The sequence below is a fragment of the Streptosporangium becharense genome (assembly GCF_014204985.1).
GTDB classification, from domain to species: Bacteria; Actinomycetota; Actinomycetes; order Streptosporangiales; family Streptosporangiaceae; genus Streptosporangium; species Streptosporangium becharense.
Genome location: NZ_JACHMP010000001.1, coordinates 6,595,801 through 6,711,143, shown reverse-complemented (window position 1 = coordinate 6,711,143; position 115,343 = coordinate 6,595,801). Strand labels below are relative to the sequence as shown.

General features: G+C 72.3%; 93 protein-coding genes and 2 tRNA genes (2 of these 95 only partly in view). 41 read left to right on the top strand and 54 right to left on the bottom strand.

The window, feature by feature from the left end; all coding sequences use genetic code 11:
- On the bottom strand, nt 1-603 hold the 5' portion of the coding sequence (locus tag F4562_RS29210) for a TIGR03619 family F420-dependent LLM class oxidoreductase (protein WP_184547995.1). The gene continues 297 nt to the left of window position 1, outside the view; the window shows 603 of its 900 coding nt (coding positions 1-603); it begins with the start codon at nt 601-603; its stop codon lies beyond the left edge, outside the window.
- Between the two features lie 55 nt (nt 604-658).
- Here F4562_RS29210 and F4562_RS29205 point away from each other — a divergent pair, with 55 nt between their 5' ends.
- Both F4562_RS29205 and F4562_RS29200 read left to right on the top strand, forming a co-directional pair.
- Nucleotides 659-1,564, top strand: coding sequence for a phosphotransferase family protein (locus F4562_RS29205; protein WP_184548098.1), 906 nt, complete (start codon nt 659-661; stop codon nt 1,562-1,564).
- A 43-nt stretch (nt 1,565-1,607) separates the two neighbouring features.
- Complete coding sequence (locus F4562_RS29200) at nt 1,608-1,880, top strand: TFIIB-type zinc ribbon-containing protein (protein ID WP_184547997.1); 273 nt, start codon at nt 1,608-1,610, stop codon at nt 1,878-1,880.
- A 93-nt stretch (nt 1,881-1,973) separates the two neighbouring features.
- On the opposite strand, the gene F4562_RS29195 is transcribed toward F4562_RS29200, so the two are convergent.
- From F4562_RS29195 to F4562_RS29110, 18 genes are all read right to left on the bottom strand, one after another.
- Complete coding sequence (locus tag F4562_RS29195; protein ID WP_184547999.1) at nt 1,974-2,933, bottom strand: hypothetical protein; 960 nt, start codon at nt 2,931-2,933, stop codon at nt 1,974-1,976.
- A 23-nt stretch (nt 2,934-2,956) separates the two neighbouring features.
- Complete coding sequence (locus F4562_RS29190; protein ID WP_184548001.1) at nt 2,957-4,603, bottom strand: ABC-F family ATP-binding cassette domain-containing protein; 1,647 nt, start codon at nt 4,601-4,603, stop codon at nt 2,957-2,959.
- A 359-nt stretch (nt 4,604-4,962) separates the two neighbouring features.
- Nucleotides 4,963-5,535, bottom strand: a complete 573-nt coding sequence (locus F4562_RS29185; RefSeq protein WP_184548002.1) for a TetR/AcrR family transcriptional regulator — start codon at nt 5,533-5,535, stop codon at nt 4,963-4,965.
- 4 nt (nt 5,536-5,539) lie between these two features.
- Nucleotides 5,540-6,991: a bifunctional phosphatase PAP2/diacylglycerol kinase family protein gene (locus F4562_RS29180; RefSeq protein WP_184548004.1), complete on the bottom strand. Its 1,452-nt coding sequence runs from the start codon at nt 6,989-6,991 to the stop codon at nt 5,540-5,542.
- Between the two features lie 173 nt (nt 6,992-7,164).
- Entirely contained in the window at nt 7,165-7,941 is a 777-nt protein-coding gene (locus F4562_RS29175; protein WP_184548005.1) for a polyphosphate kinase 2 family protein, read from the bottom strand.
- 105 nt (nt 7,942-8,046) lie between these two features.
- The gene (locus tag F4562_RS29170) at nt 8,047-8,694 is read right to left on the bottom strand and encodes a GTP-binding protein (protein ID WP_184548007.1); all 648 of its coding nucleotides are present in this window, start codon (nt 8,692-8,694) and stop codon (nt 8,047-8,049) included.
- Nucleotides 8,675-9,061 carry a DUF742 domain-containing protein gene (locus tag F4562_RS29165; RefSeq protein WP_184548009.1) on the bottom strand — a complete coding sequence of 129 codons (387 nt, stop codon included), beginning with the start codon at nt 9,059-9,061 and terminating at the stop codon, nt 8,675-8,677. Before F4562_RS29165 ends, F4562_RS29170 begins: the two co-directional genes overlap by 20 nt.
- Nucleotides 9,058-9,489 carry a roadblock/LC7 domain-containing protein gene (locus F4562_RS29160; protein ID WP_375782501.1) on the bottom strand — a complete coding sequence of 144 codons (432 nt, stop codon included), beginning with the start codon at nt 9,487-9,489 and terminating at the stop codon, nt 9,058-9,060. The genes F4562_RS29165 and F4562_RS29160 overlap by 4 nt, the downstream gene beginning before the upstream one ends.
- A 96-nt stretch (nt 9,490-9,585) precedes the next feature.
- On the bottom strand, nt 9,586-12,030 hold the full coding sequence (locus F4562_RS29155) for a sensor histidine kinase (protein ID WP_246473592.1): 2,445 nt from the start codon (nt 12,028-12,030) through the stop codon (nt 9,586-9,588).
- A gap of 205 nt (nt 12,031-12,235) precedes the next feature.
- Nucleotides 12,236-13,954, bottom strand: a complete 1,719-nt coding sequence (locus F4562_RS29150) for a prenyltransferase/squalene oxidase repeat-containing protein (protein ID WP_184548010.1) — start codon at nt 13,952-13,954, stop codon at nt 12,236-12,238.
- Complete coding sequence (locus F4562_RS29145; protein ID WP_184548104.1) at nt 13,951-14,832, bottom strand: terpene synthase family protein; 882 nt, start codon at nt 14,830-14,832, stop codon at nt 13,951-13,953. Before F4562_RS29145 ends, F4562_RS29150 begins: the two co-directional genes overlap by 4 nt.
- Nucleotides 14,829-16,214, bottom strand: a complete 1,386-nt coding sequence (locus F4562_RS29140) for a cytochrome P450 (protein ID WP_184548012.1) — start codon at nt 16,212-16,214, stop codon at nt 14,829-14,831. The genes F4562_RS29145 and F4562_RS29140 overlap by 4 nt, the downstream gene beginning before the upstream one ends.
- Nucleotides 16,215-16,633: 419 nt before the next feature.
- Nucleotides 16,634-17,371 (bottom strand): UMP kinase, encoded by a 738-nt coding sequence (gene pyrH, locus F4562_RS29135; RefSeq protein WP_184548014.1) that lies wholly within the window; start codon nt 17,369-17,371, stop codon nt 16,634-16,636.
- 235 nt (nt 17,372-17,606) lie between these two features.
- Nucleotides 17,607-18,587 (bottom strand): methylmalonyl Co-A mutase-associated GTPase MeaB, encoded by a 981-nt coding sequence (gene meaB / locus F4562_RS29130; protein WP_184548016.1) that lies wholly within the window; start codon nt 18,585-18,587, stop codon nt 17,607-17,609.
- Nucleotides 18,571-20,763, bottom strand: a complete 2,193-nt coding sequence (gene scpA / locus F4562_RS29125) for a methylmalonyl-CoA mutase (protein WP_184548018.1) — start codon at nt 20,761-20,763, stop codon at nt 18,571-18,573. Before scpA ends, meaB begins: the two co-directional genes overlap by 17 nt.
- On the bottom strand, nt 20,760-22,610 hold the full coding sequence (locus F4562_RS29120; RefSeq protein WP_184548020.1) for a methylmalonyl-CoA mutase family protein: 1,851 nt from the start codon (nt 22,608-22,610) through the stop codon (nt 20,760-20,762). The genes scpA and F4562_RS29120 overlap by 4 nt, the downstream gene beginning before the upstream one ends.
- Before the next feature lie 220 nt (nt 22,611-22,830).
- On the bottom strand, nt 22,831-23,598 hold the full coding sequence (locus F4562_RS36500; protein ID WP_184548022.1) for a peptidoglycan recognition protein family protein: 768 nt from the start codon (nt 23,596-23,598) through the stop codon (nt 22,831-22,833).
- A gap of 308 nt (nt 23,599-23,906) precedes the next feature.
- Entirely contained in the window at nt 23,907-24,335 is a 429-nt protein-coding gene (locus F4562_RS29110) for a nuclear transport factor 2 family protein (protein WP_184548024.1), read from the bottom strand.
- A gap of 165 nt (nt 24,336-24,500) precedes the next feature.
- Here F4562_RS29110 and F4562_RS29105 point away from each other — a divergent pair, with 165 nt between their 5' ends.
- Nucleotides 24,501-25,601 (top strand): DUF5925 domain-containing protein, encoded by a 1,101-nt coding sequence (locus F4562_RS29105; protein ID WP_221207866.1) that lies wholly within the window; start codon nt 24,501-24,503, stop codon nt 25,599-25,601.
- Between the two features lie 80 nt (nt 25,602-25,681).
- Here F4562_RS29105 and F4562_RS29100 read toward each other — a convergent pair whose 3' ends face one another.
- Entirely contained in the window at nt 25,682-28,447 is a 2,766-nt protein-coding gene (locus F4562_RS29100; RefSeq protein WP_184548026.1) for a DUF7824 domain-containing protein, read from the bottom strand.
- Nucleotides 28,444-29,769 carry an SWIM zinc finger family protein gene (locus F4562_RS29095; RefSeq protein WP_184548028.1) on the bottom strand — a complete coding sequence of 442 codons (1,326 nt, stop codon included), beginning with the start codon at nt 29,767-29,769 and terminating at the stop codon, nt 28,444-28,446. Before F4562_RS29095 ends, F4562_RS29100 begins: the two co-directional genes overlap by 4 nt.
- A 1,081-nt stretch (nt 29,770-30,850) precedes the next feature.
- Here F4562_RS29095 and F4562_RS29090 point away from each other — a divergent pair.
- Nucleotides 30,851-31,213, top strand: a complete 363-nt coding sequence (locus F4562_RS29090) for a histone-like nucleoid-structuring protein Lsr2 (protein ID WP_184548030.1) — start codon at nt 30,851-30,853, stop codon at nt 31,211-31,213.
- A gap of 166 nt (nt 31,214-31,379) precedes the next feature.
- Here F4562_RS29090 and F4562_RS29085 read toward each other — a convergent pair whose 3' ends face one another.
- On the bottom strand, nt 31,380-31,712 hold the full coding sequence (locus F4562_RS29085; RefSeq protein ID WP_184548032.1) for a hypothetical protein: 333 nt from the start codon (nt 31,710-31,712) through the stop codon (nt 31,380-31,382).
- Between the two features lie 566 nt (nt 31,713-32,278).
- On the opposite strand from F4562_RS29085, the gene F4562_RS29080 reads away from it, so the two are divergent.
- Nucleotides 32,279-33,619: a lipopolysaccharide biosynthesis protein gene (locus tag F4562_RS29080; protein ID WP_184548033.1), complete on the top strand. Its 1,341-nt coding sequence runs from the start codon at nt 32,279-32,281 to the stop codon at nt 33,617-33,619.
- 258 nt (nt 33,620-33,877) lie between these two features.
- Nucleotides 33,878-35,059, top strand: coding sequence for a DegT/DnrJ/EryC1/StrS family aminotransferase (locus F4562_RS29075; RefSeq protein WP_221207867.1), 1,182 nt, complete (start codon nt 33,878-33,880; stop codon nt 35,057-35,059).
- A 44-nt stretch (nt 35,060-35,103) separates the two neighbouring features.
- Here F4562_RS29075 and F4562_RS29070 read toward each other — a convergent pair whose 3' ends face one another.
- From F4562_RS29070 to F4562_RS29055, 4 genes are all read right to left on the bottom strand, one after another.
- Nucleotides 35,104-36,066 carry a sugar kinase gene (locus F4562_RS29070; RefSeq protein WP_184548036.1) on the bottom strand — a complete coding sequence of 321 codons (963 nt, stop codon included), beginning with the start codon at nt 36,064-36,066 and terminating at the stop codon, nt 35,104-35,106.
- Nucleotides 36,066-36,824, bottom strand: coding sequence for an SDR family NAD(P)-dependent oxidoreductase (locus tag F4562_RS29065; protein WP_221207868.1), 759 nt, complete (start codon nt 36,822-36,824; stop codon nt 36,066-36,068). The genes F4562_RS29070 and F4562_RS29065 overlap by 1 nt, the downstream gene beginning before the upstream one ends.
- Nucleotides 36,821-37,705: a dihydrodipicolinate synthase family protein gene (locus F4562_RS29060; RefSeq protein ID WP_184548040.1), complete on the bottom strand. Its 885-nt coding sequence runs from the start codon at nt 37,703-37,705 to the stop codon at nt 36,821-36,823. The genes F4562_RS29065 and F4562_RS29060 overlap by 4 nt, the downstream gene beginning before the upstream one ends.
- A gap of 136 nt (nt 37,706-37,841) precedes the next feature.
- Complete coding sequence (locus F4562_RS29055) at nt 37,842-39,098, bottom strand: mandelate racemase/muconate lactonizing enzyme family protein (RefSeq protein WP_184548042.1); 1,257 nt, start codon at nt 39,096-39,098, stop codon at nt 37,842-37,844.
- A gap of 71 nt (nt 39,099-39,169) precedes the next feature.
- On the opposite strand from F4562_RS29055, the gene F4562_RS29050 reads away from it, so the two are divergent.
- The 7 genes from F4562_RS29050 to F4562_RS29020 all read left to right on the top strand — a co-directional run bounded on the left by F4562_RS29050 (nt 39,170) and on the right by F4562_RS29020 (nt 48,561).
- Nucleotides 39,170-39,973 (top strand): IclR family transcriptional regulator, encoded by an 804-nt coding sequence (locus F4562_RS29050; protein WP_184548044.1) that lies wholly within the window; start codon nt 39,170-39,172, stop codon nt 39,971-39,973.
- The gene (locus tag F4562_RS29045) at nt 39,970-40,896 is read left to right on the top strand and encodes a carbohydrate ABC transporter permease (protein WP_221207869.1); all 927 of its coding nucleotides are present in this window, start codon (nt 39,970-39,972) and stop codon (nt 40,894-40,896) included. Before F4562_RS29050 ends, F4562_RS29045 begins: the two co-directional genes overlap by 4 nt.
- Entirely contained in the window at nt 40,893-41,786 is an 894-nt protein-coding gene (locus tag F4562_RS29040) for a carbohydrate ABC transporter permease (protein ID WP_184548046.1), read from the top strand. Before F4562_RS29045 ends, F4562_RS29040 begins: the two co-directional genes overlap by 4 nt.
- A 37-nt stretch (nt 41,787-41,823) precedes the next feature.
- Nucleotides 41,824-43,116: an ABC transporter substrate-binding protein gene (locus F4562_RS29035; protein WP_184548048.1), complete on the top strand. Its 1,293-nt coding sequence runs from the start codon at nt 41,824-41,826 to the stop codon at nt 43,114-43,116.
- A 118-nt stretch (nt 43,117-43,234) separates the two neighbouring features.
- Nucleotides 43,235-45,637, top strand: a complete 2,403-nt coding sequence (locus F4562_RS29030) for a golvesin C-terminal-like domain-containing protein (protein WP_184548050.1) — start codon at nt 43,235-43,237, stop codon at nt 45,635-45,637.
- A gap of 199 nt (nt 45,638-45,836) precedes the next feature.
- Entirely contained in the window at nt 45,837-46,457 is a 621-nt protein-coding gene (locus tag F4562_RS29025) for a bifunctional 4-hydroxy-2-oxoglutarate aldolase/2-dehydro-3-deoxy-phosphogluconate aldolase (RefSeq protein ID WP_184548052.1), read from the top strand.
- A gap of 220 nt (nt 46,458-46,677) precedes the next feature.
- Nucleotides 46,678-48,561: a BNR-4 repeat-containing protein gene (locus tag F4562_RS29020; protein WP_184548053.1), complete on the top strand. Its 1,884-nt coding sequence runs from the start codon at nt 46,678-46,680 to the stop codon at nt 48,559-48,561.
- Here F4562_RS29020 and F4562_RS29015 read toward each other — a convergent pair.
- A complete protein-coding gene (locus F4562_RS29015) occupies nt 48,551-49,798 on the bottom strand; it encodes an MFS transporter (RefSeq protein WP_184548055.1) in 1,248 nt (415 codons plus the stop codon). The genes F4562_RS29020 and F4562_RS29015 overlap by 11 nt on opposite strands.
- 83 nt (nt 49,799-49,881) lie before the next feature.
- Between F4562_RS29015 and F4562_RS29010 the strand changes: the two genes are divergently transcribed.
- Nucleotides 49,882-50,472, top strand: a complete 591-nt coding sequence (locus F4562_RS29010; RefSeq protein WP_184548057.1) for a TetR/AcrR family transcriptional regulator — start codon at nt 49,882-49,884, stop codon at nt 50,470-50,472.
- Nucleotides 50,473-50,613: 141 nt separating this feature from the next.
- Here F4562_RS29010 and F4562_RS29005 read toward each other — a convergent pair whose 3' ends face one another.
- The 4 genes from F4562_RS29005 to F4562_RS36015 form a co-directional block, all read right to left on the bottom strand.
- The gene (locus tag F4562_RS29005) at nt 50,614-51,054 is read right to left on the bottom strand and encodes an ATP-binding protein (protein ID WP_184548059.1); all 441 of its coding nucleotides are present in this window, start codon (nt 51,052-51,054) and stop codon (nt 50,614-50,616) included.
- Between the two features lie 167 nt (nt 51,055-51,221).
- Nucleotides 51,222-52,034 carry a DUF1206 domain-containing protein gene (locus F4562_RS29000; protein WP_184548061.1) on the bottom strand — a complete coding sequence of 271 codons (813 nt, stop codon included), beginning with the start codon at nt 52,032-52,034 and terminating at the stop codon, nt 51,222-51,224.
- Nucleotides 52,035-52,071: 37 nt separating this feature from the next.
- Nucleotides 52,072-53,004, bottom strand: a complete 933-nt coding sequence (locus F4562_RS28995) for a Ppx/GppA family phosphatase (RefSeq protein WP_184548064.1) — start codon at nt 53,002-53,004, stop codon at nt 52,072-52,074.
- Between the two features lie 12 nt (nt 53,005-53,016).
- Nucleotides 53,017-53,868 (bottom strand): methyltransferase domain-containing protein, encoded by an 852-nt coding sequence (locus F4562_RS36015; protein WP_184548066.1) that lies wholly within the window; start codon nt 53,866-53,868, stop codon nt 53,017-53,019.
- Between the two features lie 388 nt (nt 53,869-54,256).
- Here F4562_RS36015 and F4562_RS28985 point away from each other — a divergent pair, with 388 nt between their 5' ends.
- Nucleotides 54,257-55,210, top strand: coding sequence for an NADP-dependent oxidoreductase (locus tag F4562_RS28985; protein ID WP_184548112.1), 954 nt, complete (start codon nt 54,257-54,259; stop codon nt 55,208-55,210).
- Between the two features lie 53 nt (nt 55,211-55,263).
- Here F4562_RS28985 and F4562_RS28980 read toward each other — a convergent pair whose 3' ends face one another.
- Complete coding sequence (locus F4562_RS28980) at nt 55,264-55,926, bottom strand: response regulator (protein WP_184548068.1); 663 nt, start codon at nt 55,924-55,926, stop codon at nt 55,264-55,266.
- Nucleotides 55,923-57,266: a sensor histidine kinase gene (locus tag F4562_RS36495; RefSeq protein WP_221207870.1), complete on the bottom strand. Its 1,344-nt coding sequence runs from the start codon at nt 57,264-57,266 to the stop codon at nt 55,923-55,925. The genes F4562_RS28980 and F4562_RS36495 overlap by 4 nt, the downstream gene beginning before the upstream one ends.
- Nucleotides 57,267-57,437: 171 nt before the next feature.
- Between F4562_RS36495 and F4562_RS28970 the strand changes: the two genes are divergently transcribed.
- Entirely contained in the window at nt 57,438-60,521 is a 3,084-nt protein-coding gene (locus F4562_RS28970) for an efflux RND transporter permease subunit (protein WP_184548070.1), read from the top strand.
- 316 nt (nt 60,522-60,837) lie between these two features.
- Here the strand turns inward: F4562_RS28970 and F4562_RS28965 are convergent, their stop codons facing one another.
- Nucleotides 60,838-61,431, bottom strand: a complete 594-nt coding sequence (locus tag F4562_RS28965; RefSeq protein ID WP_184548071.1) for a TetR/AcrR family transcriptional regulator — start codon at nt 61,429-61,431, stop codon at nt 60,838-60,840.
- A 71-nt stretch (nt 61,432-61,502) separates the two neighbouring features.
- Here F4562_RS28965 and ureA point away from each other — a divergent pair, with 71 nt between their 5' ends.
- From ureA to F4562_RS28945, 4 genes are all read left to right on the top strand, one after another.
- Nucleotides 61,503-62,228 (top strand): urease subunit gamma, encoded by a 726-nt coding sequence (ureA, locus tag F4562_RS28960; RefSeq protein WP_184548073.1) that lies wholly within the window; start codon nt 61,503-61,505, stop codon nt 62,226-62,228.
- Nucleotides 62,225-63,874 (top strand): urease subunit alpha, encoded by a 1,650-nt coding sequence (locus tag F4562_RS28955; protein WP_184548075.1) that lies wholly within the window; start codon nt 62,225-62,227, stop codon nt 63,872-63,874. Before ureA ends, F4562_RS28955 begins: the two co-directional genes overlap by 4 nt.
- Nucleotides 63,875-63,930: 56 nt before the next feature.
- Complete coding sequence (locus tag F4562_RS28950; protein WP_184548116.1) at nt 63,931-64,917, top strand: agmatine deiminase family protein; 987 nt, start codon at nt 63,931-63,933, stop codon at nt 64,915-64,917.
- Nucleotides 64,918-65,421: 504 nt separating this feature from the next.
- Nucleotides 65,422-67,215 carry a tetratricopeptide repeat protein gene (locus tag F4562_RS28945; RefSeq protein ID WP_311734277.1) on the top strand — a complete coding sequence of 598 codons (1,794 nt, stop codon included), beginning with the start codon at nt 65,422-65,424 and terminating at the stop codon, nt 67,213-67,215.
- Nucleotides 67,216-67,797: 582 nt separating this feature from the next.
- Here F4562_RS28945 and F4562_RS28940 read toward each other — a convergent pair.
- Together F4562_RS28940 and F4562_RS28935 are read right to left on the bottom strand one after the other, a co-directional pair.
- Complete coding sequence (locus F4562_RS28940) at nt 67,798-68,937, bottom strand: phosphotransferase enzyme family protein (protein ID WP_221207871.1); 1,140 nt, start codon at nt 68,935-68,937, stop codon at nt 67,798-67,800.
- A 93-nt stretch (nt 68,938-69,030) separates the two neighbouring features.
- Complete coding sequence (locus tag F4562_RS28935; protein WP_184548079.1) at nt 69,031-69,927, bottom strand: class I SAM-dependent DNA methyltransferase; 897 nt, start codon at nt 69,925-69,927, stop codon at nt 69,031-69,033.
- A gap of 265 nt (nt 69,928-70,192) precedes the next feature.
- Here F4562_RS28935 and F4562_RS28930 point away from each other — a divergent pair, with 265 nt between their 5' ends.
- On the top strand, nt 70,193-70,597 hold the full coding sequence (locus F4562_RS28930; RefSeq protein ID WP_184548081.1) for a GlcG/HbpS family heme-binding protein: 405 nt from the start codon (nt 70,193-70,195) through the stop codon (nt 70,595-70,597).
- 89 nt (nt 70,598-70,686) lie between these two features.
- Here F4562_RS28930 and rbsK read toward each other — a convergent pair whose 3' ends face one another.
- A complete protein-coding gene (gene rbsK / locus F4562_RS28925) occupies nt 70,687-71,583 on the bottom strand; it encodes a ribokinase (RefSeq protein WP_184548083.1) in 897 nt (298 codons plus the stop codon).
- Nucleotides 71,584-72,310: 727 nt separating this feature from the next.
- Between rbsK and F4562_RS28920 the strand changes: the two genes are divergently transcribed.
- Nucleotides 72,311-73,255, top strand: a complete 945-nt coding sequence (locus F4562_RS28920) for an FG-GAP repeat domain-containing protein (protein ID WP_184854799.1) — start codon at nt 72,311-72,313, stop codon at nt 73,253-73,255.
- A 6-nt stretch (nt 73,256-73,261) separates the two neighbouring features.
- On the opposite strand, the gene F4562_RS28915 is transcribed toward F4562_RS28920, so the two are convergent.
- Nucleotides 73,262-73,909: a response regulator gene (locus tag F4562_RS28915; protein ID WP_184548088.1), complete on the bottom strand. Its 648-nt coding sequence runs from the start codon at nt 73,907-73,909 to the stop codon at nt 73,262-73,264.
- On the bottom strand, nt 73,900-75,147 hold the full coding sequence (locus tag F4562_RS28910; RefSeq protein ID WP_184854798.1) for a sensor histidine kinase: 1,248 nt from the start codon (nt 75,145-75,147) through the stop codon (nt 73,900-73,902). Before F4562_RS28910 ends, F4562_RS28915 begins: the two co-directional genes overlap by 10 nt.
- A 192-nt stretch (nt 75,148-75,339) precedes the next feature.
- Between F4562_RS28910 and F4562_RS28905 the strand changes: the two genes are divergently transcribed.
- Nucleotides 75,340-76,719: an acyltransferase family protein gene (locus F4562_RS28905; protein ID WP_184541306.1), complete on the top strand. Its 1,380-nt coding sequence runs from the start codon at nt 75,340-75,342 to the stop codon at nt 76,717-76,719.
- On the opposite strand, the gene F4562_RS28900 is transcribed toward F4562_RS28905, so the two are convergent.
- Entirely contained in the window at nt 76,675-77,190 is a 516-nt protein-coding gene (locus F4562_RS28900; protein WP_184541307.1) for a hypothetical protein, read from the bottom strand. The two genes, F4562_RS28905 and F4562_RS28900, sit on opposite strands and share 45 nt — an antisense overlap.
- Before the next feature lie 152 nt (nt 77,191-77,342).
- Here F4562_RS28900 and F4562_RS28895 point away from each other — a divergent pair, with 152 nt between their 5' ends.
- Nucleotides 77,343-79,835 (top strand): DEAD/DEAH box helicase, encoded by a 2,493-nt coding sequence (locus tag F4562_RS28895; RefSeq protein ID WP_184541308.1) that lies wholly within the window; start codon nt 77,343-77,345, stop codon nt 79,833-79,835.
- Between the two features lie 41 nt (nt 79,836-79,876).
- Nucleotides 79,877-80,392 (top strand): DUF2087 domain-containing protein, encoded by a 516-nt coding sequence (locus F4562_RS28890; RefSeq protein ID WP_184541309.1) that lies wholly within the window; start codon nt 79,877-79,879, stop codon nt 80,390-80,392.
- Here F4562_RS28890 and F4562_RS28885 read toward each other — a convergent pair.
- The gene (locus F4562_RS28885) at nt 80,359-81,321 is read right to left on the bottom strand and encodes a helix-turn-helix transcriptional regulator (protein WP_184541310.1); all 963 of its coding nucleotides are present in this window, start codon (nt 81,319-81,321) and stop codon (nt 80,359-80,361) included. The two genes, F4562_RS28890 and F4562_RS28885, sit on opposite strands and share 34 nt — an antisense overlap.
- Before the next feature lie 63 nt (nt 81,322-81,384).
- On the opposite strand from F4562_RS28885, the gene F4562_RS28880 reads away from it, so the two are divergent.
- Nucleotides 81,385-83,637, top strand: coding sequence for an excinuclease ABC subunit UvrA (locus tag F4562_RS28880; RefSeq protein ID WP_184541311.1), 2,253 nt, complete (start codon nt 81,385-81,387; stop codon nt 83,635-83,637).
- Nucleotides 83,638-83,802: 165 nt separating this feature from the next.
- Complete coding sequence (locus F4562_RS28875) at nt 83,803-86,406, top strand: ATP-binding protein (RefSeq protein WP_184541312.1); 2,604 nt, start codon at nt 83,803-83,805, stop codon at nt 86,404-86,406.
- A gap of 127 nt (nt 86,407-86,533) precedes the next feature.
- On the opposite strand, the gene F4562_RS28870 is transcribed toward F4562_RS28875, so the two are convergent.
- From F4562_RS28870 to dusB, 6 genes are all read right to left on the bottom strand, one after another.
- Nucleotides 86,534-87,814: an MFS transporter gene (locus F4562_RS28870; RefSeq protein WP_184541313.1), complete on the bottom strand. Its 1,281-nt coding sequence runs from the start codon at nt 87,812-87,814 to the stop codon at nt 86,534-86,536.
- On the bottom strand, nt 87,811-88,872 hold the full coding sequence (locus F4562_RS28865) for a tetratricopeptide repeat protein (protein WP_184541314.1): 1,062 nt from the start codon (nt 88,870-88,872) through the stop codon (nt 87,811-87,813). Before F4562_RS28865 ends, F4562_RS28870 begins: the two co-directional genes overlap by 4 nt.
- Nucleotides 88,873-88,897: 25 nt before the next feature.
- The gene (locus tag F4562_RS28860; protein ID WP_184541315.1) at nt 88,898-89,083 is read right to left on the bottom strand and encodes a hypothetical protein; all 186 of its coding nucleotides are present in this window, start codon (nt 89,081-89,083) and stop codon (nt 88,898-88,900) included.
- Between the two features lie 321 nt (nt 89,084-89,404).
- The gene (locus tag F4562_RS28855; RefSeq protein WP_184541316.1) at nt 89,405-90,376 is read right to left on the bottom strand and encodes a TAXI family TRAP transporter solute-binding subunit; all 972 of its coding nucleotides are present in this window, start codon (nt 90,374-90,376) and stop codon (nt 89,405-89,407) included.
- Complete coding sequence (locus F4562_RS28850; protein ID WP_221206902.1) at nt 90,373-92,295, bottom strand: TRAP transporter permease; 1,923 nt, start codon at nt 92,293-92,295, stop codon at nt 90,373-90,375. Before F4562_RS28850 ends, F4562_RS28855 begins: the two co-directional genes overlap by 4 nt.
- A 168-nt stretch (nt 92,296-92,463) precedes the next feature.
- Nucleotides 92,464-93,585 (bottom strand): tRNA dihydrouridine synthase DusB, encoded by a 1,122-nt coding sequence (gene dusB, locus F4562_RS28845; protein WP_184541317.1) that lies wholly within the window; start codon nt 93,583-93,585, stop codon nt 92,464-92,466.
- A 93-nt stretch (nt 93,586-93,678) separates the two neighbouring features.
- On the opposite strand from dusB, the gene F4562_RS28840 reads away from it, so the two are divergent.
- The 9 genes from F4562_RS28840 (at nt 93,679) to F4562_RS28800 (ending at nt 103,260) form a co-directional block, all read left to right on the top strand.
- The gene (locus tag F4562_RS28840) at nt 93,679-94,344 is read left to right on the top strand and encodes an ACT domain-containing protein (RefSeq protein ID WP_184541318.1); all 666 of its coding nucleotides are present in this window, start codon (nt 93,679-93,681) and stop codon (nt 94,342-94,344) included.
- Nucleotides 94,345-94,423: 79 nt separating this feature from the next.
- Nucleotides 94,424-94,495, top strand: a tRNA-Gly gene (locus F4562_RS28835).
- 70 nt (nt 94,496-94,565) lie between these two features.
- Nucleotides 94,566-94,640 (top strand) — tRNA-Val (locus F4562_RS28830).
- A 372-nt stretch (nt 94,641-95,012) separates the two neighbouring features.
- Nucleotides 95,013-95,921 (top strand): pentapeptide repeat-containing protein, encoded by a 909-nt coding sequence (locus F4562_RS28825; protein ID WP_184541319.1) that lies wholly within the window; start codon nt 95,013-95,015, stop codon nt 95,919-95,921.
- A 301-nt stretch (nt 95,922-96,222) separates the two neighbouring features.
- Complete coding sequence (locus tag F4562_RS28820; RefSeq protein WP_184541320.1) at nt 96,223-100,101, top strand: Pls/PosA family non-ribosomal peptide synthetase; 3,879 nt, start codon at nt 96,223-96,225, stop codon at nt 100,099-100,101.
- Nucleotides 100,102-100,258: 157 nt separating this feature from the next.
- The gene (locus F4562_RS28815; RefSeq protein ID WP_311733976.1) at nt 100,259-101,551 is read left to right on the top strand and encodes a M1 family metallopeptidase; all 1,293 of its coding nucleotides are present in this window, start codon (nt 100,259-100,261) and stop codon (nt 101,549-101,551) included.
- Nucleotides 101,552-101,614: 63 nt separating this feature from the next.
- A complete protein-coding gene (locus F4562_RS28810; protein ID WP_184541322.1) occupies nt 101,615-101,932 on the top strand; it encodes an L-rhamnose mutarotase in 318 nt (105 codons plus the stop codon).
- Between the two features lie 34 nt (nt 101,933-101,966).
- On the top strand, nt 101,967-102,395 hold the full coding sequence (locus tag F4562_RS28805; RefSeq protein ID WP_184541323.1) for a ribosomal maturation YjgA family protein: 429 nt from the start codon (nt 101,967-101,969) through the stop codon (nt 102,393-102,395).
- Between the two features lie 10 nt (nt 102,396-102,405).
- Entirely contained in the window at nt 102,406-103,260 is an 855-nt protein-coding gene (locus F4562_RS28800) for an Fpg/Nei family DNA glycosylase (RefSeq protein ID WP_184541324.1), read from the top strand.
- A 93-nt stretch (nt 103,261-103,353) separates the two neighbouring features.
- On the opposite strand, the gene F4562_RS28795 is transcribed toward F4562_RS28800, so the two are convergent.
- The gene (locus F4562_RS28795; RefSeq protein WP_184541325.1) at nt 103,354-104,208 is read right to left on the bottom strand and encodes a tryptophan 2,3-dioxygenase; all 855 of its coding nucleotides are present in this window, start codon (nt 104,206-104,208) and stop codon (nt 103,354-103,356) included.
- A gap of 142 nt (nt 104,209-104,350) precedes the next feature.
- Between F4562_RS28795 and F4562_RS28790 the strand changes: the two genes are divergently transcribed.
- On the top strand, nt 104,351-104,785 hold the full coding sequence (locus F4562_RS28790) for an Lrp/AsnC family transcriptional regulator (RefSeq protein WP_184541326.1): 435 nt from the start codon (nt 104,351-104,353) through the stop codon (nt 104,783-104,785).
- Between the two features lie 24 nt (nt 104,786-104,809).
- Here F4562_RS28790 and F4562_RS28785 read toward each other — a convergent pair whose 3' ends face one another.
- Nucleotides 104,810-105,892 (bottom strand): alpha/beta hydrolase, encoded by a 1,083-nt coding sequence (locus tag F4562_RS28785; RefSeq protein WP_184541327.1) that lies wholly within the window; start codon nt 105,890-105,892, stop codon nt 104,810-104,812.
- A gap of 190 nt (nt 105,893-106,082) precedes the next feature.
- Between F4562_RS28785 and F4562_RS28780 the strand changes: the two genes are divergently transcribed.
- Both F4562_RS28780 and F4562_RS28775 read left to right on the top strand, forming a co-directional pair.
- Complete coding sequence (locus F4562_RS28780; protein WP_184541328.1) at nt 106,083-106,640, top strand: GNAT family N-acetyltransferase; 558 nt, start codon at nt 106,083-106,085, stop codon at nt 106,638-106,640.
- Between the two features lie 333 nt (nt 106,641-106,973).
- Entirely contained in the window at nt 106,974-107,789 is an 816-nt protein-coding gene (locus F4562_RS28775) for a sirohydrochlorin chelatase (RefSeq protein WP_311733977.1), read from the top strand.
- A gap of 88 nt (nt 107,790-107,877) precedes the next feature.
- Here the strand turns inward: F4562_RS28775 and pgeF are convergent, their stop codons facing one another.
- Entirely contained in the window at nt 107,878-108,564 is a 687-nt protein-coding gene (pgeF, locus tag F4562_RS28770; RefSeq protein WP_184541770.1) for a peptidoglycan editing factor PgeF, read from the bottom strand.
- A gap of 54 nt (nt 108,565-108,618) precedes the next feature.
- A complete protein-coding gene (gene glgA / locus F4562_RS28765; RefSeq protein ID WP_184541330.1) occupies nt 108,619-109,812 on the bottom strand; it encodes a glycogen synthase in 1,194 nt (397 codons plus the stop codon).
- Nucleotides 109,813-109,860: 48 nt separating this feature from the next.
- Here glgA and glgC point away from each other — a divergent pair, with 48 nt between their 5' ends.
- Together glgC and F4562_RS28755 are read left to right on the top strand one after the other, a co-directional pair.
- Complete coding sequence (gene glgC, locus F4562_RS28760; protein ID WP_184541331.1) at nt 109,861-111,087, top strand: glucose-1-phosphate adenylyltransferase; 1,227 nt, start codon at nt 109,861-109,863, stop codon at nt 111,085-111,087.
- Between the two features lie 334 nt (nt 111,088-111,421).
- Nucleotides 111,422-112,438 carry a DUF5685 family protein gene (locus tag F4562_RS28755; protein WP_184541332.1) on the top strand — a complete coding sequence of 339 codons (1,017 nt, stop codon included), beginning with the start codon at nt 111,422-111,424 and terminating at the stop codon, nt 112,436-112,438.
- Nucleotides 112,439-112,461: 23 nt separating this feature from the next.
- Here F4562_RS28755 and F4562_RS28750 read toward each other — a convergent pair whose 3' ends face one another.
- From F4562_RS28750 to F4562_RS28740, 3 genes are all read right to left on the bottom strand, one after another.
- Nucleotides 112,462-113,538 (bottom strand): mechanosensitive ion channel family protein, encoded by a 1,077-nt coding sequence (locus tag F4562_RS28750; RefSeq protein WP_311733978.1) that lies wholly within the window; start codon nt 113,536-113,538, stop codon nt 112,462-112,464.
- A gap of 106 nt (nt 113,539-113,644) precedes the next feature.
- The gene (locus F4562_RS28745) at nt 113,645-114,640 is read right to left on the bottom strand and encodes a ribonucleotide-diphosphate reductase subunit beta (protein WP_184541334.1); all 996 of its coding nucleotides are present in this window, start codon (nt 114,638-114,640) and stop codon (nt 113,645-113,647) included.
- Nucleotides 114,641-114,674: 34 nt separating this feature from the next.
- Nucleotides 114,675-115,343, bottom strand: the 3' portion of a protein-coding gene (locus F4562_RS28740; protein ID WP_184541335.1) for a ribonucleoside-diphosphate reductase subunit alpha. Its footprint extends 1,650 nt past the window's final position; the window shows 669 of its 2,319 coding nt (coding positions 1,651-2,319); its start codon lies beyond the right edge, outside the window; it ends in the stop codon at nt 114,675-114,677.

Below are 115,343 nucleotides of genomic sequence, written 5' to 3'. Positions count from 1 at the left end.
GCGGTCGAGGTCCTCACGACTGGAGCTGATCCAGCCGTCCGCGAGCCGGCCCGCCCGCCGCAACGCGACCGCCGCCGACCCGCCCAGCAGGACCGGCGGCGGGGAGGCCGGTTTGGGATCCTGGTGCACCGGCGGCAACTGGTAGAACTCGCCCCGGTGCTCCACGGTCTCCTCCGACCACAGGCGCCGCAGCAGGTGGATGAACTCCTCCGCCCGCCGCCCGCGCCGTTCCTGCGACACCCCCGAGGCGGCGAACTCCTCCGGCAGCCAGCCGAGCCCGAGGCCGGCGTCCAACCGCCCGCCGGAGACCGCCTGCAGGCTCGCCAGCTGCTTGGCCAGCAGCGCCGGCGAGACGAACGGCATGTTGAGCACCGCCACCCCCAGCCGGATCCGGCCGGTCACCCCCGCCAGGTAGGACAGCGTGACCACCGGATCGTGCACGCTGCGGTAGACCGGGCCCATCTCGTGCCCGCGGGGATAGAGCAGGCGCTGGAAGGTCCACAGCTCGTGGTACCCGAGCTCCTCGGCCCGGCGGGCGACCCGCACCATGTTGGCCGGCGTCGCCCACGACCCCGACACCGGAACCGCGAATCCGATCCTCATGCCCGCACCCTACGCGGCCCGCCGGCGCGCCGTGGATCAGTGGTTCACTTACCCGGTGGACAGCGACGACCTGATCGACGAGCTGCACCGGATCGGACTCCGGTACGGCGGCGCCCCCGGCACCGTACTGCCGACCAGACCAGACGTGATCATCCTGCGGGCCGGCCCTGTGGTGGTCAAGGCGCACAACCCCGGAGCCGAGCCGGAGGCACTGGCCGAGCGGATGCGGGCCGCCGCCCACCCGGCGCTGCGCGGGATCCTGCTGCGTCCGGTGACCGAGGAGGTCTTCCCTGTCGGAGACCGGCTGGTCACCGTCTGGCCGGCCGGGACCCCGGTCGACCACGGCGACCCGGACGCGGCCCCCTGGGAGGACGCCGCCCGGCTGCTGGCCCGGTTGCACGCCGTACCGGCCGGCGACCTCCCCCCGCTGCGGGCGGCGGGCGGCCCGGCGCGGGTGGCCTCGACCGTCGCCCGGCTGGACGGCGGCTCCGCCGCCGAGCTGGTCGTGCGCAGGGCCTTCACCACCCTGCCCGAACCGGGAACCGTTGCCGGCGACGGGCCCGGCACCCTCACCCACGGCGACTGGCACATGGGCCAGCTGGTCCGCGCACCCGGGGAGTGGATCCTCATCGACATCGACGACCTGGGTCTCGGCGATCCGGCGTGGGACCTGGCCAGGCCGGCGGCCTGGTTCGCGGCCGGCCTGCTCGACCCGGCGGTCTGGCACCGTTTCCTGGACGCCTACCGCTCCGCCGGCGGGACCGCCGTCCCGCCGGCCGGCGACCCGTGGGAGCGGCTCGAGATCCCGGCGCAGGCGATGACCGTGCAGCTCACCGCGGCGGCGGTCGCCACGGCGGAGCGGGAGGGACGCCCGCTGGACGAGGTCGAGCAGATCCTGGTGGACGCCTGCCTGAGGATTGTTCAGTTCCGGGACGCCCGTCATAGGGTGCCCACGCAGTAAGTTGTGGTTACGTCGGTAACCACCGAGCAAGGAGACCAACCAGATGCAGTGCCCGAAGTGCCGGGGCCCGATGCGCACGTACGAGCGCAACGGCGTCCACATCGACCAGTGCGAGAGCTGTCGCGGAATCTTCCTCGACTACGGCGAGCTTGAGACGCTGACCCGCATCGAGAGCCAGTGGTCTCAGCAGCACGCCGCTCCCCCGCCCCCGCCTCCGCCGCCGGTGCACGGCGCTCCCGCCTGGGGTGCTCCGCATCACGGCCACTACGGCCACCACCGCCAGCGCAGCTGGGTGGGAATGCTCTTCTCGACCTGATCCGGGTCAGGGACGACGCCGAGACCGCGATCCCCCGAGGGGGTCGCGGCCTTCACGTTCCCGGCGGGCGTGTGCCCGCCGGGGCGGACACGGTCAGGCGGGGAAGTCTCCGGGCTTGACCTTCTTGGGCGGCACGTTGCCGCCTCTGCCGGCGTTCATGGTGATCGTCCAGTTGTTCCAGCGGATCTGCCCGCCGGAGGTCGTGGTCTTGAAGCGGATGGGCTCGCCGAACTGCTCGAAGGTGCACGACCGGGTGAACACGCGGTTCCTTGCGTCCCAGTCCTCGCCGAGGGAGTAGTAGATCTTGTAGTTCCCGTCGCGGACCCCCTGGATCCGGTACTTCGACTTGCCGCGGACGTACAGGCTCATGGCCTTCTTGCCGCCGCGGACCAGAACGACCACGGAGTCCAGCCCGTAGCCGTTCTTCACCTCCAGGTACGCGTCCGCGGGCAGGCTCTCGGAGACGATGAACCTGCCGTTGGGCAGGCGGCGCTTGCGCTCCTCGGCCACCTTGACCGGGATGACGTCCGCCGGATAACCGGTCAGCGCCTCGGCCGCCTTCGCCACGTCGGCCAGCTCGCCCGCCTTGCCCATCCGGCTCAGCGCGGCCGGGCCGGTGCACACCTTCTGGGCGTCGGCGTCCTGACGGGCGTGGCCGAAGGCCACCGAAAGGTCGCGCAGGGCCTGCACGTAGGCGTCGTGCCCCGCCTTGGCCTCGGGCGGCGGGGCCAGAGCGGCCAGCCGGGTGACGGCGCCGTCGATCGCGGCGGCGGTCTCGTCCAGCCGCTTGCCGAGATTCGTCAGCTTGGTGGTGGCGGCCACCTTCTTCACCGCGCTCCGCACCGGCCCGCGCGCCTCCTCCAGCTCGGCCCGGTACTGCTCGGCGGTGAGCGCCACGGCGCTGGGGGGTGCCGAGTTCTGCCCGCCGGAGGAGCCGCCCAACCCGGCTACGCCTCCCGCGGTGGACGGCCCCTCCACGGGATCCGTGGCGGTGCAGGCGGTGAGGGTCAACAGGGTGACCACGGCACAGGTGAGGATACGGGGTGTAGTCACTTGCCCAACTATTTCGCTATCGATCATTGTCCGTCAAACAAAGGCGGGGAATCCAAGCCATCGACCAGCATGCCCTGATTGTCGATGAAGAGCCACCTGGTTATCCCGATCGACCGCAGGAACGGCAGATCGTGACCTGCCACGATCAGCGCGCCCCGGTAGGCCGCCAGCGCCTGCGCGAGCTGCCGGACGCTGGCCATGTCCAGGTTGTTGGTCGGTTCGTCCAGCAGCAGCAGTTGGGGCGGCGGCTCGGCGGACAGCAGTGCCGCGAGCACCGCGCGGAACCGCTCACCGCCCGACAGGGTGCCCGCCGGCCGCTCGGCGCGGTCCCCCCGGAACAGGAACCTGGCCAGGCGGGCCCTGACGGCGTTGACCGAGGCGGAGGGGGCGAAACGGCGGACGTTGTCGACCACGCTGAGCGCGTCGTCCAGCAGGTCCAGCCGCTGCGGCAGATACCGCACGCCGGGCACGGTCACCGCGACCGAGCCCCCGGCCGGCTCCAGTTCCCCCGCGACGGTGCGCAAAAACGTGGTCTTGCCCGCCCCGTTGGGCCCGAGCAGCGCGATCCGCTCGGGCCCGCGGACCACCAGGTCCCCGGGCGCCTTTCCGCCCGCCGTCCGCAGCCCGGTCGCGGTCAGCACGACCCGCCCGGCGGGAACCTCGGTCTCCGGCAGCTCGATCCGGATCCCGGACTCGTCGCGGACGGCCCGCTCCGCCTCGGTGAGCCGCTCGCGTGCCTCCGCGAGCTTGCCGGCGTGCAGGTTGCGGTGCTTGCCCGCCGACTCCTGGGCCTCCCGCTTGCGCGTCTGCATGACGATCTTCGGCCGGCTCTTCCGCTCGTACATCGTGTCGGCGTAACGGGCCCGCCGCGCGAGCTTGACCTGGGCCTCCTCCCACTCGCGTTTCTGGCGCCGTACGTCCGACTCCGCGACCCGGACCATCCGCTCGGCGGCCTCCTGCTCGGCGGCGAGCATCTCCTCGTAGGCGGAGAGGTTGCCGCCGTACATGCGTACGACGCCGTCGTTCAGGTCGGCGATGCCGTCCATCAGCTCCAGCAGGGCCCGGTCGTGGCTGACCACCACCAGCACCCCGGGCCACGACTCCACCGCGGCGTAGAGCCTGCGTCGCGCGTCGAGGTCGAGGTTGTTGGTCGGCTCGTCCAGCAGCAGGACCTCGGGGGCGTCCAGGAACAGCGCGGCCAGCCCGACCATGACGGTCTCCCCTCCGGAGAGGGTGGCCACCGTGCGGTCGAGGCCCACGTGGTCCAGGCCGAGCCGGTCGAGCTGGGCACGGGCGCGTTCCTCGATGTCCCAGTCGTCGCCGAGGACGGCGAAGTTCTCCTCGGCGACCTCCCCGCGCTCGATGGCGAGCAGGGCGGCCCGGCGCCCGGCGATGCCCAGCAGCTCCGCGACGGTGCGGCCGGTGTCGAGCGGCAGGTCCTGGGGGAGGTAGCCCACCCGGCCCGCGACGCTGACCGTGCCGGACAGGGGGGTGAGCTCACCGGCGATCAGCTTGATCAGGGTGGACTTGCCCGAGCCGTTGACCCCGATCAGGCCGATGCGTCCGGCGGGGAAGGCGGCGTCGACGTCGTCGAGGACGGGGGTCCCGTCCGGCCAGGCGAACGACAGCCCGTCGACGACGACGGAGAAGGGTGCGGCGGTAGAAGGCATGAAGCGGCTCCCGTGAGTGTCGTGGTGATCGGACACGAGAGACACCGCGGGCGCGCACGCGTGCACTGGGGATTCCACCGGGAACCGTCGCCGGTATGAGAGCGGAGTCAGCCGAGGTCGGATGCGCGCCTGGCCGCGAGGGCGGCTCGTGTGGCGCGGTGTCGGGACCTCAGAACTCCAACACGCTCTCCTGTGGGACGGCGATGTGACGGGAAGATCCTACGTCGGACGCCCGCGGCGATGTCAAGTTCGCACCGCGCCGGGCCGGAGCCGACCAGGGCGGTCCGCACCCGGCGCGGACGGTCCGGGGGACCGCACCGGGCCACGGCGGTCCGGGGCGGTCCGGGGCGGGTGAACGGTCAGCCGGGCCGAACGATGGCCCAGACCGCGCGGGTCACCTCGGGCCCGGCGAGATCGAGGTCGAAGGAGCCGGGCGCGGCGAGATAGCGGCGGGCGCACTCGTGGGCCGGACCCATGACGACCGCGTCGAGCGCCCAGGCCGGGAGGGCCCGGACCTCTCCCGAGGCGGCGCGGGCGGCGAACCAGGCCGCCAGCGGCGCCATGATCCCGGCCTTGAACCCTGCCACCTCCTCGCTCCAGGCCACCCCTCCGGCCGAGGCCAGGTAGACGAACCCTCCCCTGGCCGGGTTGTCGCGGATCCAGTCGAGGAACCGTGCGGCGATCTCGGGCACGACGACCTCGGCCGGGCGTCCGTCGAGGGCGGGTGTCATGGCGTCGACGAGATCGGCGAAGCTCTCCCGGTAGAGCGCCGCGACGACCCCGCCCCGGCTGCCGAAATGGTGGTAGATGCTCCCGTTGGAGGCACCCGAGACCTCCGCGAGACGGCTGACCGTCATCGCCTCCAGCCCGGACTCGGTCACGATCGCCAGGGCCGCCGTCAGGATCGCGCGCCGGGTGTCACCTCTGGCCACGGTCTCAGCCGCCCGGCCGGATCACGAGCAGCGAACGGGGACGCTTGGTGAACTCGGCCTCGCCGCTCACCTCGAACGTCTCACCGTCGCGGGCCAGGGCCAGCCGGCCCGACGGGGACGACACCCGCAGCGTGTCGGCCTGCCACTGCTGGTAGTGGCGCGACAGCTTCACCCGGCCGGCGAGCAGGCTGAGGAAGACGCGCAGCCGGGGCAGCCGGTCGGCCGCGGCGAGCACGCGGATGTCCAGCAGCCCGTCCTCCAGCCGCTGGCGCCGGGTCGGCGCGGCACCCCGCGCCTCGTAGCGGCAGTTGCCGACGACGATCATCCAGACCCGCCGGGGTACGCCGTCCACGACGAGGGCGACCGGCTGCGCGCCACCCGGGCCGAGCACCTCCGCCATGGCCCAGAACAGCGCGGGCCACTTGCCGATGCGTCCCTGCCTGCGCTCCCGGCGCTTGACCACTTCCGGGTAGACGCCCAGACTCGCAGTGTTGACGAAGGTCCGGCCGGCGACCTCGGCGACGTCGACGGCCACGACGTCCCCGCCCCGGTAGGCGGCCACGGCCTCCTCCGCGCTCTCCACGCCGAGCGTGCGGGCGAAATGGCCGGTGGTGCCCGCCGGGACGACCAGCAGCGGGGTGACCCCGCCCGCCGTCTCCTGGGCGGCGAAGTTCACCATGTCGTCCCCGCCGGCGACGGCGAGCACCTTGGCGCGTGAGGCGGCCCGGCGCACCGCGTCCGCCAGGTCGGCGCCCGGCTCCACCTCGACGATCTCGGCGTCCGGCAGCGCGGCCCCGAGCGTCCCGGCGACCGACGCGGCGTCACCCGCCGAGCTGTCGACCACGGCGACCGTCCCCTCGCCCTCCGGGTCGAGCCGCGCGGACGGCGCCGTGACGGCCGCCCGGGCGTGACCGGCCTCGGAGGCGTCGGGCCAGATGCGCCGGGTGAGCAACCCGGCGGCCAGGCCGATCCCGGCGCCGGCGAGCACGTCGCCCGGGTAGTGCACCCCGGTGTAGACCCGGGAGAAGCAGACCGCCGCGGCGAGGACCGCCACCGGGGTCGCGACGGCGCGCGGCGCCTCCAGGGCCACGGCGGTGGCGAAGGCCGCGGCCGACGCCGAGTGGCCCGAGGGGAACGACGCCGAGGTGGGCATCCTGACCAGCCGGGGCAGTGGCAGACCGTCCACCGACGGCCGGTTCCGGCCGAACGCCTGCTTGCCCACCAGGTTGACCAGCGGGCTGGCCAGGCTGACCGCGAGCAGGCTCCGGGTCGCCGCGCGGCGCAGCGGCCGGCGTCCGCTGACCGCCAGCGCACCGGCCAGCCCCGCCCACAGGAGCGAGTTGTCGGCCGCACGCGAGAGCGCGGGCACGACCCGTTCGAGACCGCGCAGCCTCGCGCCCGCCACCATGGCGAACAGCCGCCGGTCCAGCCTGCCCAGCCGCGAGCTCAAGCGCATGCGCGCACCCTCCTGAAAAGACGAGCGAACGGACAACCCCTCATTCTGTCGCCTGCCCGGCCCTGCGGCGCGCCTCCCCGCCGGTCCCCGGCCCGCGCCGCCGCCTCCCAGTGGCTCCCCGGCCCGCGTGCCGCCGCCTCCCCGCCGGGTCGGCGAGCGCGCCGGCGCCGGGTTCAGTCGTCCAGCTGCGGGGACGGGACGTCCAGCGTGTGGCCGCGGGCGGTGAGCTCGGCCTCGACGGCGGCGCAGACCGTCTCCACCACCATGACCCGGGCCAGGCGCTTGTCATCGCCGGGGACCACGTGCCACGGGGCCTTCGGATGGTCGGTGCGGGCGAGCATGTCCTCCACCGCGGCCTCGTACTCCGGACGCTTGGCCCTGTTGCGCCAGTCCTCGTCGGTGAGTTTCCAGGTCCGCAGCGGGTCGGTGGCCCGGTCCTGGAAACGGCGCAGCTGCTCGGCGTCGGACACGTGCAGCCAGAACTTGACCATGATCATGCCCTCGGCGACGAGGGTCCGCTCGAACTCCACGATCTCCTCGTACGCGCGGGACCACTGTTCCGGGGTGGCGAAACCCTCGACCCGCTCCACCAGCACCCGCCCGTACCAGGACCGGTCGAACACGGCCATGCCGCCCCAGCCGGGCAGCGCCGGCCAGAACCGCCACAGGAAGTGGTGGCGTTTCTCGTCGTACGTCGGCGCGGAGAACTGGGCGACGCGCACGTGGCGTGGGTCGAGCGGACGCACCAGGCGCTTGATGGCCCCTCCCTTGCCGGAGGCGTCCCATCCCTCGAAGACCACGCACAGCGGCGGGCCGATGCGCTTGTCACCGATCTGGCCGCCCAGGATGAGCCGCAGGCGGAGCAGGCGTTCGAGCGCGGCGTCGAGGCGTTCGGCGGCCTCCTTCTTGGGGAGCTTCCCGGACAGGTCGACTTCGGAGAGGCGTTTCATGCCGACCAGCCTCGCATGTTCCGCTTCTCGGCCGTCGGCCCCATCCCGCCGGCGGGCCGCAGAGGCGCGGCCCCGGCCCGCTGGCCCGGCGCCCCGGCCACCGGGTCAGCGGGCCGGGGCCGGCTCCCGTGGCGGTTCCGCACCCAGGCGCATCCGCATCGCGTGCTCCACGAGGGTGATCAGCACCTCCTTGCCCGACTCCCGTTTCCGGGCGTCGCACAGGATGATCGGGACGTCCGGGTGGAGGGTCAGGCCGAGCCTGACCTCGTCGAGGTCGTAGCGGCGGGCCCCCTCGAAGCAGTTGACGGCGACGACGAACGGCGTCTCACGCCGCTCGAAGTAGTCGAGGGAGGGGAAGCAGTCGGCCAGCCTGCGGGTGTCGGCCAGGACCACCGCCCCCAGCGCACCCAGGGCCAGCTCGTCCCAGAGGAACCAGAAGCGCTCCTGCCCCGGGGTGCCGAACAGGTAGAGCCGGTAGGCGTCACCGATGGTGATGCGGCCGAAGTCCATGGCGACCGTGGTGGTCTGCTTGGTCTCCACCCCGGACAGGTCGTCGACCCCGATGCCGCGGTCGCTCAGGGTCTCCTCGGTGCGCAGCGGCTCGATCTCGGAGACCGCGCCGACCAGTGTGGTCTTCCCCGCCCCGAACCCGCCGGCGACCAGGATCTTGACCGCCGTGGGGAGTTTCACCCGCCCGGCGTCGCGGCCGGAGCGCACCGGGTCCGGGTCACGGTCAGAGCGCACGGAGTCCATCCAGCACCGCCCTGTACAGCCTCTCATCATGCATGTCCGTCTCCGAGTGAGGTTCTTGCAGTGCGATGTACCCCTGGTCGAGCAGGTCGCCGAGCAGGACACGGACGGTGCCCGCGGGAAGGTTGAGGTGGGCGGCGATCTCCGCGACGGACTGGGCCTGGCGGCAGAACCGGACGATGGCGAGACACTCCGGGTCCATGCCGGGTTCACGGGGCGAGACGGGACGGATGGCGACCGCGAGGGTGATGAGGTCGAACCTGCCGAGGCTCGGTTCGGTCCTGCCCCGCGTGAGGATGTACGGCCGGACGATCGGTCCCGCCTCGTCCCCGACCCACTGCGCCTCTGGCTGCTCCTCGGACCGGCTCATCGCGTGGCGTCGTCCCCGAGGGAGGACTCGGCCGTCCGGGTCGGCGCGGTGAGGTACTGGCCGACGCGGGTGACGAGCATGGCCATCTCGTAGGCCACCAGGCCCACGTCGGCCTCGGTGCCGCAGAGCACCGCCAGGCAGGCGTTCTGCCCGGCGGCGGTGACGATCAGGTAGGCCGCCCGCATCTCGATGATGGTCTGGCGCACGGGACCGCCGCCGACACGCTCGCTGACCCCGCGTCCCAGGCTCTGGACCGCCGATCCCACGGCGGCCAGGTGCTCGGCGTCGGCCGGGGAGAAGTCCGCCGACGCGGCCAGCAACAGGCCGTCGGTGGAGAAGACGACCCCGTGATGAGCGTCGTCCACGCGCTTGACCAGGTCGTCCAGCAACCAGGCCAGGTCGGTGAAAGATCCTGTTCCCTGCACCACTCGTTGTCCTCCTTTACCCGCAGACGTCCGGCGGCGGAGTCTGGCGGATCGTCGGCGCCGGCGGTCGGCACGCGCGAATCGCGATCGTCACTGTGGTCACACGGCGGGTCCGTCCTCGTCCGCGGTGGCGCCTCCGGTCAGCAACCGCGCCGCGTCGTCGCGGCCTCGGCGCGTGCCGCTCTGGAAGGACGCCATGGCGGCGCGGACCTGCTCCGGCGAGCGCTCGTCGTCGTCGGCCGGCGGGGGCGGCACGGGGGCGGGGTCGGCCTCCTGCAGGGGGGCGGCCAGGTGGGTCTGCGGGACCCGCCGCGGCAGGCCGCCGGGGGTGTGCGTGCTGTCGGGGGGAGGCAGCACGGGGGGAATCGTCGTCCCGTTCACCGCTCGCGCCGGTTTCTTCGAGGGGCCGCCGGTCCGGCCGGGGGACGCGGCGCGGCCCGGACCTCCGGAGTACCCGGCGCCGTCGGAGTACCCGGTGTCCGGCTCCTCCACGCCGTTCTCCTCGGCCGGGGCGATCGTGTCGGTGAACGCCGACGGCTCACCGACCCGGTTGCGCACGGCGGCGACCGCGGCCGTGGTGCCGTTCATCTCTCCGGCGCCCGCCGTGCGGGCCTGCGGCACGCCGACCCCGGCGTGGTGGCCGCCCTCCTCCTCTTCGGTGACCAGTTCCTTCGGGATGAGGACGACGACGGTCGTGCCGCCGTACGGGGACGCCTTGAAGGTCACCCGGATGTCGTGCCGCTCGGCCAGGCGGCTGACGACGTACAGGCCGAGGCGGGCGTTGCCGGACAGTTTCAGCTCGGGCGGGTCGGCGATCCGCTCGTTGGTCGCGGCGATGTCCGCCGCGCTCATGCCCAGGCCCCGGTCCTCGATCTCCAGTGCGTAGCCGTGGGCCACCGTGCGACCGCTGACCTGCACCGTGGTGTAGGGGGGTGAGAAGGACGCGGCGTTCTCGACCAGCTCGGCGATCAGGTGGATGACGTCGCTGACCGCCCGGCCGTCCAGCGAGACGTCTCCCAGCGGCATCACGTCGATGCGGGTGTAGTCCTCGATCTCGGCGAGGGAGCCGCGGACCACGTCGATCATCGGGACGGCCTCGCGCCAGGTGCGGCCCGGTGACGCGCCGGACAGCACGAGCAGGTTCTCCGCGTAGCGGCGCATGCGGGTGGCCAGGTGGTCGAGCCGGAACAGGTCGCGCAGCTCCTGCGGATCGTTCTCGCGCCGCTCCATGACGTCGAGCACGCTCAGCTGGCGGTGCACGAGCGACTGGGTGCGACGGGCCAGGTTGCGCAGGATGTCGGCGATGTCGCGCCGCAGCTGGGCCTGCTCCGCCGCGACCTTGACGGCGGTCCGCTGCACGGCGTTGAACGCCTGGCCGACCTGGCCGATCTGGTCGTCGCCGAACTTGAGCGGCGGCGCCTCCGCGGCGACGTCGACCGTCTCCCCGTGACCGATCCGCTCGACCACCGAGGGCAGCCGTTCGTTGGCCAGCTCCCAGGCCGCCACGCGGAGCTTCTCCAGCTGCCGGACCAGTGCTCGGGCCGTGGTGATGGACAGGACGACGGAGGCGATGACGGCCAGCAGGCCCAGGCCACCGGCGAGGGCGAGCCGCACGATGACGCCGGTGGCCACCGGGCCGGACCGCTCGACCACGCCGCTGCCGGCGGTGAGCACGACCTTCGCCAGCTCGGCATGCGCCGGTTGCGCGGCGGCGCTCCAGCGCCGGGCGTCGACCAGGCCGGTCAGCACCGCGTTCGCGTCGTCGATCAGTAGCGACTCCATGGCGTGCAGCTGGGTGAACTGCTCGGTGCCGGCCAGTTTCCGGTAGGCGTCCCGGTCGGCGGCGGGCAGGTCCAACACCGCCTGGTCGAGCAGGAACCGCCGAGTGCCGCTGATCTCCGCGAGCTGGACACGCTCACCGGCGGTCAGCCGGCCCGCCGTCAGGGCACCGATCACCAGCGCGTCCTCCTGCGACAACAGGTCGCGGGCCCGGTTCATCGTGATGAGCGTCCGGGTGTCCTTGGCGATCTCCTCGTCGTCCAGGGTGGCCATCGAGTCGTAGACGCGGAAGACGGCGCCGAGGATCTCGGTGAACGCCGTGGCGGCCTGGGCCCGCTCCGCCTGTCCGCTGTCGATCGCCTTGCGCGTGGCGGCCAGCGAGTCCAGCAGCCGGACGGTCTCCGCGATGCGGCGCTTCAGCGGCGCGCTTCCCAGCAGTTCCACGCCGCTGCCGGCGGTGAGCTCCCGGAAGTCCGCGCCGCTCTCGTCGGTGCGCTTGCGCTGGGCGGCCAGCGCCTCGTGCCGCCGGCGCTCCGTTCCCGGTCTGCCCAGCGCGATCATGCTGAGCCGGCGTTCGGCCTGCAACTCGACGATGAGCCGCTCGCTCGGGTCGGCCACATTGGCGTTGAGGGTCGTCACGCCCAGCATGTTCAGACCGTCACGGACCGTAACCCATGCGGTGAACGCCCAGAGCGCGATCAACGACACCAGCAGTGCCGTCACCTTGGCCCGCAATCGCTCGTTGCGCGCGCGCATAGCATCCATCCTGACGAAAGTAAAATAAACGCGGGACGCGCTTAACGGCGACCAACATACGAATGACTCAACGCCCCATCGCATTGGGCGGCGGCATCCCGCATCACACCCGGTGAACCTTAGCAATGTCCACAAATAGGCTCAAGGCGACATTGGTTACATAGTACCTATGTCCTTTTTTGGACATTTTTGGAACGTTTCTAGCGACTCTCCGTCATGGTCGGGTGGCAGGCGGGCACCCACCGGGCGACGACACGGACGCGGCGGACTCGGTGAGCGGATACCGCCGTGCGAGGTGGAGGGCACCCAGCACGACCGCCCGCACGACGGTCTCCGGGCAGTAGAGGTCCTTGTCGTGCCAGAGCGGCGGGGCGTCGACGGGGCCGCCGTCCTCGGTGACGGCCCCCAGGAGATAGCGGTGTCCGCGGCGCACGGCCGCCGCGCGCCGCTCCTCACCCAGCGAGTCACCGGCCAGCAGCAGCGTCTGCAACGCGTACGCGGTCTCCTCCGCCGTTCCCTCCCACCGCCCCCACGACCCGTCCGCCCGCTGGCTGCCGAGCACCCAGCGGGCGGCCCCGCGCACCGCGGCCCTCGACTCGGCACCGCCGAAGTCCTCCAGCGCGAGCGCGCAGCACGCCGTCGCGTAGTACGGCGAGGCGTGCCAGCGGTCCAGCCAGCTTCCGTCGGCGGCCTGCCGCGCGCGCAGCCACGCGGAGAGCCTGGGCACGACGGCGGCGTAGCGGGGAGCGGGGTTCCCGCCGCGGCGCAGATACTCTCCGACGGCGTCGAGCACGTGCGCGTTGACCGTCGGGGACGCGCCTTCCTCCCCCTGCCAGGTGCAGAAGTGGGTACCGGTCTCGTAGGGCCACAGCCCGGACGGCTCGACGGGGTCGCCCAGCAGCGCCAGCGCGTGGAGGGCGACGGACGTGGTGTCGGCGTCCGGCGGCAGCCCGGGGCCGGTGGGAGTGCCCTCGGGACCGAGCGCCTCACGCAGGCCGGTCACCAGTCCGGCCGGCACCTCCAGCGGAACTCCGGCGCGCAGCAGCCAGCTCAGCACCCAGCCGCGCTCGAACACCGTGATGGGGACGGCGCACGGCACCGGCCCGCCGAAGGCGGATACGACCGCCTCCAGATACCGTCGCACGGCCGCTCCCGCCCCGGCGGGCCCCGCCGAGCCGTCAGAGGCATCCTCACCCCGCACCGCGCTCTCTCCCAGCGCGGCCAGCCAGGCGGCGCTCGCCCCGGGGGAGGCCCCGACGGCCGCCATCCGGCCTGGCATCGGTGTGGGGACGACTCCGGCGGCGGCCACCGTCTCCCCGTCCGCGACCTCCAGCGCGTGAACCAGTTTCTGGGGCACCGGCGCACCCGACGCCAGCCGCTCCCTGACCTTCGCCAGCTTGGCGCCGCCGACACCCGGCAACGGCCCCGGAGCGCCGGGGAGTCCGCCGACCGTGCCCGGCGGTTCCCCGCCGAGGTGGCCGTCGATCAGAGAGAGCAGGGACGGCACGATCAGTTCGATCGCCGGCATGTCCGGCAGGCAGGCTCCCACGCCCTCGAGCGACCAGCCCCGCACGACCTCCAGTCCGCGGCCGGCGACCTTGGCCAGGAGATCGGGATCGACGCAGGGGTGCTCCCGCCGGCGCTCGGCCAGGAGCGCCTCGACGGCGCTCAGGGTCGGGACGAGACCGTAGCCCTCGGGGGGACCCCAGCAGCCGTCCGCTCGCTGGGTGGTGAGCAGGAAGTCGACCCGCTCGGCGTGACCGTCCAGCCACGGCGCCAGGCTCACCACCCGGCCGGTCTCGTAGGGGGAGGCGGACACCCGGCCCCACGGCGTGGCCGACAGCCCGGCGACCAGTTCCCGTGCCGCGTCGGCCACGTCGATGTCCGCCGGGACTCCGGACGCCGGCCGGGCGGCCGGGAGGCCGGGCCTCACAGCGTCCCCCAGTAGTCACCGACCCGGTAGAACCCGGCGCAGAAGTCCATCTGCCGTTCCATGTAACCGGCCAGTTCCGGATGGGTGTCCAGCGAGGCGAGCAGTCCCCGGGCGTGGGCCGTCAGCTCGGTTATCCGCCGCTCGACCGCGGCGCGGTCGTCGCCGAGCAGGAGCACGTTGAGGTCTCCCCAGACGACGTCCCGCTCGTAGGTGCCCAGGTCGTTGAGGAGGCGGATGACCCGTTGCACGGCCCGGCCCGCCTCACGCATCCGTTCGACGTCCGTCACCGGGCCATGGCCCGTGACGTGGATCCAGTGGGCGGTGAACGCGAAGGAGAAACCGAGGTTGTCGGCGTTGCCGAGGTACTCCTCGAACGTCGGCGCGGCCTTCTCGCTCCTCCAGTCCCACTCCACGAGCATCCCGTCCAGCATGCGCCGCAGCTCGTCGCGCCAGACCGGGCCGAGTTCGGGGAACGCGGGTGAGCAGGAGAGCTCGTCCCGGATGTCGGCGAGCATGCGGGTGAGGTCGTCGCCGGGTGACGGCGGGCCGCCCGCGGCCACCTCCAGGCATCGCCGGGCGATGTCGCCGACCTCCTGCCGCGAGGTGGCGGCGTAGTCGACGAGCCAGTCCAGTCCGAACGCCCAGAGGGAGGTCTTGTTCGCCATCCGCAGTTGCCCGGCGGTGAACCAGGGTCCGCTGAACGCCATGGCGAGTGAGAGCGTGCTGTACAGGGCGGCGTCGAAGGGGCGGGCCGAGAAGAGGCCGGGGTAGGTCTCCGCCCATTCGCGCATGTCCCGCTGGGCCCGCCCGGCTCCGGCGCAGATCGCCCCGCACTCCGCGGCCGTCGGCCGGCCGCCGGGAAGGGGCCGGGTCGTCATCGGCAAGCCCCGCTCCGGTCGCGGCCGGCGAAGGACAGGCCCAGCTCGACCCGCTGCCTGGGACGCAGCGAGGCGGCCCACGAGGTGCTGAACGGCCCCGGGGTCCGCACCGACAGGCGGAAGCGGCTGAGGATGGACGCCACCACGAGCGGCGTCTCGACATGGAACAGGTGCTCGCCCAGGCATTTGTGCGGGCCGCCGCCGAAGGGGAAGTAGGCGTACCGGTGCCTGCGCTCCCCGTTCTCCGGCGCGAACCGCTCGGGGTCGAACTCGCGCGGGCGCTCCCAGAACTCCTCCAGCCGCTGGGTGGCGTAAGGGCAGATCAGCACGGTCGAGCCCTTCCGCACCCGCACACCGCCGATCTCCGCGTCCTGCATGACGTGCCGGGGCAGCAGCCAGCCGGCCGGGTACAGGCGCATGGTCTCCAGCAGGACCATGCGGGTGTAGCGGAGCCGGGGAACGTGCTCGGGCCGGGCCGGGCCGTCGCCGACCACCTCCTCGATCTCCGCCTGGAGGCGTGCCGCGACGTCCGGGTGCTCCTCCAGCAGCAGCCACAGCCAGGTGACGACCATCGCGGTGGTCTCCGACGAGGCGGCGTACACGCCGACCAGGGCGTCGCGGATCTGCCGGTCGGTGAGCCTGTCGCCGTTCTCGTCGGTGGAGCGGCAGAGCATGGAGATGACGTCCAGGCCGTCGTCGGGCTCGGCCATCGCCTTGCGCACCACCGGGAACACCACGTCGTCGATCTGCTTGACGCCCCGCAGGCAGGCCCGGTCGCCGGGCAGCCGGATGGCGTAGGGCATGAACGGCATGAGGAAGCGGGAGACGAGCGAGTGGGAGACCGTGTCGAAGGCGGGGATGATGCGTTCCCCGTCCTCGCGGCCCAGCTTGTCGCCGAACAGCACCCGGTTGACGATGTGGCTGAGGAGACCGGACATCTCCGCGGTGGTGTCGAGGCTCCGCCCCGTCCGGACGTGTTCGTCCCACTCCTGGATGCGGTCCGCGACGCGATCGGCCACCTCCTCGGCGATCGTGGCGATGTACCGCACGGTGAACAGCGGTTGCAGGATGTCGCGGCTGGCGCGCCAGTGCGCGCCGTCGCTCATGATGCTGTGCCCGAAGAGCCGCTCCAGGGGGCGCCAGAACATCCCCACGCGCTGGTAGTTCTCCCACTCCAGGCGCATCACCTGCTGGACGTGGTCGGGATGGGTCACCAGGTAGGGGCGGAACGGGCCGAGGCCCAGCCGGACGATCTCCCCGCCGCTCCGCTGTGCGAACCCGGCGAGCGCCTCCGCCGGTTCGCGCAGCAGCCCTGGCAGGGCCCGGTGCATCGGAACGGTTCCGGCCCGCCGGGACACCCGGGTGCCCGCGTCGATCGACATCGGCCTGCTCTCCCACCTAGCGTCCGGTGAACGCGCGCAGCGTGGCGGCCGCGCGTCACGGGGCACGCGGACGGTGCGGCGCGGCCCGGAGACGGGCCACCGGGTGGTGGACGTTTCCCCGCGGGAAAAGCCCCCGGCCGGGCGTCGCCCGCCTTCCCGCACCTCACCACGCACTTTTCGCGCAGCACACCAGTAAAAGATGTTTATTGCGGCATTCGTAACTCTCGGCGTGAATTATCACATGATCGACTAGGGGCGATCAAGGTCGCATCAAACATTATTTTCCGCTAATCGGACGAAAGGTATCATTAATCCGAAAAATGCCACACGGAATCATGACATGGTTTGACCGCGCCAGTCGTCGTGACGGTGAGTGAGGAAAACCTCACGAGTGTCCATCGCCGCCGGATGCCGTGCCCTCAGACGTAGACCGACTCCTTGACGTCCCCGCCGATGACGGTGCCGTGATGCTCCCCCCGGCAGATCGCCGCCATGAGCCCCGGCCGTTCGATGTCGAGGACGTGCAACGGCATCCCGTGGTCCCTGGCCAGGATGAAGGCCGACTGGTCCATCACCCGGAGCCGGCGGTGGAGCACGTCGTCGTAGGTGAGCCTCTCGAACCGGCGCGCGGCGGGGTCGACCCGGGGGTCTCCGTCGTAGACGCCGTCGACCCCGTGCTTGGCGACCAGCAACCCGTCGGCGCCGAGTTCGAGCGCGCGCTGGACGCTGGGGTAGTCGGTCGTCAGGAACGGCTGCCCGATGCCGCCCGAGAGGATGAGCATCGCCCCCTTCTCCAGGTGATGGACCGCGCGCAGCCGGATGAAGGGCTCGGCGACCGTGTCGATGGGCACGGCGGTCATCACCCGCACGTCCTCCTCCCCCAGGGCGTTGAGCTTCCCTCGCAGGAGCAGGCTGTTGATCACGGTGGCCATCATCCCGATGTTGTCCGCCTCGACCCGGTCGATGCCCCAGGCGCCGGATCTGTCCCCCCGGAACACGTTGCCGCCGCCGACCACCACGGCGATCTCCACCCCCATCCTGCGGACCCCGACCACCTCGGCCGCCAGATGCGCGAGGGCCGCCGCGCTGAACCCGTAGTCGTCCTCCCCCGCGATCGCCCGCCCGCTGAGCTTGATGACGACCCGCTTGTACCTCATGACCGCTCCTCACCTCGGATGACATGGCCGGTGCGTCCCGGCAAGGATAGGCGCGCACCGGCCCGCCGCCCGGGAACGCCGGGGCGTGGCACACCAGCGCGCCACGCGGCCCGCGGCCCGCGGGCGACCAGCGCGGGAACCGGCGGGGGCGGGACGGGCCGCCGGCGGTCGAGGAGGGGACGAGGAGGCGAACGGCGGGAAGGCGGGAAGGCGGGAAAGGCGGGCAGGGCGGCGCTCAGCGGGTGAAGGCGTCCAGCAGTCGCTCGGCCGCGAGGGACGGGGGGAGGGTCCCCTCCCGAACCTGGCGTTCCACCTCGGCGGTGATCGCGGCGACCCCGGGATGACCGCGGAAGCGCACCAGCAACCGATCGGTGATCATCTCCCAGGTCCAGCGGACCTGCTGGAGGCGGCGCCGCTCGGCGAGCTCACCGGAAGCCTCCAGGGTGTCACGGTGGCAGACGATCTGCCGCCAGAGCTCCTCAAGACCCTTCCCGGTCATCCCGCTGCAGGTCAGCACCGGCGGAGTGCGCTCGGCGCCCAGCAGGCGGAGCGCCCCGGCGAGCTCCCGGGCGGCCCTGCGGGCGTCCAGCTCGTGGGTGCTGCCCTCCGCCCCGTCGGCCTTGTTGATCGCGATCACGTCGGCCAGCTCCAGCACGCCCTTCTTGATGCCCTGGAGCTGGTCGCCGGTCCTGGCCAAGGTGAGCAGCAGGAAGGTGTCGACCATGTCGGCGACGGCCGTCTCGGACTGGCCCACCCCGACGGTCTCCACCAGCACCACGTCGTACCCCGCCGCCTCGACCACGACCATCGCCTCGCGGGTCGCCCTGGTGACGCCGCCCAGCGTGCCCGAGGTGGGCGAGGGCCGGATGAAGGCGCCCGGATCGACCGCCAGGCGGGCCATCCTGGTCTTGTCGCCCAGGATGCTGCCGCCGGTGCGGGTGGAGGACGGGTCGACGGCGAGCACCGCCACCCGGTGCCCCTCGCCGGTCAGCCGCACGCCGAGCGCGTCGATGAACGTCGACTTTCCCACGCCCGGCACCCCGGTGACACCGACCCTGCGGGCGGTTCCGGTGTAGGGGGTGAGTTCGGCCAGCAACCGCCGGGCCAGCTCCCGGTGGTCGGGCCGGGAGGACTCCACCAGCGTGATCGCCCGCGCGACCCACGCCCGGGAGCCCTCCTTCACGCCCCGGACGTAGTCGTCAAGCGTCCGCGTCATGGCCCAGCCGGGTGAGCAGGTCCGCCAGCAGCCCACGGGCGGCGTCGGCGATCACGGTGCCCGGGGGGAAGATCGCGCTCGCACCCGCGGCGCGCAACGCCTCGAAGTCCCCCGGCGGGATGACGCCGCCGACGACGATCATGATGTCACCGGCGTCCTGCTCCACGAGCGCCTCGCGGAGCGCGGGCACCAGCGTCAGGTGCCCGGCGGCCAGCGAGGAGACGCCGACCACGTGCACGTCCGCCTCCACAGCCTGGCGGGCGACCTCCTCCGGCGTCTGGAACAGCGGGCCGACGTCGACGTCGAAGCCCAGGTCGGCGAAGGCGGTGGCGATCACCTTCTGGCCCCGGTCGTGCCCGTCCTGCCCCATCTTGGCGACCAGGATCCGGGGGCGGCGGCCCTCCAGCCGCTCGAACTCGGCGCACGCCGCGCGGACCTCCTCCACGCCGGACCCGACCTCCTCGCGGTACACCCCGGTGATCGTACGGATCTGACCCGCGTGCCGCCCGAACACCCGCTCCAGCGCGTCGGAGATCTCCCCCACCGTGGCCTTGGCACGGGCGGCCTCGATCGCCAGCGCCAGCAGGTTGCCGTCGCCCGCCGCCCCCTTGGTCAGGGCCTCCAGTGCCTGGGTCACCAGCTCGGGGTCGCGCTCGGCGCGCAGGCGGCGGAGCTTGTCGAGCTGCTGCGCGCGGACGGCGGTGTTGTCGACCTTGAGCACCTCGATCGGCTCGTCGGCGTCGGGCCGGTACTTGTTGACGCCGATGACCGGCTGGCGTCCGGAGTCGATGCGCGCCTGGGTGCGGGCGGCGGCCTCCTCGATGCGGAGCTTGGGCAGCCCCGCGTCGATCGCCTTGGCCATGCCCCCGGCGGCCTCGACCTCCTCGATGTGCCCCCACGCCCGCCCGGCCAGCTCGTGGGTGAGCCGCTCCACATAGTAGGAGCCGCCCCAGGGGTCGATGACCCGGCAGGTGCCGGACTCCTGCTGGAGCAGCAGCTGGGTGTTGCGGGCGATCCGCGCGGAGAAGTCGGTGGGCAGGGCCAGCGCCTCGTCCAGGGCGTTGGTGTGCAGCGACTGGGTGTGCCCCTGGGTGGCGGCCATCGCCTCGACGCAGGTGCGCACCACGTTGTTGAAGACGTCCTGGGCGGTCAGCGACCAGCCGGAGGTCTGCGAGTGGGTCCGCAGGCTGAGCGACTTCGGGTTCTCGGCCCCGAACCCGGAGACCAGCCGGGCCCAGAGCAACCGGGCGGCGCGGAGCTTGGCGACCTCCATGAAGAAGTTCATGCCGATACACCAGAAGAACGACAGGCGCGGCGCGAACCGGTCGACGTCCAGGCCCGCTCCGACGCCGGCCCGCAGGTATTCCACCCCGTCGGCCAGGGTGTAGGCGAGCTCCAGGTCGCAGGTGGCCCCGGCTTCCTGGATGTGGTAGCCGGAGATCGAGATCGAGTTGAACTTCGGCATCTTCTCGCTGGTGTAGGCGAAGATGTCGGAGATGATCCGCATCGACGGCCCCGGCGGGTAGATGTAGGTGTTGCGGACCATGAACTCCTTGAGGATGTCGTTCTGGATGGTCCCGGCCAGCTGTTCGGGCGCCACCCCCTGCTCCTCGGCGGCCACGACGTAGAGCGCCAGCACCGGCAGCACCGCGCCGTTCATGGTCATCGACACGCTCATCCGGTCGAGGGGGATCCCGTCGAACAGCTGCCGCATGTCATAGATCGAGTCGATCGCCACACCCGCCATGCCGACGTCGCCGGCCACGCGCGGGTGGTCGGAGTCGTAGCCGCGGTGGGTGGCCAGGTCGAAGGCGACCGACAGGCCCTTCTGTCCCGCGGCCAGGTTGCGCCGGTAGAAGGCGTTGGACTCCTCCGCCGTGGAGAACCCGGCGTACTGCCGGATGGTCCACGGCTGGTTGACGTACATCGTCGGGTACGGCCCGCGCAGGAACGGCGCGGCTCCCGGGTAGGTCGACAGGAAGCCGAGCCCGTCGAGGTCGGCGGAGGTGTACAGCGGTTTGACCGCGATCCCCTCGGGCGTCTCCCACACCAGCTCCGCGGGGTCGTTCCCGGTGGCCTCGCGGACGGCGCGCGTCCACTCCCCCAGGTCCCGCCCCCCCGCCGCCGGGGTGCCGGGGCGGGGACCGAGTGCGATCTCGGAGAAGTCGGGAATCATCGGGTCACCCCCAGGTCGTCGAAGGTCGTCCGGAGCACGTCGAGCGCGTCGCACCCGGCGTAGAGGTTGGCGTCCACGCCTTCGAACTCTCCCTTCCCCGCCAGCCAGATCTTTCTCGCCCCCGCCTTCCTCAGCGCGGCGGCCACCGCCTCGGCGTGCTCGCCGTAGAACCGGTCGCTGGAGCACAGGCACGCGACCGGCGTGCCGGCGGCGGCGAACGCGGCGGAGATCCCGGCTGGATCGACGGCGGCCCCGCCGGACGCCCCGCCCGACGCCCCGCTCGACACGGTGGCGATGCCGCCCGCCTGGAACAGGTTGGCGGCGAACGACGCCCTGGCGGTGTGCGCGGCGGCCGGGCCGATGGTCGCCAGGAAGACCGACGGCCGGCGTTCCTGCGCGTCGGCCAGGTCGCGCAGCGCCTCGAAGTCCTGCGCGTAGTGGACGCCCCCGGCGCCGCTGCGGACGTCCCGGTCCTGCCCGGCCCCGCTGCGGACGTCCCCGGCGCGGAGGCTCCCCTCGCCCTCGCCGCCGGGGCGGGGCCGGCGGGTGAGCGGCCTCTCGTCGAGGTTCGGGAACTCGCTGACCCCGGTGATCGGGTCACGTCGCCGGGCGATGGCGGCCGAGCGCCGCTCCCAGGTCGCGGCGATCCGGCCGGCGACGAGCCCGGCGGCCGGGGCGGCGGTCATGCCCCCGGCGCGTTCGATCTCCTGGAACCACTCCCACGCCTTGGCCGCCAGCTCCTCGGTGAGCCGCTCGACGTACCAGGAACCGCCGGCCGGGTCGATCACCCGGGCGACGCCCGCCTCCTCGACGAGCAACGCGTGGGTGTTGCGCGCGATGCGGCGGGCGAAGGCGTCCGGCAGCCCGAGCCGGGTGTCGAAGGGCTGCACGGTGACCGCGTCGGCCCCGCCCGTCCCGGCGGCGAAGCAGGCGAGCGTGGTGCGGAGCATGTTCACCCACGGGTCACGGGCGGTCATCATGGCCGAGGAGGTCACCGCGTGCTGCCGCTGCCCCACGCCGGGCGCCTCGCCCACCCCGCACACCTCGGCGACGCGTGCCCAGAGCCTGCGGGCGGCGCGGAGCTTGGCGATGGTCAGGAACTGGTCGGCGGTCGCCGCGTAGCGGAACTCCAGCTGCCCGAACGCCTCCGCCGTGGTCAGGCCGGCGCCGGTCAGGACCCGCAGGGCGGCGACCCCCACTGCCAGGGAGCAGCCGAGCTCCTCGGCGTCGGCGCCGCCGGCGTCATGGTAGGGGGTGGCGTCGACGACGACCGCCCGCAGCCCGGGGAACTCCCCGGCGCAGCGCCGGGCCAGCTCGGCCGCCGTCGCGGGGTCGCCGAGCGCGTCGGCGCCCAGGGTGCCGGTGAGCGCCGTGACACCCCTGGCGGCGGCCAGCGCGAACAGCGTCCCGGCCGCCTCGCGGGTCCGCCCGCCGGCGTCCAGCGCGACCGAGATCAGCTCCAGGTGGACCCGTTCCAGGACGCGGGGCAGGTCCTCGGGCTCCAGGGGCAGCCACAGGGAGGTGACGCCGTTCTCCAGGTCGGTGAGAACCGCCTCGGGGTCGGGCGCCTCGTGGCGCTGCCGGACGTCCCAGCTCCCGCCCCGGGGGCGGGAGCCCCGGACGAAGGGAGCCGCCCCGGGAAGACCCGGATCTCCGGGCAGGTCCGACGCGTCGTAGAGCGGAGCGATCGTCACACCGTCGTATGTGGTGGAAGCCAGGGCTTCCTCGGGGGAGCCGGTCTCGACTCCGGACTTGCGCAGGACCCCGAGTGCCAGCTCCCGCCACCGTTCACGGGTGATCGGCGGGAACTCAGGGAGTGATCGAGGTTCCTCAGGCGGCACCGTCATGCACCGGATACTAGGCGCCACCGCCGGGTGAGCCCGGCCCGGGTCCCGTTCAGTGGTCGATCGAGGGGTGAACAGGGGGGCCGGTAGGGGCCGCACCCCGCGTCGGAGGCCCCGTGGAGGCACGCGGACGCACGACGAGACCCCGCGGACGCACGACGGCCGTCGCCGGCCTGCCCGGTGGCCGGCCCCGCCGGCCCGGAGGACGAGGACGGCGAGCCGGTCAGGTGACCGGCGCCTCCCAGGCGGCGTTCCAGGTGGCGCGGTCGACGGCGCCGGTCACGGGCAGGCCCTTCTCCCGCTGGAAGGTGCGGCAGACCTCGCGGGAACCGGGGCCGTAGAGGCCGTCGACGTCGATGTTCCAGCCGCGCTCGCGCATCCGCCGCTGCCAGGTGCGGACGTCCTCGCCGCTCATGAGCGGCGGGTACGCCAGCGTGCGGCCGGGGAAGGCCGGGGGCGGGTCGGCGGGTCCGCCTCCGCCGCCGGGACGGGGGGCACCCCGCCTCACCCACGCGTACAGGGCCTCGCCGGGGCAGCTGGTGGAGTAACCGTCGCGGTGGCCCTTGATCTCCCTGCCCGCGCCGCCCTTGTCCCGGAGGTATTCGACGGCGTCCAGGATGCCGTGCAGGAGGTCGTCGTTCGGTTGGGTCAGGCCGGACGAGCCGACGAGGCCCAGCACCGCGTAGTGGGCACTGTTGAGCCCGGACCCGTTGGCCGCCGGGACGCGGTTGGGACCGCGGCCCTCGAAGACCTTCCGGTGCGGACAGACCAGCATGGAGTAGCCGACGTCCATCCACCCGTTGCCGTCCATGTGGTGGTTCTGGATCGATCTCACCAGGGCCACGCACTTGTCGTGGTCGTTCACGATGTCGGGGCTGACCTGACCGCCGGTGTAGTGGACCTTCACCCCTCTGGTGGAGGTGAGGCGCCCGTAGGCGCCGCGCGGCGAGCGGGCGCCCCACTCGCGACGGGTGACAAGATCGATGGCCACGAGACTCTCCGCTGTCTGAGTGATAGGGGGCTACCGGAGCGTAATGGTTGACGCATCACCCTATGGCGTGGTTCGCCAACTGATCTACTGACAGACCGGAACGCACCGAAGCTCCAGATCTTCGCCGGGCGGTGGAACAGGCGTCCCCCTAACCGCCGGACCGCCCGCTAAACGCGCCGTGCGCGTCGCCCCCCGGCCGGCGGCCCGGCCTTGGCCACCCGGCCTCAACCACGCCGCCTCAAACACCCAGCCTCAGCCGCCTGGCTTCAGTCACCCGACCTCAGCCACCCGGCTTCAGTCCCGCGGCCTCACTCCAGCGGACCGGCGAAGACCACGATCTCGTCGATGTCGCCCCGGGGAGTGACGTGCACCACGTCCGTCCCCGACAGCAGGCCGCGGCCGTTGGCGTCCTCGTAGCGCCAGCCGAAGCGTGCCCACTCGTCCGGCGCATCCACCCGGGTCGTGCGCACCATCCGGGTCAGGCCCGTCGGGTGGCCCTGCACCACCTCGGTGATGAAGTCCTCGACGGCCTTGCGGCCGACGCCGCGGCCGAGCGGCCCCCAGAAGACGACGTCGGCGGCGAGGGCACGGCTCAGCAGTGTGGCCCGCTGCTCCGGGTCGGCCGTGTTGGCCGCCGCGATGAAGGCGTCGACGGCGTGGCTGTGGGCGTGGGAGCGGCCGGTGGAGGAGCCGGGGTCCGGGGAACCACCGGCGTGAGCGTGGAAGTCGTCCGTCACCCCGCGATAGTAGCCACTGGATACCGGCCCCGGCCCGGTGCCCCGACCCGCATGTGGAACGGTCCTCCCGTCCGGCTTTCCCGGCCGCGCCGTGGAGGTCGCGTCCGGCGGGCGGAGGGGCAAAACCCGTCGACCGGGGAAGCGGCATGGAGGATCATTACCGGCATGTCCGTAATCAAGGAGGTCCACTTCACTTCCGAGCCTCGTCCGGACGAGCTCCCGATGAACATCTGGCTCGACGACGGCGACTCGGCGGTCGACGTGATCGACGCGCTGGCGCTGTCGCCGTTCGCCACCGGATCCCAGCCCTGGTCCCGCACCGCGACCCTGGAACGGGTCCGCCCCGACGCCTCGCTGATCCCCGCCACCGGACAGGTCGTCCGGGTCGCGGCCGAAGACGGCCGGGAGGCGCGGCTGGTGTGCGGCGAGGGCTGGACCCTGCGCGTGATCCGCTACCGCAACCGCGCCGCCACGGTCATCGTGACGGCGGTCGACGAGGAGCTGGCCCGCTCGGTGATCGAGGAGGTCACCAAGGACGTCGAGGAGCCGGCCCCGGAGAACGACCACGTCGAGATGGGTTTCTGGTGGTACGGAGCCCACGGCAGCCGCCGCTCGGAGAAACCGATCACGGCCTCCCCGTGGCGGGAGGTGAGCGGCAACTACGCGGCGGCCCTGGAGTCCCCGCTGACCCGCCTGATGTCGATCACCCCCGCCGACGTGCACGGCAGGCTGATCCTGCTGCACGGCCCGCCGGGCACCGGTAAGACGACGCTGCTGCGGACGCTGGCCCACGAGTGGCGGTCGTGGTGCCAGGTCGACTGCGTACTCGACCCGGAACTGCTGTTCGGCTCGCCCGGTTACCTCATGGAGGTCGCGGTCGGCACGGACGACGACGACAAGAAGTGGCGCCTGCTGGTGCTGGAGGACTGTGACGAGCTGATCAGGGCCGGGGCCAAGGAGACGACCGGGCAGGGCCTGTCCCGGTTGCTCAATCTCACCGACGGACTGCTCGGCCAGGGCCGCGACGTGCTGGTCGCCATCACCACCAATGAGGACCTGGCGCGTCTGCATCCCGCGGTGGTACGGCCCGGCCGCTGTCTGGCCCAGATCGAGGTGGGCCGCCTCCCCTACGACGAGGCCGCCCGCTGGCTGGGCACCTCCGAGGGCGTCTCCCCCTCAGGCGCCACCCTCGCCGAGCTGTTCGCCCTGCGTGAGGGCGTCGTGGGTCTCACCACCGCCACCGAGAACACCGGCCTGTACCTGTGACGGAGCCGTCCGGCCGGGCCTACCTGTGACGGGGCCGTCCAGCCGGGCCGCCGTACCGGCGGACCGGCGCCCGGCGGCGGTCAGGGCCGCGCCAGCAGGTCGTGCAGGCGGCGGCACTCACGGGTGAACCGGCTCGATGACCGGCGCGCCGCCGCCGAAGCGAGCGCGGCGATCTCGCCGCGGGCCCCGGCCCGGCCGGCGACGGTGACGCCCAGGGCGACGAGGTCGGTCACACCGGGGGCCGGTCGCCCGCCCGGCTCCGGCAGCAGGTGGGGCAACGCCTCCCGGATCACCTCCCAGACCTCCCGGTGGGCGCCCCGCCGGGCCGCCTCCTCCAGCCCGGTCGTCGCGTGCGAGAGGCTCGCCGAGGTGTACTCGACGAGCAGGGTGAGCTGCCTGCCCAGCTCGGCGGCGGGCAGGTCGCCCCGGGCCGCCATCGACAGCAGGAGCCGCACGCCTTCGGCCTGGTCACGCCGGGCCAGGAAGAAGGCGAGCAGCAGCGCGAGGGGTTCACCCGCCGGGCCGTCGGACGCGGCGAGCCTCGCGACGTGGTCCGGGCGGACCTGGGGGCGTTCCCACGAGTGGAGCAGGTACGGGAGGTAGTGGGCGGCGACCACGTCGCGGTGCGAGGGCAGGAGGGCGGGCCACCAGTCGAGGTAGCCGCCGTGTTCTCCCCGGTCGCGGTCGGAGACCTCGCCCAGCAACCCGTCGAAGGTCAGCCCGGCCGGCTCCACGGTGAGCCGGGAGACGGGTCTCGCCCGGGAGGCCGCGCGCGGTTCCCGCTCGTCGGCGTAGTGCTCGATCATGCCCTCCGTGTACTTCCAGCGGACCGCCGCCTCCGGATCGACCGGCCCCTCCGCCAGCCGGCGCGCCGCGCGGCGGCCGGCCTCCGAGGTGAGCCTGCCGGCTCGGGCGACGACCTCGGGGTCCGCGGCCCTCGGCAGCCGGAGCAGCGCCTGCTGGAGGTCGGCGGCCGGTGGTTCGGCCCCGGCGGCCTCGACGGCCTCCAGCCGGGCCACGAGGTCGGCCGGGTCGAGGTGACCCGTGTCGTGGGTCGGCGTGGCGAGCAGGACCGGCGGGAGCGTGTCCGCCTTGAGCGCGGCGAGGACCTCGGCGTACCGGCGTAGCAGGAAACGGTGCGGCGGGGAGACCGCCTTCTCCCCGGGCAGCCGGTCGGGCACGGCGACGCCCCCGGCGAGTCCCATGACCCAGTTGAGGACGCTGTCACGCATCCCGGCGAGCAGGTCACCGAAGGACGGCCCCCCGCCGTCCGCGTCGCCGGCGCCGATCGCGGCATCGCGCCGCACCTCGCCGGGAGCGGAGACCGGGGGCTCGCCGACCGGTGGCCGGGAGTCCGTACCCCGGTGGACCAGCTCCGCCGCCATCGCGGCGAACCAGTCCTCGGCCCAGTACCAGTCCTCACGGGTGTGGAAGCCGGAGGGCCGGTGGGCCCGCCCGGAGAGCGCCGCGCACAGTGCCTCGCGGTCCTCTGCCGCGAACCGGACGAAACCCGCCAGCCAGATCTCCGCCGCCTGCCAGGTGGAGGCCCGGCCCATGCTCACGAACTCGGCGACCGTGCCGGGGAGAGGGGGGAACGGCGCCGGCGGCTCCGGCGCGGGGAGCTCCGGCGGGACGAACACCTCGGGTTCGGGCTCCGGTCCCACCTCTCCTCCGGTCACCTTGGCCAGCCGCCGTCCCAGGTCCGGCGGGAGCCCGGGGAGCGTCGCCCGCAGGGGCTCGGTACCGAGCGGGGAGAGGTGGGCGGCGTACTTGACGGCCACGCGCACCGCCCGCTCCTGCACGGCGTACGTCTCGTGGCCGAGTGCCGAGGCCAGGGCGGGGGCGAGCTCGTCGGCCCGTTCCGGCCGCTCCCGCAGGATCCGGTCCAGCCAGGTGAGCCCGGCCCGCACCAGCCCGCCTTCGGCGCGGAACAGCAGGCCGCAGAGCGCCTCGGCCACGTCGGCCGGGTCGAGCGGGGTGTCGGGGGAGTCGAGGCGGCGCAGGTGCCTCAGTGACAGGTCGGCGACCGGTCCCGGCGCCGTCGGCAGCAGACGCAGGTAGTCGCGGGCACGTGACCCCACCTCGGCGGAGGAGGGCCTGAGCAGTTCGTGGAGCCGGGCGAAGAACCTCAGCTCCCGGGCGTCTCCCCCGAGCAGGAAGCGGCGGACGCAGCCGTCCAGCAACATCTCGCGGGAGATCCTGCCCTCGCCGCTGAGCGTGGCCAGCGCGCCGAGCCACGAGCCGGCGCGCGGCGGATTGCTCCGCTCCTCACGCAGGGCCAGGCCGACGCCCTGTGCCTCGAAGATCCTCGGCAGCAGCACGTCGAGGAGCGGATCCTCACGGAGCCGGCGCACGCCGGGGGGTGTGGAGACCCAGCCCACCACGAGTGGGTCGTGTTCGGGCGGCGTCACCCCGGTACGGCGGAGCAGGGCCAGGGCCAGCGGCAGCCCCGGGGAGCGCCGGTCGCGGATCCGGAGCACGAGCCGGGTGACCAGGTCGGCCTGCCAGTGCGGTTCCCGCGCAGAGATCACCGTGACGAGCGCCTCGGTGTCACCGGGCGTCTCCCCCTCGAAAGGCGCGAAGTCACGCCGGCCGACCCAGGCCGCCACGGCGGCCGCACCGCCGAGCGAACCCGCGCCGGCCACCCGCATGGGTTCGGCCCAGTCGCCCACCCCCCTCTCCCAGGGGGAGGACGCGGCGTGCCTGCGGCGCAACAGCTTGAGGTATCCGGGAAGCTCCCGGGCGACTTCCTTCCGCCCGGTGTCGTCGAGCACGGCCATCCGAGCCGTCAGGCGGTCGATGTCGCGGGTGGTGATGAGAGCACGCACCTCGTCCCAGACGCTCATCGGGCGTTCTCCCGGGTGAGGATCCTGGCGGCGAGCACGTGCTTGCAGGGGCCTCTCGAACCGCGGTGGTCGTACCACCACGGGCAGGTGCACGAGCCGTCCGCCAGCCGGACGAGGCGGACGCCGCCGCCGGTGGTGACCTCCGCGGAGTCGGGGCCGGTCATCCGGACGGCGCCCGCGGTGACCAGGGTGCGGGCGGAGGTGAGCCTGGGGTTCAGCGCGGCCACGTGGTCGCGGTCGTAGGGCAGCTCGCGGTGGAAGTGGGCGGCCTCGGCGAGGTCGTAGCCGACCCGGCCGGCCGTGCCGAGCTGGGTGAGCGCGGCCCGGACCCGCTGCGGGGAGAGCCCGGAGCGCTCGGCGAGCACGCCGAGTTCCAGGGTGGGCTCGAAGTCGAGCAACACACCGACCAGGTCGGCGTCCTCGGCCACCCGGTCGCCGGACAGGTCGTCGAGGACGGCTCCCTCCCCGGAGAAACCGCGCCAGGTCTGCGGGGACAGGACGAGGGTGTAGCGCATGCCGGGCAGCTCCAGCTCCCAGGCGCAGGCTCCGGAGCCGTCCGCCGGCCCGTAGACGCGCAGTGCCTTCGCGAAGCGGAGCAGCGGCATCATCGTCGCCAGCCGCCCGACCCCGGCGAGGTGGACGGCGCCCGGCAGGGCCTGCTCCGACAGCCGCAGCTCCTGCCCTGCGGGGACGGCCCACACCTCGGCGGCGGCTCTCCTGGGCAGCCCGCGCAGGAACCGGACGGCCTGCGGCCCGGCCAGCTCGGCGCGCAGGTCGAACCCGGCGGCGATCACCTGGACCTCGGCGAAGCCGCGCAGCCACCGGCTGGGCAGCGGCACCTTCTTCTCCACCACCGCGCCGTCGAGAGTGGTCACGGTGAGTTCGTCGGGGCCGACCCCGACGTGCAGCGGGTCGCGTCCGCCGACTCTGGCCAGCGCCTCACGGAGCGGGTTGTTGACATCCACGTTCGTGGTGCCCCGGTCGAACACCTCACCGTCGAGGGCGGGGCCCAGCACGTCCAGCCGGGAGTAGACGCCGCCGCAGGCGGAGAACGACTCGAACCGGAGCCGGTCGCCGCCACAGGTCACGACGGGGTCACGGGTGAATCCGGGCTGCGGCCGGTGGTAGCGCGCCAGCGCGACATCGGCGACGGCCAGCAGCCCCGCCGCCGCGGGAGCGGCCTGGATGAGCAGGCCGCTGAAGAACCGCGGGTGGTCGAGGAAGCCGGTGGACGTCCGGCCGCCGGAGGTGGACAGCCCGAGACGGCCGCCGGAGAGGGTGGAGGGGCCTGCGTAGGCGTACGCCTGCACTGCACTTGTCATGCGCCGGACGGTAGGGATCACTACCGACAAAACGCGGAACGCCGGCGGATCCGGCCGGCCGCCGCGCCGACGGCAGCCCCGGCGACCGGCGGCGTCTCTCCCCGCGTCCGCCGGACCCGCGCGGCGTATTCCACACCGGGTCTCCCGGCTCCGCACCGACAATTCCAAGAACACCGGTCGATCCGCGGCCCGGTGGAACGGGCCAATCATCGGCGGCCCCCGCGCAAAGAACCGCCGGAACATAGTGCCCGCACAATACAGGACGATCGTAATCGCCGGTGCGGCGAGACGGGACTTGCTCGCCCCGGGGTACGTCGAGGCGCCCCGGGATGACCGCCCCGCTGCGCGCCGAGGGCTCCCCCCGAAGGCCGGCGGCCCACCGCACGGACAAAGCCGAGACCCGGCGGAGCACATTTTGGACCATGGTCACGTCATTTGTCACCCGGAATGCCGGGACGCGTTCCTGGACGGAAGCCGGAACGTGTGAATTACGCGGGGACCCGCGGCCCGGCGTGGGCGGCGACCGCGGGTGGCGTCGCGGGGCACCGCCCGGACCGGGCAGCCGCCCACCGACCGGCCTCCGCCGGTCACCATCACCTCACCTGCGGAAAAGCCGTCTCCTGTCACCGGAAGGCCGCCGGCCGGGGGGAGGTGACCGAGCCGTGCCCGGCCAGCGGACGGCTGCGCGGCGGACACGGGCGATCCCGGACCGCGGGGGCCGATTTTCTCCGCGGTGCGCGGAATCCACCTGAAGGTCATGAAACTCCAAAGCGTCCGCCCGCCATCGTCCGGAAAACCCACCACGGGTATCACGGTCATCTCTGTGCACAAGACACGGGCCTCGTTCGACGACCCTTCGTTTTTAATCTCCGCAGACGGGAAGCAATTCCCAATGACAACGGGAGACATCGTCCCGGTCTTAAGCAATTCACCCGGAGGGTGGATCTCCGGCGGACGCGGGTTTCATGTGCGCGGCGGTGAAAGGAAGGGCTAGAGTTTTAGTCGCCGGGAGAAGACGTTGAAGCCGTCGTCGGCCGGTTCGCAGCCGCACACTCTGGCACCGCGATTAGGGAGCGACACAATGGCACGTCAGCAAGTCGTCACGTTCACCGACGACATCACCGGGAAGCAGGCGGACGAGACGGTCTCGTTCGGCCTCGACGGCACCAGCTACGAGATCGACCTGAGCGCGAAGAACGCCTCCAAGCTCCGTGAGGCGCTCCGGCCGTTCCAGTCCGCCGCCCGCAAGGCGGGTTCGGCGACATCCCGTAAGGGCAGGTCGAAGGGGGCCGCCAACCGGGAGCGCAGCGCGGAGATCCGGGCGTGGGCGAAAGCACACGGGATCGAGGTGAGCGAGCGCGGACGCATCGGCGGAAAGGTCGCGGCGGCCTTCGCGGCGGGCGACCCCAGCATGGCCAAGGCTGAGCCTGCGAAAACGCGGTAGGGGTCTGCGGGGGGCGGAGGCCCGGATCCCCACTCCCCGCCGGACGCCACGACACCGCAGCCGGCCGTGAGCACCACGGCGCCCCGTGGCGGGACCACGGCGCGGGTCCGGCCGGACGCGGCGCACGGCGGGGCCGCGCCACCGCGCGAGCGGCCCGGGACTCCGCTCATCGGGTGAACGCGGCCCAGGCGGCGCCGTACCCGAAGTCCTCGGGCTTGGCGTACCCGATGCCGACGTCACCGGCCGAACTCCAGTGTGCGCTTCCGTTCGCCCGCCCGGATGCGCAGGACCTCCTTCCCGGCCTTCCCGGCTTCCCTGCCCCGCTGTCGCCGGCCGTGACGGACTCCACCCGGCCGTCACCGTTCAGGTCGATCGGTTCGATCTCATGGTTTCCTTCTTTCCTCCCACCGCCCTCCCGGTCCAGCGGGATCGTCGTGGACGCGGCAGGACCCTCGCGGCCTCCGGTCAGGATCTCGCCGGCGTACGACTCCGACGCCATGACGTCGGAGGGATCCCCGGGGGATTCCCACGGGCCGCGCCAAACCCGTTCCGGAGGTGTTCCGTGCCCCGTGCGCGTCCGCCGCGGACCCGTTCCGGAGGTGTTCCGTGCCCCGTGCGCGTCCGCCGCGGACCCATACCGCATGATGGCGAGCCGCACGGTGGTGATCCGCATACCATGATGACTCCCCCCATATCCCGGGCACGGCTCACCTGAAACTGCGGCATCATGATTAACGTGCTGTTTCTCAGGTGTCCCCCACCGGCCGTCCGGTTTCCCCGCCGGAGACGGGATCCGGGAGCACATCCCCCAGCCGGGTTCCCGCACCCGTACGAACCGGTCGCGGAAGACGGCGGCCCGGCGTCCGGCGGACTCCCGGCCGGGCCCGCGTGGTGAACGAGGAGGACACCGGGCCACGAACGCCACCCGGAGGCGAGGACGGCCCGGCACACGCGGCACAGGCCCGGACGCGGGCGGGCATCGGCCTCGAGACAGCCGTCGGCAAGGCCGGCGCAAGCGCTCCGGCCGATGATGACGACACGACGCACGACGGAGGCGACCGGGCGATGAGCCAGACAGCGACCGAAGACCGGGCAACTGGCCTTGTGGCCCGCCTGCGCAGGGACCTGAGGAACCCGCTGTTCCTCCAGGGATACGCGCTGATGACCAACACGGCGATCACCGCCGTGCTCGGCCTCGGTTACTGGCTCCTCGCCACCCACCTCTACTCCCCCGCGGCGTTCGGCGAGGGGCAGGCCACCATCACCGCGATGCGGTTGTTCTCCTCCCTGACCGGTCTGGCGTTCACCGGCGCCCTGGCCAGGTTCATCCCGGTGGCCGGGCGGCGCACCGCCGAGTTCGTGCTGCGCGGTTACGCGATCGCCGGGGCGGCCGCCGTGGCGGCGACGCTCGGCTTCCTGCTGACCCTGCCGCTGTGGGGAGAGGCGTACGCGGGCCTGCGGGGGATCGGCCCGGGGCTGTTCTTCCTCGTCTCGGTGCTCGTCTGGACGATCTTCACCCTCCAGGACGTGACGCTGGCCGGGCTACGCCACGCCGTATGGGTGCCGGTCAACAGCCTGGCCTTCGGCCTGGTCAAGATGGCGATGCTCGTCGCGCTGGCCGCCGCACTGCCCGACGGCGGCCTCTTCGGCGGGATCTTCGTCTCGTGGATCGTGCCGACGGCCATGGCGCTGATCCCGATCAACTGGCTCATCTTCGGTGTCATCGTCCCCAAGCACGTCAAGAACACCGAGGAGAGCGCGACGAACCCGCCGCGCCTGCGCGAGGTCGGCCGCTTCCTGGCCGGGGACTTCCCCGGCGCGTTCTCCATCCTGCTGATCCTCTTCCTGGTGCCGGTCATGGTCGCGGCCTGGCTCAACGACCCGGCGACGTTCGGCTACTTCTCGATCGCGCACACGCTCGGCTCGATGCTCGGGCTGCTGGCGGCCAACATGGCGGTCTCGCTGACCGTCGAGGGCTCCTTCAACGCCGCCCAACTGGCGCAGAGTGTGCTCAACGCGCTGCGCCGCACGTTCCTGGTCCTCGTGCCGGTCGCCGCGGTGGTCATCATCGGGGCACCGCTGATCCTGGGGATCTACGGTCCCGGGTTCGCCGAGGCGGGCGTCCCGCTGCTGCGCCTGATGGCGCTGGCCGTGCTGCCCCAGGCGGTGATCGAGATCTCGCTCAGCATGCTGCGCGCCCGGAGCGAGGCCCGCAAGCTGGCGATCGTCCAGATCGGCCTGGCGGTGCTGGTCCTCGGTTCCATCGTGGTGATCTTCCCGTTCACCGGCATCGCCGGGGTGGGTTACGCGATGCTCGGCAGCCAGTCCCTGGTCGCGCTATTGCTCCTGCCGGAGATCCGCAAGGTCGTCAAGCAGGGCAGGGCGTCCGAGAAGGCCGCCGGGTAACCGCCGGCCACCTCGCGGCGGCTCGCGGCGACCGCGTCGCCCGTCCCCCCGCACCCGCACCCGATCTCGCCGTTCACCGCCGCGTGTCACCGCCGGGTCACCGAGCCCGTCTCGCCACCCGGGTGAACACGCCTCCTGGATCATGGCGCCGCCGGGCCACCGTACGTGGCCCGGCGGCGCCGTTTCAACCGCCCATATCCCCTTGTGCTGTCATGTCGGGCTTGCCGTGACAACAACCGACGTGATAGACGATCTCCGGTGACTCCTGAGCACATTGTGGCGAACAGGACAGGTCGCTTCTGCCTCCCGCTGCCCTCCAACCGTCTGGGCCTGTATCTGGCTCTGCGGCACTGGTGCCATCCCGGGCAGCGGCTGCTGATGTCCCCCCTCTCCGCCGATGAGATCCTTTTCCTCGTGCTCGCCGCCGGGCTACGCCCGGTCATCGCACCGCTCCACCCCGACGACGGGAACATCGACGTCGACGGCGTCGACCTGGGCACGGTCGACGCCGTGCTCACCACCAACCTGTACGGCCTGCCGGACCGGGTCGCGGCGTTCGCCGGAAAGCTTCTGATCGAGGACGTCGCGCACGCGATCGAGACGACCGTCGACGGCAGGCCGCTGGGCACCTTCGGAGTGGCCGGGGTGTTCAGCCTGTCCAAACACGCGGGCGCCGGTTCCGGCGGCGTGCTCGCGGTCGAGCACCGGTCGGACCTGCGCGCACTGGAACGCGACCGGGACCGGCTGCTGGAGCCCGGCGCCTTCAGGAAAGAGGTCTACACCGTGCTGACCTCGGCGGCCCGGCACGCCGCGCTGCGCCTGAACATGGTCAGGCCCGCGCTGCGCGCGATGCGTGCCCTGGGGATGGAGGAGGAGCGCGAGGGCTACCGGATCGCCTCACGACCCCATGACCTGCTCACGGCGTTGAGCGACGCGCCGAGCCTGCCCCTGTTCGACTCCTGGGTCCGGGCGGACCTGCACGACTACCGCGCCAGACGCGGTCACCTGTCCCGCTGGTACCAGGCGCGGCGGCTGCGGGTGCTCCCCCGGCAGCGGTCGCGGCGGATCGCCGGGGTGGCGACGCTGGCCACACTGCCCACGGTCGCGCCGGGTGTCCGCGGCCATCTGGACCAGCCGTTGTTCCGGGTGCCGCTGCTGGTCTCCGGCCGGGACGCGGCCATCGCCGTGCTGGAGCGGCACGGGATCGCCACCGGCTACCTGTACGACCCGCCCTACGACCGCTACCTTCCCGACTTCACCGATCCCTCTCCGCGACCTGAGGTAGCCCAGTGGTGGGGGCGCCACGTGCTACCGGTCGACCCCCTGTACGCCTACCGTGCCATGCCGGTTCTCACCCGTCTCGCCCCGGCGCCCCCGCTGCCGCCGCGGCTCGCGACCTCACCGGCACCGCTCCCTCCGGCCGCCTCCGGAGCCGTCTAGGGCACCGGCGCGGGGCTCGCGCACCACGCCGGTACGCCCCGCGCTCAGCCCGTTCCCGCCGCCGTGACGCACCGGGCGAGCAGGGTACGGGCCTCGGCCGCCGGGGGCAGTCCGGCCGTGTCCCCGGGGGTCTCCACGACACGGGCGGCCAGCAGGGTGCCGACAGTGGCGGCGCCCTCGGGGGAGCCGCCCGACAGGCGTGCGGCGAGGTAGCCGCCGAGGAAGGCGTCGCCGGCTCCGACGGGGTCCCGGACGGTGCGGGCCGCGCTGGGCAGGTGGCGGGGGCTCCCGTCCGGGCCGGCGAACCAGACGCCGTCCGGGCCGCCCTTGAGCACCGTCTCCCCGGCGCCGGCCTCCCGCGCCGCGGCGAAGACCCGGCCGGGGTCGGTCTCACCGAGCAGCGCCTGCGACTCGTCCTGGCCGAGCACCAGCAACCCGGTGTACGGCAGCAGCGGACGCAGGTCGGGGACGGGCAGCGCGGGCCGCAGGTTCGGGTCGAGCACGACGAGGGCGCCGGTGGCCCGGCAGAGGGTCCTGACCAGTTCCGCGGGGCCCTCGCCCAGGGCGGCGGTGATGCCCGAGACGACGATCGCCCGGGGGGACGCGGCCAGGACCGCGGCGGCGTCGGAGGCGTCCATGGCGGAGGCCGCCGAGCCGTCGCGGTAGTAGTGCACCCGACGTGCCCCGTCGGCCCTGATCTCCTTGAAGAACACGCCCGTCCGGCGGGCGGGGTCGGTGCGCAGCAGGGAGGTGCCGATGCCGAGCGCTTCGGCCGCCCGGCGGACCCGCTCGCCGTGCGGGTCGGCGCCGACCCGCGAGGCGAAGGCCGCGGCCAGCCCGAGCCGGGCCACCGCCGCGCAGACGTTCAGCTCCGCGCCGGCCACGTGCACCTCGAACCGGTCGTCCGTGCCCAGGTCGGCCGCCTGCATCAGCACCATGGCCTCGCCGACGCCGACGACGTCGATCGCCGCGTCCACGTCCGGGTCCGGGGCCGTACCGGGGGACATCACAGGAACCTCGCCCGCAGGTCCGGGCGGAGGTAGGCGGCGGGCGAGGTGATGGACAGGCCGCCGTCGACGGGCAGCGTCACCCCGGTGACGAAGGCGGCCCCGGCCAGGAAGAGCACCGCCTCGGCGACGTCCTGCGGGGTGCCGGTGCGGCCGAGCGGGTAGCCCTCGGCGGCGTTCTCCAGGTGCTCACCGCCGATCATGCCGGGGGCCACGGTGTTGACGCGGATGCCCGCGGGACCGTACTCCAGCGCGATCTGGCGCATGAGCGCGTCCAGGCCGCCCTTGGCCGCGGCGTAGGCGGGCACGCCGGGGGCGGCGAGGAAGGAGTTGACGGAGCCGACGGCGACGACGGCGCCGCCGGGGACCATCCGGGGCAGACTCTCCCGGCACAGGTGGAAGGCCGCGTCGAGGGTGGCCCCGATCGCGGTCCGCCACTGCTCGTCGGTGGTGGCCGTCACCGGGGCCACGGGCATCGCGGCCGTGGCCGGCACCAGCACGTCGAGCCCGCCGAGCAGGTCCGCCGTCTCGGTGACCGCGGCCGCGGCCTCCTCGGGGCGAGCACAGTCGCGCACCAGGAACCGCCGGTAGGCGGGGTCGTCGCAGGGGGTGAGACCGACGCCGACGACCCGGTCGCCCCGCGCGGTGAACGCGGCGGCCACGGCCAGCCCGATCGGCGAGTTCCCCCCGGCCAGCAGCACGGCACGGCCACCCGGCCGGGGCCCGGAGGCCGCGGGCGGTCCGACCGGAGCGCTCACCACAGGCCCTGGAGCACGTCGTCGAGGAAGGCCAGGCTGCCCGCGTCGAGGGGGCGGGCCGGGGAGCGGACGGCGGCCGAGGCGATGAGGCCGCGGCGCACGAGGATCTCCTTGTGCACCGCCCAGGCGATGCCCGGCTGCATGCCGAAGCGGATCAGCGGGAGCAGGCGGGTGAAGGCGGCGAGGGCGTCCGCGCGGCGCCCGGCGGTCCAGTCGGCGAGCACCGGGGCGAGCAGGTCGGTGAATTCGCAGGCGGGCATGGTGCCGACGGCGCCACGTCCGTACTCCTCCAGGCAGAACAGCGCGTTCTGCCCGCCGAACACCGCGAAGTCACCGGCCACGCCGCCCACCACGGCGCCGACCTTGGGTGCGGTGGGCGGCGCCTCCACCTTCACCGAGGTGACGCCGCCGAGCTTGCTGAGCTCGACGATCAGGGACTCGGGCATGGCGACTCCGGTCGCACCGGGCGCGTCCTGCACCATGACGTCGATCCCGGACCGCTCGGCGACCTCGCCGTAGAAGTCGACGAGCTGCGCGCCGGTGGGCTTGACCAGGTAGGGAGGGAGCACCATGAGGGCGTCCGCGCCGCCGTCGGCCGCGGCGAGCGCCTGTTCCACCGCGGTGACCGTGCTGGTCGCCCCGACTCCCGCCACCACGGGCACGGCATCGCCCGCCGCGTCCCGCACCTCGGCGAGGATCCGCGCGCGGTCCTGGCCGGTCAGCGCGAAGCCCTCGCTGGCCATGCCGAAGATCGCGACGCCGTCGGCGCCGGAGGCGAGCTGCCACTCGGTCAGCCGCCGCAGGCTCGGCAGGTCGAGTTCGCCCTGCTCGGTGAAGGGCGTGGCGAGGATGGGGATCAATCCGGAGAGAACCAACTTCATGCCTCCTGACGAGAAGACGGACGGGAGATGCGGCGCGGGTGACGGGCCGACAGGCCCCGGAGGAAGGACGCGTTGGGCGGACACGGCGCGTGCGGGGCCGTCGGTGGCCGGCACGCGCTGGTTCCGGTCACGGCGGTCAGCCCGCCAGGGCCAGGACGGCGTCGAGGTCGACGTCGACGCCGAGGCCGGGACCGGTGGGGACGGGGAAGCCCTCGGGGCCGCCCGGGAGCGGCTCACGCAGGATCGCGCCCGCCACCTCACAGGTGGTGGGCTGGTATTCGAAGAAGGCCAGGTTGCCCAGGGCGGCGCTGACGTGCACACCCGCGGCCAGGGCGACGCCCAGGCCGGTGGAGTGGTGCGGGGCGACCGGCACGTGGTGGGCGGCGGCCAGCTCGGCCACCGACAGCAGCTCGGTGATGCCGGTGCGGGCCACGTCGGGCTGGGCGATGCCGAGCGCGCGGCGACCGAGCCAGTGGGCGAACTCGTAGCGGTTGCGCAGCGACTCCCCCACCGCGACGGGCAGTTCGGCGCGGCGGACGAGCTCGCGGTGGCCCTCGACGTCCTCGGGGGCGAGCGGCGCCTCCAGGAACAGCGCGCCGCGTTCGGCCAGCCCGCGGGCGAGCCGGACGGCCCGGGAGACGTCGTAGACCCAGTGCGCGTCGACCGCGACCTTCAGCCCGGAGGCGGCGACGGCGTCGACGGTGGCCAGGTCCTCCTCGACCCCGTGGCCGAGGTGGAGCTTGACCAGGGTGGCGCCCCGGGCGGCCCAGTCGCGGGCCAGCTCGGCCCGCTCGGCGTCGGTGGGCCGGGGCAGGCCGCTGACGTAGACGGGGACGGTGTCGCGGAAGGCGCCGCCGATCAGCTCGGCGACGGGGCGGCCGGTGATCCGGCCGGTCAGGTCCCACAGCGCGATGTCGACGGCGGCGAGCGCGTCGGCCTGGTGCCCGACGAGGTGGCCGCGCTCGCGCATGAGCCCGGAGAGCCGGTCCCAGAGCGGGCGTATCCGGGTGGGGTCCTGCCCGATGAGGACGGGGGCGAGCAGCCGCTCGACGATCGCGGCGGGCACCTCGGGTGCGACGGGCGCCAGCGCCTCCCCCCAGCCCACCGTGCCGTCGTCACAGGTGATGCGGACGAGCAGGGTCTCGAAACGAGCGGAGTAGAGGCTGCGCCAGGGCGGGCGGAGGAAGTACGCGGTGTCTTCAGTGTTCCCGCTGTTCCCGCTGTTCCCGCTGTTCCCGGTGGCCCCGGCGCTCCCCGAGGCCCCGCCGCCCCCGGCTTCCCCGGTGTCCGCGGCCGGCGTGCCCGGCGCCGTCCCCTGGCGGGCCCCCAGGTAGGCCTCCCGGTGAGTGACCTTCACCGGATAGGCGGCGACCTCGGTGATTTTCGGGTTCATGGGGGGTTGACGTCCTTGCAACATGTGCGTAACCATCCCACATACCGCAAATCAATTGCAATGGAGACAGGGTGGCTTCCGATCAGAGCAACAATCAGAGCGTGGAGCGGGCGATCTCCGTTCTACGCGCGTTCCTGACCGGCCGGCCCGAGCTGCGCGTGTCCGACGTCGCCAAGGCCACCGGGCTGGGCACGTCCACGGCCTCGCGACTGCTGGCCACACTGGAGACGCTGGAGTTCGTCGAGCGCGACCCGATCAGCGGCCTCTACCGGTTGGGCACCGCTCCGATCACGCTCGGCGGGGTCGCGCTCAACCAGAACCCGGTGCACCGCGAGGCCCGTCAGGTCGCGCAGGAACTCGCCGCCTCCGTCGGCCTGGGCGTCAACGTGGCGATCCGCCAGGGCGACTCGCTGTTCTACCTGCTGAACTTCGAGGGCCGGCTGGCACCCCGCCCGTTCGTGCTGACCGGGCAGCGCAAGCCGCTGTACGCCACGGGCATCGGCAAGTGCCTGCTGCTGGCCCTCAGCGGTGAGGAACGGCGGGCACTGGTGCCGGAGGAGACGATGCAGCCCTTCACCGCGCACACCATCACCACGCACGCCCGGCTGGACGAGGAGCTGGCGGCCGTGCTGAGCCGCGGTTACGCCAAGGAGGTCGAGGAGCTGGCCTTCGGCCGGGCGTGCGTCGCGGCGCCGATCCGCGACCGGTCCGGCGCGGTGGTGGCCGCGATCTCCATCTCCGGCCCGCTGTCGGCCATCGACCTGGCGACCCGGGAGGCCGAGCTGGCCAGCACCGTCATCGAGACCGCCGACTCGATCAGCATCGGGCTCGGCTACGTCGGCCCGGTCAGCGCGTTCGCGATGAGCGCGTCGTGAGCGCCGTGAACACCGCGGACGCCGCGGACGCCAGGCGCGCGGCGGGCGCCGGGCGGGGGCTCAGCAACGGGCAGTTCGCCTGGCTGCTCATGCTTCCCGGCCTCGCCCTGTTCGCCGCGATCATCGTCTACCCGTTGGTGTCGGCGCTGGCCACCGGCTTCTTCGAGCAGAGCCTCGTGCGGCCGGGCCGCACGTTCGTGGGCCTGGCCAACTTCGCCGACCTGCTCGGCGGCGACTTCTGGCCGGTGCTGCGCAACACCCTGGTCTTCACCGTCGGCGCCACCGTGGCGCCGTTCGTGATCGGTTACGCGCTGGCCCTGGCGCTCAACTCGGGCATCCGGGCCAGCGGTTTCCTGCGGGGCATCTTCCTGTTCCCCTGGGTCATCCCCGGTGTCGTGGTCTCCTTCCTCTGGCTGTGGATCTTCAACGCGAACTACGGCGTGCTCAACGCCGTGCTCCTGAAGCTCGGGCTGATCGAGGCGAGCGTCAGCTGGCTGGGCGAACCGACCATGGCCATGATCGCGGTGATCGTGACCAAGACGTGGGCCAGCTTCCCGTGGATGATGGTGATGCTGCTGGCCGGCCTGCAGACGATGCCCAAGGAACTGCACGAGGCCGCCTCCGTCGACGGCGCGGGCGCGATCCGCAGGTTCCGCTCGGTCACCGTGCCGCACATGAAGGGCATCGCCGGGATCGTGTTCCTGCTGGAGTTCATCTGGAACTTCCAGCACTTCGACACCATCTACGTGCTCACCGGCGGCGGTCCGGCCGGGGCCACCAAGACCTTCGCGGTCGCCGTCTACGACACCGCCTTCAAGGGCTTCGACCTGGGGCACGCCACCGCGCTCGGCGGCCTGTGGATGCTGCTGCTGCTCGTCCTGGTGGCGGTCTACCTGCGCCGGGAGACGAAGGAGAACGCATGAGCGTCACACTGCCGAGGTCCGCCTCGATGTCCCGCGGGGCCACGGGCAGGCGGTACCGCCGCCCGGACCGGACCCGCTCGCGGGTGGCCGCCTGGACCGCGGTGACCGTCATCGGCCTGTTCGGCATGCTGCCGGTCTACTGGCTGGTCGCCACCGCGTTCACCCCGGACGACCGGGCGTTCTCCTTCCCGCCGTCGCTGATCCCCACCGAGATCACCTTCGACCACTTCACCCGGCTGGCCGAGAACGAGCACCTGTTCCGCTACCTGGTCAACAGTGTGATCGTCTCGGTGGTCACCGCCGCGCTCAGCGTCGTCGTGTCGGCCTACATGGCGTACGCGTTCTCCAAGTTCCGCTACCGGGGCCGGCGCTCGCTGATGCACCTGGTGCTGGCCTCGCAGATGTTCCCGCAGGCGGTGCTGCTGATCACGCTGTACGCGGTGTTCAGCGCGACCGGCCTGCTGGGCGGCTACACCGCCCTGGTGCTGTCGTTCACCACCTTCACGCTTCCGCTGTGCGTCTGGATGCTCAAGGGCATCTTCGACACGGTGCCCGACTCGCTGATGGAGGCCGCCTCCATCGACGGGGCGTCCCGGTGGCGGACCCTGCACACGGTGGTGCTGCCGCTGGCCGGGCCCGGCATGGTCGCCGCCGGGCTGTTCGCCTTCGTCCGCGCCTGGAACGACTTCATCTTCGCCCTCACCCTCACCGACCCCGAACGGCAGACCCTCCCGCCCGGGCTGGTGCACACCTATCTCGGGGAGTTCCAAACCGCCTGGCCGGACCTGATGGCCGCCTCCCTCGTCGTCTCGCTCCCGGTCGTCGCCGCGTTCATGTTCCTGCAGCGGTACCTGGTCGGCGGGCTGACGGCGGGCGCGGTCAAGGGCTGACCTCCTCACCCCCCATGTCACCCCAAGGAGCGACACCATGAACACCCTCAGCCGCCGTGACGCGCTGCGTCTGTTCGGCCTCGCCGCCGGAGCCGCCGGGGCCTCCGCCCTGGTCGCCTGTGCCCCCGACGCCTCGGGCGGCGCCCCGGCCGCGGGCGGAGACGCGGCGGCCAAGACCTTCTCCTTCACCTCGTGGTCGCTGAACGAGGAGGCGCAGAAGGCCGCGGTGCAGTCGATCGTGGACGCCTACGCCACGGCGAACAAGGTCACGATCAAGACCGCGTCCTTCCCGTACAACGAGTACCTCAACCAGATCACGCTCAAGCTGCGCGGCGGGCAGCTCAGCGGGGCGATCCAGCTCGACGTGGCCTGGCTGGGTGCGCTCGCGGCGATGGGCCGGCTGACCGACCTGGGTGCCCAGGCGGCCAAGGGCGGCTACACCGAGGCGGCGATCAAGAGCGGCCAGCTCGGCGGCAAGCAGTACGGCCTGCCGTGGACGACGGGCTCCATCGGGCTGATCGGCAACAAGGAGATCCTGGAGAAGGCCGGCGTCAAGGAGATGCCGGTCACCGTCGAGGAGTTCGAGGAGGCGCTGCGCAAGGTCAAGGCGCTCGGCGGTGGCGTCGTGCCGTACGCCGCCGCGACCAAGGCCGCCCAGCTCAAGGACATCCTGCCGTGGATGCGGACGTTCGGCAGCCCGCTGCTGGAGGGCGACACGATCACCATCGGCGACGAGGGCTCGGTCGCGGCCGTCGAGTGGTACAAGAAGCTCTACGACGACAAGCTCATCGCCCCGGACGTGGACCGCTTCGACGCGCGGGCACTGTTCTCCCAGGGCAAGGCCGCCTTCTACGACGACGCGATCATCGCCAGGGGTGTGGTGTCCGCGCAGGCCGCCGACAAGTCGCTGACGGAGAAGATGGTCCCGCTGGCCCGCCCGGTGCTCAAGGCCGGTGACGCCCCGCAGGCGCTGCTGTGGGGTCATGTGATCGTCGTGGTGGAGGGCGAGGGCTCCCAGGCGGCGTCGGACTTCGCGCTGCACGCCACCTCCGACACCGCGACCACGGCCACCTTCTTCGAGAAGGTGAAGATGCCCCCCACCACCACGGCCGGGCTCGCCGACCCCAAGGTCAGCGGGGACACCTTCACCACCGAGTGGACGGAGAAGATCACCAAGACCGCGAGCCAGAACCCGTTCTGGCGCTACGCCGGCTACGGCCAGATCGAGACGGCCATCGCCGAGCAGGTGCAGGCCGTGCTGGTCGGGCAGTCTCCGGCGAAGGACGCGCTGGCCAAGGCCGCGGAGACGGCCAAGCCGCTGCAGAAGTAACGGCCGCGGACCGCCCGGCAGGGGCTGCTCCTCCCCGCGGAACCGCCATTCCGCACGAGACGCCGCACCCGCCGGGCGGCCCTGAACACCCTCCTGCCCGTCACGACAGAGGTGCTTCATGTCCATGCTCGCACGCGCGCTGACCGGCGCGCTCGCCTTACCGCTCGTCCTCGCCGCCACGTCCCCCGCCTCCGCCGCCGCTGTCACACCCCTCGCCCCCGTCTCCGCCGCTCTCGTGGCCCCCGCCCCCGTCTCCGCCGCTCTCGCGGCCCCGGCGTCCGCACCCGGTGCCGTCGCCGCGACCGTCTCCACCACCCGCGACCCCGGATACCACGAGACCGGCGCCTGGACGCAGGCCCAGCGGACCGGCTACCTGGACGGCACCACCCGCTTCACCCGCGAGGTGGGTGCCACCGCCTCCTGGACCCTCACCGCCCCGGCCGAGGGCGAGTACACCCTCGGCGTGTGGATCCCCCGCTCCGCCGACGTCAACGACCCCGCCGTCACCTACTCCTGGGACGGCGGCACCCCGGTCACGGTGAACCAGGCCGCCATCGGCGACGCCTGGCACACCGTCGGCACCGTGCGGCTCGCTGCGGGCACGTCCCTCACCGTCACGGTGACCGCCCGCACCGCGGGGAAGGTGACCCGTGCCGACGCGGTACGGCTGCGCTCCACGAAGCCCTCCCAGGACGTGCTCGTCAACCAGAGCGGCTACGACCTGGGCGCCTCCAAGCGCTTCACCGCGCCACGCGCCGAGGACGGCAGCCCGTTCACCGTCACCCGTGAGGGCTCATCCACCGTCCTGTTCCGCGGCACGGTCACCGGCGGCGCCGGTGACTTCACCGCCTTCGACCCCGCCGCACCCGGCCCGTACGTGATCACCGTCACCGGGACCGCGGCCGGGACCGGCACCTCGCACCCGTTCGGGATCGGGGCGAACTGGACCTACCGCGTCTCCCTGCAGCGGGCGATCGACTTCATGGTGGGCAGCCGCTGCGCGCACGGCGACGCCACCGAACTGGTCTTCACCGACCCCGCGGGCAACCACTGCAACCGGGGCAACACCGGTGTCGCCTGGCGGGACGACCACCAGTTCTCCTTCTCCCTGCAGGGTCTGATCTCCATGTACCTGGCCAACCCGGACGCCTTCACCGGCACACCGGGCACCGGCCGCTACGACGGGCTGGCGATCCCCACGACCCCCGACGCGCCGGAGATCGCCAAGCTGGTCAACTGGGGGGTGGACCTCTACCTGCAGGGCCAGGTCAACCACGACCTGCTCAAGGAGCAGCTGGCCTGGTTCGTCCACGCCTACCCGCACTTCTCGCGGTGGATCCCGCGCGAGCAGTACGTCAAGGCCCGCGACCACCTGGTGCGCCTGTGGGGCGACCCGGACCGCAGGCGGTGGAACTGGTACGACATCGCGCACACCGCCGACCTGTTCCAGACCTACACGGTCGTCGGCACCGGCAAGGGCCAGTTCCCGCCCGGCCACTCGATCGTGCCCAACCTGATGATGTACGAGGTCGCCAAGCGCGACGGGCTCCCCGACCCCGGCCGTTACCTGGCCTCGGCCACCGCGCAGGCGAAGTGGATCGTGGACAACCTCGACTGGAACGACCCCGCCACCACCAAGGGCCAGCGGATGAGCGAGCACGTGACGGTGACCTCGCTCGTCTACCTCCTGCGCAACCACCCGGACGCGGCGCCGCCCGGCCTGGCGGCCAAGATCCGCCAGTGGGCCGACGTGGTGGTCGCCCGCTCGGCCAACATGTGGGACTTCCGTAAGTACTCGGCCGACCTGTGGATCATCCCCGAGTTCAACGAGCCGGGCAACGTCGCGGGCCTGCCCGCCGCCGCGCTCGCCGCGGCGGGGGTCGTCGGTGACGCGACCGTCGCCAGGACGCTGCGCCGGATCGCCGCCTCGCACGTCGACGGCGTCTTCGGCCGCAACCCCGCCGACGCGCACTTCTCGCACGACGCCGCCACCGCGGACGGCTTCGAGGGGGTGGAGCGCGGCTGGCCCAAGGAGTATCCGCCGGGTAAGGGCGCGGGCGAGCTGGAGGAGGTCCGCGGCGTGCTCGACGGCTCGCCCAAGGAGGCCGGTTACCCCTACGACCCGGACGCCGACCTCGGCTACACCGAGGGCTGGGTGGCGTTCAACAGCGCGTGGAACGCCAGCCTCGCCCAGCTGTCCGCCGACCGGACGAGCCTGCGCGCGGCGGCGGTGGCGCCGGGCCGGCCGTTCTCCGTACGGCTGCGCGCGGCGCTCAACCTCGACGCGGCGACGGCGGAGACCGGGACGGTGCGGGTGACCACCTCCGGCGGCGACGACGAGACGCTCACCGTCACGGAGGCGGGCAGGAGCTCACGGGACTTCACGGGGACGCTGCCCACCGACGCCGGAACCGTCCGCGCGGACGACGGGCGGCTGCAGATCCGCCCCGGCCAGACGATCACCGTTCGCTACGGCCTGGACGGTTTCGCCAGGACGGCCACAGTGCGGGTCGTCTCCTGATCGCCGGGGTCCGGGCCACCCCCTGGCCCGGACCCCGGGTGCGGAGACGGGCGGATCCCCCTCTGTCCGCCCGTCCCCTCCCCACCCCTGTTCTCTCCCCTCGGGGACACTCCATGCCCGTTCGTACACTTTTAATCCTTTTGATCTTCTCTATTCTTTTTCGCCCTTTCACTGACCGAGCAGAGTGAGGTTCAGCTCCATGGCCGAATACCGCTGGCGTCTCGCCGAGCGCGTCGTCTCCGACCGGGTGATCGGCATCATCCGGGCCCCGGACGCCGACACCGCGGCCGAGCTCGGCACCCGCCTCATCGGGGCCGGCCTCCACTCGGTCGAGGTCTCACTGTCGACGCCCGCGGCGCTCAGCGCGATCCGGCGGCTGGCGGGGGGTGCGGCGCTCGTCGGCGCGGGAACCGTCCTGGACGCTCAGCAGGCCGGGGCCGCGATCGAGGCCGGAGCACGTTTCCTGGTCTGCCCGACGCTCAGCACCGACGTGATCCGGTCGGCCCACCGCCACGGCGTGCCCGTGGTCGCCGGAGCCGCCACACCCACCGAGGTCCTGACCGCGCTGGAACACGGGGCCGACCTGGTCAAGATCTTCCCCGCCTCGCAGTCGTCCCCCGGCAGCCTGCGCGACCTCCTCCAGGCCCTCCCGTACGCCCCGCTCGTCCCCACCGGCGGCGTGAGCGCCGCCACCGCGCCCGAGTGGATCGCCGCCGGGGCCGCCGCCGTCGGCATCGGCGGCGAGCTGACCCGCGGCCCCGCCGCCGAGACGCCCGGCCGCGTCGCCGCGCTGCTCTCCGCACTGCGCACATCCGCCTGACCCGCGCCACCCCGCCCCGCGCGGCGTGCATCCGCCCGACCCGTACCCCACCGCCCCACCCGGGGCACGCCCTCGGCCCGTCCCCCTTCCCACCCGGGGCACGCCCACCGGCCCGCCCCCTTCCCGGCTCGATGCACCGCCTTCCGGCCGGCACCCGATGAACACCGAAGAAAGGCAGCACATGACACCCCCCGAATCACGTCCGTCGCCTTCCCATTCGATGCCGTCGCCCGTTTCCCGCCGGAGGAGCGGTCTGGGCACCCGGACCGCCCTCACCGCGGTCGCGCTCGCCGGCCTGGCCTGCGCGGCGCTCCCGGCCACCGCCCAGGCCGCACCCGACCGGCAGGCCGGACGGGCGCCCGCCCCGGCGGTGGAGAAGCTCCCCTTCCCCGTGGACACCTCCAACCAGGCCGGATGGTGGCGTCCCCTGGACCGGTTCAAGGGCGTGACGTACTTCGCCTACAACGCCCCCGTCACGGCCGCCGGGCAACACGAGGTGCACGTCGCGGCACGCGGGACGGACGGCACCTGGACCAGCGGCTGCCTGCGGACCGCCGCCGGGGCGTGCGTCGCCTACGGTGACGACGTCGGGCACAACCAGCCGTCCATCGTGGTGGACGGCGAGGGCCACATCCACGCCTTCGTCTCCATGCACAACCACCCCTGGCGCTATTACCGCACGACCCGGGCCGGTGACGTGACCTCCCTGGTGGACGCCTCCGCGGACATGCCCGACGGCGAGTCGCGCTTCACCTACCCAGTCACCGTGCGCGGCGGCGACGGCGACGCCTACGTGATGGTCCGCACCGACCAGGACACCCTGGGCAGGCGCAGCGGCCGGCTGTACCGCTTCGACACCGCCACGCACGCCTGGAGCCGGGTCGCGGTGATCGCCTCGGCGAACGGGCACTCCTTCTACCCCGACGACCTGAAGGTGGACCCGCGCGGCCGGGTGCACATCCTGTGGGAGTGGGGCCCGTGGCCGGCCAGTGCCCTGCGTCACCTGGGCTCCTACCTGGTCTACAACCCGGCCGACGGCTCCTTCCGTGACGTGAGCGGCACCGAGCGCACCGTGCCCGTGACGCCCGACGCGGGTGAGCCGGTGGTCTACCAGCCCTACGCCGAAGGCGAGACCATCACCTCGGAGAGCCCGGCGATGCAGACCGCGAAGATCGCCCTGAAGGGGAACCGGCTGCACGGCATCGCCTACCGCTATCGTCCGGCGACCGGCGGCGGCAACTTCGCCGGGTTCGACGTGCGCTACGCCACCTGGAACGGCTCGGCGTGGACCCGCGAGACCGTCGCCGACCGGACCGAGGCGGGCCCCGCCGTCGAGACGTCGGCGGCGATCGACGCCACCCACTCCGCCGGTAAGACCCGCATCTACTTCGTCGCCCAGGCGACCGGGTGCGGCGGTGTCCGCAGCCAGGTGGTGGTGGCCGAGCGGGCGGCCTCCGGAGGCCCGTGGCGGTTCACGACCGTGGGCGACCCCCAGCGCGACCTGCAGCGGCTGCGTGCCCTGCCGCACCCGAGCGGGACCGACGTGCTCTATGTGACCGCGCCGCTGGCCGACGGCGGCCGGGGCGGACTCTGGCACGCGTCGGTGCCCCGAGCCGGCGGCCCCGTCACCGGGAAGACGTTCCCGCAGATCACCCAGGAGCTGTTGGGCGGCGACCCGACCGGCACGAACCTCGCACTCGGTGCCCAGGTGACGGTCTCCTCCGCCCTGCGCGCCGACACCGGCGGCGACAAGGCTGTCGACGGCCTCTGCACCGACGCCAGCCGGTGGATCTCCGCCCAGGGCGACACGGCGCCGACGATCACCGTGGACCTCGGCTCTCCGGCCGCGATCGACCGGGTCCGGGTGCAGACCGGCTACACCCGCGCACCCGTCCCGGGCACCGACGTGCTGCGCGACTTCACCGTCGAGGCCCGCGTCGACGGCCAGTGGCAGGAGATCGGCCGCGTCACGGGCAACACCTCCGGCACGGTGACCGTGGACGCCGGTGACGTCCAGGCCGACCAGGTGCGGCTGCTCATCACCGACCCCTCCGGCAACGCCCTCGACGTCGCCCGCGTCTTCGAGATCGAGGTCATCGGCTGACCGCCCCGCCCGCCGGCGGCCGAACCCGCCGGCGGGCCGCCGGCGGGCGGGTGCGCGACACGACGGCGACGATCGCCCCCGCGGCGGCGAACACGGCCGCGGAGACGAGCGCCGTCCGGCTCAGACCGAGCTCCAGGGAGCCGACGAGCTGCGGGGCGACGCTCGCCCCGGCGAACAGGGTGAACGTGTAGAGCGCGGTTCCCGCCCCGCGATGGGGCAGCGCCAGCGGCATGACGACCTCGATCATCGCCGGAGCCGCGACCGAGACCGTGAGCGCGACGGCGAACATGCAGACGCCCACCGTCCACACCGATCCGGGCAGGACGGCGAGCGCGGCACCGGCCACGGCGGCGACCGTGAACGCGGCGAGCAGGCGGCGGGCCGGCGGGACCCTCGAGAGGAACCGGTTCGCGAACGGCGCCGCGATCAGGGCGGGCAGCGCGCTGGCCCGCAGCGCCAGCAGCGCGTCCTGCGGGATGAGGCCGGAAAGCTGGATACCCGTGTACAGGCCCACGAACGGGCCGAGGACGGCGGGTGTCGCGAGAAGGAAGGCCAGCAAGCGCCGGCGTGTCACGAGCCGGCCCAGCGGGGCAAAGGGGTTGCCCGGCGCGGGGGCGACGGGCGGATCCCTTCTGAGGACGAGGGCTGTGGCGATGACGGCGGCGGCGAGGAAACCGGCACTCGTGAAGAAGAACCAGCGCCATCCCTGCCAGACGCCGACCGCCTGGGCGAACACCTGCCCGATCACCGCCGCGGCGAGGAAGGAGCTGGTCAGGACCGTCATGGCCAGGCCCCGCCTGCCGGGTTCGACGCGGCTGCCGAGGTAGGAGAACGCCGCCGGCGCGAACGCAGCCGAGAGCAGCCCCTGCGCGGCGCGGGCGACCAGCACCCAGGTCAGGGTCGGTGCGAGCCCCGCGGCGAAGGTCACCGGGATCAGCAGCGCCAGCCCGGAGAGCATCACCCGCCGGGCACCGAGCCGGTCCACCACCACGCCCCACAGGATGAAGCCCACCGAGTACGCGAACCCGAACACGCTCTGGACCGATGCCGCCGAACTCGGGGAGACCGACAGGGTGGTCCCGATGTGACCGAGCAGGGGGATCACACCGTACAGCTGGGTCAGCAGCCCCAGGGCGGTGAACGCGAGAGCCACGGTGGTGCGTCCGAACGGGACGGACTCCCCGGTCGAGGGGATCGCCGGGGAGGAGGTGTCCACCGGTGAGGAGGCTGGGGGCATGCCCGGACCGTACCAACCATCTAGTTGGTTGACAACCATCCGGTTGGTTGCCCGGGTGGGGGCCGGCTCCTAGACTCGTCGGCATGCCAGGTCCCCGATCCACCAGGCGTGCGTTGCTGGACGCCGCCCGCGGTGAATTCGCCGCCCATGGCCTCGCGGGAGCCCGGGTGGATCGGATCGCCGCCGCCGCCGGCGTGAACAAGCAACGCATCTACGGCCACTTCGGCAACAAGGACGGATTGTTCGCGGCGGTCGTCGACGACGCCCTTGACGATCTCCTGGCCATCGTCACCCTGCCCGACGGTGAGCAGGGCGAGACCGGCGCTCTGCTCCGCGAGTACGTCGGGCAGGTCTCCCGCTACCATCGCGACCATCCCGAATTCCTGCGCCTGCTGCAGTGGGAGGCACTGGAGAACGCCTGCCCGGCCGATCCGGCCTCGGCACGCGCGGCCAGGTACCGGGAGAAGGTCGAGCAGTTCGGCCGGCGTCTGGGGATGCCCCGCGATCAGGCCGCCTCCGTGCTTTTCGGGGTCATCGGCCTGGCCGCGTGGCCCCAGGTCCTCCCGCAACTCGCCGCGCTCATCGTCGGCGCCGAGAACGGCAGGGAGTTCGTCGAGGAGCGGACCCTGGACTGGGCCCTGGGCGTCGCGGAGCGGGCGGGCCCGCAGGCGTGAGGCGCGGCGGACGGATGACTCACGCCGGTCGCCGGGAGGCCGGGCTCCGAGAGGCCGGGCTCCGGGCTGCGGAGATCAATGGGGCCGTGTCCTGCGGATGGCTGCGTCCTGGCGGCCGCGTTCTGCGGATGGCGGAGGACGTCACCTGACGCCCGCCAGCCTGGGCGTGCGGACGACGGCCGGTTCCAGCACGAGTTCGAACCAGACCCGGTTGGAGCCCCCCTCCCTGACCAGCCCCCAGCGGTGGGACAGCGCCTCCAGCAGGGGCAGGCCGCGACCGCCCGTCGCGTCCGGGTCGGTGTGGCAGACGCACGGGACCTGCGGCGAGCCCTCGTCCTGGACGCACACCCGCACGCTCCGCGCGGAGCAGACCACGGTGACGGTGAAGACCCCGCCGTCCCCCGAACGGGAGTGGACGACCGCGTTGGTGGCGATCTCACTGGTCAACAGGACGCAGTCGTCGTGGAGGGGGTGGTCGCGACCGAGGGTCATCGAGATCAGACGGCGGGCTCTGGCCACCTGGTCCGGGGCACCCGCCAGGCGGAGCGCCCATTCCCCGTCGCCGTACTCCGATGACTCCATACGCCGCCCCCTCCGATGCTGCCGTGCGTCTGAAAAGACGCTCGGCTCACCGAAGAAGATGTCACGGAAAAGTATGAATAACGTCACTTATAGGGCAGGCAGGTGGGTCTTGCCATAATAGCCCCAATGTGCATTACCGCACCTGCCGTCCCTTATATCCCTATCTGTCACATCCGGTGCCAGCGGGCCTCGAAGAAACAGTAGCCCGCGAAGAGGAGCAGGCCGATCGCGACGACGCCGAGCAGCCACGGCCCTGCCGGGGTGTCCGCCAGCGAGCGCAGCGTCGAGTCGATGCCCTTGGCCCGGTCGGGCTCGTAGGTCAGCGCGGCCTGGACGACGAAGACTCCGGCCACTGCGGCGATCACTCCACGCGCGAGGTAACCCGCCATTCCCAGTTTCTCGGCCAGGTCCCGCGCTCGCGGGGGCATCTGACCGGTCTGCAGGTCCTGCAGGAACCTCTTCTTCCACCCCTTGTGGATCCAGTAGGCCCCGAGCCCGACCAGGCCCAGCCCGACCAGGCCCACGAGGAGCTGGCCGGCGGGTAGGTCCATCAGCATCGCCGTGAGGTCCTTGGAGTGCTCGTCGGTCGAGCCGCCCGAGTCGCCGCGCAGCAGCAGGCTGAGCAGGGTGGCCACGATCAGCCCGTACACCACGGTGCGTGCCGCCGACTCGACCCGGTCCTTCGTCCGGCCCCGGCCGATCACGGCCTCCGATAGCTGCCACAGGGCCAGCGCGGTGAAGCCGACGACCATGAGCCAGAGCAGCACGGTGCCGAAGGGCTGCTCGGCGACCATCTCGATCGCGCCGGTCTTGTCGGCCTCCTTGCCCTCGCTCCCACCACCGAAGGCGATCTGCAGGGCCAGGAACCCGGTCAGTCCGTAGAGGACTCCGCGGCAGGCCATGCCGAGGCGGGCGAGCCTGTCCAGTATCTGACTGTTCGCCGCTCTGCGCGCGGCGCCTTCCAGCTGAGCGCTTGTCATAACAATGCGCTCTTACCGATTCAAGGTTCGGTAAACTTCACCGTTCGGGCATCGCGTCCAGCCGACGCAGGATGACGCCCTCGCGCAGCGCCCACGGGCACACCTCCAGCTCCGCCACGCCGAACAGGTCCATCGTGGCGTCGGCGACGATCGCCCCGGCCGGCAGCTGGGGAGCCCTCCCCTCCGAGACGCCGGGCAGCGCGGCCCGCTCCCGGACGCCCATCGTGGCCAGCCGGCCGGTCCAGCCGACCAGGTCCGCGTGCCGGAGCACCCGGCGCGTGTTCGGCCCCTCGATCGTGGGAGCGGCACCGGCGATCCTCGCCAGCTGCTTGAACGTCTTGGACGTCGCCACGGCGTGATCCGCCTGCCCGTACCGCAACACGGCACCCACGGTGCGGGCGATCTCCGCCCGTACGTGCTTGCGCAACGTCCTGACCTCCTCGGCGGGCGGGGGGTCGGCGGTGAACCGGCCGCGGGTGAGGCGACCGGCCCCCAGCGGCAGCGACACCGCCACGTCCGGCTGCTCGTCGATGCCCGAGGCGATCTCCAGCGAGCCGCCGCCGATGTCGAGCACCAGCAGCCGTCCGGACGACCATCCGAACCACCGCCGCACGGCCAGGAACGTCAGCCGCGCCTCGTCCTGCCCGGAGAGCACCTCGATCCCGACGCCGGTGTCGACCTGCAGGCGGGCGAGCACCTCCTCACCGTTCACCGCCTCCCTGATCGCGGAGGTGGCGAAGGCCATCAGATCCTCGACGCCCTTGTCCTCGGCGATTCGCAGAGCCTCCTCGACGGTCTCGCGCAGCCGCGCCGCCCCCTGCGCCGAGAGCCGCTCACCGTCCTCCATGTGCTCGGCGAGCCTCAGCTCCACCTTGTGGGAGTACGCCGGTAGCGGCCGGGCCCCCCGGTGTGCATCCATCACCAACAGGTGCACCGTGTTGGAACCGATATCAAGAACGCCCAGTCGCATGGGATGAAATTACTATTTCTTGGAGAGCTCTCCGGCAGCGGCCCGCAGATGAATGCTGACCGCGTACCCGCCCCCATCGTAGGGGGCACCTTCCCATGTCGCGAGGCGGCGCAGCGGCGTCAGTCCTGCGGCCTCGCACCAGGCGTCGTAGTCGGCCAGCCCCACCGGGGCAGAGGCGAGCGGAAGGTGCGCGGCGTCCAGCCCGAACCCGCTGACCAGCAGCCCGCCGGGCCGCAGCAGGGCGGCCAGGCCCGCGACGGCCCGCGCCTCGGTGCCCGGAGCGAGCAGCGGGATGACGTTGCCCGCGGCGACGACCAGGTCGAACGGCCTGACGCCCGCCGGGCCGGAATCACCGGAGCTAAAGTCACCTGAGCCGGGGACAGCGGAGCCGGGGATGAGGCCCGGAGCGCCGGAATCGGAGACGGCGGCGGAACGGACACCGGGGCCGGGGACTGAGCCGGGGCCAGGGACTGGGCCTGGGGCTGGGACTGGGCCGGGGACTGGGGCCTCGGGGTCGAGGACGGTCGGGGAGGCTCCGGAGCCGAAGAGGCTGAGGTCGAGGGCCCCGAGGTCGGCCAGGATCCAGAGAAGCCGTGGCGCGGCCCGCCGGGCGACCCGGAGCATGGACTCGTCGAGATCGACGCCCACGCAGTCGTAGCCCAGCTCGGCCAGCCGGATGGCCACCCGGCCCGTCCCGCAGCCGGCGTCCAGCACCCGGGAACCCGGAGGCACCAACTCCGCGCACAACCGCGCCTCGCCGTGGACGTCCGCTCCGGACTCGGCCAGCGCGGCGAACCTCGCCGCGTACCGCTCCCCCGCGTCGCCACCCGTGATGTCCGCCCAACGGCTTCTCGGCTCCACCATGCCCCCATGATTCCACCGCCGGCGCGGAGGGAACGCCCCGGCACGGGCAGACTCAGCGGAGGGAACACCCCGGCGCGGCCAGGCTCATCCGTAAGGGAAAGCCCCCGCACACCCAGACTCACCCGTAGGGGAAAGCCCCGGCGCGGCCAGACTCGCCCGTACGGGAAAGCCCACGTATGGGGAAGCCCACCGGTTCCACCAAACCCTCGGAGGCCGCCGGCCACCGCGCGGTAGCGTCGCCACGTCGTCGACGACATCCGATACGCCGTCGGTGAACATCGGCTGATTGACCGGCGCGTCGTAGTTGTCCAGCCCGAACGACGTTTTCCGGCAACCGGTGCACCTTACGCAACCGGTGCGATGATCAAGGAGAAGCATCGTGACCCTCATGCGTGCGATCAGCCAGGACACCTTCGGCGGGCCCGAGGTGCTGCGTCCCGTGCAGGTGGAACGACCGGAACCGCTGCCCACCGAGGTGCTGGTCCGCGTTGTCTCCGCCGGAGTGAATCCGGTCGACGTCAAGACCAGGACGGGGGCGGGCATGGCCGGAGTCCTGGGCGAACCGCCCTTCGTCCTCGGCTGGGACGTCTCGGGCGTCGTCGAGGAGGTCGGCTTCGGAGTGCATACCCTGCACGTGGGGGACGAGGTGTACGGCATGCCGTGGTTCCCCCGCCAGGCCGGCGCCTACGCCGAGTACGTCACCGCACCCTCACGGCAGTTCGCGCGCAAGCCGCGTTCCCTCGGCCACGACCAGGCCGCCGCCGTGCCGCTGGCCGCGCTCACCGCCTGGCAGAGCCTGGTGGACGCCGCCGAGGTGCGGGCCGGGCAGCGTGTGCTCGTCCACGCCGCCGCGGGCGGCGTCGGGCACCTGGCCGTGCAGATGGCCAAGCACCTGGGTGCGTACGTGATCGGCACCGCCCGGGCCGGCAAACACGACTGGCTGCGCGGCCTGGGCGCCGACGAACTGGTCGACTACACGGCCACCCGCTTCGAGGACGCGGTGCGCGACGTGGACGTGGTCATCGACCTGGTCGGCGACGAGCACGACACGACCAGCACCCGGTCGCTCGGCACACTCCGCCCCGGCGGTCTGCTCGTCGCGGTGCCCTCCGGTGTCTCCCCTGAGCTGACCCGCGAGGCCGAGAACAGGGGCTTGCGTGCCCGTCCGTTCCTGGTGGAGCCGGACGGCGCCGCGCTGACCCGGATCGCCGAGCTGATCGACGCGGGGAAGGTCTCGATCGAGGTGGAGGAGGTGTTCCCCTTGGAGCGGGCAGCGGACGCGCACGAGCGGATCGCCACAGGACGCACCCAGGGCAAGCTGGTCCTGCGGGTCGCCCCCTGACATCCGGGAGGCGCCACCTCCGGCGCTCCCCGCGGGTCGCGCGCCGGAGCCGGTCAGTTCGCCTCGGCCGTCGCGGTGATTCCGGCATCCGAGGCGAGCAGACCCGCCTGGGTACGGTTGGACAGGCCGAGCTTGACCAGCATGCGGGAGACGTAACTCTTGACGGTGGCCTCCGAGAGGAAGAGCCTGCGGGCGATCTGGGCGTTGGAGAGTCCTTTTCCGAGGCAGGCGAGCACCTCCATCTCGCGGTCGGTGAGCTCGCCGATCCGGGCCAGCGCCTCCTCCCTGGCGGCGTCGCGGCCGGCGGAGGCCGACAGCAGCCTCCGGGTGGCCGCCGGGGAGAGCACGGTGTGGCCGTCCGCCGCCACGCGCACCAGCCCGATCAGATCCTCCGGCGGGGTGTCCTTGAGCAGGAACCCCGCGGCCCCCAGGGTCATGGCCCGCAGCACGTAACCGTCGCGGTCGAAGGTGGTGAGCACCACCACCTTCGGCGGCGCGGGGAAACGGGCGATGTGCTCGATCGCGGCCAGCCCGTCGACGCCGGGCATGTGCAGGTCCATCAGCACCACGTGCGGGCGGTGGCGGATCACGCATTCGACCGCCTCGGCACCGTCGTAGGCCTCACCGACGATCATGAGGTCGTCGGCCGCCGACAGGATCGTCCGCAGCTGGGTACAGACCATCCGCTCGTCGTCGACGATCAGCACCCGGATCATCGCGGCCCCCGCCTTCCTTGCGGGACCGCCTCTCCGGCGGGGCCGACCGGTGCGCCGAGGACATCACAGGCGGCGGAGACGACCGGTGGGATCGGAACACCATGGGTCACGGGAGCGTCCGCCGAGCCAGGAGCCGCGGACGCCGTGGGAACCGCCCGCGTCGTGGGAACCGCCCGCGTCGTGGAGACCGCCCGCGTCGTGGAGACGGCCGGGGGAATCGGCAACGACGCCTCGACCTCGAAGCCTCCGTCGTCCGCGGGGCCCGCGTGCAGAGAGCCGTGGACCAGCTCCACGCGCTGGCGCAACCCACTGAGACCGGTGCCGCCCTCACCCAGGGTGATCCCCGCCGGACCACCGGCCGGGCCGTTGCGCACGGCGAGACGGATCAGGTCTCCGGTGTGGCCGACCCGGACGGTGACCGCGGCCCCCGGCGCGTGCTTGTGGACGTTGGTCAGCGCCTCCTGCACGACCCGGTAGGCCGTCCGCGCCACGACGGGCGGCGCCGGATGGGGCACACCGACCACGGTGAGGTCGATCTCGATGCCGGCGGCCCTGGACTCCTCGACCAGGGCGGACAGGTCGAGCACGACAGGTTCGGCGGTGCGGGCCGAGCCGAACGTCTCCTCGGAGCGCAGCACGCCGACCAGGTCACGCAGCTCCTCCAGCGCCTGGCATCCGACCTGGCGCAGTTCCTCCGCCGCCTCGCGGACCACCTCGTCGTGGGCGATCGTCCGCAGCGCGCCGGCCCGCAGCACCATGAGGCTGACCCGGTGGGTGATGACGTCGTGCATCTCCCCGGCGAGCCGGGCCCGCTCTTCGGACCTGGCCTGCTCCGCCATGAGTTCCCGTTCTCGTTCGGCGCGCTCCGCCCGGTCGGCCAGGGCCTGGATCAGCCGCCGCCGGTAGGCCAGCCACATGCCGAGCAGCGCCGGGGCGAGCACCAGCAGCGACGTGGTCAGCGTGTTGAACACGATCTCGACCGGCGGAAGCCGCAGGGTCCACGGACGGGCGAAGAGCAGCGCCAGGACGATGACCGGGTTCCAGTCGCGGGCACGCCCCCGGCCGTGGCGGCCCACCGCGTAGGCGGCGAAGGGGCCCGCGAGCGTGGCCGCGAACGCGCACAGCACGACGCACAATGTCACCACCGCGGCCGGCGCGCGCCGCCGGGCGACCAGGGCCAGGCCCGCGACGAGCTGCGCGGCGCCGTTCGCCCAGGCAGCCGGTGACAGCGGCGGCTCGTGCCCGCCGGGCTCGACCAGCCCGGACCACGCGCCCACGCAGCCGACGACGAGCGCCAGCACCACATCACCCACGACCGCCCGGTTCGGCTTCCACTTCACGCGACGACGCTATCCACTGCCCCCATACGGAGCCAGCGCCGGGTCGCAACAGTCAACTAAAGCGGATGCCGGTGCAACTTTCGTCGGTTCGGGCCGCAACCTTGGCCGCTATCGAGGGGCGGTGCCGAAGCTGAACGGTAGGGGGTGACAACCGTTCCCGAGGGGATTCCATTGAACGCTCTCACCCGGATAAGTCTCGCCAACAGGGCACTGGTCGCCCTGCTGTCGCTTGCGGTGCTGATATTCGGCGCGATCGCCACGATGTCGTTGAAGCAGGAGTTGCTTCCCTCATTCAGCGTGCCCACGGTGGGCGTGACCGCGGTCTATCCCGGCGCCGCCCCACAGATCGTCGAACGCGCCGTCACCGAGAAGATCGAGGAGGCCGTCAAGGGCGGCGCCGGTCAACAGAAGGTCACCTCCTTCTCCAGCGGCGGCCTGTCGAGCGTCCTGATCGAGTACGAACACGGCACCGACGTCGACGAGGCCATCCAGGACCTCCAGCAGCGCGTCGGCCGGATCCAGTCGCAGCTCCCCGACCGCGTCACCCCGCAGGTCGCCCCGGGCACCTCGACGGAGTTCCCGGTCATGAGCCTGGCGGTCTCCGGTGACGACGAGCGCCGGCTGGCACGGCGGCTGAAGGATCTCGCGCCCGGCGAGCTGGGTTCGATCGACGGCGTGAGCCGGGTGCTGGTCGGCGGCGGGCAGCCGGAGACCGTGGAGGTCCTTCTCGACCAGCGCGAGCTCAACAAGCGCGGCCTCACCGCCGACGCGGTCGCCGTCGCGCTCGGTTCCGGCGGCACCGTCGTGCCCGCCGGCACCCTGACCACCGACACCGAGTCGCTCGCCCTCCAGATAGGTGAGAACTTCGACTCGCTCGCCGACGTACGCGGCCTCTACCTGGCACCGAGGGTGAAGCTGGACGATGTCGCCGACGTCCGCGTGGTCGAGGAGCGCGCGGAGTCGCTGACCCGCACCGACGGCAGGCCCAGCCTCAGTCTGGCGATCATGGCCAAACCCGACGGCAACACCGTGGCCATCGCCGAGGAGGTCAAGAAGCGGCTGCCCGGCCTCACCCGGGCCCTGGGTGCCGGCTCCACACTGACCGTCGCGTTCGACCAGTCCGAGTTCATCCAGCAGTCCATCGGCGACCTGACCACTGAGGGCCTGCTCGGGCTGGGCTTCGCCGCCCTGGTGATCCTGGTCTTCCTGTTCTCCTTCCGTTCCACCGTCGTGACGGTCATCTCGATCCCGCTGTCGCTGGTGGTCGCGCTCATCGGCCTGTGGGCCAACGGCTTCACGCTCAACATGCTGACCCTCGGTGCGCTGACCATCGCCATCGGGCGGGTCGTCGACGACTCGATCGTGGTCATCGAGAACATCAAGCGTCACCTCGACTACGGGGAGGACAAGCTCCGCGCGGTCACCACGGGCACCCGTGAAGTGGCGGGGGCGGTCACCGCCTCCACACTGACGACGGTGGCCGTCTTCCTGCCCATCGCGTTCACCGGCGGTATCACCGGAACCCTGTTCTCGGCGTTCGCGCTGACCGTCAGCATCGCGCTGATGGCCTCGCTGCTCGTCTCGCTGACCGTGATCCCCGTCCTCGCCTACTGGTTCCTCAAGGCGCCCAAGAACGCGGTGACCCGCGAGGCAGCCGAGGCCAAGGAGCGCAACGGACTGCTCCAGCGCCTGTACGTCCCGGTCATCCGGTTCGCCGTACGGCGACGCTGGGTCACCCTGCTGGCCGCCATCGCGATCTTCGCGCTCACCGGAGGCCTGGTCGGCCAGCTGAAGACCGACTTCATCGGCGACTCCGGGCAGAACACCTTCCAGGTGCGCCAGGAGCTGGCCTCTGGCGTCAGCCTGGAGGGAGCCGACCAGGCGGCCCGGGCAGTGGAGAAGGTTCTGGAAGACACCCCCGGCCTGGAGTCGTACCAGGTCACCGTCGGTCCCGACAACACCGACACGGGCGGGGCACGGCAGGTGGCGACGTTCTCGCTCACCGCGAAGGACGACACCGACGTCAAGAGGCTGCGCGAGACCGTCCGTGTCCGCGTCACCGAGCTGACCACGTCCGATCCGGAGCTCGGCAGGGTGAGCGTCCAGGGTGACCAGGGCGGCCTGGGCGACGACCTGGCGGTCACCGTCTCCGCGCCGGACGACACCACGCTGGCGCGCGCGGCGGAGCTGGTCGCCGACGCCATGCGGCAGGTTCCGGGCACCTCGGAGGTGAAGTCCGGTGTCACGGGCACGTCACGGCAGATCTCCGTGCGGATCGACAGCAAGGCCGCCGTCGCACATGGGCTCAACGAGCGACAGATCATCCAGGCGGTGGCCCGGGTGACGCAGGGCGAGCGGGTCGCCGACATCACCCTCGACAGCGAGGAGCGGGAGATGTCCCTGCGGGTCGACGCCCCGGCGGACGACCTGGCAGCGCTACGAGACCTGCGGATCCCCACCCCCATGGGCCGGACCGTCACGCTGGACGACGTGGCGACGGTCAAGACCGTGACGGCCCCCACCAGGTTGAGCCGGATCGACGGGGAACGCGCCACCACGGTGAGCGCCAAGTTCACCGGCGAGGACCTGGGCACGGCGAGCGGCGCGCTCGAGAAGCGCCTCGGCACACTGGCGCTGCCCGCCGGTGCCGCCGCCGAGATCGGCGGGGTCAGCCAGCAGCAGGCCAGCTCGTTCAACAGCCTGTTCGTGGCCCTGGGAGCGGCGATCCTGATCGTCTATTTGATCATGGTGGCGACGTTCCGGAGCCTGGCACACCCGCTCATGCTGCTGGTGTCCGTCCCGTTCGCGGCGACCGGTGCCCTTGGCCTGCTGGTCGCCACCGGAACCCCGCTGGGCCTGTCCGGCCTGATCGGCATGCTGATGCTGGTGGGCATCGTGGTCACCAACGCGATCGTGCTGCTCGATCTCGTCCGCCAGTACCGTGAGCAGGGCATGAGCGCCCGCGAGGCGGTCGTCGAGGGCGGTCGGCACCGGGTCCGCCCGGTCATCATGACCGCACTCGCGACCATCCTCGCGTTGACGCCGATGGCCACCGGCCTGACCGGGGAGGGCGGTTTCCTGTCCAAGCCCCTGGCCGTGGTCGTCATCGGTGGTCTGACCAGCTCCACGCTGCTGACGCTGATCCTGCTCCCCACCCTCTACACGATCGTCGAGGGCGTCAAAGACCGCTTCCGGAGGGTGCCCCCGGCATCCGTGGCCCCCATCGCCGAGCGGGAACCGGCTCACGCGCACTGATGCGCCGGCTCCGCATCACCCATTCCGCGGTTCACCCCGCGGACGCCCGCACGGGCCTCCGCGGGGTCCCCCCGGTGCCCGCACGGGCCTCTGCGGGGTCTCCCCGGTGCCGGGTGACGGCCTCTGCTCCACGACCGTCCGGCCGAGCCCCACGTCCTCCACTGGTCGCGGGCGTCGCTCGCACCCTCGGCGGACCGTCGCGGCCCCTCCCGCCGGGTGACCGCGCGGCCCGGTCCCGCGGCCCCTCCCGCCGGGGCAGCTCACACGGCCGGACCCCACAGCCCCTCCCGCCGGGTGGCCGCGCGGCCCGGCCCGGTCAGGGCAGCAACTCGCGGTGGACGGCCCGCATGGCCTGGTCACGAGCCCATTCCGGGCCCCGGCCGGGCAATCCGAGCAGGACGTCCCCCGCGAGGCTGTCCATGATCCGGCACATCCGGATCGCGAGGCCGGCGGGGTCGTCGACCGGGCGGAACACTCCCTCGCCCATCCCGCGGACCACGATCGCAGCAAGCTCGCGTGCCCATGCCTCGGTGAACCCGGCGATCCTGGCCAGCGTCTCCTCATCCTGCGGAGGACGGGCGATGACCTGGGCCCAGAGCCGCCAACGGACGTCCCCAGGGCCGCCGGGCAGGTAGAGCTCCACCAGGCGGGCGACCGCCTCCGCCGGGCCGCCCGCGGCCGCGAGCTCCGTGACCAGGCGCTCGGCCAGTTCGTCCTCGCTGAGCAGGAGCGTCGAGACAAGGATGCGGTCACGCTTGCCGAAGTAGTACATGACGTGCCCGCTGCTCATTCCGGCCCGCTCGGCGATGTCGCGCACGCGCAGGCGGTCGGGGCCCACCTCGTCGACCGCCTGCAACGCCGCGCGCAGCACATGTGCCCGTACGTCGGGGCGCTCCAGCTTCGCAGTCATGGCCCCTACCGTATCGGTTTAGAATGCTGATCTAATCTCGAAACCTGTTCTAAACGCTCAAGGAGGCGACCGTGCGGCTGACACCGACGGAGCGCGACCGGCTGCTGCTGTTCACGGCGGCGGAGCTGGCGCGCACCAGAAGGGAGCGGGGGGTGCGCCTGAACGTCCCCGAGGCCACCGCCCTGATCGCCGACACGGTCTGTGAGGCGGCCCGTGACGGGGCCAGACTCGCCGAGGCGATCGCGGCGGGCCGGAGTGTGCTCGGCCCCGGCGACGTGCTGCCCGGGGTGGCCGACGTCGTCACCGAGGTGATGGTCGAGGCGGTCTTCGACGACGGCACCCGGCTGGCGGTCGTCACCGACCCGTTCGGTGGCGGCTCGCTCGGGGACGAGGGCCCGGGTGCGGTGATCGAGGCGCCACGACCCCCGGTGGGGGAGGACGTCGTCGAGGTCGAGGTGCTCAACACCGCGACCGTGCCGATCAGCGTCACCTCGCACTTCCACTTCTTCGAGGTCAACCCACGCCTCCGCTTCGACCGGGCGACGGGTTACGGCCGCCGACTGGCCATCCCCGCCGGTTCCACCCTGCGCTTCGACCCGGGTGAGAGCCGCACCGCGCCACTGGTCCCGATCGGCGGGGCACGGGTGGCGATCGGGTTCGCCGGCCTGGTCGACGGCCCGCTGGACGCCCCCGGGGCCTTCGAACGCGCCATGGAGAAGGCACGGGCCTGCGGTTATCTCGGCAGCGAGGCCCCCTCCGCCGCGACGGACGGCGAGCGCACGGCGGGTGGGCGATGAGCGTCTACGGGCCGCGCCGGGGAGACCGGGTCAGGCTCGGCGACTCGGGCCTGGTGGTCGTGGTGGAACACGACTCACAGAAGCCGGGTGAGGAGTTCCTGGCCGGATTCGGCAAGACCGCCAGGGACGGCCTTCATCTGAAGGCGGCCTCGGTCGCGGAGACATGTGACCTGGTCATCAGCAACGTGCTGATCCTCGACCCGATCCTGGGGGTGCGGACCGCGTCGATCGGCGTCCGCGAAGGACGCATCCACGCCGTGGGGCGGGCCGGAAACCCCGACACGCTCGACGGCGTGGGCGTGGTGACCGGCACCGGGACGACGATCGTCTCCGGCGAGGGGCTCATCGCCACCGCCGGTGCGATCGACACCCACGTGCACCTGCTGAGCCCGCGCATCATGGAGGCCTCGCTCGCCTCCGGCGTCACCACGATCATCGGACAGGAGTTCGGGCCGGTCTGGGGGGTCGGGGTGAACTCGCCGTGGGCACTGCGGCACGCGTTCAACGCCTTCGACGCCTGGCCGGTGAACATCGGGTTCCTGGCGCGCGGCTCGTCCTCGGATCCGACGCCCCTGGTCGAGGCGCTGGCCGAGGGCGGCGCCAGCGGGTTCAAGGTGCACGAGGACATGGGAGCGCACACCCGCGCGCTGGACACCGCGCTCCGGGTGGCCGAAGACCACGACGTGCAGGTCGCCCTGCACACCGACGGGCTGAACGAGTGCCTGTCGGTCGAGGACACCCTCGCCGTCCTGGCCGGTCGCACGATCCACGCCTTCCACATCGAGGGGTGCGGCGGCGGCCACGTGCCGAACGTGCTCCGGCTCGCCGGGGTGCCCAACGTCATCGGGTCGTCCACCAACCCCACACTGCCCTTCGGCCGCGACGCCGTCGCCGAGCACCACGGGATGATCATCTCGGCGCACGGTCTGCGGCCCGAATTGCCCGGCGACGCCGCGCTGGCCAGAGACCGGATCCGTGCGGGCACGATGGGCGCCGAGGACGTGCTGCACGACCTGGGAGTGATCGGCATCACCTCCTCCGACGCGCAGGGCATGGGCCGGGCCGGTGAGACGGTACGGCGTACGTTCGCGATGGCCGGGAAGATGAAGACCGAACTGGGTGCGGCGGACGACTCCGACAACGAGCGGGTGCTGCGCTACCTGGCCAAGCTGACGATCAACCCGGCCGTCGCGCACGGGCTGGCCCACGAGATCGGCTCGCTGGAGCCGGGCAAGCTGGCCGACATCGTGCTGTGGCGGCCCGACCACTTCGGCGCCAAACCCCAGCTCGTGCTGAAGGCCGGCTTCCCCGCGTACGGGGTGACCGGCGATCCGAACGCCTCCACCGACACCTGCGAGCCGCTGGTGCTGGGCCCGCAGTTCGGTGCGTACGGAGCGACCCCGGCGGACCTGTCGGTGGCCTTCGTCAGCGGGGCCGCCGTACAGGCGGGCGATGACCGCATGACGACCCGGCGGCGGCGCGTCGCCGTGCGCGGGACGCGGGGCATCGGTCCCGCGAACATGGTGCGCAACGGGCGGCTCGGGTCAGTCGAGGTGGACGCGCTCGGCCGGGTCACCCTGGACGGCGAGCCCGTGCGCTCCTCTCCCGCCGACTCGGTGTCGCTCAACCGCCTCTACTTCCTTTGACCTCCCGGCCCCGATCCCCTTTCCCACCTCCCCAAGGAGCGCCGACCGTGTTCTTCATGCCGCCGGAGTGGCACCCGCACACCCGTACCTGGATGTCCTGGCCGGTCGCCGGCTACGCGCTGGCCGACGCCGAGGCGTCCTACCGGGCGTGGTCGGAGGTGGCCAACACGATCGTCCGCTACGAACCGGTCACCATGGTGGTCGATCCAAGCGGACGCGAGGCGGCGGCCCGGTGGCTCTCCCCACAGGTGGAGGTGGTCCAGCAGCCGCTGGACGACTGCTGGATGCGCGACAACGGCCCGACCTTCCTGGTGGACGGGCAGGGCGGGCTGGCCGGGGTCGACTGGACCTTCAACGGGTGGGGCTGGCACGCGCACGCCAAGGACGACCTGGTCGCCGCGGAGGTGCTGCGGCGCGCCGGGGCGCGGAGGTTCCGCTCAGAGATGGTCAACGAGGGCGGTGGCATCCATGTGGACGGCGAGGGCACGGTGATCGTCACCGAGACCGTGCAGCTCGGCGAGAAACGCAACCCCGGATGGACCAGGGAGCGGGTGGAGGCCGAGCTGCACGCCCAGCTGGGCGTGCAGAAGGTGATCTGGCTGCCGCGCGGGCTGACCGCCGACTACGGCGCGTACGGGACCAGCGGGCACGTGGACCTGCTGGCCTCCTTCGCCCGTCCCGGGCTGGTGCTCTGCCATGTCCAGCCCGATCCGTCGCATCCCGATTACGAGGTCACCCGGGAGAACCTGGCGATACTGCGTTCCGCCACCGATGCCAGGGGCCGGGCGCTGGAGGTCGTGGAGTTGCTCGCCCCGCAGACCCGGGAGGTCGGCGGGGAACTGGTCGACTACTCCTACGTCAACCACTATCTGGCCAACGGCCTGGCGCTGCTCTGCTCCTTCGACGACCCTCGCGACGCCCCCACGGCGGAGATCTTCGCGAAGCTCTTCCCCGACCGGGCCGTCGAGTCGGTGGACGCCCGTGACATCTTCGCGCTGGGCGGCGGGATCCACTGCATCACCCAGCAGGAGCCGAGGCCGTAACGGCTCCGCGCGGCGCTCAGCAGGGGCCGAGGCCGTAACCGGCTCCTGCTGGGTGACGCGGTAGGAGCCGAGGCCGTAACGGCTCCGCGCGGCGCTCAGCAGGAGCCGAGGCCGTGGGCGTGGGCGGCTCCACGTGGCGCGCATCAAAGACGACTGCACACCAGATGTCCAGAGGAATGTCCGAATCTGGCCACGATAATAATTAGATCTTGTCAGTAAGGGCGAATACTGCGAATACTTGCCATTTGTTCTTATTCGCGAGAGAGGTTGGCAATGAAGCACGTCATTGTTCACAAGCCCGGTACCGTCACGCTCAGCGGCGCCGCCAGCCCCAAGCACGTCGGCTGAGCCAATCCCGGAACCGGCGCCCGGCGCTGGGCGCCGGCCGGGGTACGCGACATAGCCAGTTATCATGCAATACCATCTAAGTCGCTATAAAGGAGTCTGGTGAGCCGGGCACCGCACCCGACGGGAGAGCCGTCACCTCCCGCCCTTCTGCCTCCGGTGAACGCGGACCGGCGCCTGCGCGGGCCGTACACCCTCGGGGGTGCGCTCGTCTCCGCGCTCGTCCCCGCCGCCCGGCCCGAGCTCGTCGCCCGCTACGACATCGAGCTGCGTGCCCTGGCACCCGACATGCACGACGCGATCCCCGCCCGGCGCCAGTCGGTGGCCGCGCACCTGCCCAGCGCGGAGCGGATCCTGGTGCACGCGCCGAAGCGCACGTTGCGCCTGGCCAACGGGGTGGCCGAGTTCCTGCGTGAGCATCTGGCCGACATCGGCCCCCACACGCTCGTCGTGGAGAACCTGCACGAGGCCGACCCGACCGACCGTGAACTGCTGGCGGTGCTGCGGCGCCGGATCCCCGCGGAACTGCTGACCGTGGTGACACACGAGCGGCCCCCGGCCGACGAACCGCTCAGCGAGGAGGAGCACGACGCCCGCGCCGACGCGCTGGAGCGGGAGGGCACGATCGGCGCGCGGCTCGGCGCGGTCCCCTACCACCGCGAGCACGGTGGTGACCCGGCCAAGGCGGTGGAGGCGTTCCGGTTCGCGGTCCAGTGGTGCCTGGACGCGGGCTGCCACGACGCCGTGGTGGATCTCGGCCGGCGGGCCCTGCGGCTCACCGACCCGCAGGACGATCCCGAGACCCGATGGCGGTTCACCCACAGCACCGCGACCGCGCTGGCCGCGCTGGGCCGGGAGGAGGAGGCCGAAGAGCTCTTCGACCAGGCCAGGCGCGAGAGCGTCTCCCCCGCCGTGCACTCGGCCGCCGCCTACGCGACCGGGATGCTCAAGGTCCGCCACCACGACCCGGCCCGCCGCGACCCGGATGCGGCACTGGCCTGGGTGAACCAGGCGATCGCCATCTCCACACTGCTTCCCGACCCGCATGAGCGGGCGTTCAAGCTGGGGTTCGACCTCAACGGCCGGGCTCTGGTGGAGGTACGACGAGGTGACCCCGGCAAGGCTCTGGAGCTGGTCCAGCAGGCCGTCGACCTGGCCGAACGTGATCTGCCGCCCGGCGCGCACCCGATCCACCGGCTGGTGCTGCTGGCCAACCGGGCACAGCTCACCGTGATGATGGGCCGCCCGGAGGAAGCGCTGGGCGACCTGGACGCGGTGATCGCAGCCGACCCCGGCTACCCCGACTACTACATCGACCGGGGCAACCTGCTGCACCGGCTGGGCCGGATGGACGATGCCATCGCTGACTACGAGACGGCCATGCGGGTCGGCCCGCCCTTCCCCGAGCCCTACTACAACCGCGCCGAGATCCGGTTCTCCCAGGGTGATCACCGGGGTGCGCTCGACGACCTGGACCACGCGCTGGAGCTGGATCCGGAGTTCGTGGACGGCCTGGCCAACCGGGCGGGGCTACGCGCGGCGTTCGGCGAGTACGGCAGGGCGAGGGCGGACGCGGAGGCCGGGCTCGCCCTGGATCCGGCCAACCCCTACCTGTTGTGCGCGCTGGGCCAGGTCGAGATGGCCGAGGGCCGGCACGGCAAGGCACGGGCGGCCTTCGACCGGGCGCTGGAACTCGCCCCCACGCTGACCGCCGCCTGGGCCAACCGGGGAATGCTGGCCTTTGAGAGCGGTGACCCGGAAGGTGCCGTGGCCGACTTCACCCGGGCACTCGACCCCGGCGCGGACCCGGCGCTGCTGTTCAACCGCGCGATGGCGCTGCGCGCCGCCGGGCGGGAGGAGGAGGCGGTCGCGGACCTCGTCCGCGCGCTGGAGCTCGCTCCGGACGACGAGGACATCCGGCGCGAACTGAAGGACCGGAAGACCCGCGGGTGATCCGCCCGGCTTCCGCCGCGGCGCGGCCACACCGGGAACCGGGATCCTCTCCGGGGAACCGGGATGCTCTGCGCGGGGAACGGGCGGGCCCGCCGGGAAACCGACCGCTCCGGGAAACCGGCCCCTCTCTCACCCCAAGCATCAATCACCAACGAAAGAGCATTACCCTCCCAGTATTACCATCAGTAATACATGCCTGCCATAGCGTACTTTTTAGCTCATTAGATTAATTTATCAGCACATATCATAAATTGCTGATATATGGCTACCGAGCGCGACATTCCAGCCGCCTCAGAGAATGTCACGGCCCCGGCTCGGGCGTTCCGGACGCCTCCCCAACCGAACGTTCCAGACGAACACCACGACCGAGCGCTCCGGACGAACACCACGACCGAGCGCTCCGGGCAACGGGCCCGACCGGGCACCCAGATGAACATCACGACTGGCCGTTGCGGGCAACGGGCCCGATCGGGCACCCGGGAGACGACGTTCCGGGCACGGACCGGCGGAGCGCCGCACACCTGCGCGCACCCGGTAAGCCCCCACACCCGCCCGGACCCGTCCACCGCGGGCGGCGCCGGGTCAGCCGAGCGTCCCGGACAGGTAGCGTTCGGCGAGGTCGCAGGTGCCCGCGGTGTAGCCGGCGCCGAGCTCCGCGGCGATGTCCGCACCGGTGTGGGTGCCGATCCAGGCGACCAGCAGCAGACGGCGGAACATGATGAACGTCCAGATCTCCGCCTCGTCCTCGACCGGGAGATCCATGACGAGGCGGTAGCCGCGCAGCCAGGAGTCGACCAGCTCGGGAACCTGGGGCCGGTCCTCGATGAAGCTGAGGGCGGCGGCGAGGTCGTAGAGGTGCCAGCCGAAACCGCAGTCGTCGAAGTCGATGACGCTGGGGGGTTCGTCACCCGCCACGAGCAGGTTGGCGAGCCGCAGGTCGGCGTGGATCAGCCCGTAGCGGTGCGGGTCGCGACCGAAGCGGTGGAGCCGCTCGCGTAGTTCCTCGTCGAGCCGGCGCAGCAGCGCCAGGGCGTCGGCCTCCATACCCAGGCCCTCCTGCCAGCGGCCCCACCGCGACTCGGCACCCAGGGCGGCCTCGTAGTCCCAGTGGAAGCGGGTGAACCCCGCAGGCCGGGACCAGTGTCGCGCGTGCCGGTGCATTCGCGCGGTGACGGCGCCGAGCCGCTCGAACCCGGCCGCCAGCCGGTCTTCGGGCGGCTCGGCGCCGGGCAGGAACTCGAACATCACGCAGTGGCGGGGCTCCGCGCCGGGGACGGTCAGCACCCGGGAGCCGTCGGGGGCGGGGATCACCCGCGGGGTGCGGACCCCGGCCTCCTCGCGGAGCGCGTCCAGCCAGGCGAGCTCGGACAGGATCGCCGGGGTGGCGTGGTAACCGAGGCGGTGCACCCGCAGGATGGACCGGACCCCGGTCACCGGGTCGTCGACCCGGTAGGTGGCGTTCTCCGACACGTTGATCAGGGTGATCTCCGCGCCGGGCAGGCCGTGGGCCCGCGCCGCCGCGCGGGCCGCCTCGTGCACCCGGACGAGCACTCCCCCACCGCCGGACAGGTCATGAACCCGCACATCGGAACGATCCCCGTCGTACGCGCCGACCGGCGGCCCCCCGCCCGCGGGCAGATCACAGGCCCGCACGCCGGAACGATCCCCGTCGTGCGCGCCGACCGGCGCGCTCCCGCCCGCAGGCAGAGCATGGGCCCGCATCGGTCCTCCAGAGCAGTCGCGCGAAGCGCCAGATCCTATCCCAGGCCGTTCGTGCGGAGCGCGCCGAGGGAGGATCTCCCCGGCCGGGGACCCTCAGGAGAGGCGGCTGAGATCCGGCGTCAGCCGCTCCGCCCCGGAGTCGTCCGGCAGCGGCGGGGCGTCCGCGGAGTGGGACCCGGCATCACCGGAGCTGTCGCGCTCCGCCGCTTCCCCCGTGGGGCGCCCTGAGGCGGGGAGCGTGATGCGGATCTTGGACTGCCGGTGCGGCAGCCGCTCCCAGTCGTCCATGAAGACCGCGTGCAGTCCGTGCTTGGCGGCCAGGGCCACCAGGGTCTCGGTGCGGTAGTAGAAGTCCTCCCGGAGCACCTGGTGCTCCTTGCCCTCGGTGCGGTCGAAGGTGAAGTCGAACCAGCCTCCGGGCTTCATGATCCGGGCGACGTGCTGGAAGCACTCCTCGATCACGGGGAGCGGCGAGTGGGAGAAGACGCTGTGCGCATGGATCACGTCGAACAACCCGTCCGGCAGGGCGGCGAAGCGCAGATCCCTGACCGGCATGAGATACGGGAGCTTCTCGCGCAGGCCGTGGGTGACGAGGGTCTCCTGCGCGGCGATGAGAATGTCCGGGGAGATGTCGATGCCGTAGTAGTTGCCGGCGTCGAGGTAGTCGATGAACAGGCGCCCGGCGCGCAGGTTGCCGCAGCCGATCTCCAGCATGCGGTGTTGCGGCTTCAGCCCGTGCCGCACCAGGTAGTCGAACTGCGTCTGCCCCATGGCCAGCCAGCGCCGGTGCGACTTGCTGCCCACCGCCGCACGGGGACTGCGCGCGGTGTCGGATCTCATGACCGCCCGGTAGTAGGCGACGTGGTCGCGGGTGGACAGGCGCAGCCAGGTGTCGCGGACCAGTCGCCGCAGATGGGGCACGATGCGCGCCGGGTGACGAAGCGCGTACCTGAGCTGGTGGACGATGCTCGCGCGGTTGTGGTTGTGCATGGTTCTCCCGGGTCGGACGGCACCTCGAAGGTCCTGGCGGTGAGAGGATCGTACCTCAGGGTGGGCGGTCAATTACTCTGCGTGACGACGCTCCGGCCGGTGAGCTCATCCTGGCGCGCGCGCCATCAGGTGACGGGTTCTCATCGGTCCTCCGGGCGGGCCGGGCAGGCGTCGGACTCTATGTGAGACCTTCCATACCCCCGACGGCGCCGGACGTGACCCGCTCCGCGCGCCTCCGCGGGATCCCGCAACGGTGAGGAGGCCGGTGAACCTCGAACTCGCGCTGCGCATGTGTGAGGCCGCGATGAGGCAGGCGCGCCGGGAGGGGGCCCTGATCTCGGTCGCGGTCGTCGACGAGGGCGGTCATCTCGTCGCCTTCCAGCGGATGGACGGCGCGCAGATCGCCGGCCCCGCCCTCGCCCCGGGCAAGGCGTACACCGCGGTGGCCCATCGCATGCCGACCGCCGACCTGGCCCGGCTCGCCCGACCGGGTGGCGAGCTGTACGGTCTGGCCGCCGGCGACCGGTACGTGTGCCTGGGCGGCGGCATCCCGCTCGCGGAACCCCGCCCGGGCAGAGGGGTGATGGGCGCCGTCGGCGTGAGCGGCGGCACCGTCCCCCAGGACGTCGCCTGCGCCGAGGCCGCCGCCGCGCTCTGGGAGGGAGAGTAGGCCCGTTCCGTCCGGGCCGCCTCGGCCACCGCTTCTACCGAGACTCCGACCTGTCTCGGCCACCGCTTCCACCGAGACTCCGGACCCCGTCAGACGCCGGCTCCGCCGAGACTCCGGTCGATCTCGGCCCGGGTGGGCATGGAGGTGCTGGCGCCCGCGCGCTGAACCGACAGGGCCGCCGCCGCGGTGGCGAAGCGCACGGCCTGGTCGGGCCGCTGCCCCTCGGCGCGGGCGGCGGCGAGTGCTCCCACGAAGGTGTCACCCGCGGCCGTCGTGTCGACCGCGGTCACCCGGCGCGCCTCGACGTGCACGACCTGGCCGTCGCTCTCCGCGGTGAGCGCGCCGCGCGATCCCAGGGTGACGATGACCCAGCCGACCCTGCCCCGCAGTTCCTCCATGGCACGCTCGTGATCCGCCTGGCCGGTGATCGCGATCGCCTCGTGCTCGTTGGCGACCAGGACGTCCACCGCCTCCAGCAACTCGGCCGGGAGCGGCTGCACGGGAGCCGGGGTGAGGACCACGGTGGTCCCGGCCGCGCGGGCGGCCCTGGCGGCGGCGGTGACGGCCTCGATGGGGAGTTCGAGCTGGAGCAGGAGGATCTCGGACCGGGAGATGACCTCGACGTCCGTCGCGGAGGGGGCGGTCATCGTGCCGTTGGCCCCGGGAACCACGATGATCGAGTTGCCGCCACCGTCCTCCACCACGATGTGGGCGATGCCGGACGGGCCGGGGACTGTGCGCAGGTTCGTCACGTCGACGCCCGCGCCGGCGAGCGTGCGGCGCAGCTCCGGGCCGAAGGAGTCGTCGCCCACGGCGCCGAGGAAGGCGACCTCGGCGCCGGCTCGCGCGGCGGCGATGGCCTGGTTGGCACCCTTACCGCCGGGGATCGTGCCGAACGTGTGCCCCGTCACGGTCTCACCCGGCGCGGGAGCGGCCTCGACGTAGGCGACCAGGTCCATGTTGACGCTGCCGAACACCGAGATCATGGTTCCTCCACCGCCGTGGCCGGCGATCCGGCCGGCCAGTTCGTCCGGACCGGCCCCACCCGAACCGGCGACACCGACCGGCCGGTCCTCCCGGGACCGCTCCTCTGGTTCTCCGGCGCGCCGTGCGGCGCGCCGGAGATCGAGCCTACGGTCCCGCCCGCGGAACGCGTGCTCCGGCCCCCTGCCGCCGGCCCACACGGAGCCGGACGGGCGTCGGCGTTCCCCGCGCCGGACGGCGGAAGCCGTCAGTATCGCACACCACAAACACCACTCAAATCCCCAAAAAACCCCAGGCTTTCTGTATTAATCAAATCTCACACCGTATTTACATACCTCACCTAAAGGCGGATCAATTCAACGAGACAATCACCTCGACGACAACCGGTGAAAGCAGCAAAAGGCACACACCACCACCACGTGAACGGCGAATCGCACCTCATCGGAGACCTTTGACTAATTCACGGAAGCGCGCTTCCGGCACGGCCTTTCGCGTTATCGTTCCACCGGAGGCGGCCGGAGTCTCCGCTGGTTCGGGCAGGGAACCGGTGAATCCGGAGTGCACCGCCCGAAACCTGCAGCACCCGACTCATGCGAGGAATGACGAGGAATGACCATGCGCCGTTCTGGTGTCAGCGTTACCGATGAAATCCCGTCCGCCCTCTCCTGCGGGAATCCCGCAGGGCGGTCCGGGCGGAACCTCAGGCGATTCGCGATTCTCACCGCCGCGATGACGGCCGGGCTCGTCACGGCGACCGGTGTCTCCCACGCCGACGGTTTCCGGCCGAACGAGGCCTGGACGGCCAACCCCTACTACGGCACCCGCGGCACCTACTTCGCCGATGCCACCGGCGACGGCCGCGCCGACGCCATCGTCGTCAACGACGACCGCGTCACCGTCCGCCGCTCCACCGGCACCCGGTTCAAGCCCAACGAGGCCTGGACGGCCAACCCCTACTACGGCACCCGCGGCACCTACTTCGCCGACGTCACCGGTGACCGCCGCGCCGACGCCATCGTCGTCAACGACGACCGCGTCACCGTCCGCCGCTCCACCGGCACCCGGTTCAAGCCCAACGAGGCCTGGACGGCCAACCCCTACTACGGCACCCGCGGCACCTACTTCGCCGACGTCACCGGTGACCGCCGCGCCGACGCCATCGTGGTGAACGAGGAGGGCGTCACCGTCCGCCGTTCGATGGGCGATCGTTTCACCCCGAACGAGACGTGGACCACCAACCCCTACTACGGCACCCGCGGCACCTACTTCGCCGACGTCACCGGCGACGGCCGCGCCGACGCCATCGTCGTCAACGACGACCGCGTCACCGTCCGCCGCTCCACCGGCACCGGATTCGCCCCCAACGAGACGTGGACCACCAACCCCTACTACGGCACCCGCGGCACCTACTTCGCCGACGTCACCGGCGACGGCCGCGCCGACGCCATCGTCGTCAACGACGACCGCGTCACCGTCCGCCGCTCCACCGGCACCGGATTCGCCCCCAACGAGACGTGGACCACCAACCCCTACTACGGCACCCGCGGCACCTACTTCGCCGATGCCACCGGCGACGGCCGCGCCGACGCCATCGTCGTCAACGACGACCGCGTGACCCTCCGCCGCTCGCATGTCGCCGACCGGGGCGGCCGGTCCCGCCAGGGCCTCGGGTGAGTCCCGTCACGACCTCAGGTAGGCGAGAACCGCGAGGACACGGCGGTGGTGGTCGCTGTCCTCGGAGTACAGGCCGAGTTTGGCGAAGATGTTGCGGATGTGCTTCTCGACGGCCCCGTCGCTGATCACGAGTTGGCGACCGATCGCCGGATTGGACTTACCCTCGGCCATCAGGCCCAGCACCTCGCGCTCGCGCGGGGTCAGCTGGGCCAGGGGGTCGTCACGGCGGCGGCGGATCATCAGCTGGGCCACCACCTGCGGGTCGAAGACCGTCCCGCCGGACGCCACCGCGCGCAGGCCGCCCATGAAGTCGTCCACGTCCACGACCCGGTCCTTGAGCAGGTAACCGACCGCTCCCCGGGCGTCGGCGAGCAGGTCGTCCGCATAGGAAACCTCCACGTACTGGGACAAGATCATGATCGGCGTGCCCGGAACCTTCCGGCGCGCCTCGACCGCCGCGCGGAGCCCCTCGTCGGTGAAGCCCGGCGGCATCCGGACGTCGACCACCGAGACGTCCGGCCTGTGCTCGACGACCGCCTGCACCAGGCCCGCACCGTCCCCGACGGCGGCGACCACCTGGCAGCCGAACTCCTCCAGCAGCCTGATCAGACCTTCCCTGATCAGCACCGCATCGTCGGCCACGACTACCCGCACGGAACCTCCGCCACTATGACCGTCGGCCCGCCGACGGGTGAATCGACCGTCAGCTCGCCGTCCACCGCCCTGAGGCGGTCGGCCAGACCGGACAGACCATGTCCCTTGGCGACATGGGCGCCGCCGACCCCATCATCCCCGACGGTGAGCATCAGCGTGTCACCGGTCCGGCTCAGCGTGACGGTGCAGACCGTGGCGCGGCTGTGCTTGGCGGCGTTGGCCAGCGACTCGGCGGTGACGAAGTACACGGTGTTCTCGATCGCGGCGGTGAAGCGCCCGGTGACCTGCACGTCCAGCTCGACCGGGATGGGCGAGCGGCCGGCCAGGGCGGCCAGCGCCGGGGTCAGCCCGCGGTCGCTGAGGATGGGCGGGGCGATGCCGCGCGACAGGGCACGCAGCTCGTCGAGGGTCTCGCGGGTGGAGGTGATGGCCTGGTCGAGCATCTCCTGCACCGCCTGCGGGTCGCGCTTGAGCTGGCGCTGGGCCCGGGAGAGGTCCATGGCCAGGGAGACCAGGCGCTGCTGGGGGCCGTCGTGGATGTCGCGCTCCAGCCTGCGCAGCGCGTTGGCCTCGGCGGAGACCGCCGCGGCCCGGCCCTCGGCCAGGTCGTCGATGCGCTCGTGCAGCTCGGCGACGCCGGTGAGCATGGCCCGGCCGAGCCCGGCCTGGAGCAGCGCGGCGCTGCGCACGACCACCGGCAGGGTCAGGGCGAACAGCACCCCGATGACGGTGTTGATCACGACGTCGACCGCGGTGCCGCCCAGGCCGAGCAGGTGGGCCAGCCCGCCGTCGTTACCGGGGATCGCGGCGACGATCCAGCCGTAGAGCGGGTAGGTGAGGCCGAGGATCGTCCCGGCCCACCAGGTCACCGTGAGCACGAAGGTCACGACGGCGATCGGGAAGGCCACGATGCCGTGGAGCAGGTCCAGCCATGACTGGCCGTTGGTCAGCGGGTTGGCCATCCTGCGGAACCAGCCGGCCCCCTCGGGCGCCGGCCGGTAGCGCGGCCGGGCGACCGGACGCCCCAGCACCTCCGGCAGCCAGCGCCGCTCGACGTCGGCGAACCCCCTGGCCAGCATCAGTGTCATCGCCAGGATCGGCACGCCCACCCACACGACCACCGTGCCGATCCCGGCGGCGAAACCGGTCACCATCACCGCGAACCAGACGACGGCCAGGGGAAAGCCCGCCAGCAGGTAACGGGTGTCGGTGCCGACGCGGCTCAGGAGCGCTCTCATGCCGTCCACGCTATGGGGAAGGCCCCGCGTGATCGACCCGGCCGACCGGCGTCCCGGGGGTGGGGTACGCCCTACCTCCCGCAGTGGGGTGATCTTGCAGGAAAGACTGCTGTCCGCGTGACTGCGCTCGCGGAGTCGGGACGAAAGGCTCTTCACATCGCTCCCCGCCCCCGCAGAGGAATCGAGAACCCTGTGACCACCCTGATCCCACGTCCGGCGACCCGTACGGCCTCCGCCGTTCGTGACCCGTTCATCGACGTGCTCCGCCTGCTCGGCATCGCCCTGGTGGTGCTGCAGCACTGGAGCATGCCGGTGCTGTCCTTCGCCGGCGACCGGCTGGCCACCGGCAACGCGCTCGCCGCCGGGAACGGCTGGATGATCACATGGGTCAGCCAGGTGATGCCGCTGGTGTTCTTCGCCGGCGGGGCGGCCAACGCGATCAGCCGGCGGGCCGCGGTTCGCCGCGGCGGCGCGCCCGCCGCGTGGCTCGCGGTGCGGCTGCGGCGTCTGGCGTGGCCGGTGGTGCCGCTGGCGGCGGTGTGGCTGCCCCTCCCCCACCTGCTGCTGGGGCTCGGCATGCCGGAGCAGCCGGTGATCACGGCCTCGCGGCTGGCCGGACAGTTGCTGTGGTTCCTGGCGATCTACCTGGTCGCGGTGGCGCTGACTCCCTGGATGCTCCGCCTGCACACGGTGTACGGCCGGTGGGTCCCCGCGGCGCTGGTGGCCGGGGCCGCCGCGGTGGACGTCCTGCGCTTCGGCACCGGCCTGGAGGCGATCGGCTTCCTCAACATCGTGCTGGTCTGGATCGCGGTGCACCAGCTCGGCTTCCTGTACGTCGACGGGCGCCTGGGCCGCCCCTGGCTGCTGGCGGCCGGCGGGTACGGCGCGGCCGCGGTGCTGGTGGTCTTCGGCCCGTACCCGCTCAGCATGATCGGGATGCCGGGCGCGGCCGTCTCCAACATGGCGCCGCCCACGATGGCGCTGCTCGCCGTGGGGATCGGCCAGATCGGACTGGCGCTGGGGCTGCGCCCGTGGATCGTCGTCCTCGCCGGGTGGCCGGGGGTGGCCCGGGTCATGAGCTGGGCGGGCTCCCGGATGATGACCGTCTACCTGTGGCACATGAGCGCGCTGTTCGTCATCACCGCGGTGGTCGTGGTCGGTCTGGGGATCTCCACCCCGCTGCCGGGTACGTCGGCCTGGCTGTCCGGCTGGCCGCACTGGCTGGTCCTGCTGGTGTTGGCGATGTGGCCGATGCTGCGGGGTTTCGCCCGCTTCGAGGAGCCGCCCGCCGTCGCGCCTTACACCGGGGGGACGGTCAGGATCGCGGTGGCCGCCGCGCTGGTCGGAGCGGGGCTGCTCACGCTCACGGTGATCGGCTTCACCCCGGGCCTGGCTCCGCTGCTCGGGACGGGCGCGATCGTGGCGGGTCTGGCGCTGACCCGCTCGGCGCCCCGGGCCACCGTGGTCCCGGCTCCCCGGCCGGTGCCGCCGGCCGAGGGAGTCGCGACGTCCGCCGGCGACGGCAGGTCAGTTGGTACAGTCCTGGTCGTTGAGGGCCAGGCCCACCTGTGAGACCTTGCTCCCCGAAAGCAGGAAGTAGTAGGAGGCCTTGGGGTTGCCTGGGACCGCGGCGACGGGGTATCCGCTCGCCGACTGCTTGAGCCTGGGGTAGGCCCTCTTCAGCTGCGCCTTGGTGGAGCCGACGCCGATCCCCTGGGGAGTCCTGACACCCCGGGGGGCGAAGATCAGCGCTACGCCGCGCCGCTTGGAGATGTACAGGCCCACCCCGTCGCGGCCGGTCGGGTGCGCCTTCAGGTCCCAGGCCGCGCACGGGCCCTGGAAGGGCTTGCGCACGATCTTCCCGGTGGCCTGGGCCTTCTTGGCGCTCATCCCGAGCGTCAAACCGCCGTATCCGAACGGTCCCAGTTTGCCACCGGCGGACTCGGCGACCGCCGTGGGGGCGAGGCCGGTCAGCAGCATCCCTCCGGCCAGCGCCGCCACCAGCGCCGGACGGCCCAGACGGCGGACGGTAGCGTGTTTCATCACTGTTCCTCCATGATCGTGAGTCGTGCGGTGGTTTAGAGTAAAGATCACCCTCAGAAGTTCGTACCATCTTGGTGCCGAATCCGTACGACGATCGCACCCGGTGCCACAGACCGGCCCGACCACTGCCGGTTCTTCGGCAGTATTGGACCGTGAGCCTTGTAGACCGACTGCCAGAAGAGATCGACGCCGACGCCGACACCATCTTCGACGCCTTCGTCGAGTGGAACTCCGAGCGAGGGCTCACCCTGTATCCGGCGCAGGAGGAGGCGTTGATCGAGGTCGTCTCCGGGAACAACCTGATCCTGGCCACCCCGACCGGGTCGGGCAAGAGCCTGGTCGCCGCCGGGGCCCACTTCACCGCACTCACCCGCGACGTGCGGACCTTCTACACCGCCCCGATCAAAGCCCTGGTGTCGGAGAAGTTCTTCGACCTGTGCGCGCTCTTCGGCACCGAGAACGTCGGGATGATGACGGGCGACGCGAGCGTGAACCCGGGGGCGCCGATCATCTGCTGCACCGCCGAGATCCTCGCCAACGTCGCGCTGCGCGACGGCGCCAAGGCCGACATCGGCCAGGTGGTGATGGACGAGTTCCACTTCTACTCCGAGCCGGACCGGGGCTGGGCCTGGCAGGTGCCGCTGCTGGAGCTGCCGAACGTCCAGTTCATCCTGATGTCGGCGACACTGGGGGACGTCACCAGGTTCGAGGGGGACCTCACCCGGCGCACCGGCCGGCCCACCGCGGTGGTCAAGAACGCCGAGCGGCCGGTCCCGCTGGTCTACTCCTACCGGCTGACCCCGCTGCACGAGACGCTGGAGGAGATGCTCTCCACCAACCAGTACCCCGTCTACGTCGTGCACTTCACCCAGGCCGCGGCCATGGAGCGGGCACAGGCGCTGATGAGCATCAACATGTCGACCAAGGCGGAGAAGGAAGCGATCGCCGCCATGATCGGCAACTTCCGCTTCACCACCAGGTTCGGCAAGGCCCTGGCCCGGCTCGTGCGCCACGGCATCGGCGTCCATCACGCCGGGATGCTCCCGAAGTACCGCCGCCTGGTGGAGCGGCTCGCGCAGGCGGGCCTGCTGAAGGTCATCTGCGGCACCGACACGCTCGGCGTCGGCGTCAACGTGCCCATCCGGACCGTGCTGTTCACCGCGCTGTCGAAGTACGACGGCAACAAGGTGCGGCGGTTGCGCGCGCGCGAGTTCCACCAGATCGCGGGCCGGGCCGGCCGGGCCGGTTTCGACACCATCGGTTATGTCGTCTGCCAGGCCCCCGACCACGTCATCGAGAACGAGAGGGCGTTGGCCAAGATCGGCGACGACCCCAAGAGACGGCGCGGCTACGCCAGGAAGAAGCCGCCGGAGGGGTTCGTCGGCTGGAGCGAGGAGACCTTCGAGAAGCTCCAGACGGCCGAGCCCGAGCCGCTCAGCTCGCGGTTCAAGGTCAGCAACGCCATGCTCCTGGCGGTCATCAACCGCCCCGGCGACTGCTACGCGGCGATGAGGCACCTGCTCACCGACAACCACGAAGACCGCAAGTGGCAGCGGCGGCACATCAGCCAGGCCATCGCGATCTACCGTTCGCTGCTGGCCGGCGGTGTGGTGGAGAAGCTGAGCGAGCCCGACGAGCAGGGGCGGATGGCCCGCCTCACGGTCGACCTCCAGGAGGACTTCGCGCTCAACCAGGCGTTGTCCACGTTCGCGCTGGCCACGCTGGAGCTGCTGGACATGGAGTCGCCGACCTACGCCCTGGACATGGTCTCGATCATCGAGTCGATCCTGGACGACCCGCGTCAGATCCTGTCGGCCCAGCTCAACAAGGCGCGAGGTGAGGCCGTGGCGCAGATGAAGGCCGACGGCGTCGAGTACGAGGAGCGGATGGAGCTCCTCACCGAGGTCACCTACCCGATGCCGCTGGCCGACCTGCTGCTGGGCGCGTACGAGACCTACCGGCGCGGCCACCCCTGGGTGGCCGACTACACGGTCAGCCCCAAGAGCGTCGTGCGCGACATGTACGAGCGGGCGATGACCTTCGCCGAGTACGTCCAGTTCTACGAGCTGGCCCGCTCCGAGGGCACGGTGCTGCGCTACCTCGCCGACGCCTACCGGACCCTGGCCAGGACCATCCCGGAGCACCTCAAGACCGAGGATCTCGTCGATCTCATCGAGTGGCTCGGCGAGCTGGTCCGCCAGGTCGACTCCAGCCTTCTGGACGAATGGGAGCAGTTGCAGAACCCCACCGGGGAACTGGAGCAGCCCTCCCTGGAGGAGAGCACCAAGCCGGTCACCGCGAACACCCGCGCGTTCCGCGTGCTCGTCCGCAACGCGATGTTCCGCCTGGTCGAGCTGGCCGCCCTGGAGAATGAGGAGGAGCTGGCGCAGCTGGCGCCCGACGTCGACTGGGGGGCCGCGCTCGACGCCTACTACGAGGAGCACGAGGAGATCGGCACCGGCCCGAACGCCCGCGGTCCCGGCCTGCTCCGCATCGAGGAGGAGACGGGGCTCTGGCGGGTCCGGCAGGTCGTCGACGATCCGGCGGGCGACGGCGACTGGGGCATCGACGCCCAGGTCGACCTGGCCGCCTCCGACGAGGAGGGCCGGGCGGTGCTCCACGTCATCGGGCTGAACCGCCTCTGAGCGGGTGGCCGCGCCTGGCGCGCTGCCCCGAGAATGACGGCATGAACGACGAAGCGATCAGGCAGGTGCTCGGCCTGCTCTACCAGGAGGACACGCTGCGGGTGCTGTCGGCTCTGGCGCTGGGCGGTACGCCGGAGGGGGCCGGGCTCGACCGGGAGGCGACGCGGCGGGCACTGGACCGGCTGGAGCGCGGCGGGCTGGTGTCGCGGCAGGACGACGGCGCGTGGCGGGTGCGGCGTGAGCGGTTCCGCGAGCTGCTGCACGCCACGGCCAGGCCCGCGCCGCCAGCCTCCACCGAGGAGAAGGTGCTGCAGTCCTTCCTCGTCGACGGGCGGCTGCGGGCGATCCCCAGCAAGCGCGACAAGCAGCTGGTCGTGCTCGACTACGTGGCCCAGGTCTTCGAGCCGGGGGTCCGTTACTCGGAGAGGGAGGTCAACGTGGCGTTGCGCGCCTTCCACGACGACTACGCGGCACTGCGCCGCTACCTGGTCGACGAGGCGCTGCTGAGCAGGGAGAACAACGTCTACTGGCGCAGCGGCGGCTCGGTCGACGCCTGAAGGCGGGCGGCCAGTTCCCGGATGAGGCCGACCAGCTCGGGCGGTTCGTGGACGGTGAAGTCCAGGCCGAGCAGCCCGATGGTCAGGGCCAGCCACTCCAGCGAGTCGCCGCCGGTGCGCAGCAGGCAGCTTCGCTCGTCCAGTTCCTGGAGAACCCAGCCGGGTCCGGAGTATCGCTCCGCGACCGTCGCCGGCGGCGCGTGCACGGTGACCACCGCCCGGTGCCGGCTGATGGGGGCGACGATGGACGCCTCGACGTACCCGGGGGGCGGCTCCCGCGGCGGGAAGCGCACACCGGTGCTCCGCGGCGAGCTGAGCCGGTCGACGCGGAAGGTCCGCCAGTCCTGCCGGTCGACGTCCCACGCCACCAGGTACCAGCGCCGCCCGGTGGAGGCCAGCCGGTACGGTTCGGCGATCCGGCCGCCCTCCTGGCCGTCGCGGCGGCGGTAGCCGAAGCGGATCCGTTCGCGGTCGCGGCACGTCTGGGCCAGCAGGGCGAGGGTGCCCGCCTCGACGGTGGGCGTGCCGCCGACCGGCGTCACCGGCTGGGTCTGGGACTGCAGGGTGTGCACACGCCGCCGTAGCCGGGAGGGCAGGACCTGTTCCAGCTTCGCCAGGGCACGGGCCGAGGTCTCCTCGATCCCGGCCACCGTCCCGCTCGCCGCGACGCGCAGGCCCACGGCGATGGCCACCGCCTCCGCGTCGTCGAGGAGCAGCGGCGGCATGGCCGTGCCCGCCTCCAGGCGGTATCCCCCGGCCGGGCCGGTCGTCGCGTGCACCGGGTATCCCAGATCGCGCAGCCGCCCGACGTCGCGCCTGAGCGTGCGCGCGCTGACCCCGAGCCGTCCGGCCAGCTCGGGGCCGGGCCACTCCCGGTGCGCCTGGAGGAGGGACAGCAGCCTGAGCACCCGTCCCGCGGTGTCCGCCATGGCATCCACGATGCCACCGATTGCGGCCGGAATCTGACCTGAACCCTGGTTAGGGTCGCGGGAATGAGCCACATCGAGATAACGGGCGCCCGTGAGAACAACCTCAAGAACATCTCCCTGAAGATCCCCAAGAAGCAGATCACGGTCTTCACCGGCGTCTCGGGGTCGGGCAAGTCGTCCATCGTCTTCGACACGATCGCCGCGGAGTCGCAGCGGCAGCTCAATGAGACCTTCACCGCGTTCGTCCGCAACCGGCTCCCCCGCTACGGTCAGCCGGACGCCGACGCCATCGAGAACCTCTCCGCCGCGGTCGTCGTCGACCAGCGGCGGCTCGGCGGCAGTTCCCGCTCCACCGTCGGCACCGTCACCGACATCTACACGCTGCTGCGGCTGCTGTACTCGCGTGTCGGCACGCCGCCCGCCGGATACTCCAACGCCTTCTCCTTCAACGACCCGGCCGGGATGTGCCCGGAGTGCGAGGGCGTGGGCCGGAAGGTGACCCTGGACGTCGACCTGGCCCTCGACCGGTCGAAGTCGCTGAACGCAGGCGCGATCCTGCTGCCGAGCTTCCGGGTCGGCACGTGGTACTGGAAGACGTACACCAACTCGGGGCTCTTCGACAACGACAAACCGCTGGCGGACTACACCGAGGAGGAGTGGAACACGCTGCTGCGCGGCAGCGGGCCGGAGGTGTTCTTCGAGACGAAGGGCGGGACGGTCCCGCAGAAGTTCGAGGGGATCGTCGACAAGTTCCACCGGCTCTACATCGACAAGGACATCGAGGGGGCGTCCAAGCGGGACGCCCTGCTGGAGTTCGTCTCCATGCGGCCGTGCCCGTCATGCGGGGGTGCCAGGCTCAACCGGGCGGCGCTGGACTGCCGGATCGGCGGACGCAACATCGCCGAACTGGCCGCGATGGAGGTGCGCCACCTGGGGGACGTGATCGCCGCCGTCGACGACCCGGCCGCGGTGACGGTGGTGCCGGCGATCCTCGCCAGGCTGCGGCACATGGTCACCATCGGCCTGGGCTACCTGAGTCTGGACCGGCCCACGCTCAGCCTGTCCGGCGGGGAGTCGCAGCGGATCAAGATGGTCAAGCACCTGGGCAGCAGCCTGACCGACATGACGTACATCTTCGACGAGCCCACCGTGGGTCTGCACCCGCGCGACGTGTCGAACATGAACGACCTGCTGCGCGAGCTGCGCGACAAGGGCAACACCGTGCTCGTCGTCGAGCACGACCGCGACGTCATCGAGATCGCCGACCACGTGGTGGACGTCGGTCCCGGGGCGGGTACGTACGGCGGCGAGATCGTCTACGAGGGCGGCGTGGAGGGCCTGCGGCAGTCCGACACCCTCACCGGCAGGCACATGCGCCGCAACCGGCCGCTGAAGGAGTCGTTCCGGAAGCCGACCGGCGCGCTGACCGTCACCGGCGCGAACGTGCACAACCTCAGGGACGTCACGGTCTCCTTCCCCACTGGGGTGCTCACCGTGGTCACCGGGGTGGCCGGCTCCGGCAAGAGCAGCCTCGTCAACGAGGCGTTCGCCGCCGCGTACCCGGACGCGGTGGTGATCGACCAGTCGGCGATCGGCACCTCGGTCCGGTCCACCCCGGCCACCTACACGGGGTTGATGGACGAGGTCCGCAAGCTGTTCGCCGCCGCGGGCGGGGTGAGTCCCGCGCTGTTCAGCTTCAACTCCAAGGGGGCCTGCCCGGAGTGCCGGGGGCTCGGGGTCGTCTACGTCGACCTGGCGTTCATGGACGGGGTCACCTCGGTGTGCGAGGTGTGCCGGGGGCGGAGGTTCCGCGAGGAGGTCCTACGGCATACGCTGCGCGGCAGGTCCGTCTCCGACGTGCTGGAGATGACGGTCGGCGAGGCCGTGGAGTTCTTCACCGAGCCGGGGCCGCTGCGGACGGTGCACGCCCTGGCGGAGGTGGGGCTGGGCTACCTCAGACTCGGCCAGCCGCTCAGCAGCCTGTCCGGGGGCGAGTGCCAGCGGATCAAGCTGGCCGGTGAGCTCCACAAGAAGGGCAGCGTCTACGTGATGGACGAGCCGACCACCGGGCTGCACATGGCGGACGTCGAACGCCTGCTGGCGATCGTGGACAGCCTGGTGGACGGGGGCAACACGGTCGTCGTCATCGAGCACGACCTCGACGTGATCAGGAGCGCCGACTGGATCATCGACCTCGGTCCCGACGGGGGCGACCGGGGCGGCACCGTCGTCTTCGAGGGCACCCCGCTGGGCCTCCTCGACGAGCCGGGCTCCTTCACCGCCGAGCACCTCCGTCGCGATCTCGCCCGCCGGTAACCTCCCGTAATCTCCCGGAACATCCCACGGTGCCCCGGTGTCGCGGGCCGCCCATGAGCTCGCGGCCCGGGTCGCGCACGGACTCTTCAACGGCGTCGCGGCGCACGTGGCAGACTGTCCTGCCGCAGTGCTGTCGTTCGTTGCGCCGATCCGTGGATGGTGGGGATGGGGTTGCGTGTTCTCGGCCCTGGGGAGGTCTACGACGGTGGAGGCCCCGTCGAGCCCGGTGAACCGCCCCTGCCCGAGGCACCTGCGCAACAGGCTCTGCGCGGGCGGGAGGACAAGCTCGCGAAGCTGATGACGCTGCCGGACCGGTCCGCGTGGAGCGGGGTGAGCGTCGCCGCGGTGAGCGGCGAACCCGGCATCGGCAAGACCTACCTGCTACGGGCGTTCCGCGACCGTTGCGCCGGCCTCGGCCACGTCGTGCTCTGGGGACGCTGCCCCGACGCGCAGGGGTCACTGCTGCTGTGGCCCTGGATCCAGATCCTGAGCTCGCTCGAACGGTACCACCCGCCCCCGGACCGGGCGGCCCTGGCCGGGCTTCTCGACGACGAGATCCCGGTCGGCCCCACGGACGTGGCGCGGTTCCGCCGCAACCAGGCCGTCGCCCGGTGGCTGGTCTCGGCGGCGCGGGCCCGTCCACTCGTGATCGTCCTGGACGACCTGCACTGGGCCGACCCGGCCTCGCTGGAGCTGCTCGGAGATGTGATCGCGCTGTCCGGCGGGCCCCCGCGGAACGCATCCCTCACCCTGGTCACCGCGTTCCGCGACACGCCGTACGGCACCGGCGTACCCGAGACGCTGAGCCGTCTGGCCCGGTACGACCTCCTGCGTCTCCCGCTGAACGGCCTCGATGTCACGGCCGTGCGGGCCATCGCGGCCGACGTGGGCGGCGAGGTGGACGAACCGACCGCCCGCCGGCTGGTCGAGCGCACCGGCGGAAACCCGTTCTTCGTCCGCGAGAGTGCCCGGTTGCTCGCCCAGGGCCGCACTCTGGACACGGTGCCCGCCGCGGTCGCGGAGGTGATCAGGCAGCGGCTCGCCCCTCTCGGGCCGCGGGTCCGCGAGACGCTCGAGATCGCAGCGGTGGCCGGCCGGGAGTTCTCCCCCGCCGTCGTCGCCGCCGTCGGCCGTGCCCCCGTCCACGACGCGCTGGACCGGGCGGTACGGGCCGGGCTCGTCACCTCCTGCGCCAACCGGATGATCTTCACTCACGATCTCGTCCGTGAGACCCTCCTGCGCGGCATCCCACCGCTTCGCATGGCCGCCCTTCACCACGACGTCATGACCGCCCTGGCCGCCCGGCCCGGCAGCGACATCGCCGCGATCGCCCACCACGCCGTGGAAGCCGGTCCCGGCGCGTACGGGCAAGCGGTCCACTGGGCCAGGGCCGCCGCGGAGCAGGCCGGTCGCCGGCTGGCCTACGAGGACGCGGCCGTCTGGTGGGGCCGGGCCGTCACCGCTCACGACGCGGCCGGCGGCGATCCCGAGACCCACGTCGAGTTGCTGCTGCGGCAGGTGCGTGCCCTCCTGGAGGCGGGGGACGCCCTGGGTGCGCGGCGAGCGCGGGCGGAGGCCGTGCGGGTCGCCGATCTCGCCGGAACGCCCCCGGAGCTGATCGCCCGAGCGCTGGCCGCGCTCGACACCCCCTCGGTCTGGACGCTGCGTGACCCGTACGAGGCCGTGGAGCTCCGGCTCGCGCAGAAGTTCGAGGCCGCGTTGCATGAGCTTCCCGAGGCGGACAGTCCCGAGCGGGCCCGCCTGCTGAGCGGGCTGGCGCAGGAGATGTACGACGGGAGCGACGACCCGCGCCGGAACGCCCTGTCGTCCGAGGCCGTCGCCATGGCCCGCCGGCTCGGCGACCCCCACCTGCTGCTGGCGGTGCTCAACGGGCGGTGCCTGACGCTTCCGACGGTCCCGGCCCACGTCCCCGAGCTACTGGAGATCAACACCGAGATGCTCGACGTGGCCGTACGTACCCGGGCGCCGGGGTTCGAGCTGCTCGCCCTGATGTTCTCCACCCATCTGCGGTTGCAGACCTTCGACGTGGCCGCCGCCGACACGGCCGCCGCGCGCTGCGACACCATGATCCAACAGCTTCGGCTGCCGTGGCCCCGCTTCCAGCACACCATGTGGCGGGGCCTCCGGCTCGCCCTGGACGGCCGGTTCGACGACGCCGAGAGCGTGTACGACGACGCGGAACGCCAGGCCGGACGTATCGGCATGTGGTACGCGGGAGGAGCGGTGGCCATCGGGCGCCTGACGCTCCGTTATCACCGGGGCGGAATGGCCCACGCCCGGCCGTTGCTCGACGCGTTCGCCGGCGTCCAGGACTCCCTGGACCACGACGCGAAGGTCCTGCACCTGTGCGCCGAGGGCCGCGCCGAGGAGGCGCGGCGGCTGGCGGCCGAGGGGTGGCCGGCCCGGATTCCCGACTGGTCGTGGCTGACCATGACCTGCCTGCAGGCGGCCGCGCAGGCCGCCGTCGGCGACCTTCCCGCCTGCCGCGCGAGCTACGCCGAACTGCTGCCGCACAGCGGGCGCCTCACGGTGGGATCCGGGGTGGCCGGCCTGGGGCCCGTCGACTGGTTCCTGGCCCTGCTGGCCTCGGCCACGGGCGACCGGGACACCGCGAGGGGACACCTCACGACGCTGGTACGACTGGCGAGCAGGGCCGGATTGATCTGGTGGCGGGAACGTGCCATGAACGCGGAGAGGTCACTGGGCCGGGGCCTGCCGATCGTTCCCTACCGGTGCGACGGGCGCTGAGCGACCGGTGCGACGGGCACTGAGCGACCGGTGCGACGGGCACTGAGCGACCGGTGCGACGGGCGCTGAGCGGCGGGCCGACCGCGGGGAGCCGGGCGAAGGACGACGACCCGGGCGGCGCGACGGCTCAGGCGGCGGAGGAGGACCGGGCCGGCGCGGCGTCGCCCACCAGGTTCACCGACGCGGGGACGCGACGCTCCAGCCGCAGCACCTGCATCGCGACGAGGCCGAGTACCAGGGCGAGAGCGGCGAACAGTCCCACTCCGTGGCCAGCGCCGAGTGCGACACCCGCCACCCCGGGGCCGATGATCTGACCGCAGGTGCCTGCGAGGGTGTAGGCCCCGTTGTACCGGCCGCGTGTCGCGTCGGACGCGAGGTCGTTGACCAGCGCGGGAATCGTCGGGGACATGAGTGTCTCCCCGACGGCGAACACGATCATCACCACCGTGAACCCGGCCGCGCCCGCCACCCCGCCCCCCAGGAACGCGGTGACCGGTACGGCGGCCCAGGCCACGGCCATCAACCCGGCCGAGAGCGCGAATCCGCGGGTGCGGCGCCGTCCGGCCAGGAGCCGGAGCACCAGGAGCTGGGCCAGCACGACCGTCAACGTGTTCGCCACGAAGGTCAGTTGCAGCTCCGCGGCGTCCAGCCCTCCCGCCTGGGTGGCGAAGATCGGGTAGGCGCTGTAGTACTGCGCGTACCCGCAGGCAAACACCGCCGCCACGCACACGCAGATCCGCAGCAGGACGCGGTCGGCGAGGATCTCCCGGTACCCGCCTCCGGCGGGGACGGGGGCCGGTTCGGGGACGTCCGGCTCTCCGGCGCGGGTGTCCGCCGTCAGCGCGATCAGCACGGCGAAGGCGACGAACGTGGCCGCGTCCAGCGCGTAGATCGCGACGAAGGTCTCCGGTTCGGAGAAGCTGACGAGGAACGCGGCGAGCAGGCTGCCGGCCCCCAGGCCGACGTTGAACACCGCGTGCCGGGCCGCGAACACCTGCGAACGCCTCTCCGCGGGGACCGACGTGCCGAGAATCGTCTGGAAGGACGGCTCGGTGATCGCGACCCCCAGTCCGTACACCCCCGCCGCGAGGAAGCCCTGCCACGCGGACTGGACGGCGATCATTCCGGCGGTGCCGGCGGCGGCCACGACGAGCCCCGCCGCGGCGGGACGCCGCGGGCCGAAACGGTCGGTGAGCAGCCCGCCCAGGGGATTGCCGACCAGCCCCATGACCGCGATCGTCGAGAGGATCGGCCCGGCCACACCGAGTTCGATGCCCCGCACCTGGTGCAGGTAGACGAGGAAGAAGGGCAGCGTGAGCCCGCTGCCGAGCGCGGACACGGCGTCACCGCCGAGAACGAGCCACGCCTGCCGGGGAAGCCGCGGTACCAGTGTGCCTACTGACGTCATTCAGATCTCGATCTCTCCTCGGCGGCGTGTCGTTCACCCGGAGAGCCCGGGATGGCCGCTCGCCGGCATGCTTCAAGGTTGCGCAGGCACGCCCGCCGGACCGGGTGATCCGGCTCCACCAGGTCTCCGAGCAGGGCCGCCGCCCGCGCGAAGATCGGCACGGCCGCCCCGGGCCGGTCGCTCCTCCACACGGCCATCCCGAGGTTGTGCAGGGTCAGGGCCAGCTCCGGATGGGTCTCGCCGAGAACCCTCTGCTTGATCGCGAACACCCGGCGGTACATCGACGCGGCCGCCGCCGGGTCGTTTCGCGCGTATCGGATCGCCGCGAGGTTGTGCAGGGCCGACGCGACCTCGTAGTGGTCGGTGCCCGGCTCCGCCTCGAAGACCGCGAGGGCCTCACGCAGCAGGCCCTCGGCCTCGTCGTCGCGGCCGAGCCCGCACAGGAGCGCGGCGAGTGCGGCCTTGTCCGCGGCGACGCTCGGATGCGCGGGGTCGACGGTCCGCTGCCGTATCTCCACCCCGCGGCGGGCGAAGACCTCACCCCGGGCATGGGTGCCGCGCGCGTGGTTCAGCCCGCCGAGGTTGTGGCAGATGTCCGCCATGAGCGGGTGATCCTCGCCGACCCGCGCCTCGATGATGGTCAGAGCACGGCTGTACGATCTTTCGGCCTCGTCGAAACGTCCGGTGTACTTGTGCAGCACGCCCAGACTGTTGAGGACCCGCGCGGTGATCAGAGAGTCGGGCCCCGCACTCTCCTCGGCGAGCCCCAGCGCCTCGCGGAGCAACGCGTCACAGTCGCGGTAGCGACCCTCGACGCGAAGCCGGTCGGCGCGCTCGACCAGCTCGCGCAGGTGAGCCTCCGGCCCGGGGCCGTCGGCCGTGGCGGAGGGGGTGCCGGCGGGCCCACCGAGCCCTCGGGGAATCCTGCCGAGGTGATCCTTCCCCGGGTGGGGAGGCGTTTCCTCCTCGCGAGGACGCCCTCCCCCCGCGGGAAGACGCGCCTCCCCGGCGTGCATGTACGCCTTCCCGGTTTCGCGCCGCGGGCCGTCGGCCACCATGCACCCCCTGCCGTCACGGATCAGGTCACACGGTCTCGATCAGGGTCTCGTTGTGGTTGAGGCTGAGGCCGGGCTCGTCGTCCAGCAGAGTCTCGTTGTGGTTGAGGCTCAGACCGTCGAGGTACAGCAGGATCTCGTTGTGGTTGAGGCTCAGGCCGGGCTCGTTGTCCAGCAGGATCTCGTTGTGGTTGAGGCTCAGACCGCGTTCCATGGGGTTCTCCCTCTGGAGCGGCTCCGCGTGAGATACGGAACCGGTTGGTTCGGACACGGCCACACTGACTTCTCGTCCTTGTGAAATGATTGGGACATTTGTGACAGTCAGTGGCGGCTGTTGCCGAGGCCAAGCGCGGCGTTGACATCGTCGAACGAGTCCGCGCCGAAATCGGACCGGCGGTTCCCCGCATATCGGTCCTCCGGCCGCCGTCAAGCGGCCACAAGCGGCCTACCGAGCCGGCAGTCCCCCTGACCGGGGGGCTTGCGTGCCGTTTTCGGACCCGGTACCGCCCTGTCACGGGTGCGGGGGAGGCGTCGGTCAGCCGCCGTGGTACTTCCTCGCCCCGTCGTGCAGGGGCACCGGTTCGGTCCTGGACGCGTTGCCGCGGGTGATGTCCTTGGCCGCCGGATGGATCTTCTCCAGGTCCGGCTTACGATCGAACAGCAGCCTGACCAGGCTCTCCGCCAGCGCCGGGTCCATCTTCTGGTGCACGACGAGCAGGTTGGGCACGGAGATCGTGGACACGTCGGCCGGGGTCCCGTAGACGTCCTTGGCGATCGTGCCCGCGGCGTACACCTGGCCGTGGTCGCGCCGCATCGCGGGCAGCACCCCGTCCAGCGGGACGAGGACGACCTCGTCCCCGAGCGAGGTCAGCAGGTCGGTGATACCCGGCGTGGGCAGCCCGCCCGACCAGACCAGGGCGTCCAGATCACCGTCCTTGACCGCCTGGACGCTCTCGGGCAGGCCCAGCGACTGGCGGTCGACGTCCTTGTCCGGGTCGAGACCGGCCGCCCGCAGCAGGCGCAGCGCGATCACCTCGGTGCCGGAGTTCGGCGAGCCGGTGGAGACCCGCCTGCCCCGCAGGTCGGCCACGGACCTCACTCCCGACGCGGTGGTGGCGACCACCTGGGTGTGGTTGTCGTACAGGCGGGCGATCGCGCGGATCGGCTGCGGCGCGGTGAAGGCGCCCGTGCCCGCGACGGCGTCGGCGGCGGAGTCGGCCAGGGTGAAGGCGATGTCGGAGTCACCCCGCACGATCCGCTGGATGTTCTCCACCGAGGCGCCGGTCGCCTCGGCCGTGGCCTGGTATCCGGGGAGGTTCCTGCCGATCTGTTCGGCCAGCCCGCCGCCCAGGACGTAGTAGACGCCGGTGGTGTTGCCGGTGGCGATCGACAGCCGCCCGCCCCCGGCGGTCCGGTCCGCACTCCGGTCCGCCGACCGGTCGCCGCCGCAGCCGCCCAGGAACAGCACCGCCGCGGCCAGCAGGACGGTCATCCGTCTTCCGGTCATGACAACGCCTCTCTTCTTCGTACCAGCAGATGGAGAAAGACGGCCAGGATCAGGACACCCGCCCCGGCGAGCACGGGCAGCGGGGACAGAAACAGCAGCAGCACCGCGGCCACCCCGCACAGCGCCCGCTCTGCGGCCCCCGCCGGGCCGAGCAGCCACCCTCCGGTGGCGGCGGCGAGTGCGGCGACCGCGAGGGACGAGACCGCGGTGGCCGTCAGGATCTCCGCGGGCGTGCCCTGGGCCAGCAGCGCCGAACCGCCCGGGGTCAGCACGAAGGCGAAGGGCACCAGGAACGCCGGCAGCGTGTACTTCCAGGTGGCCATCATGGTCCGGTAGGCGTTGCCGCCGGTGATGGCCGAGGCGGCGAAGGCCGACAGCGCCGTGGGCGGGCTGACCTCCGACAGCACGGCGTAGTAGAAGATGAACAGGTACGCCTCGGCCTGGCTGACGCCGAGGTTCGCCAGCGCGGGCCCGATGATGACGGCGGCGATCACGAAGGACGCGGTCACCGGTACGGCGAGGCCGAGCACCAGCACCGCCGCCGCGCACAGCAGCGCCGTGACCGCGAGGATCCCGCCCGAGACGCCGACGATCAGGGAACTCGCCTTGAGGCCCAGCCCGGTGAGCGTGACCACCGCGACGATCAACCCGGCGGCGGCGCAGGTCGCCGCGACCGGAAGCACCCCCGTGGCGCCCGCCGCCAGAGCGCGCGCCGCCCGGCGCGGGGTGAGGGCGTGCTCGCGGTCGAGGAAGGAGAGCGCGACGGCCAGCAGCGTCGCGTACACCACCGCCCGGAACGGTGACTGCCCCAGCGCCATCAGCGCGATGATCACGAACAGTGAGCTGAAGTGGTAGCCGAACCGTCCGACCAGCGGCCGGAACCGCGGCGCGTCCACCTCGACCGGCCGGGTGCCGTACTTGCGGGCGTCGATCTCGATCGCCAGGAAGACGCCCAGGTAGTACAGAACGGTGGGGATGGTGGCGTAGAGCAGGACGGTGAGGTAGCTCACCCGCATGTACTCGGCGATGATGAACGCGGCGGCGCCCAGCGTCGGAGGCGACAGGATGGCCCCGATGCCCGCCGCCGCCAGCACTCCCCCGCCCTGCTCGGGCGGGTAGCCCGCCCGGCGCAGGATCGGCCAGGCGACGCTGCCCACGCTGACCGTCGTCGCGACACCCGACCCGCTGACGGTGCCGAGCAGGAAGCCGGCCATGGTGACCGTGCGGCCCGGCGCCGAACGTGAGCGGCGGAACGCGGCCAGGGAGACGTCCACGAAGAACCGGCCCGCCCCGGAGTGGTCGAGAACCGCCCCGTAGACGGTAAACAGGATGATGTACGTGGCCGCCACGTCCAGCGGCACGCCGTACACGCCGTCGGTGCCCATGACGAACGAGGCGATGATCCGGTCGGCGTCGTAGCCGCGGTGCCCGACCGCCCAGTCGAAGGGCAGGTGACCGCCGTAGTAGGCGTAGGCGGCGAAGGCGAGGCAGACCGCGGGCAGGATCCAGCCGACGGTGCGGCGGCAGGCCTCCAGGATCAGCAGCACGATGACCGCCCCGGCGGCCATGTCGAGGGCCGTCGGGGCGAACGCGCGCCGGATGAAGTCGTCGAAGACGACCAGCGGGTAGAGGCAGGCCGCGAACGACAGCGCGGCCAGTGCCCAGTCGGCGGCGCCCGGCCGGTCGGTGCCGCGCCGGCGGGGCTTGTAGCAGACGAAGGTGAGCGGCAGCACGACCGCGAGGAAGAGCATCCGGTACGGCAGCACGGAGCCGGGCCGGAAGGCGTGGTAGAGCACGTAGAGCGAGAGCCCCAGGGCCACCAGGGTGACGGCTCCCGCCACCCGGCCGTCCAGGCGGCGGGCGGGCCGCTCCGCGTCGAACTCCGCGATCAACTCGTCCGCTGCTGTGGTGCCCGTCAAGTGCCGTCTCCACGTGTGAGCCCCGACGTCTGACGGATCATTACCCGCGAGGCTGACCCACGCCAGTCAGGTCGCGGTCACGGTCTGGTTACATCGTTCTCACGGAGAGCACCGGGCACACGGGGAACACCGGCCACGCGAGGCGGCGCGCCGGTCTACGGCGGCGGGTCAGCCGCCCGAAGTGTCGAGTTCGGCGTCGGCGGACGGGACGGCGAGGTCGTACGGATCGTCCAGCCAGCCGGCCGGCAGGTGGACGCGGTCACGGGAGTGGGTCTTGCCGCGGGGGGCGTCGACGCCGTCGGGCCACGGCTGGGCGGGGTCGAGCTCGGCGAGACCCTCGCGCAGCCCGGCGAGGGTCTCCGCGGTGGCCAGGCGGCGGCGGAGCTCGGCGCCGACGGTGAAGCCCTTGAGATACCAGCCGACGTGCTTGCGGAAGTCGGCCACCGCGTGCGGTTCGCTGCCGAAGCACTCGGCCAGCAGGGTGGCGTGCCGGTCCATGGTGGCGGCCACCTCCCCCAGCAGGGGGCGGCGGCGCTCGGCGCTCCCCTCGCACATGGCCGCCAGGTCGGCGAACAGCCAGGGGCGTCCCAGGCAGCCCCGGCCGACGACGACGCCGTCACAGCCGGTCAGGTCCATCATCCGGCGGGCGTCGCCGGCGCTCCAGATGTCGCCGTTGCCGAGCACCGGGATCTCCGTCACGCTCTCCTTCAGCCGGGCGATCGCCTCCCAGTCGGCGACGCCCCCGTAGTGCTGGATCGCGGTGCGCCCGTGCAGCGCGATCGCCGAGATCCCCTCCTCCACGGCGATCCGGCCGGCGTCCAGGTAGGTCAGGTGGTCGTCGTCGATGCCCTTGCGCATCTTCACCGTGACGGGGAGCGTGCCGGCGTTGCGCACCGCCTCGCGCAGGATGGCGCGGAACAGGTGGCGCTTGTACGGCAGGGCGGAACCGCCGCCCCGGCGGGTCACCTTGGGCACCGGGCAGCCGAAGTTGAGGTCGACATGGTCGGCCAGGTCCTCTTCGACGATCATACGGACGGCCCTGCCGACGGTCGCCGGGTCGATCCCGTAGAGCTGGATGCTGCGGGGCTTCTCGTCCGGCCCGAACCGGATCATCGTGAGCGTCTTGGCGTTGCGTTCCACCAGCGCCCGCGTGGTGATCATCTCGCAGACGAACAGGCCGCCGCCCTGCTCCCGGCAGAGGGTGCGGAACGGCGCGTTGGTGATCCCCGCCATCGGCGCGAGGACGACCGGCGGCCACACCTCCAGGGCTCCCAGCTTCAACGACTCCACCCGGTTTTTCTACCGCACCGCGGGCGGCCGGACGAATCCACCGCTGGGTATGGTGTCCCTGACCTAGCCGAACGTGGAACGGGAGGCTCGCGGATGCTCCTGCGGCTGCGGATCACACTGCCCGACGAACCGGGCTCCCTGGGAAAGGTGACCCGGGCCCTCGGCACGGCCGGGGCCGACATCACCCAGGTGGTGGTCCTCGACCGGGGCGGAGGCCGCGCGCTGGACGACATCACCGTCTACTGGCCCAACACGGCGCCGCGCGAACCCCTGCTGGAGGAGCTGGGGAGCGTGCCGGGCGTGGTGGTGGAGGGCGTGTGGAGCACCCGCGAGGCACCGGGCACCTACCCCGAGCTGGAGATCCTCAAGTACATCACCACGGCGGGCGACCGTGCCCTCGCCACCCTGATCGACTCCATGCCGGTGCTGTTCAGCGCCGACTGGGCCGCGGCGGCGACCGAGAGGACACCGCGTGCGATCGTGCACTCCAGCTGGCGTGCCCCCGAGGAGGTGCCGTTCCCCGACGACACCCCGGCCCGGCCCACCGCGTCCACCCTCCCCTCCGGCCTGCACGTGATCGCCGCCCCGCTGCCGCCGCTGGCCCTGACGTTCCTGCTGGCCCGCGCCGACGGCCCGGCCTTCCACCGGATGGAGGTGCACCGCCTCACCCGGATCCTGGAGATCTTCCTGACCCTTCCCGCGGTCGAGCGCAGCGTCGCCCGCCAGCTCCGCCGCCAGACCGAGCAGGCCGGTGGTTGAACGCGCGGTTACGCAAGCACTCGGAAAACCCGCTAGAGTTCTCTCGTCGCCACCGGGAGCGAAACCCGGAGGAAGACACGCGGAAGTGGCTCAGTGGTAGAGCATCACCTTGCCAAGGTGAGGGTCGCGGGTTCGAATCCCGTCTTCCGCTCGAAGGCCCTTCAGGGCCTCACTCCGCCGGGATGACCGGATGTGGGCCACCGCCCCCAGGTCTCCGGCTCGGACGATTAGCTCAGCGGGAGAGCGCTTCCCTGACACGGAAGAGGTCACTGGTTCAATCCCAGTATCGTCCACCACGCTCCACAGCAGACCAGGCCCGACCTGGTCAAGCAGGAGGCAAAGCCCCAGCTCACGGCACGCGCCGCGAGGCTGGGGCTTCTTGTCGTCCCGGGTCGATCACCGATGTCGTCGGCACCGGTGCCGACGTTGTGCCGACCCGCGACAACCGGACGCGGCGGACGCCGAAAGCGAGATCCCCGACCTGAGCGCCGCGACTCGCGACGACTGCGCGATCTTCGGCCCGGGGCTCGACCTCTCGCCGGTTGGCCGTAACCTCGGAGTGCCGGACGACGCCCTCCGGCCCCGCCCCGTACCGGGCACTCCCGCCGTGCCGCACGACCTGCCGTACCGAGCGGTGATGCCCGACCCGTGAGAGGAGACCACGCACGTTGTCCGGGAAGCACGACCACGCCGAACCCGTCCCCGGTGGCGAGCGGTCCGACCTGCGGGCCGACTGCGGGAGCTGCTTCGGGCTGTGCTGTGTGGCGCTGCCCTTCGCGGCCTCGGCGGACTTCGCGATCGACAAGGACGCCGGGCGGCCGTGTCCCAACCTCCAGTCCGACTTCCGCTGCGGCATCCACCGGGACCTCAGGCAGCGGGGCTTCTCGGGCTGCACGGTCTACGACTGTTTCGGCGCGGGGCAGAAGGTCTCCCAGGTCACCTTCGGCGGACAGGACTGGCGGCGGGCCCCGGGCACCGCGAAGCAGATGTTCGCGGTGTTCCCCGTCATGCGGCAGCTCCACGAGCTGCTCTGGTACCTGGCAGAGGCGTTGACCCTGCCACCGGCTCGACCGATCCACGACGAGATCCGCCTCGCGCTCGACGAGACCGAACGCCTCACCCGCAACGACCCCGGCGCTCTGCTGGAGGTGGACGTGGCGGCGCACCGGCAGGAGGTCAACGCGTTGCTGCTGCGCACCAGCGAACTCGTCCGGGCGGGGGCCGGGCAACGCAAGAAGGACCGCAGGGGCGCCGACCTCATCGGAGCCAGGCTAAGAGGCGCCGACCTCGGCGGCGCCGACCTCAGGGGGGCGTACCTCATCGGGGCCGACCTGCGGGGAGCCGACCTGAGGTCGGCCGACCTCATCGGAGCCGACCTGCGGGGAGCCGATCTCAGCGGCGCCGACCTCACCGGGAGCATCTTCCTCACCCAGCCGCAGCTCAACTCGGCGAAGGGCGACGCCGCCACGAGGCTGCCGTCTTCGCTCACTCGTCCGGCGCACTGGCCGGACTCGGCCGCTCCCACCGCGGCACCCGCTCCTTCCCGGCCCCGGCGGAGGACCGCCCGCCGGAGATGACGCCGGGCGGAGGAGACGCCGGGCGACGCCGAGGTTCCCGGACGGAGTCGCCCCGGGCAGGGGCACGCCTCCCGGGCGGTGGGCGGACCGCCGGCCCGCGACCCGGTCGCCTCTCGCGGACGTGACCGGAGTCTTCCCGGGCGGCGAGAGGAGTGGATCATGGCAGCTCAACCGGCGGAACGAGTGGATCACGGTGGTGAGCAGGGTTAACCCGACGTATCCGGACGTGTGCGGAAACCGTTAACCCTGTGCACGTAGGCTGTCCCGGGGCCGGAGCGGCCTTTCGTACAGGGGGAAGATCGTGATTTCGTCACCGGCCGACACCGAGGCACCGACGCGAGCGCTGCTGCTGGGAGGCCGCGCACCGCAGGCCAGAACCCTGCTCGACATCCTCGACCGGACCGTCCGGGACCACCCCCACGCTCTCGCTCTCGACGACGGGCGGACCCGTCTCGACTACACCGGCCTACGGGACGAGGCCGGGCGGCTGGCCCTGGAACTGCGGGAGGCGGGCGTCGGACGCGGTGACCGGGTCGGGGTGCGGATCCCGTCGGGCAGCGTCGGCCTGTACGTCGCGATCATCGCCGTCCTCACCGCCGGTGCCGCCTACGTCCCGGTGGACGCCGACGATCCGGAGGAACGGGCCGAGCTGGTCTTCGGCGAGGCCGGCGTGCGCGCGGTCATCGGCGACGGCGGGAAGATCGTCCCTTACGACCTCGGTGTCCTCCCTCCCGGTGGCCCGGCAGCCCCCGCGGGCAACGGTGCCGACCGCCAGGCGGGGCCGGAGGACGGGCGGGTCAGGCCGGAGGACGACGCGTGGATCATCTTCACCTCCGGGTCCACCGGCAAGCCCAAGGGCGTGGCGGTGACGCACCGCAACGCGGCGGCGTTCGTGGACGCGGAGGCGCGGATCTTCCTCACCCGGGAGCCGCTCGGCCCCGGCGACCGGGTGCTGGCCGGGCTGTCGGTGGCCTTCGACGCCTCCTGCGAGGAGATGTGGCTGGCCTGGCGGCACGGCGCCTGCCTGGTCCCCGCGCCCCGGGCGCTGGTGCGGACCGGCATGGACCTCGGGCCGTGGCTCATGGAGATGGGCATCACGGTGGTGTCGACGGTGCCGACCCTGGCCGCGCTCTGGCCGGTGGAGACGCTCGACGACGTACGGCTGCTGATCTTCGGCGGTGAGGCGTGCCCGCCCGAGCTGGCCGAACGTCTGGCCGTGCCGGGGCGGGAGGTGTGGAACACCTACGGTCCGACCGAGGCGACGGTCGTGGCGTGCGCGGCGCCGCTGACCGGTGAGGGACCGGTGCGGATCGGACTGCCGCTGGCCGGCTGGGACCTGGCGGTCGTCGGCGCGGACGGCGGACCGGTGGCCATGGGTGAGACGGGTGAGCTGGTCATCGGCGGGGCCGGGCTGGCCCGGTACCTCGACCCGGTCAAGGACGCCGAGAAGTACGCCCCGCTGGAGTCCCTCGGCTGGGAGCGGGCCTACCGCAGCGGCGACCTGGTGCGGGCCGAGCCGGAGGGGCTGCTCTTCGTCGGGCGGGCGGACGAGCAGATCAAGCTCGGCGGACGCAGGATCGAGCTGGGCGAGGTGGACGCGGCGCTGCGGGCCCTTCCGGGGGTCGCCGGGGCGGCCGCGGCGGTCCGCACGACCGGCGGCGGGCACCAACTCCTGGTCGGCTACGTCGTACCGGGCGAGGACTTCGACCAGGCCGACGCCAGGGACCGGCTCCGCGAGAGCCTGCCCGCCGCGCTGGTCCCGCGGATCGCGCTGGTGGACGACCTGCCCACGCGCACCTCCGGGAAGATCGACCGGGACGCCCTGCCGTGGCCGCTCGCCGAGAAGGCCGACCCGGCCGGGGACACGGTGCCCGGCGTCGACCCGTGGGTGGCGGAGCGCTGGCTGGACATCCTCGGCGGCGTCGAGGGCGACTTCTTCGCCGAGGGCGGCACGAGCCTCGCCGCGGCCCGGCTGGTCTCGGCGCTGCGGGCCCGGTATCCGGCGGTCACCGTCGGCGACGTCTACGACCACCCGACGCTGCCCCGGCTCGCCGAGCACCTGTCCGCGCTGGACGCCCCGGAGGTGGCGACGACCGACCGGGTCGTCACGCCGATGCCGCGCCGTGCGGCGCTGGCGCAGGCGGCGCTCACCGTGCCGCTGCTCAGCGCCGGCGCGCTGCGCTGGGTGGTCGCGCTGGCCGCGCTCGGCAACCTGGCGGGTCCGGCCTGGGCACCGGCCGTCTCGTGGTGGTGGGTGCTGGCCGGCGCGCTGCTGTTCGTCTCCCCCGCCGGGCGGATCGCGCTGGCGGCGGGCGCCGCCCGGCTGCTGCTGCGCGGGCTGAGACCCGGCACGTACCCCCGCGGCGGGGGCACGCATCTGCGGCTCTGGTTCGCCGAGCAGCTCGCCGAACGGCTGGGCGTGGGCGAGATGGCCTGCGCTCCGTGGCTCACCCACTACGCGCGGGCGCTCGGCGCCCAGGTCGGCGACGACGCGGACCTGCACTCGATGCCGCCGGTCACCGGGATGCTCAAGCTGGGCAGGTACGCGGCGGTCGAGCCGGAGGTCGACCTGGGCGGCTACTGGATCGACGGTGACCGGGTGCACGTCGGCGAGATCAAGATCGGGGCCTCGGCCACGGTCGGGGCCAGGACGACGCTGTTCCCCGGCGCGCGGATCGGCAAGAACGCCCAGGTGGCGCCCGGTTCGGCGGTGGCGGGTCCGATCCCGTCCGGGGAGCGCTGGGCGGGCGTGCCGGCCAGCCGGATGGGCAAGGCCCGTCAGACGCCCGGTGAGCGGCCGCCGCGTTCGCGGGTCTGGGCGGGGGTCTACGGCCTGTCCGCGCAGGTGATCGGCCTCGTCCCGGTGATCGCGGCGCTGCCCGCCCTGGCCGTGCTGCCGGACGGCACGCCGTCCCTGGCCGGTGTCCTGGCCCGGGTGCCCGCGGCCACCGTCGTCTGGACGGCCTGTCTGGCGTTGCTGACCGTCGTCTCGGTGCGGCTGCTGGCCGTCGGCCTGCACGCGGGCCAGCACCCGGTGCACAGCCGCCAGGCGTGGCAGGCGTGGGCGACGGGCCTGCTGATGTCGATGGCGCGGGTGTGGCTGTTCCCGCTGTACGCGAGCACTCTCACCCCCGCCTGGCTGCGGGCGCTGGGGATGAGGGTCGGCCGGGACGTGGAGCTGTCCACGGTGCTGGCGCTGCCGTCGATGACCTCCGTCGGCGACGGCGCCTTCCTCGCCGACGACACGATGGTGGCCCCGTACGAGCTGGAGGGCGGGCGGCTGCGGGTGGATCACGTGCGGATCGGCAAGCGGGCGTTCCTCGGCAACTCGGGGATGACCGCGCCGGGCCGCAAGGTGCCCAAGGACGGCCTGGTGGCGGTGTTGTCGGCTGCGCCGAAGAAGGCCAAGGCCGGTTCGTCGTACCTGGGCATGCCTCCGGTGGAGCTGCGCCGGGCGACCGAGGAGGTCGATCGCGGCCGGACCTACGACCCGCCGCCACGGCTGCGGGTCGCCCGCGCCGCCGTCGAGGTGTGCCGGATCATCCCGGTGATGTGCACGGTCGCGGTGGCCGTGCTCGTGGTGGCGGCCGTGAGGTGGCTGGCCGAAGCGTACGGGTTCGCCGCGGCGGCGGCGCTGTCGGGCGTGGCGGTGCTCGGCGGCGGGGTGCTCGCCGCGTCGGTCGCCACCGCGGCCAAGTGGGCGTTGGTCGGCCGGATCGCGGTGGGCGACCGGCCGCTGTGGAGCTCGTTCGTGTGGCGCAACGAGCTGGCCGACACCTTCGTGGAGGTGCTGGCCGCCCCCTGGTTCGCGCAGCGCTGGCTGGGGACGGCGCCGCTGAACCTGTGGCTGCGTTCGCTCGGCGCGCGCGTGGGCCGCGGCGTGTGGTGCGAGACCTACTGGCTGCCGGAGATCGACCTGGTCTCCCTGGGCGACGGCGCGACGGTGAACCGGGGCTGCGTGCTGCAGACCCACCTGTTCCACGACCGGGTCATGAGCGTCGACACCGTGACCCTGGACCGGGGGGCGACGCTCGGCCCGCACGGGGTGGTCCTGCCCGCGGCGGCGATCGGGGAGAACACCACGGTCGGCCCGGCCTCACTGGTGATGCGCGGCGAGTCCGTGCCGGCCGGGACCCGCTGGTTCGGCAACCCGATCGCGGCGTGGACCGCGGGAGGCTGACCCGGCGAGAATGGGACCGGCACCGGACACCCGCCGCAGAGGCCGGCCCGGCGAGAACGGGACCGGCACCGGGTATCCCATCGCGGAGGCCGGCCCGGCGAGAATGGGACCGGCACCGGACATCCCGTGGCACCGGACATCACAGAGGAAATCCAGCGTGGTTCTGAGCACGACCCCTGCCCCACGGCTCTACTTCCCCACGCACGGCGACGACGGTTACCGGGTGGCGCACTACGACCTCTCCCTCGACTACCGGATCGGCCCGAACCGCCTGGGCGGGGTCGCGCGCATCTCGGCGGTGGCGCTCCGGCCGCTGACCCGGCTCGCCCTGGATCTGGGGGCGTTCCGGGTGAGCGCGGTGCTGGTCGACGGCGTAGGCGTGCGCTTCACCCACCGTGACGGCAAGCTTCACCTGGCGCCGCTGCGGCTGTGGCCGGGCACGTTCACGATCGAGGTGCGCTACGCGGGCACGCCCCGGCCGGTGAACAGCCACTGGGGCGGGCTCGGCTGGGAGCAGCTGACCGACGGCGTCATCGTGGCCAGCCAGCCGATCGGCGCCCCGTCGTGGTTCCCGTGCAACGACCGGCCCGACGACAAGGCCTCCTACCGGTTCTCGGTGACCGCCGCCTCGGCGTACCAGGTGATCGCCAACGGCGAGCCCGTCTCCCGACGGCGGGCGGCGTCGGCGACCACCTGGGTGTACGAGCAGCGCGAGCCGATGGCCGCCTACCTGGCGAGTGTGCAGATCGGCCGCTACCAGCTGGCGGAACCGGCCCCGGGGATGCGCCTGGCGTTCCCCGCCCGGCACGCCTCGCGGGTGCGGCACGACTTCGAGCGGCAGGCCCGGATGATGGAGGTCTTCGGCGAGCGGTTCGGGCCCTACCCGTTCGGGTCGTACACCGTCGTGGTCGTGGACGACGAGCTGGAGATCCCGGTCGAGGCGCAGGGCATGTCGATCTTCGGCAGGAACCACGTGGACGGCAGGCGGGGCGAGGAGCGGCTGGTCGCCCACGAGCTGGCCCACCAGTGGTTCGGCAACAGCCTGACGGTGGCCGACTGGCGCGGCATCTGGCTGCACGAGGGGTTCGCCACCTACGCGGAGTGGATCTGGTCGGAGGTCTCCGGCGGCCTGTCATCCGATGATCACGCGCTTCGCTGGCATCGCAGGCTCGCGGCGCTCCCACAGAACTTCGTCCTCGCCGATCCCGGCCCGCGGCGCCTGTTCGACGACCGCGTCTACAAACGCGGCGCGCTCACCCTGCACGCGCTCCGGCGCACCATGGGTGACGACGCGTTCTTCGCGCTGCTCCGCGAGTGGACGGCCGGGCACAGGCACGGGACCGTCACCACCGAGGCGTTCACCGCGCTGGCCGCGCGCCGCACCACCGCCGCGGTGGACGGGCTGTTCTCCGCCTGGCTGCACGACACCCGCCTGCCCGCGCTGCCCTGACCCGCCCCGGCACATACATCGGACCACTGCTATAACGGTCTACGACGTCAACGGAGGTACGGCATGCGCGTCGCGTTGCACACCCGGCTCAAGCCGGGCAGGGAGTCGGAGTACGAGCAGGCGCACCGACAGGTGCCCGCCGAGCTGGTGGAGGCCATCAAGAAGGGTGGCGCGCACGAGTGGACGATCTGGCGCAGCGGCCAGGACCTGTTCCACGTGATCGAGTGTGACGACTACGAGGCGCTGCTGTCGTCCCTGGCCGACCTGCCGGTGAACATCGCCTGGCAGGCCCGGATGACGGAGATGCTGGAGGTCACGCACGACTACTCGCAGGAGGGGGCGGGCAAGGGCCTGCCGGTGGCCTGGAAGCTCCCCTCCTGACCCCGTTCCGGCCGGTGATCGCTATTGTGGGCGGGTGTCGCCCGTTCTCCGTACCCGCCTGCTCGCCGCGCTGACGGCGTGCCTGACCGTCGCCGCCGGGCTGACGGTCCGCGCGGTCACCGGCGGCTGGTTCGGCAAGTACGCGGGCGACGCCCTCTACACCGTGCTGGTCTACGCGCTGATCGTGTTCCTGCTGCCCCGCCTGTCACCATCCCGGGTGGCGCTCGGGGCCCTCGCCTTCAGCTGGGCGGTCGAGTTCGCCCAGCTGACGCCGGTGCCCGCGGCGCTGTCGGAGGTGAGCGTCGTGGCCCGGCTGGTGCTCGGCAGCACGTTCGGCGCGGCCGACCTGGTGGCGTACGCGGCCGGGGCGGCCTTCGCCGCCGCGGTCCACACCCCGTTGCGGCGCCGCCGGCCGGGACGGCCGGTCGAGGTCCCGCCGGGCACCGGCGGACGCCCCGTATGATGTGCGGGCCATGCCTGAAGGACACACCATCCATCGTCTCGCCGCCGAGCATCGCCGGGCGTTCGCCGGCCGGACCGTGCGCGCCGAGAGCCCGCAGGGCAGGTTCGCCGCCGGAGCGCTGCTGATCGACGGCCGGGTGCTCGTGGAGGCCGACGCCCACGGCAAGCACCTGCTGCTCGGTTTCGACGACGAGCGGTGGCTCCACATCCACCTGGGCATCTACGGCAAGTACACCTTCGGCCCGCTGCCCGCGCCCGCGCCGACGGGCGCCGTCCGGCTGCGCCTGAGCGCCACCGGAGAGCCCGGGGAGACCGGGGAGACCGGGGAGCCGGGCAAGCCCGGCGAGTACGCCGACCTGCGCGGCCCCAACGTCTGCGAGCTGCTCGACCCGGTCGGGAAGAAGGCGCTGCACACCAGGCTGGGGCCCGACCCGTTGCGCGCGGACGCCGACCCCGAGTCGGCATGGCGGCGGATCAGCCGCAGCCGCGCCTCGATCGGCGTGCTGCTGATGGACCAGTCGGTCGTCGCCGGGGTGGGCAACATCTACCGGGCGGAGGCGCTGTTCCGGCAGGGCGTCGATCCGTCGCGTCGCGGGTGCGACCTGGGCCGCGAGCGGTGGGCGGCGATCTGGGCGGACCTGGTGGAGCTGATGGCCGAGGGCGTGCGGGTGGGCCGGATCGACACGGTCAGGCCGGAGCACACCCCTGAGGCGATGGGCCGCCCGCCCCGCGTCGACGATCACGGCGGCGAGGTGTACGTCTACCGGCGCTCCGCCCTGCCGTGCTTGCTGTGCGGCACCGAGGTCCGCACCGAGGTGCTCGCCGGACGCAACCTCTTCTGGTGCCCGGCCTGCCAGACCGGCTGACGGCCCCGGACCGGCTGACGGGCCGCGTCCGGGGTGTCGCATCGGGGTGCGGGCGGCGCCGCCGGAACGGGCCGGACGGCACTCCCCGGGGTGTCACATCAAGGTGCGGGCGGTCCAGAGTTCGGGGAAGACCTGCCGCCGCATGCTGCGCTCCAGCCAGCTCAGGCCGTTCGACCCACCGGAGCCCGGCTTGGCGCCCATCGAGCGGCGTACCGCCATCACGTGCCGGTAGCGCCAGTCGGAGAACTGCTCGGCCAGGTCGGTCAGCGCCTCGGCCAGCGGTGCCAGCGGCCCGGCGTACACCTCGGCCCAGACCTTCTCGACCGCGGGGTCCGGCTCGTACTCGGTGACGGGGTCGCGTTCCAGCACGGCCCGGGGAATCGGGTATCCGGCGCGGGCGAGGAAGGCGAGGACGGAGTCGTACAGGCTCGGCCGGTGCAGCGCCTCCACGAGCTCCCGGTGGGCCCTGGGGTTGCGGCGGTGCGGCCGGATGAGCGCCTCGGACTTGTTGCCCAGCAGGAACTCCACGTGGCGGTAGAGCGCCGACTGGAAGCCGGACCCCTCGCCGAGGGCGTCGCGGAAGCCGTTGAACTGGGCGGGGGTGAGCCAGCTCAGCGACGCCCACGCGGCGTTGAGCGCCTGGAAGTGGCGGACCGTGCGCCGGATCGTCTGGGTCGCGGCGGAGGCGTCGTCCGCGTCGAGCTGCCGCTGGGCGAGCAGCCACTCCGAACGGAGCAGCCCGAAGTACAGCTCCATCACCTGGGTGGTCACCAGGAACGAGAGCTCCTCGGGGACGTCGGTCACGGGGCGCTGAAGCTGGTGCAGCACCTCGGTGCCCACGTAGTCGTCGTACGGGGTGGTGGCGTCGAACGCCAGCGTGGGCAGTCCTTCGTTGGCCTCGGCCCGAGCCCTGCGGTCCTGCTCGGTGAGCTGCCTGATGCCGGTCATCGTTTCTCCTCCGCGTGTTTCCCTTCCATCGTGGCCTGGAGGCACCGACACCTGAATGATGAAGTAACGGCACTTCACCGGTTTCGCCTTCAGAATGGCATGCGATCGGGCAGAACGACTTAATTCATGACGGAGAGTGACAATGGATGCGATGGACTGGGCGCTGCTGGCCGAGTTGCAGGCCGACGCGCGCCTGTCGTACAGCGAGCTCTCCCGGCGGGTGCACCTGTCGGCTCCGGCGGTGGCCGAGCGGGTGCGGCGGCTGGAGGAGACCGGCGTGATCACCGGTTACCACGCCCACGTCGACCCGGCGCTCGCCGGGCGTGGGGTGGCCGCACTGATCAGGATGTCGTGTTACGGGCCGCGCTGTGTGCTGCGCGACGAGCAGGCGCTGGCCTGGCCGGAGATCCTGGAGGTGCACCGGGTGACCGGCGACACCTGCTGCCTGCTGCGGGTGGCCGCCTCCTCGATGGCGGCCTTCGAGGAGCTGATCGACCGTCTCGCGCCGTACGGCCACCCGTCGAGCATGATGGTGCTCTCCAGCCCCGTCCCGTGGCGTCCGCTGTCGCCCTCCTGAGCCCGGCGGCCCGGCCGTCGGCGGTCAGGGGAGGAAACGGTCGGCGATCACCCCGGCGGTGGCGCGCCAGATCGGCGAGGCGGGGTCGATGACGTCGAAGTGGTCGCCGGACATCTCCAGGTACGTCACCTCGTCGCCGGCGGTCCGGGCGGCCCGCGCGTAGCGGCGGCCGAAGTCGACCAGGTCGAGGTCGTCGCCGCCGCCCTGCACGATGAGCTGCGGCACCCCCAGGGGAAGGCGTTCCAGCGGCCCGGACCTCCGGTAGACCTCGGGCGTCCCGGCGGCGGACCCGCCGAGGGCCGCGGCGACCGCACCCGAGCTCAGGTGCCGCAGGTCCCCCTCGACCAGGTCGAGCACCCCGGCCAGGGAGACCGCCAGGCAGACCCGGGGGTCGTCGGCGGCGGCGCGCAGGGCGAGCTGCCCGCCGGCCGAGTGGCCGATCACGATGACCGGGCCGCCGCTCTCCTCGGCCACCAGGGCGACCCCGTCGGCGACGTCCCGGGTGGTCGCGGCCCAGCCGTGCAGGTCGGGGCGGCGGTATTCGAGGTTCCAGGCCGCGAACCCCCGCTCGGCCAGGTCGACGCAGAGGGCGTCCATCAGGTCCGCACCCCAGACGGAACGCCAGTAGCCGCCGTGCAGCAGCACCACGGCGGGCACCCGCCCCGCGCTCTCCCCCGGCGGGCGTGTCTCGGCCCACTGGTCGGGGTGCTCACCGTAGGCGACTCTGCGCGCGGGCCGGCGCAGCCGGTGCACGGCGTGCCTGATCGCCCACGTCAGGCCCCAGACCCCCCGCCCGTGCAGGTGGGTGCCCGCCGTCCCGTCCGCGGGCGCGGGGAGCGGGGCGTCGGACCGGGTGAGATCGAGCCAGACCACGCCGGGGTGCTCGGCCGCGAGGCTCCTGGCCCCGGGGTCGGGTCCGGGCAGGGCGACCACCGCCCCGGGGAGGACGAGCGCGGCCCGGAAGGCGGCGAGGTCGGGGGCCGGCGTCACCGTGCCGGTGACGCCGAGGGCCGCGAACTCCCGGTCGGCCACCTCGGTGAGCAGCCTCAGGTCGGCCACGAGGCCGGGACCGGTGACCACGAGCACGGCGGGGTTCGGAGGGGTCATCCGATCATTGTGCGGCACGCCGGGGCACCGCCTCGTTTCGGTACCCCGGGAAACGGGACGACACTCCCATGACACGCGCAAAGTTCCCGGATTTATCTGATATCCGGGTATAAGATCACTAACGTGATGGTATGTCCGCATCATGGGATGATCTCTAGCCGTGTGACGCCCGAGACGTTAGCGTCTGCCCATGCGCCACGTTGAGATCTCCGGTAAGAGACTCCGGTTGAGGGAGGTCACCCTCGACGACGTGGACGCGCTGCACGCTGTCTACGGCGACCCCACGGCGACCGAGCACCTGCCGTTCGACCCCCGCACCCGCGAGGAGGTCGAGGAGGGCGTCGTCGAGGCCATCAAGGCCGCTGAGGCCGAGCCCCGCCGGCTGTACGTGCTCGCGGTGACCGACGTCGACGGCGGCGAGGCCTTCGGCGTCGCCCGGCTGCACATCGAGGCCGACCACCCGCACAGCGCGGAGATCGGCCTCGGGCTCCGCCCCGACCACTGGGGCCGCGGCATCGGCACCGACCTCATCCGGCTGATCCTGACGTTCGGCTTCCGCCATCTGCGGCTCCACCGCATCTGGGGTGCCCGCTCACCGGCGAACACCGCCGCCCAGCTCGCGATGCTCGTCGCCGGGATGGTCGAGGAGGGCAGGATCAGACACCACGTCCGCGCCCGCGGCGCCTGGCGCGACTCCATCGTGCACTCGGCGCTGGAGGACGAGTGGGAGGGCCACCGCGACGTCTGACCCCGCGGTTCCGGCGGTACCGGAAGGCATCGCGTGCCGGGACCTCCCCCGACCGCCCCGGCCCGCACCGACCGTCCGAACCGGCCACCGGCCACCCGGACCGACCTCGGGCCACCCGAACCGACCACCTGAGCCGACCGCCCGAACCACCCTCCGCCCCGGCCCGCACCGACCACCGCGCCGCCGATCGACCTCCGCGCCGTCGATCGGCGGCGCGGTCTGCGCCGGAAGTCGCCCCGACGACCGGTGTGGTTTACCTTTTCACTAGGTTGTGATGGAATCGCCGCCGTTTCTGACAACGCGAAGCGCCGAATGGCCCTAAAGTCCGCGCATGTGAGTGAGAGTTCCACCCTCCCCGTACGAGGACGTGCCGCCCGGCCCTCCGGCAGGCACCGCAGACCTGTGCCCTCCCAGCTTCCGCCCGAGGCCCCAGCGCTGGTGCTGACCGCACCCGGCGACGCCTCCGGGGTCGCCGCCGACCTCGCGGCCCTGATCCAGGTGGACAACCCGCAGATCCAGGTCCGCCTGGCCGGTCTCGGCGAGGACGGCGGACGGCTGGTCGCCGAGTTGGAGGCCGCCGCCGAGGAACGGCCCGAGGACGCCGCCGCCGCGGTCGTGGTCCCGCTGCTGACCGGCCGGCACCCGGTCGCGGACCGGCTGATCTCCACGGCGGTCGCGGCGAGCGGGGTTTCGGTGACGGTCACCGACCCGCTGGGGCCGCACCCGCTGCTGGCCGAGGCCCTGCACATCCGCCTGGCGGAGAAGGGCCTGGCACGGGCCGACCGGATGCGGCTGCTCAACGTCTCCAGCCCGGTCGACGGAGTCGTACTGGCCACCGTCGGCGGCGAGCGGGCGACGGTGGAGGCGCAGCCGACGGCGGTGTTGCTCGCCTCGCGGTTGACACTTCCGGTGCTGGTGGCCTCCCTCGACAGCGCTCCCTCGGTCGCCGAGGCGGTCGAGCGGCTGCGCGAGATCGGCGCCCGGCGGATCGCGCTGTCCCCGTGCGTCGTGGGCCCGGAGGCACCCCCCGGGCTGGTGGACGACGCGGCCGGGGCCGTCGGGATCGAGCGCGCCGACCTCCTCGGCGCTCACGGCCTCATCGCGGACCTGGCGGCCCGCGCCTACGGCAGCATCCTCTCGGCGGAGTGAGCCCCCGCCGGTCCCGCGCGGCCCCTGCCGGGCGTGCGGGACCGGGCGTTCCAGGGCGTCCGGCGACCGGCGGCCCGCGGAGCGGCCGTCAGGGCTCCAGCCAGACGTAGCCGGCGAACCTTCCGGTGCGGCCCTCCCGCCGGTGGGAGAACAGGTCCGCGGTCTCGATGGTGCAGCGGGTGTCGTGGACGACCTTGGCGACACCCGCCCTGCCGAGCTGCGCGGTGATCGCGGCCCGCAGGTCGAGCGCGGGGGTGTCGCGCCGGGTGATCGACCATGCCTCGGGAAGCGTCGCGGCGACCTCCTCGCGCAGCTCCGCCGGGACCTCGTAGCAGGAACCGCACGCCATCGGGCCGATCATGGCGGTCATCCGCCCCGGGTCGGCACCGCGCGCGACCATCTCCGCCACGAGCGCGGGGACGACTCCGGCGACGGTGCCCGCCCGCCCGGAGTGCGCGGCCCCGGCCAGGGCGGCCTCGGGGTCGGCCAGCAGGACGGGCGCGCAGTCGGCGCAGAGCGCGGCCAGACCGAGGCCGGGCACGTCGGTGCAGACCCCGTCCAGCGGCGGCGGGTCGTCGCCGAACGGCTCGGTGACGTAGCGGACGTCGGCGCCGTGGACCTGCCGCATGAACACGACCCGGTCGAGGCCGAACTCGGCGGCGGTGCGGGAGCGGTTGGCCGCGACCGCCTCCGGGTCGTCGCCGCACATGCCGCCGAGGTTACGGGTGTCGTACGGCTCGGCGCTCACGCCCCCGTGCCGGTCGGTGATCCTCATCTGAAAGTTCACGGCCCGACCCTACTCGCCCCTCCGGCCGCTCCCCTGGGGCACTCAGCCGGCCGGCGCGACCTGTTGGCGGGCCACCCGCCGGTAGAGGTCGGCGGTCCGCTCGGCGATCCGCTCCCAGGAGAAGTGCTCCACGGCGCGGACCCGCCCGGCCCGGCCCATCCGCGCGGCGAGAGCGGGGTCGGCCAGCAGCCGGTTCACCCTCTCGGCGAGGTCGGCGGCGAACCGGCCGGGGTCGTACGGGGTGCCGTCGGCCCCCGCCTCGATCGGGACCAGCAGCCCCGTCTCGCCGTCGGCCACGACCTCGGGGATGCCGCCGGTCGCGGTGGCCACGACCGCCGTCTCACACGCCATGGCCTCCAGGTTCACGATGCCCATCGGCTCGTACACCGAGGGGCAGACGAACACCGTGGCGTGGGTGAGGATCTGGATCACCTCGGGCCGCGGGAGCATCTCCGAGATCCACACGACGCCCTCGCGGTCGAGCCCGCGGACCAGGCCGGTCACCTCGGCGGCGATCTCCGGGGTGTCCGGCGCGCCGGCGCACAGCACCAGCTGGGCGTCGGGGTGGAAGTCGCGGGCCGCGTGCAGCAGGTGGACCAGGCCCTTCTGCCGGGTGATCCGGCCCACGAACACCACGTACGGCCTGGCGGGGTCGATGCCGTGCCGGGTCAGGACACCGGTGTCGCGGTCCGGCGCGTACTCGGCGGTGTCGATCCCGTTGTGGATCACCGTGACCTTCTCCGGCGCGATCTCCGGGTAGGCGGCGAGCACGTCGCGCCGCATCCCCTCGGAGACCGCGATGATCGCGTCGGCGGTGGCCAGCGCGCCGCGCTCGGCCCACGACGACAGCGTGTACCCGCCGCCCAGCTGCTCGGCCTTCCACGGCCGCAGCGGCTCCAGGCTGTGCGTGGTCACCACGTGCGGCGTGCCGTAGAGCATCTTGGCGACGTGCCCGGCGAAGTTGGCGTACCACGTGTGGCTGTGGACCAGGTCGGCACCCTCGCACGCGGCGGCCATCTCCAGGTCGACCCCGAGGACCTGGAGCGCGGCGTTGGCCGTCTCCAGCCCGCCGGGCACCCGGTACGCCTCCACGCCTTCCCCGGGCCGGGGGGCGCCGAAGCAGCGGACCCGGGTGTCGGTCAGCCTGCGCAGTTCCCGGGCGAGATACTCGACGTGGACACCGGCCCCTCCGTAGACGTCGGGGGGATATTCACGGGTCAGCAGATCCACTCGCATACGATCAGCCTAGTGTTTCAGCCCTGTTCGTCAGGTTAAGGTCCAGGTATGAGAGTCCTCGCGATTGTGCTTGCCGGCGGTGAAGGGAAGAGGCTCATGCCTCTGACGGCTGATCGAGCCAAGCCGGCGGTGCCGTTCGGGGGGATATACCGGCTTATCGACTTCGTGCTGTCGAACCTGGCCAACGGTCACTACCTGCAGATCGTCGTGCTGACGCAGTACAAGAACCACAGTCTCGACCGGCACATCTCCCGGACATGGCGCCTGTCGGCGATGCTCGGCAACTACGTGACGCCGGTGCCCGCCCAGCAGCGCCTCGGGCCCCACTGGTTCTCCGGCTCGGCCGACGCGCTGTTCCAGAACCTGAACCTGATCTACGACGAGATGCCGGACCACGTGATCGTGTTCGGCGCCGACCACATCTACCGGATGGACCCCCGGCAGATGGTGCAGCAGCACGTCGAGTCGGGTGCCGACGTCACCGTGGCGGCGATCCGGCAGCCGCTCTCCCTGGCCGACCAGTTCGGGGTGATCGAGACCGACCCCGCGGGGCGGCGCATCGTCGCCTTCCGGGAGAAGCCCAAGGACGCGGTCGGCCTGGCCGACGCGCCTGACCAGGTCTACGCGTCGATGGGCAACTACGTCTTCAAGACCCAGGCCATGATCGACGCGCTGCGGGAGGACGCGCTCGACCCGACGAGCAAGCACGACCTCGGCGGCAACATCATTCCGATGATGGTCAAGTCGGGCAGCGCGGAGGTCTACGACTTCGCCGACAACGTCGTGCCCGGTTCCACCGAGCGCGACCGGGGCTACTGGCGCGACGTGGGAACGCTCGACGCCTACTACGAGGCCCACATGGATCTCATCTCGGCGCATCCGGTCTTCAACCTGTACAACAGCCAGTGGCCCATCTACACCGGTCACGACCCGCTGCCCCCGGCCAAGTTCGTGCACAACGACGGCGACCGGGTGGGCCGGGCGATCGACTCCCTGGTCTCCGCGGGCGCGATCGTCTCGGGTGGCCTGGCGCTGCGATCCATCCTCTCCCCGGGCGTGGTGCTGCACTCCCACTCCCAGGTGGAGGACTCGGTGCTGATGGGCAATGTGAAGATCGGCCGGGGTGCCGTCGTCCGCCGGGCCATCATCGACAAGAACGTGATCATCCCGGACGGCGCCCGGATCGGCTTCGACCCCGAGTACGACCGCAGCCGCTTCGCGGTGACCAACAGCGGCGTCGTCGTCATCGGCAAGAACGAGATCGTGGAACGCTGACCCGGGCCGGCGGCCGGCCCGGGTCCGTACCGGCCGCCGGGTCCACACCGGGTCCCGGCGGCCGGCGCCGGCCTGGATCATCGGTCCGGGCCGCCGGCGCGGGCGCCCGTGGTCCCCGTCCCGGCCATTCGCGCACCGGCCGGGCCCCGGACCGCCCCTCGGCCGCAGGGCCGCAAGGATGTACGGCCGCTTCCCGATCTCAGCGTGCCCGGGTACGGCGGCTTCCTGTCGCACTTCGGGAGGAGTCAGGGTTCCTGGAGATCCCCGCAGGATAGATTCTTGCCGAACATTCCCCCGATATGCGGCTAGGCCGCATCGAAGCATGCGAGATCAAATGTTCGGCATAATTCGCCCCTGTAGCTCCCACTCCTGCCCGACCCTGCAACGCGCCTGGCGAGCGCACCTGTGCGGGCTGTGCCTGACCCTCCGCGACAGGCAGGGGCACGGGGCACGGCTGGCCACCAACTACGACGGGCTGATCCTCTCGGTGCTGACCGAGGCGCAGAGCCCGGCGGGCTCCCCGCACCGGACCGCCGGCCCCTGCGCGCTGCGCGGGTTCCGGTCGGCGGACGTGGTGGACGCCCGGGCGGAGGGGGCACGGCTGGCCGCCACGGTGTCGCTGGTCCTCGCGGCGGGCAGGCTGCGCGACCATGTGGCCGACGGCGACGCCGCCCGCGGCACCGGCCCGGCCCGCGAGAGGCTGGCGGCCCGCTGGGAAGCGGCGGGGGCCAGGATGGGTGCCGGGATCGGGTTCGACACCGCCGTACTGACCTCGACGGTCGAGCGCCAGCTCGACCTGGAGGGCCGCCCCGGGGCGACCCTGCTGGAGCTGACCGGCCCCACCGAGGAGGCCGTCGCCGCCGCGTTCGCGCACACCGCGGCCCTCGCGGGTGCCCCCGGCAACGCAGCGGTCCTGGCGGAGGCGGGCCGGTTCTTCGGCCGGATCGCCCATCTGCTGGACGCGGTGGAGGACCTGGAGGACGACGCCGCCCGCGGGGCGTTCAACCCGCTCACCGCGACCGGCACCCCGCCCCGGGAGGCGCGGCGGCTCTGCGAGGACGCCGCGCACGGCCTGGAGCTGGCGCTGCGCGAGCTGGAGCTCGCCGACCGGCACCTGGTGGACGTGCTGCTCGGCGCCGAGGTGCGCCGGGCCGTACAGCGGACGTTCGGCATGTCGTACGAGCGGCCGGGGGTGTTCCGCAAGACCGCCGCCGGGGTCGGGACCCTGCTCACCTGCGGTCTGTGGCGGCCCCGATGGAGCCGCAAGCGGAACAGCTCGTGCAAGAACCGCTGCCTCCTGGACGACTGCTGCGAGTGCTGCAACTGCTGCGACTGCGACTGCGGCTCCTGAGCGAAGGCCCGCGCGGCCCTCGCTCAGGAGAGGTCCGGCGTGCCGTCCCGGTGCCCCGGCCCCGGGACGCCGTCCGGCCCGGCGAACAGACCGGGCACGGCCGGGGACGACGGCTCGGCGTCCACCCGGAAGCGGGGCAGCGACTCGGGGTACTTCTCCCGGATGAACGTCACCATGTGCTCGCGGATGTCGCACTTGAGGTCCCAGGCGCTGGCGGAGTCGGCGGCGCTCATCAGCGCGCGCAGCTCCAGCAACCCGCTGGGCAGGGTGTCGGTGACCTGGAGGGTCCAGTCCTTCTGGTCCCACAGCGGGTGCGCGCGCAGGGCCTGATAGAGCTCGGCGCGCAGCTCCTCCACCGGCACCGACCAGTCGACCCGGAAGTAGACGTGGCCGATCACCCGGCTGCTGTGCCGGGTCCAGTTCTCGAACGGGTTGGCCGTGAAGTGGGAGACCGGCAGGATCAGCCGGCGCTCGTCCCACAGCCGCAGCACCACGTAGGTCAGGCTCAGCTCCTCGATGCGGCCCCACTCGCCCTTCACCACGACGACGTCGTCCAGGCGGAGCGCGTCACTGAAGGCGAGCTGCAGGCCGGCGAGCATGTTGCCCAGGGTCGCCTGGGCGGCGATGCCGACCACGACGCCGGCGATCCCGGCCGAGGCCAGCAGCCCGGCGCCGAGCGCCCGCACCTGGGGGAAGGTGAAGAGCATCGCGCCCAGTGCCACCACGATGATGACCGCCGAGGCGACCCGGCGGACCAGGGTGATCTGGGTGCGGATCCGCCGGGCCTTGCGGTTGCGCTCCCCCTCGACGCTGATCAGCCGTTCCAGGACGACGTCGGTGACCGCGTAGGCCGCCTGGATGACCAGCCAGGTGACGCACCCGATCATCAGCAGGCTGAGGACCCGCTGGATCGTCCCGCTGACGGACCTGTCGGCCATGCCCGGTTCGTAGACCGTGTAGGCCGTGGCCACCGCGGCCGCGGCGAACCCCGGCCAGGTGCAACGGCGGACCAGCGGACCGGCGAGAACCCATTTCTCCCCGATCAGCCGCGACTGGAGAATCCGGCGCACCGCCTCGACGGCCACCACTGCTGCGAACACGGAAGCGATCATGAGGATCCATTCCGACACTGACGGCGTCCCCCTCGTGCTTTCCTCCTGAAAGATCATTGCGCCGGACAGGGTTCCCCCCTAGATCGCCAACAAATCAGAAAGTCTCATCAAAAGTGACATTCCCCTCAACCGCCACCTGGTAGGCGGAAACCCTCCTCTCGAAGAAGTTCGCCAGCTCCTGCACGTCCTGCAACTCCATGAACGCGAACGGATTGGCCGTGCCGTACCGGACGGGCATCCCGAGCCGGGCCAGCCGCCGGTCGGCGACGTACTCCAGATACTCGCGCATCCGCTCGGCGCTCATGCCGAGCAGGCCGTCGCGGCACAGGTCCTCGGCGAAGGCCAGCTCGGCCGCCACCGCCTCCTCCAGCATCCGGGTGACCTGCTCGGCGAGCTCGTCGTCGAACAGGCCGGGCTCCTCGGCCCGCACGGTGTCGACGACCCCGAAGGCGAACTCCATGTGCAGGGACTCGTCGCGGAACACCCAGTTCGTCCCCGTGGCCAGGCCGCTGAGCAGGCCCCGGGAGCGGAACCAGTAAACATAGGCGAAGGCACCGTAGAAGAACAAACCCTCGATGCACGCCGCGAAGCAGATCAGGTTGAGCAGGAACGCCCGCCGGTCCTCGCGGGTCTCCAGCCGGGTCAGCCCGCCCAGCGAGTCGATCCACCGGAAGCAGAACTCCGCCTTGTCGCGGATCGAGGGGATGTGCTCGACCGCGGCGAACGCCTTGGCCCGCTCGTCCGGGTCGGGCAGGTAGGTGTCGAGCAGGGTCAGGTAGAACTGGACGTGCACGGCCTCCTCGAAGAGCTGCCTGCTGAGATACAGGCGCGCCTCGGGTGCGTTGACGTGCTGGTAGAGGTTGAGGACCAGGTTGTTGGCCACGATCGAGTCGCCGGTGGCGAAGAACGCGACGAGCCGGTTGATCAGGTGGCGTTCCTCGGCCGTCATCTTCGCCAGGTCCGCCAGGTCGGAGGCGAGGTCCACCTCCTCCACGGTCCAGGTGTTGCGGATCGCGGCCCGGAAGCGTTCGTAGAACTCCGGGTAGCGCATCGGCCGCAGGGTGAGATCCATGCCGGGGTCGAGCAGCATCGGGCGGTGCCTTTCGGAAGGGGATGAGGGGCGTCTACTGGCAGGCGTCGCAGTACTCGGGGTTCTCCAGCGAGCAGGCGACGGCCTCCGGGTCGGGCACGGGCCCGCCGGGCGCCGCGGGCCGCACGGGGGACGCCGCGGAGGACGCCACGGTGGCCTGGGCGATCCGGGTGGCCGGGCGTGAGCGCAGGTAGTACGTGGTCTTCAGGCCCGACTTCCAGGCGTAGGCGTACATCGAGGAGAGCTTGCCGATGGTCGGGGTGGCCATGAAGAGGTTCAGCGACTGCGACTGGTCGATGTACGGTGCGCGCGCGGCGGCCAGGTCGATCAGCGCCTTCTGCGGCAGCTCCCAGGCGGTCCGGTAGAGCAGCCTCAGGTCCGCGGGAATCTGCGGGATGTCCTGGACGGACCCGTCGGCGGCCTTGATCGCGTCGCGGATCTGCGGGGTCCACAGCCCGCGCGCCGAAAGATCCCGGACCAGGTATCGGTTGACCTGGAGGAACTCCCCGGAGAGCGTCTCGCGCTTGAAGACGTTGGAGACCTGGGGCTCGATGCACTCGTAGCAGCCCGCGATGGAGGCGATGGTGGCCGTGGGGGCGATCGCGACCATCAGCGAGTTGCGCAGGCCGGTCACCGCGATCCGCTCGCGCAGCGTGGTCCACTCCGCGGAGGTCCCCGCCCCGTAGTGGTCGGGGTGCAGCAC

Bases quoted from the DNA above. Each gene is read 5' to 3' on its own strand.
- F4562_RS28785 (WP_184541327.1), bottom strand. From the start codon at position 105,892: ATGACCCCTCCGAACCCCGCCGTGCTCGTGGTCACCGGTCCCGGCCTC.
- F4562_RS29080 (WP_184548033.1), top strand. From the start codon at position 32,279: ATGAGCCAGACAGCGACCGAAGACCGGGCAACTGGCCTTGTGGCCCGC.
- F4562_RS29015 (WP_184548055.1), bottom strand. From the start codon at position 49,798: ATGCCCCCAGCCTCCTCACCGGTGGACACCTCCTCCCCGGCGATCCCC.
- F4562_RS28855 (WP_184541316.1), bottom strand. From the start codon at position 90,376: ATGACCGGAAGACGGATGACCGTCCTGCTGGCCGCGGCGGTGCTGTTC.
- pyrH (WP_184548014.1), bottom strand. From the start codon at position 17,371: ATGAGGTACAAGCGGGTCGTCATCAAGCTCAGCGGGCGGGCGATCGCG.
- F4562_RS29040 (WP_184548046.1), top strand. From the start codon at position 40,893: ATGAGCGTCACACTGCCGAGGTCCGCCTCGATGTCCCGCGGGGCCACG.
- F4562_RS29035 (WP_184548048.1), top strand. From the start codon at position 41,824: ATGAACACCCTCAGCCGCCGTGACGCGCTGCGTCTGTTCGGCCTCGCC.
- F4562_RS29155 (WP_246473592.1), bottom strand. From the start codon at position 12,030: ATGGATGCTATGCGCGCGCGCAACGAGCGATTGCGGGCCAAGGTGACG.
- glgC (WP_184541331.1), top strand. From the start codon at position 109,861: ATGAGAGTCCTCGCGATTGTGCTTGCCGGCGGTGAAGGGAAGAGGCTC.
- F4562_RS28995 (WP_184548064.1), bottom strand. From the start codon at position 53,004: ATGCGACTGGGCGTTCTTGATATCGGTTCCAACACGGTGCACCTGTTG.
- F4562_RS28920 (WP_184854799.1), top strand. From the start codon at position 72,311: ATGACGGCCGGGCTCGTCACGGCGACCGGTGTCTCCCACGCCGACGGT.
- F4562_RS28955 (WP_184548075.1), top strand. From the start codon at position 62,225: ATGAGCGTCTACGGGCCGCGCCGGGGAGACCGGGTCAGGCTCGGCGAC.
- F4562_RS29190 (WP_184548001.1), bottom strand. From the start codon at position 4,603: ATGCCTTCTACCGCCGCACCCTTCTCCGTCGTCGTCGACGGGCTGTCG.
- F4562_RS29005 (WP_184548059.1), bottom strand. From the start codon at position 51,054: ATGGAGTCATCGGAGTACGGCGACGGGGAATGGGCGCTCCGCCTGGCG.
- F4562_RS29145 (WP_184548104.1), bottom strand. From the start codon at position 14,832: ATGACGACCCGGCCCCTTCCCGGCGGCCGGCCGACGGCCGCGGAGTGC.
- F4562_RS29025 (WP_184548052.1), top strand. From the start codon at position 45,837: ATGGCCGAATACCGCTGGCGTCTCGCCGAGCGCGTCGTCTCCGACCGG.
- F4562_RS29095 (WP_184548028.1), bottom strand. From the start codon at position 29,769: ATGACAAGTGCAGTGCAGGCGTACGCCTACGCAGGCCCCTCCACCCTC.
- F4562_RS28985 (WP_184548112.1), top strand. From the start codon at position 54,257: ATGCGTGCGATCAGCCAGGACACCTTCGGCGGGCCCGAGGTGCTGCGT.
- F4562_RS28980 (WP_184548068.1), bottom strand. From the start codon at position 55,926: ATGATCCGGGTGCTGATCGTCGACGACGAGCGGATGGTCTGTACCCAG.
- glgA (WP_184541330.1), bottom strand. From the start codon at position 109,812: ATGCGAGTGGATCTGCTGACCCGTGAATATCCCCCCGACGTCTACGGA.
- F4562_RS28795 (WP_184541325.1), bottom strand. From the start codon at position 104,208: ATGACCGGCATCAGGCAGCTCACCGAGCAGGACCGCAGGGCTCGGGCC.
- F4562_RS29170 (WP_184548007.1), bottom strand. From the start codon at position 8,694: ATGGACTCCGTGCGCTCTGACCGTGACCCGGACCCGGTGCGCTCCGGC.
- F4562_RS36015 (WP_184548066.1), bottom strand. From the start codon at position 53,868: ATGGTGGAGCCGAGAAGCCGTTGGGCGGACATCACGGGTGGCGACGCG.
- F4562_RS28935 (WP_184548079.1), bottom strand. From the start codon at position 69,927: ATGCACAACCACAACCGCGCGAGCATCGTCCACCAGCTCAGGTACGCG.
- F4562_RS29100 (WP_184548026.1), bottom strand. From the start codon at position 28,447: ATGAGCGTCTGGGACGAGGTGCGTGCTCTCATCACCACCCGCGACATC.
- F4562_RS28810 (WP_184541322.1), top strand. From the start codon at position 101,615: ATGCGCGTCGCGTTGCACACCCGGCTCAAGCCGGGCAGGGAGTCGGAG.
- F4562_RS28860 (WP_184541315.1), bottom strand. From the start codon at position 89,083: ATGGAACGCGGTCTGAGCCTCAACCACAACGAGATCCTGCTGGACAAC.
- pgeF (WP_184541770.1), bottom strand. From the start codon at position 108,564: ATGAGGATCACCGACCGGCACGGGGGCGTGAGCGCCGAGCCGTACGAC.
- F4562_RS28885 (WP_184541310.1), bottom strand. From the start codon at position 81,321: ATGGCGGACACCGCGGGACGGGTGCTCAGGCTGCTGTCCCTCCTCCAG.
- F4562_RS29175 (WP_184548005.1), bottom strand. From the start codon at position 7,941: ATGAAACGCCTCTCCGAAGTCGACCTGTCCGGGAAGCTCCCCAAGAAG.
- F4562_RS29030 (WP_184548050.1), top strand. From the start codon at position 43,235: ATGTCCATGCTCGCACGCGCGCTGACCGGCGCGCTCGCCTTACCGCTC.
- F4562_RS28900 (WP_184541307.1), bottom strand. From the start codon at position 77,190: ATGAAACACGCTACCGTCCGCCGTCTGGGCCGTCCGGCGCTGGTGGCG.
- F4562_RS28800 (WP_184541324.1), top strand. From the start codon at position 102,406: ATGCCTGAAGGACACACCATCCATCGTCTCGCCGCCGAGCATCGCCGG.
- F4562_RS28780 (WP_184541328.1), top strand. From the start codon at position 106,083: ATGCGCCACGTTGAGATCTCCGGTAAGAGACTCCGGTTGAGGGAGGTC.
- F4562_RS28940 (WP_221207871.1), bottom strand. From the start codon at position 68,937: ATGCGGGCCCATGCTCTGCCTGCGGGCGGGAGCGCGCCGGTCGGCGCG.
- scpA (WP_184548018.1), bottom strand. From the start codon at position 20,763: ATGATTCCCGACTTCTCCGAGATCGCACTCGGTCCCCGCCCCGGCACC.
- F4562_RS28870 (WP_184541313.1), bottom strand. From the start codon at position 87,814: ATGACGTCAGTAGGCACACTGGTACCGCGGCTTCCCCGGCAGGCGTGG.
- F4562_RS29085 (WP_184548032.1), bottom strand. From the start codon at position 31,712: ATGGCGTCGGAGTCGTACGCCGGCGAGATCCTGACCGGAGGCCGCGAG.
- F4562_RS29070 (WP_184548036.1), bottom strand. From the start codon at position 36,066: ATGTCCCCCGGTACGGCCCCGGACCCGGACGTGGACGCGGCGATCGAC.
- F4562_RS29120 (WP_184548020.1), bottom strand. From the start codon at position 22,610: ATGACGGTGCCGCCTGAGGAACCTCGATCACTCCCTGAGTTCCCGCCG.
- F4562_RS28950 (WP_184548116.1), top strand. From the start codon at position 63,931: ATGCCGCCGGAGTGGCACCCGCACACCCGTACCTGGATGTCCTGGCCG.
- F4562_RS28890 (WP_184541309.1), top strand. From the start codon at position 79,877: ATGAACGACGAAGCGATCAGGCAGGTGCTCGGCCTGCTCTACCAGGAG.
- F4562_RS29010 (WP_184548057.1), top strand. From the start codon at position 49,882: ATGCCAGGTCCCCGATCCACCAGGCGTGCGTTGCTGGACGCCGCCCGC.
- F4562_RS29180 (WP_184548004.1), bottom strand. From the start codon at position 6,991: ATGCGCTTGAGCTCGCGGCTGGGCAGGCTGGACCGGCGGCTGTTCGCC.
- meaB (WP_184548016.1), bottom strand. From the start codon at position 18,587: ATGACGCGGACGCTTGACGACTACGTCCGGGGCGTGAAGGAGGGCTCC.
- F4562_RS28790 (WP_184541326.1), top strand. From the start codon at position 104,351: ATGGATGCGATGGACTGGGCGCTGCTGGCCGAGTTGCAGGCCGACGCG.
- F4562_RS29200 (WP_184547997.1), top strand. From the start codon at position 1,608: ATGCAGTGCCCGAAGTGCCGGGGCCCGATGCGCACGTACGAGCGCAAC.
- F4562_RS28875 (WP_184541312.1), top strand. From the start codon at position 83,803: ATGGGGTTGCGTGTTCTCGGCCCTGGGGAGGTCTACGACGGTGGAGGC.
- F4562_RS28755 (WP_184541332.1), top strand. From the start codon at position 111,422: ATGTTCGGCATAATTCGCCCCTGTAGCTCCCACTCCTGCCCGACCCTG.
- F4562_RS29165 (WP_184548009.1), bottom strand. From the start codon at position 9,061: ATGAGCCGGTCCGAGGAGCAGCCAGAGGCGCAGTGGGTCGGGGACGAG.
- F4562_RS29060 (WP_184548040.1), bottom strand. From the start codon at position 37,705: ATGAAGTTGGTTCTCTCCGGATTGATCCCCATCCTCGCCACGCCCTTC.
- F4562_RS28745 (WP_184541334.1), bottom strand. From the start codon at position 114,640: ATGCTGCTCGACCCCGGCATGGATCTCACCCTGCGGCCGATGCGCTAC.
- F4562_RS28840 (WP_184541318.1), top strand. From the start codon at position 93,679: ATGCTCCTGCGGCTGCGGATCACACTGCCCGACGAACCGGGCTCCCTG.
- F4562_RS28910 (WP_184854798.1), bottom strand. From the start codon at position 75,147: ATGAGAGCGCTCCTGAGCCGCGTCGGCACCGACACCCGTTACCTGCTG.
- F4562_RS29090 (WP_184548030.1), top strand. From the start codon at position 30,851: ATGGCACGTCAGCAAGTCGTCACGTTCACCGACGACATCACCGGGAAG.
- F4562_RS28880 (WP_184541311.1), top strand. From the start codon at position 81,385: ATGAGCCACATCGAGATAACGGGCGCCCGTGAGAACAACCTCAAGAAC.
- F4562_RS29105 (WP_221207866.1), top strand. From the start codon at position 24,501: ATGTCCGTAATCAAGGAGGTCCACTTCACTTCCGAGCCTCGTCCGGAC.
- F4562_RS29000 (WP_184548061.1), bottom strand. From the start codon at position 52,034: ATGACAAGCGCTCAGCTGGAAGGCGCCGCGCGCAGAGCGGCGAACAGT.
- F4562_RS29140 (WP_184548012.1), bottom strand. From the start codon at position 16,214: ATGTCGATCGACGCGGGCACCCGGGTGTCCCGGCGGGCCGGAACCGTT.
- F4562_RS28965 (WP_184548071.1), bottom strand. From the start codon at position 61,431: ATGACTGCGAAGCTGGAGCGCCCCGACGTACGGGCACATGTGCTGCGC.
- F4562_RS29055 (WP_184548042.1), bottom strand. From the start codon at position 39,098: ATGAACCCGAAAATCACCGAGGTCGCCGCCTATCCGGTGAAGGTCACT.
- F4562_RS29020 (WP_184548053.1), top strand. From the start codon at position 46,678: ATGCCGTCGCCCGTTTCCCGCCGGAGGAGCGGTCTGGGCACCCGGACC.
- F4562_RS28865 (WP_184541314.1), bottom strand. From the start codon at position 88,872: ATGGTGGCCGACGGCCCGCGGCGCGAAACCGGGAAGGCGTACATGCAC.
- rbsK (WP_184548083.1), bottom strand. From the start codon at position 71,583: ATGATCTCGGTGTTCGGCAGCGTCAACATGGACCTGGTCGCCTACGTC.